The organism is Ruminiclostridium papyrosolvens DSM 2782, assembly GCF_029318685.1.
Taxonomy (GTDB): Bacteria; Bacillota; Clostridia; order Acetivibrionales; family DSM-1351; genus Ruminiclostridium; species Ruminiclostridium papyrosolvens.
On the sequence record NZ_CP119677.1, the window covers coordinates 1,967,241 to 2,080,611 of the forward strand.

Annotated in this window: 150 protein-coding genes and 1 tRNA gene (2 of these 151 only partly in view); 130 read left to right on the plus strand and 21 right to left on the minus strand. The window is 35.8% G+C overall.

All coding sequences use genetic code 11. From position 1 onward, the window contains the following. The 6 genes in view from P0092_RS09000 to P0092_RS09025 are tightly spaced (at most 14 nt apart) and all read left to right on the plus strand, a layout consistent with a single transcriptional unit that may run on beyond the window. Positions 1–431: the 3' portion of a hypothetical protein gene (locus P0092_RS09000; protein ID WP_004620172.1), read on the plus strand. 172 nt of this gene lie to the left of the window's left edge; 431 of the gene's 603 nt are visible here — the last part of the coding sequence; its start codon lies off the left edge, out of view; the stop codon is at positions 429–431. Between the two features lie 10 nt (positions 432–441). Next, positions 442–723 (plus strand): hypothetical protein, encoded by a 282-nt coding sequence (locus tag P0092_RS09005; protein ID WP_004620173.1) that lies wholly within the window; start codon positions 442–444, stop codon positions 721–723. Positions 724–725: 2 nt separating this feature from the next. Continuing rightward, positions 726–1,307, plus strand: a complete 582-nt coding sequence (locus tag P0092_RS09010; protein ID WP_004620174.1) for a phage adaptor protein — start codon at positions 726–728, stop codon at positions 1,305–1,307. Between the two features lie 14 nt (positions 1,308–1,321). Continuing rightward, entirely contained in the window at positions 1,322–2,692 is a 1,371-nt protein-coding gene (locus P0092_RS09015) for a hypothetical protein (RefSeq protein WP_004620175.1), read from the plus strand. Between the two features lie 12 nt (positions 2,693–2,704). Continuing rightward, the gene (locus tag P0092_RS09020; RefSeq protein WP_004620176.1) at positions 2,705–3,481 is read left to right on the plus strand and encodes a hypothetical protein; all 777 of its coding nucleotides are present in this window, start codon (positions 2,705–2,707) and stop codon (positions 3,479–3,481) included. Then, positions 3,482–4,495 (plus strand): Kelch repeat-containing protein, encoded by a 1,014-nt coding sequence (locus tag P0092_RS09025; RefSeq protein WP_004620177.1) that lies wholly within the window; start codon positions 3,482–3,484, stop codon positions 4,493–4,495. Positions 4,496–4,520: 25 nt separating this feature from the next. Here the strand turns inward: P0092_RS09025 and P0092_RS09030 are convergent, their stop codons facing one another. Beyond that, entirely contained in the window at positions 4,521–5,204 is a 684-nt protein-coding gene (locus tag P0092_RS09030) for a copper amine oxidase N-terminal domain-containing protein (protein ID WP_004620178.1), read from the minus strand. A 214-nt stretch (positions 5,205–5,418) separates the two neighbouring features. Between P0092_RS09030 and P0092_RS09035 the strand changes: the two genes are divergently transcribed. From P0092_RS09035 to P0092_RS09060, 6 genes are all read left to right on the plus strand, one after another. Beyond that, positions 5,419–6,174: a BRO-N domain-containing protein gene (locus P0092_RS09035; RefSeq protein WP_004620179.1), complete on the plus strand. Its 756-nt coding sequence runs from the start codon at positions 5,419–5,421 to the stop codon at positions 6,172–6,174. A gap of 195 nt (positions 6,175–6,369) precedes the next feature. Further along, complete coding sequence (locus P0092_RS09040; protein ID WP_004620180.1) at positions 6,370–7,635, plus strand: hypothetical protein; 1,266 nt, start codon at positions 6,370–6,372, stop codon at positions 7,633–7,635. Between the two features lie 4 nt (positions 7,636–7,639). Then, positions 7,640–13,636, plus strand: a complete 5,997-nt coding sequence (locus P0092_RS09045) for a kinetochore Spc7 family protein (RefSeq protein ID WP_004620181.1) — start codon at positions 7,640–7,642, stop codon at positions 13,634–13,636. Positions 13,637–13,728: 92 nt separating this feature from the next. Beyond that, positions 13,729–14,133 (plus strand): phage holin family protein, encoded by a 405-nt coding sequence (locus P0092_RS09050; RefSeq protein WP_004620182.1) that lies wholly within the window; start codon positions 13,729–13,731, stop codon positions 14,131–14,133. Beyond that, the gene (locus P0092_RS09055; protein ID WP_004620183.1) at positions 14,126–14,830 is read left to right on the plus strand and encodes a D-alanyl-D-alanine carboxypeptidase family protein; all 705 of its coding nucleotides are present in this window, start codon (positions 14,126–14,128) and stop codon (positions 14,828–14,830) included. Before P0092_RS09050 ends, P0092_RS09055 begins: the two co-directional genes overlap by 8 nt. Before the next feature lies 1 nt (position 14,831). Next, positions 14,832–15,005: a hypothetical protein gene (locus P0092_RS09060; RefSeq protein WP_004620184.1), complete on the plus strand. Its 174-nt coding sequence runs from the start codon at positions 14,832–14,834 to the stop codon at positions 15,003–15,005. Positions 15,006–15,534: 529 nt separating this feature from the next. Here the strand turns inward: P0092_RS09060 and P0092_RS09065 are convergent. Next, positions 15,535–15,825, minus strand: coding sequence for a hypothetical protein (locus P0092_RS09065; RefSeq protein WP_004620188.1), 291 nt, complete (start codon positions 15,823–15,825; stop codon positions 15,535–15,537). Between the two features lie 280 nt (positions 15,826–16,105). Here P0092_RS09065 and P0092_RS09070 point away from each other — a divergent pair, with 280 nt between their 5' ends. After that, positions 16,106–17,557 (plus strand): site-specific integrase, encoded by a 1,452-nt coding sequence (locus tag P0092_RS09070; RefSeq protein ID WP_276187179.1) that lies wholly within the window; start codon positions 16,106–16,108, stop codon positions 17,555–17,557. 417 nt (positions 17,558–17,974) lie between these two features. Further along, the gene (locus P0092_RS09075) at positions 17,975–18,592 is read left to right on the plus strand and encodes an accessory gene regulator ArgB-like protein (protein ID WP_004620032.1); all 618 of its coding nucleotides are present in this window, start codon (positions 17,975–17,977) and stop codon (positions 18,590–18,592) included. Between the two features lie 79 nt (positions 18,593–18,671). Here P0092_RS09075 and P0092_RS09080 read toward each other — a convergent pair whose 3' ends face one another. From P0092_RS09080 to P0092_RS09090, 3 genes are read right to left on the minus strand one after another with little or no spacing between them, the layout of a single operon-like run. Further along, a complete protein-coding gene (locus P0092_RS09080; RefSeq protein ID WP_004620033.1) occupies positions 18,672–18,809 on the minus strand; it encodes a cyclic lactone autoinducer peptide in 138 nt (45 codons plus the stop codon). Next, positions 18,796–19,545 (minus strand): hypothetical protein, encoded by a 750-nt coding sequence (locus P0092_RS09085; protein WP_004620034.1) that lies wholly within the window; start codon positions 19,543–19,545, stop codon positions 18,796–18,798. Before P0092_RS09085 ends, P0092_RS09080 begins: the two co-directional genes overlap by 14 nt. Positions 19,546–19,589: 44 nt before the next feature. Then, the gene (locus tag P0092_RS09090) at positions 19,590–20,162 is read right to left on the minus strand and encodes a helix-turn-helix domain-containing protein (protein WP_004620035.1); all 573 of its coding nucleotides are present in this window, start codon (positions 20,160–20,162) and stop codon (positions 19,590–19,592) included. Positions 20,163–20,348: 186 nt separating this feature from the next. Here P0092_RS09090 and P0092_RS09095 point away from each other — a divergent pair, with 186 nt between their 5' ends. The 3 genes from P0092_RS09095 to P0092_RS09105 are packed head-to-tail and all read left to right on the plus strand — an operon-like array spanning position 20,349 to position 21,098. Further along, positions 20,349–20,642, plus strand: coding sequence for a helix-turn-helix domain-containing protein (locus P0092_RS09095; RefSeq protein WP_004620038.1), 294 nt, complete (start codon positions 20,349–20,351; stop codon positions 20,640–20,642). A 25-nt stretch (positions 20,643–20,667) separates the two neighbouring features. Beyond that, positions 20,668–20,916: an excisionase family DNA-binding protein gene (locus P0092_RS09100; RefSeq protein WP_004620040.1), complete on the plus strand. Its 249-nt coding sequence runs from the start codon at positions 20,668–20,670 to the stop codon at positions 20,914–20,916. Positions 20,917–20,948: 32 nt separating this feature from the next. Further along, a complete protein-coding gene (locus tag P0092_RS09105; RefSeq protein WP_004620045.1) occupies positions 20,949–21,098 on the plus strand; it encodes a hypothetical protein in 150 nt (49 codons plus the stop codon). Here P0092_RS09105 and P0092_RS09110 read toward each other — a convergent pair. After that, positions 21,095–21,304: a hypothetical protein gene (locus tag P0092_RS09110; protein WP_004620048.1), complete on the minus strand. Its 210-nt coding sequence runs from the start codon at positions 21,302–21,304 to the stop codon at positions 21,095–21,097. The genes P0092_RS09105 and P0092_RS09110 overlap by 4 nt on opposite strands. Before the next feature lie 111 nt (positions 21,305–21,415). On the opposite strand from P0092_RS09110, the gene P0092_RS09115 reads away from it, so the two are divergent. Both P0092_RS09115 and P0092_RS09120 read left to right on the plus strand, forming a co-directional pair. Next, positions 21,416–21,559: a hypothetical protein gene (locus P0092_RS09115; RefSeq protein ID WP_004620049.1), complete on the plus strand. Its 144-nt coding sequence runs from the start codon at positions 21,416–21,418 to the stop codon at positions 21,557–21,559. Between the two features lie 15 nt (positions 21,560–21,574). After that, entirely contained in the window at positions 21,575–21,781 is a 207-nt protein-coding gene (locus P0092_RS09120; RefSeq protein ID WP_004620050.1) for a hypothetical protein, read from the plus strand. Here P0092_RS09120 and P0092_RS09125 read toward each other — a convergent pair whose 3' ends face one another. Next, positions 21,782–21,994, minus strand: coding sequence for a hypothetical protein (locus P0092_RS09125; protein WP_004620051.1), 213 nt, complete (start codon positions 21,992–21,994; stop codon positions 21,782–21,784). A gap of 78 nt (positions 21,995–22,072) precedes the next feature. On the opposite strand from P0092_RS09125, the gene P0092_RS09130 reads away from it, so the two are divergent. The 44 genes from P0092_RS09130 (at position 22,073) to P0092_RS09345 (ending at position 44,565) form a co-directional block, all read left to right on the plus strand. Next, positions 22,073–22,768: a Rha family transcriptional regulator gene (locus P0092_RS09130; protein WP_004620052.1), complete on the plus strand. Its 696-nt coding sequence runs from the start codon at positions 22,073–22,075 to the stop codon at positions 22,766–22,768. A 125-nt stretch (positions 22,769–22,893) separates the two neighbouring features. Further along, entirely contained in the window at positions 22,894–23,157 is a 264-nt protein-coding gene (locus tag P0092_RS09135) for a hypothetical protein (RefSeq protein ID WP_004620053.1), read from the plus strand. A 70-nt stretch (positions 23,158–23,227) separates the two neighbouring features. Further along, positions 23,228–23,494 carry a hypothetical protein gene (locus P0092_RS09140; protein ID WP_004620055.1) on the plus strand — a complete coding sequence of 89 codons (267 nt, stop codon included), beginning with the start codon at positions 23,228–23,230 and terminating at the stop codon, positions 23,492–23,494. 13 nt (positions 23,495–23,507) lie between these two features. Then, entirely contained in the window at positions 23,508–24,029 is a 522-nt protein-coding gene (locus tag P0092_RS09145; RefSeq protein ID WP_004620057.1) for a hypothetical protein, read from the plus strand. Between the two features lie 7 nt (positions 24,030–24,036). Beyond that, on the plus strand, positions 24,037–24,210 hold the full coding sequence (locus tag P0092_RS09150; protein WP_158498420.1) for a hypothetical protein: 174 nt from the start codon (positions 24,037–24,039) through the stop codon (positions 24,208–24,210). A gap of 17 nt (positions 24,211–24,227) precedes the next feature. Next, on the plus strand, positions 24,228–24,488 hold the full coding sequence (locus tag P0092_RS09155) for a hypothetical protein (protein ID WP_004620058.1): 261 nt from the start codon (positions 24,228–24,230) through the stop codon (positions 24,486–24,488). A 37-nt stretch (positions 24,489–24,525) separates the two neighbouring features. Beyond that, positions 24,526–24,771 carry an AbrB/MazE/SpoVT family DNA-binding domain-containing protein gene (locus P0092_RS09160; protein ID WP_040759002.1) on the plus strand — a complete coding sequence of 82 codons (246 nt, stop codon included), beginning with the start codon at positions 24,526–24,528 and terminating at the stop codon, positions 24,769–24,771. Then, positions 24,768–24,977 carry a hypothetical protein gene (locus P0092_RS09165; protein ID WP_004620062.1) on the plus strand — a complete coding sequence of 70 codons (210 nt, stop codon included), beginning with the start codon at positions 24,768–24,770 and terminating at the stop codon, positions 24,975–24,977. Before P0092_RS09160 ends, P0092_RS09165 begins: the two co-directional genes overlap by 4 nt. A 70-nt stretch (positions 24,978–25,047) precedes the next feature. Continuing rightward, positions 25,048–26,214 carry a Gabija anti-defense Gad2 family protein gene (locus P0092_RS09170; protein WP_276187169.1) on the plus strand — a complete coding sequence of 389 codons (1,167 nt, stop codon included), beginning with the start codon at positions 25,048–25,050 and terminating at the stop codon, positions 26,212–26,214. 128 nt (positions 26,215–26,342) lie between these two features. Then, complete coding sequence (locus P0092_RS09175) at positions 26,343–28,295, plus strand: AAA family ATPase (RefSeq protein ID WP_158498421.1); 1,953 nt, start codon at positions 26,343–26,345, stop codon at positions 28,293–28,295. Between the two features lie 2 nt (positions 28,296–28,297). Further along, positions 28,298–28,690, plus strand: a complete 393-nt coding sequence (locus P0092_RS09180; protein WP_004620067.1) for a hypothetical protein — start codon at positions 28,298–28,300, stop codon at positions 28,688–28,690. 17 nt (positions 28,691–28,707) lie between these two features. Continuing rightward, the gene (locus P0092_RS09185; RefSeq protein WP_004620070.1) at positions 28,708–29,421 is read left to right on the plus strand and encodes a hypothetical protein; all 714 of its coding nucleotides are present in this window, start codon (positions 28,708–28,710) and stop codon (positions 29,419–29,421) included. A gap of 57 nt (positions 29,422–29,478) precedes the next feature. Then, positions 29,479–29,718 (plus strand): hypothetical protein, encoded by a 240-nt coding sequence (locus P0092_RS09190; protein WP_004620073.1) that lies wholly within the window; start codon positions 29,479–29,481, stop codon positions 29,716–29,718. Next, positions 29,719–29,946, plus strand: coding sequence for a hypothetical protein (locus tag P0092_RS09195; RefSeq protein ID WP_004620075.1), 228 nt, complete (start codon positions 29,719–29,721; stop codon positions 29,944–29,946). It begins immediately after the preceding gene. Then, positions 29,947–30,984, plus strand: a complete 1,038-nt coding sequence (locus P0092_RS09200) for a recombinase family protein (RefSeq protein WP_004620076.1) — start codon at positions 29,947–29,949, stop codon at positions 30,982–30,984. It abuts the gene before it with no gap. A gap of 35 nt (positions 30,985–31,019) precedes the next feature. Continuing rightward, positions 31,020–31,166 carry a hypothetical protein gene (locus P0092_RS09205; RefSeq protein WP_004620079.1) on the plus strand — a complete coding sequence of 49 codons (147 nt, stop codon included), beginning with the start codon at positions 31,020–31,022 and terminating at the stop codon, positions 31,164–31,166. Next, a complete protein-coding gene (locus P0092_RS09210) occupies positions 31,141–31,866 on the plus strand; it encodes an MBL fold metallo-hydrolase (protein ID WP_004620080.1) in 726 nt (241 codons plus the stop codon). Before P0092_RS09205 ends, P0092_RS09210 begins: the two co-directional genes overlap by 26 nt. 51 nt (positions 31,867–31,917) lie before the next feature. After that, a complete protein-coding gene (locus P0092_RS09215) occupies positions 31,918–32,229 on the plus strand; it encodes a hypothetical protein (RefSeq protein ID WP_004620082.1) in 312 nt (103 codons plus the stop codon). A 57-nt stretch (positions 32,230–32,286) separates the two neighbouring features. Continuing rightward, on the plus strand, positions 32,287–32,517 hold the full coding sequence (locus tag P0092_RS09220) for a hypothetical protein (RefSeq protein ID WP_004620084.1): 231 nt from the start codon (positions 32,287–32,289) through the stop codon (positions 32,515–32,517). Beyond that, positions 32,510–32,950, plus strand: coding sequence for a single-stranded DNA-binding protein (locus P0092_RS09225; protein WP_004620085.1), 441 nt, complete (start codon positions 32,510–32,512; stop codon positions 32,948–32,950). Before P0092_RS09220 ends, P0092_RS09225 begins: the two co-directional genes overlap by 8 nt. Positions 32,951–33,035: 85 nt before the next feature. Next, complete coding sequence (locus tag P0092_RS09230) at positions 33,036–33,200, plus strand: helix-turn-helix domain-containing protein (protein ID WP_004620087.1); 165 nt, start codon at positions 33,036–33,038, stop codon at positions 33,198–33,200. Positions 33,201–33,205: 5 nt separating this feature from the next. Beyond that, positions 33,206–34,030: a conserved phage C-terminal domain-containing protein gene (locus P0092_RS09235; protein WP_004620089.1), complete on the plus strand. Its 825-nt coding sequence runs from the start codon at positions 33,206–33,208 to the stop codon at positions 34,028–34,030. After that, positions 34,002–34,736: an ATP-binding protein gene (locus P0092_RS09240; RefSeq protein WP_004620090.1), complete on the plus strand. Its 735-nt coding sequence runs from the start codon at positions 34,002–34,004 to the stop codon at positions 34,734–34,736. Before P0092_RS09235 ends, P0092_RS09240 begins: the two co-directional genes overlap by 29 nt. Further along, entirely contained in the window at positions 34,736–35,050 is a 315-nt protein-coding gene (locus tag P0092_RS09245; RefSeq protein ID WP_004620093.1) for a hypothetical protein, read from the plus strand. Before P0092_RS09240 ends, P0092_RS09245 begins: the two co-directional genes overlap by 1 nt. Next, positions 35,047–35,286 carry a hypothetical protein gene (locus tag P0092_RS09250; protein WP_004620096.1) on the plus strand — a complete coding sequence of 80 codons (240 nt, stop codon included), beginning with the start codon at positions 35,047–35,049 and terminating at the stop codon, positions 35,284–35,286. The genes P0092_RS09245 and P0092_RS09250 overlap by 4 nt, the downstream gene beginning before the upstream one ends. Next, entirely contained in the window at positions 35,279–35,686 is a 408-nt protein-coding gene (locus P0092_RS09255) for a hypothetical protein (protein ID WP_004620098.1), read from the plus strand. The genes P0092_RS09250 and P0092_RS09255 overlap by 8 nt, the downstream gene beginning before the upstream one ends. Then, on the plus strand, positions 35,679–35,828 hold the full coding sequence (locus P0092_RS09260; RefSeq protein WP_199398954.1) for a hypothetical protein: 150 nt from the start codon (positions 35,679–35,681) through the stop codon (positions 35,826–35,828). Before P0092_RS09255 ends, P0092_RS09260 begins: the two co-directional genes overlap by 8 nt. Next, positions 35,825–36,259, plus strand: a complete 435-nt coding sequence (locus P0092_RS09265) for a RusA family crossover junction endodeoxyribonuclease (RefSeq protein ID WP_051132018.1) — start codon at positions 35,825–35,827, stop codon at positions 36,257–36,259. The genes P0092_RS09260 and P0092_RS09265 overlap by 4 nt, the downstream gene beginning before the upstream one ends. Continuing rightward, positions 36,256–36,684 carry a DUF5651 domain-containing protein gene (locus P0092_RS09270; RefSeq protein ID WP_004620102.1) on the plus strand — a complete coding sequence of 143 codons (429 nt, stop codon included), beginning with the start codon at positions 36,256–36,258 and terminating at the stop codon, positions 36,682–36,684. The genes P0092_RS09265 and P0092_RS09270 overlap by 4 nt, the downstream gene beginning before the upstream one ends. A gap of 40 nt (positions 36,685–36,724) precedes the next feature. After that, the gene (locus P0092_RS09275; protein WP_004620104.1) at positions 36,725–37,906 is read left to right on the plus strand and encodes a radical SAM protein; all 1,182 of its coding nucleotides are present in this window, start codon (positions 36,725–36,727) and stop codon (positions 37,904–37,906) included. Positions 37,907–37,922: 16 nt separating this feature from the next. Continuing rightward, a complete protein-coding gene (locus tag P0092_RS09280) occupies positions 37,923–38,219 on the plus strand; it encodes a hypothetical protein (RefSeq protein WP_004620107.1) in 297 nt (98 codons plus the stop codon). A gap of 34 nt (positions 38,220–38,253) precedes the next feature. Further along, a complete protein-coding gene (locus P0092_RS09285; protein WP_131451632.1) occupies positions 38,254–38,481 on the plus strand; it encodes a hypothetical protein in 228 nt (75 codons plus the stop codon). Positions 38,482–38,510: 29 nt separating this feature from the next. After that, positions 38,511–38,738 carry a hypothetical protein gene (locus tag P0092_RS09290; RefSeq protein ID WP_131451634.1) on the plus strand — a complete coding sequence of 76 codons (228 nt, stop codon included), beginning with the start codon at positions 38,511–38,513 and terminating at the stop codon, positions 38,736–38,738. Positions 38,739–38,747: 9 nt separating this feature from the next. After that, on the plus strand, positions 38,748–39,704 hold the full coding sequence (locus tag P0092_RS09295) for a DUF5131 family protein (protein WP_422784826.1): 957 nt from the start codon (positions 38,748–38,750) through the stop codon (positions 39,702–39,704). Further along, positions 39,701–40,186: an ASCH domain-containing protein gene (locus P0092_RS09300; RefSeq protein ID WP_004620116.1), complete on the plus strand. Its 486-nt coding sequence runs from the start codon at positions 39,701–39,703 to the stop codon at positions 40,184–40,186. The genes P0092_RS09295 and P0092_RS09300 overlap by 4 nt, the downstream gene beginning before the upstream one ends. After that, positions 40,183–40,350: a hypothetical protein gene (locus tag P0092_RS09305; protein ID WP_004620118.1), complete on the plus strand. Its 168-nt coding sequence runs from the start codon at positions 40,183–40,185 to the stop codon at positions 40,348–40,350. The genes P0092_RS09300 and P0092_RS09305 overlap by 4 nt, the downstream gene beginning before the upstream one ends. A gap of 16 nt (positions 40,351–40,366) precedes the next feature. Continuing rightward, a complete protein-coding gene (locus tag P0092_RS09310; RefSeq protein WP_004620119.1) occupies positions 40,367–40,681 on the plus strand; it encodes a hypothetical protein in 315 nt (104 codons plus the stop codon). A gap of 189 nt (positions 40,682–40,870) precedes the next feature. Further along, on the plus strand, positions 40,871–41,194 hold the full coding sequence (locus tag P0092_RS09315; RefSeq protein WP_004620121.1) for an HAD family hydrolase: 324 nt from the start codon (positions 40,871–40,873) through the stop codon (positions 41,192–41,194). Positions 41,195–41,205: 11 nt separating this feature from the next. Beyond that, positions 41,206–41,514, plus strand: coding sequence for a nucleotide modification associated domain-containing protein (locus tag P0092_RS09320; RefSeq protein WP_004620123.1), 309 nt, complete (start codon positions 41,206–41,208; stop codon positions 41,512–41,514). 1 nt (position 41,515) lies between these two features. Next, positions 41,516–41,791, plus strand: a complete 276-nt coding sequence (locus P0092_RS09325; protein WP_040759081.1) for a nucleoside triphosphate pyrophosphohydrolase family protein — start codon at positions 41,516–41,518, stop codon at positions 41,789–41,791. A gap of 3 nt (positions 41,792–41,794) precedes the next feature. Continuing rightward, positions 41,795–42,064, plus strand: a complete 270-nt coding sequence (locus P0092_RS09330) for a hypothetical protein (RefSeq protein ID WP_004620127.1) — start codon at positions 41,795–41,797, stop codon at positions 42,062–42,064. A gap of 55 nt (positions 42,065–42,119) precedes the next feature. After that, positions 42,120–42,518 carry a beta-sandwich lipoprotein gene (locus P0092_RS09335; protein ID WP_004620129.1) on the plus strand — a complete coding sequence of 133 codons (399 nt, stop codon included), beginning with the start codon at positions 42,120–42,122 and terminating at the stop codon, positions 42,516–42,518. A gap of 44 nt (positions 42,519–42,562) precedes the next feature. Continuing rightward, positions 42,563–43,504 (plus strand): phosphoadenosine phosphosulfate reductase family protein, encoded by a 942-nt coding sequence (locus P0092_RS09340; protein WP_004620131.1) that lies wholly within the window; start codon positions 42,563–42,565, stop codon positions 43,502–43,504. 116 nt (positions 43,505–43,620) lie between these two features. Beyond that, the gene (locus P0092_RS09345; protein ID WP_004620133.1) at positions 43,621–44,565 is read left to right on the plus strand and encodes a transposase; all 945 of its coding nucleotides are present in this window, start codon (positions 43,621–43,623) and stop codon (positions 44,563–44,565) included. A gap of 151 nt (positions 44,566–44,716) precedes the next feature. Here the strand turns inward: P0092_RS09345 and P0092_RS09350 are convergent, their stop codons facing one another. The 5 genes from P0092_RS09350 to P0092_RS09370 all read right to left on the minus strand — a co-directional run bounded on the left by P0092_RS09350 (position 44,717) and on the right by P0092_RS09370 (position 47,032). Further along, on the minus strand, positions 44,717–45,964 hold the full coding sequence (locus P0092_RS09350) for a DUF3560 domain-containing protein (RefSeq protein WP_004620135.1): 1,248 nt from the start codon (positions 45,962–45,964) through the stop codon (positions 44,717–44,719). Between the two features lie 126 nt (positions 45,965–46,090). Beyond that, on the minus strand, positions 46,091–46,255 hold the full coding sequence (locus tag P0092_RS09355; RefSeq protein WP_004620138.1) for a hypothetical protein: 165 nt from the start codon (positions 46,253–46,255) through the stop codon (positions 46,091–46,093). A 93-nt stretch (positions 46,256–46,348) separates the two neighbouring features. Further along, entirely contained in the window at positions 46,349–46,579 is a 231-nt protein-coding gene (locus P0092_RS09360) for a hypothetical protein (RefSeq protein WP_004620139.1), read from the minus strand. Positions 46,580–46,590: 11 nt separating this feature from the next. Beyond that, positions 46,591–46,758, minus strand: coding sequence for a hypothetical protein (locus tag P0092_RS09365; protein WP_004620141.1), 168 nt, complete (start codon positions 46,756–46,758; stop codon positions 46,591–46,593). A 40-nt stretch (positions 46,759–46,798) separates the two neighbouring features. Further along, positions 46,799–47,032, minus strand: coding sequence for a hypothetical protein (locus tag P0092_RS09370; RefSeq protein ID WP_004620143.1), 234 nt, complete (start codon positions 47,030–47,032; stop codon positions 46,799–46,801). 172 nt (positions 47,033–47,204) lie between these two features. Here P0092_RS09370 and P0092_RS09375 point away from each other — a divergent pair, with 172 nt between their 5' ends. Further along, positions 47,205–47,432: an LLM class flavin-dependent oxidoreductase gene (locus tag P0092_RS09375; RefSeq protein ID WP_199398951.1), complete on the plus strand. Its 228-nt coding sequence runs from the start codon at positions 47,205–47,207 to the stop codon at positions 47,430–47,432. Next, entirely contained in the window at positions 47,429–47,590 is a 162-nt protein-coding gene (locus P0092_RS09380) for a hypothetical protein (protein ID WP_199398952.1), read from the plus strand. The genes P0092_RS09375 and P0092_RS09380 overlap by 4 nt, the downstream gene beginning before the upstream one ends. A 61-nt stretch (positions 47,591–47,651) precedes the next feature. Here P0092_RS09380 and P0092_RS09385 read toward each other — a convergent pair whose 3' ends face one another. Both P0092_RS09385 and P0092_RS09390 read right to left on the minus strand, forming a co-directional pair. Then, positions 47,652–47,846, minus strand: a complete 195-nt coding sequence (locus P0092_RS09385; protein WP_004620149.1) for a hypothetical protein — start codon at positions 47,844–47,846, stop codon at positions 47,652–47,654. An 83-nt stretch (positions 47,847–47,929) separates the two neighbouring features. Continuing rightward, positions 47,930–48,148: a hypothetical protein gene (locus P0092_RS09390; protein WP_004620151.1), complete on the minus strand. Its 219-nt coding sequence runs from the start codon at positions 48,146–48,148 to the stop codon at positions 47,930–47,932. A 258-nt stretch (positions 48,149–48,406) separates the two neighbouring features. Between P0092_RS09390 and P0092_RS09395 the strand changes: the two genes are divergently transcribed. The 27 genes from P0092_RS09395 (at position 48,407) to P0092_RS09525 (ending at position 67,266) form a co-directional block, all read left to right on the plus strand. Then, positions 48,407–48,997, plus strand: coding sequence for a hypothetical protein (locus P0092_RS09395; RefSeq protein WP_004620152.1), 591 nt, complete (start codon positions 48,407–48,409; stop codon positions 48,995–48,997). 913 nt (positions 48,998–49,910) lie between these two features. Further along, positions 49,911–50,483, plus strand: coding sequence for a hypothetical protein (locus tag P0092_RS09400; RefSeq protein ID WP_004620153.1), 573 nt, complete (start codon positions 49,911–49,913; stop codon positions 50,481–50,483). A 186-nt stretch (positions 50,484–50,669) separates the two neighbouring features. Next, positions 50,670–51,056, plus strand: a complete 387-nt coding sequence (locus P0092_RS09405; RefSeq protein WP_004620154.1) for a YopX family protein — start codon at positions 50,670–50,672, stop codon at positions 51,054–51,056. Then, entirely contained in the window at positions 51,049–51,618 is a 570-nt protein-coding gene (locus tag P0092_RS09410; RefSeq protein ID WP_004620155.1) for a hypothetical protein, read from the plus strand. The genes P0092_RS09405 and P0092_RS09410 overlap by 8 nt, the downstream gene beginning before the upstream one ends. Further along, on the plus strand, positions 51,619–51,945 hold the full coding sequence (locus tag P0092_RS09415; protein ID WP_004620156.1) for a hypothetical protein: 327 nt from the start codon (positions 51,619–51,621) through the stop codon (positions 51,943–51,945). A gap of 7 nt (positions 51,946–51,952) precedes the next feature. Then, positions 51,953–52,300 (plus strand): hypothetical protein, encoded by a 348-nt coding sequence (locus P0092_RS09420; protein ID WP_004620157.1) that lies wholly within the window; start codon positions 51,953–51,955, stop codon positions 52,298–52,300. Beyond that, complete coding sequence (locus P0092_RS09425; protein WP_004620158.1) at positions 52,287–52,595, plus strand: hypothetical protein; 309 nt, start codon at positions 52,287–52,289, stop codon at positions 52,593–52,595. The genes P0092_RS09420 and P0092_RS09425 overlap by 14 nt, the downstream gene beginning before the upstream one ends. Positions 52,596–52,713: 118 nt before the next feature. Further along, positions 52,714–52,989 carry a hypothetical protein gene (locus tag P0092_RS09430; RefSeq protein ID WP_004620159.1) on the plus strand — a complete coding sequence of 92 codons (276 nt, stop codon included), beginning with the start codon at positions 52,714–52,716 and terminating at the stop codon, positions 52,987–52,989. Further along, positions 52,989–53,255: a hypothetical protein gene (locus P0092_RS09435; RefSeq protein ID WP_004620160.1), complete on the plus strand. Its 267-nt coding sequence runs from the start codon at positions 52,989–52,991 to the stop codon at positions 53,253–53,255. Before P0092_RS09430 ends, P0092_RS09435 begins: the two co-directional genes overlap by 1 nt. Positions 53,256–53,267: 12 nt before the next feature. Then, entirely contained in the window at positions 53,268–53,726 is a 459-nt protein-coding gene (locus tag P0092_RS09440; RefSeq protein WP_004620161.1) for a DUF2829 domain-containing protein, read from the plus strand. A 369-nt stretch (positions 53,727–54,095) separates the two neighbouring features. Then, on the plus strand, positions 54,096–54,227 hold the full coding sequence (locus P0092_RS09445; RefSeq protein ID WP_276187176.1) for a hypothetical protein: 132 nt from the start codon (positions 54,096–54,098) through the stop codon (positions 54,225–54,227). Then, entirely contained in the window at positions 54,228–55,580 is a 1,353-nt protein-coding gene (locus tag P0092_RS09450; RefSeq protein ID WP_276187223.1) for a terminase large subunit domain-containing protein, read from the plus strand. Between the two features lie 14 nt (positions 55,581–55,594). After that, entirely contained in the window at positions 55,595–56,083 is a 489-nt protein-coding gene (locus P0092_RS09455) for a hypothetical protein (protein WP_004620164.1), read from the plus strand. Continuing rightward, the gene (locus tag P0092_RS09460; RefSeq protein WP_004620165.1) at positions 56,067–56,384 is read left to right on the plus strand and encodes a hypothetical protein; all 318 of its coding nucleotides are present in this window, start codon (positions 56,067–56,069) and stop codon (positions 56,382–56,384) included. Before P0092_RS09455 ends, P0092_RS09460 begins: the two co-directional genes overlap by 17 nt. Positions 56,385–56,390: 6 nt before the next feature. Further along, positions 56,391–56,579 carry a hypothetical protein gene (locus P0092_RS09465; RefSeq protein ID WP_040759018.1) on the plus strand — a complete coding sequence of 63 codons (189 nt, stop codon included), beginning with the start codon at positions 56,391–56,393 and terminating at the stop codon, positions 56,577–56,579. Between the two features lies 1 nt (position 56,580). Beyond that, the gene (locus P0092_RS09470) at positions 56,581–58,563 is read left to right on the plus strand and encodes a portal protein (RefSeq protein WP_004620166.1); all 1,983 of its coding nucleotides are present in this window, start codon (positions 56,581–56,583) and stop codon (positions 58,561–58,563) included. A gap of 111 nt (positions 58,564–58,674) precedes the next feature. Then, a complete protein-coding gene (locus P0092_RS09475) occupies positions 58,675–59,715 on the plus strand; it encodes a hypothetical protein (RefSeq protein WP_004620167.1) in 1,041 nt (346 codons plus the stop codon). Between the two features lie 19 nt (positions 59,716–59,734). Continuing rightward, on the plus strand, positions 59,735–60,919 hold the full coding sequence (locus tag P0092_RS09480; protein ID WP_004620168.1) for a phage major capsid protein: 1,185 nt from the start codon (positions 59,735–59,737) through the stop codon (positions 60,917–60,919). Between the two features lie 75 nt (positions 60,920–60,994). Then, the gene (locus P0092_RS09485) at positions 60,995–61,423 is read left to right on the plus strand and encodes a hypothetical protein (RefSeq protein ID WP_004620169.1); all 429 of its coding nucleotides are present in this window, start codon (positions 60,995–60,997) and stop codon (positions 61,421–61,423) included. A 21-nt stretch (positions 61,424–61,444) separates the two neighbouring features. Further along, on the plus strand, positions 61,445–61,984 hold the full coding sequence (locus P0092_RS09490; protein WP_004620170.1) for a hypothetical protein: 540 nt from the start codon (positions 61,445–61,447) through the stop codon (positions 61,982–61,984). A gap of 12 nt (positions 61,985–61,996) precedes the next feature. Then, complete coding sequence (locus P0092_RS09495) at positions 61,997–62,584, plus strand: BppU family phage baseplate upper protein (protein ID WP_004620171.1); 588 nt, start codon at positions 61,997–61,999, stop codon at positions 62,582–62,584. A gap of 15 nt (positions 62,585–62,599) precedes the next feature. Next, the gene (locus tag P0092_RS09500; protein WP_004620172.1) at positions 62,600–63,202 is read left to right on the plus strand and encodes a hypothetical protein; all 603 of its coding nucleotides are present in this window, start codon (positions 62,600–62,602) and stop codon (positions 63,200–63,202) included. Between the two features lie 10 nt (positions 63,203–63,212). Further along, positions 63,213–63,494: a hypothetical protein gene (locus P0092_RS09505; RefSeq protein ID WP_004620173.1), complete on the plus strand. Its 282-nt coding sequence runs from the start codon at positions 63,213–63,215 to the stop codon at positions 63,492–63,494. Between the two features lie 2 nt (positions 63,495–63,496). Next, positions 63,497–64,078, plus strand: coding sequence for a phage adaptor protein (locus P0092_RS09510; protein ID WP_004620174.1), 582 nt, complete (start codon positions 63,497–63,499; stop codon positions 64,076–64,078). A gap of 14 nt (positions 64,079–64,092) precedes the next feature. After that, a complete protein-coding gene (locus P0092_RS09515) occupies positions 64,093–65,463 on the plus strand; it encodes a hypothetical protein (RefSeq protein WP_004620175.1) in 1,371 nt (456 codons plus the stop codon). 12 nt (positions 65,464–65,475) lie between these two features. Next, complete coding sequence (locus tag P0092_RS09520) at positions 65,476–66,252, plus strand: hypothetical protein (protein ID WP_004620176.1); 777 nt, start codon at positions 65,476–65,478, stop codon at positions 66,250–66,252. Then, the gene (locus P0092_RS09525; protein ID WP_004620177.1) at positions 66,253–67,266 is read left to right on the plus strand and encodes a Kelch repeat-containing protein; all 1,014 of its coding nucleotides are present in this window, start codon (positions 66,253–66,255) and stop codon (positions 67,264–67,266) included. Between the two features lie 25 nt (positions 67,267–67,291). Here the strand turns inward: P0092_RS09525 and P0092_RS09530 are convergent, their stop codons facing one another. Next, positions 67,292–67,975: a copper amine oxidase N-terminal domain-containing protein gene (locus P0092_RS09530; protein WP_004620178.1), complete on the minus strand. Its 684-nt coding sequence runs from the start codon at positions 67,973–67,975 to the stop codon at positions 67,292–67,294. Positions 67,976–68,189: 214 nt separating this feature from the next. Between P0092_RS09530 and P0092_RS09535 the strand changes: the two genes are divergently transcribed. The 6 genes from P0092_RS09535 to P0092_RS09560 all read left to right on the plus strand — a co-directional run bounded on the left by P0092_RS09535 (position 68,190) and on the right by P0092_RS09560 (position 77,776). After that, a complete protein-coding gene (locus tag P0092_RS09535) occupies positions 68,190–68,945 on the plus strand; it encodes a BRO-N domain-containing protein (RefSeq protein ID WP_004620179.1) in 756 nt (251 codons plus the stop codon). Positions 68,946–69,140: 195 nt separating this feature from the next. Continuing rightward, a complete protein-coding gene (locus P0092_RS09540; protein ID WP_004620180.1) occupies positions 69,141–70,406 on the plus strand; it encodes a hypothetical protein in 1,266 nt (421 codons plus the stop codon). A gap of 4 nt (positions 70,407–70,410) precedes the next feature. Beyond that, positions 70,411–76,407, plus strand: coding sequence for a kinetochore Spc7 family protein (locus P0092_RS09545; protein ID WP_004620181.1), 5,997 nt, complete (start codon positions 70,411–70,413; stop codon positions 76,405–76,407). Between the two features lie 92 nt (positions 76,408–76,499). Further along, positions 76,500–76,904, plus strand: coding sequence for a phage holin family protein (locus tag P0092_RS09550; RefSeq protein ID WP_004620182.1), 405 nt, complete (start codon positions 76,500–76,502; stop codon positions 76,902–76,904). Beyond that, entirely contained in the window at positions 76,897–77,601 is a 705-nt protein-coding gene (locus P0092_RS09555) for a D-alanyl-D-alanine carboxypeptidase family protein (RefSeq protein WP_004620183.1), read from the plus strand. The genes P0092_RS09550 and P0092_RS09555 overlap by 8 nt, the downstream gene beginning before the upstream one ends. Position 77,602: 1 nt before the next feature. Next, entirely contained in the window at positions 77,603–77,776 is a 174-nt protein-coding gene (locus P0092_RS09560; protein ID WP_004620184.1) for a hypothetical protein, read from the plus strand. 529 nt (positions 77,777–78,305) lie between these two features. Here the strand turns inward: P0092_RS09560 and P0092_RS09565 are convergent. Next, a complete protein-coding gene (locus P0092_RS09565) occupies positions 78,306–78,596 on the minus strand; it encodes a hypothetical protein (RefSeq protein ID WP_004620188.1) in 291 nt (96 codons plus the stop codon). 280 nt (positions 78,597–78,876) lie between these two features. Here P0092_RS09565 and P0092_RS09570 point away from each other — a divergent pair, with 280 nt between their 5' ends. After that, positions 78,877–80,328 carry a site-specific integrase gene (locus tag P0092_RS09570; RefSeq protein ID WP_276187179.1) on the plus strand — a complete coding sequence of 484 codons (1,452 nt, stop codon included), beginning with the start codon at positions 78,877–78,879 and terminating at the stop codon, positions 80,326–80,328. Between the two features lie 139 nt (positions 80,329–80,467). On the opposite strand, the gene P0092_RS09575 is transcribed toward P0092_RS09570, so the two are convergent. After that, a tRNA-Trp gene (locus tag P0092_RS09575) sits at positions 80,468–80,543 on the minus strand. Between the two features lie 159 nt (positions 80,544–80,702). Between P0092_RS09575 and P0092_RS09580 the strand changes: the two genes are divergently transcribed. The 18 genes from P0092_RS09580 (at position 80,703) to P0092_RS09665 (ending at position 97,892) form a co-directional block, all read left to right on the plus strand. Continuing rightward, positions 80,703–81,434: a DUF881 domain-containing protein gene (locus P0092_RS09580; protein ID WP_276187180.1), complete on the plus strand. Its 732-nt coding sequence runs from the start codon at positions 80,703–80,705 to the stop codon at positions 81,432–81,434. After that, positions 81,412–82,116 (plus strand): DUF881 domain-containing protein, encoded by a 705-nt coding sequence (locus P0092_RS09585; RefSeq protein ID WP_004620192.1) that lies wholly within the window; start codon positions 81,412–81,414, stop codon positions 82,114–82,116. The genes P0092_RS09580 and P0092_RS09585 overlap by 23 nt, the downstream gene beginning before the upstream one ends. 170 nt (positions 82,117–82,286) lie before the next feature. Continuing rightward, on the plus strand, positions 82,287–83,216 hold the full coding sequence (gene pdaA, locus P0092_RS09590; protein ID WP_004620194.1) for a delta-lactam-biosynthetic de-N-acetylase: 930 nt from the start codon (positions 82,287–82,289) through the stop codon (positions 83,214–83,216). Positions 83,217–83,234: 18 nt separating this feature from the next. Next, the gene (gene yqfC, locus P0092_RS09595; protein ID WP_276187182.1) at positions 83,235–83,576 is read left to right on the plus strand and encodes a sporulation protein YqfC; all 342 of its coding nucleotides are present in this window, start codon (positions 83,235–83,237) and stop codon (positions 83,574–83,576) included. Positions 83,577–83,608: 32 nt separating this feature from the next. Further along, on the plus strand, positions 83,609–84,805 hold the full coding sequence (yqfD, locus tag P0092_RS09600) for a sporulation protein YqfD (RefSeq protein ID WP_004620198.1): 1,197 nt from the start codon (positions 83,609–83,611) through the stop codon (positions 84,803–84,805). Between the two features lie 6 nt (positions 84,806–84,811). After that, positions 84,812–85,780 (plus strand): PhoH family protein, encoded by a 969-nt coding sequence (locus P0092_RS09605; protein ID WP_004620201.1) that lies wholly within the window; start codon positions 84,812–84,814, stop codon positions 85,778–85,780. A gap of 22 nt (positions 85,781–85,802) precedes the next feature. Continuing rightward, entirely contained in the window at positions 85,803–88,040 is a 2,238-nt protein-coding gene (locus P0092_RS09610) for an HD family phosphohydrolase (RefSeq protein WP_004620202.1), read from the plus strand. After that, positions 88,027–88,512: an rRNA maturation RNase YbeY gene (gene ybeY / locus P0092_RS09615; RefSeq protein ID WP_004620204.1), complete on the plus strand. Its 486-nt coding sequence runs from the start codon at positions 88,027–88,029 to the stop codon at positions 88,510–88,512. Before P0092_RS09610 ends, ybeY begins: the two co-directional genes overlap by 14 nt. An 8-nt stretch (positions 88,513–88,520) precedes the next feature. Beyond that, positions 88,521–88,898, plus strand: coding sequence for a diacylglycerol kinase family protein (locus tag P0092_RS09620; protein WP_004620207.1), 378 nt, complete (start codon positions 88,521–88,523; stop codon positions 88,896–88,898). A gap of 27 nt (positions 88,899–88,925) precedes the next feature. Then, positions 88,926–89,315 (plus strand): cytidine deaminase, encoded by a 390-nt coding sequence (gene cdd / locus P0092_RS09625; protein WP_004620208.1) that lies wholly within the window; start codon positions 88,926–88,928, stop codon positions 89,313–89,315. 19 nt (positions 89,316–89,334) lie between these two features. After that, positions 89,335–90,231: a GTPase Era gene (era, locus tag P0092_RS09630; RefSeq protein WP_004620210.1), complete on the plus strand. Its 897-nt coding sequence runs from the start codon at positions 89,335–89,337 to the stop codon at positions 90,229–90,231. Positions 90,232–90,320: 89 nt separating this feature from the next. Next, complete coding sequence (locus P0092_RS09635; RefSeq protein ID WP_004620214.1) at positions 90,321–90,455, plus strand: YqzL family protein; 135 nt, start codon at positions 90,321–90,323, stop codon at positions 90,453–90,455. 19 nt (positions 90,456–90,474) lie between these two features. Beyond that, positions 90,475–91,224 carry a DNA repair protein RecO gene (gene recO / locus P0092_RS09640; RefSeq protein WP_040759026.1) on the plus strand — a complete coding sequence of 250 codons (750 nt, stop codon included), beginning with the start codon at positions 90,475–90,477 and terminating at the stop codon, positions 91,222–91,224. Between the two features lie 3 nt (positions 91,225–91,227). Then, positions 91,228–92,688 carry a cardiolipin synthase gene (gene cls, locus P0092_RS09645; RefSeq protein WP_004620218.1) on the plus strand — a complete coding sequence of 487 codons (1,461 nt, stop codon included), beginning with the start codon at positions 91,228–91,230 and terminating at the stop codon, positions 92,686–92,688. Positions 92,689–93,034: 346 nt separating this feature from the next. After that, positions 93,035–93,526: an HD domain-containing protein gene (locus P0092_RS09650; protein WP_004620220.1), complete on the plus strand. Its 492-nt coding sequence runs from the start codon at positions 93,035–93,037 to the stop codon at positions 93,524–93,526. A 52-nt stretch (positions 93,527–93,578) separates the two neighbouring features. Beyond that, positions 93,579–95,330, plus strand: a complete 1,752-nt coding sequence (locus P0092_RS09655; RefSeq protein ID WP_004620223.1) for an ABC transporter ATP-binding protein — start codon at positions 93,579–93,581, stop codon at positions 95,328–95,330. After that, entirely contained in the window at positions 95,327–97,063 is a 1,737-nt protein-coding gene (locus P0092_RS09660; RefSeq protein WP_004620224.1) for an ABC transporter ATP-binding protein, read from the plus strand. The genes P0092_RS09655 and P0092_RS09660 overlap by 4 nt, the downstream gene beginning before the upstream one ends. A 40-nt stretch (positions 97,064–97,103) precedes the next feature. Then, positions 97,104–97,892, plus strand: coding sequence for a hypothetical protein (locus tag P0092_RS09665; RefSeq protein ID WP_004620226.1), 789 nt, complete (start codon positions 97,104–97,106; stop codon positions 97,890–97,892). Positions 97,893–97,976: 84 nt separating this feature from the next. On the opposite strand, the gene P0092_RS09670 is transcribed toward P0092_RS09665, so the two are convergent. After that, positions 97,977–98,180: a DUF896 domain-containing protein gene (locus tag P0092_RS09670; RefSeq protein WP_004620227.1), complete on the minus strand. Its 204-nt coding sequence runs from the start codon at positions 98,178–98,180 to the stop codon at positions 97,977–97,979. Positions 98,181–98,341: 161 nt separating this feature from the next. Between P0092_RS09670 and P0092_RS09675 the strand changes: the two genes are divergently transcribed. Together P0092_RS09675 and P0092_RS09680 are read left to right on the plus strand one after the other, a co-directional pair. Then, on the plus strand, positions 98,342–98,809 hold the full coding sequence (locus tag P0092_RS09675; protein ID WP_004620229.1) for a chemotaxis protein CheW: 468 nt from the start codon (positions 98,342–98,344) through the stop codon (positions 98,807–98,809). A 174-nt stretch (positions 98,810–98,983) separates the two neighbouring features. After that, on the plus strand, positions 98,984–99,277 hold the full coding sequence (locus P0092_RS09680; RefSeq protein ID WP_004620230.1) for a YmaF family protein: 294 nt from the start codon (positions 98,984–98,986) through the stop codon (positions 99,275–99,277). Between the two features lie 97 nt (positions 99,278–99,374). Here P0092_RS09680 and ychF read toward each other — a convergent pair whose 3' ends face one another. After that, positions 99,375–100,469 carry a redox-regulated ATPase YchF gene (ychF, locus tag P0092_RS09685; protein WP_004620232.1) on the minus strand — a complete coding sequence of 365 codons (1,095 nt, stop codon included), beginning with the start codon at positions 100,467–100,469 and terminating at the stop codon, positions 99,375–99,377. A 267-nt stretch (positions 100,470–100,736) separates the two neighbouring features. On the opposite strand from ychF, the gene P0092_RS09690 reads away from it, so the two are divergent. Further along, positions 100,737–101,135: a TM2 domain-containing protein gene (locus P0092_RS09690; protein ID WP_004620233.1), complete on the plus strand. Its 399-nt coding sequence runs from the start codon at positions 100,737–100,739 to the stop codon at positions 101,133–101,135. A 62-nt stretch (positions 101,136–101,197) separates the two neighbouring features. Here P0092_RS09690 and P0092_RS09695 read toward each other — a convergent pair whose 3' ends face one another. After that, on the minus strand, positions 101,198–101,788 hold the full coding sequence (locus P0092_RS09695; protein ID WP_004620236.1) for a MerR family transcriptional regulator: 591 nt from the start codon (positions 101,786–101,788) through the stop codon (positions 101,198–101,200). A 94-nt stretch (positions 101,789–101,882) separates the two neighbouring features. Then, positions 101,883–102,782: an RluA family pseudouridine synthase gene (locus tag P0092_RS09700; protein ID WP_004620238.1), complete on the minus strand. Its 900-nt coding sequence runs from the start codon at positions 102,780–102,782 to the stop codon at positions 101,883–101,885. Between the two features lie 170 nt (positions 102,783–102,952). Here P0092_RS09700 and P0092_RS09705 point away from each other — a divergent pair, with 170 nt between their 5' ends. The 10 genes from P0092_RS09705 to P0092_RS09750 all read left to right on the plus strand — a co-directional run. Continuing rightward, on the plus strand, positions 102,953–104,239 hold the full coding sequence (locus tag P0092_RS09705; RefSeq protein WP_004620239.1) for a methionine gamma-lyase family protein: 1,287 nt from the start codon (positions 102,953–102,955) through the stop codon (positions 104,237–104,239). Between the two features lie 49 nt (positions 104,240–104,288). Then, on the plus strand, positions 104,289–105,542 hold the full coding sequence (locus P0092_RS09710; protein WP_004620241.1) for a biotin/lipoyl attachment domain-containing protein: 1,254 nt from the start codon (positions 104,289–104,291) through the stop codon (positions 105,540–105,542). Continuing rightward, complete coding sequence (locus P0092_RS09715) at positions 105,535–106,242, plus strand: YggS family pyridoxal phosphate-dependent enzyme (protein ID WP_004620243.1); 708 nt, start codon at positions 105,535–105,537, stop codon at positions 106,240–106,242. The genes P0092_RS09710 and P0092_RS09715 overlap by 8 nt, the downstream gene beginning before the upstream one ends. A gap of 57 nt (positions 106,243–106,299) precedes the next feature. Then, positions 106,300–106,770, plus strand: coding sequence for a cell division protein SepF (locus tag P0092_RS09720; protein WP_004620244.1), 471 nt, complete (start codon positions 106,300–106,302; stop codon positions 106,768–106,770). A 31-nt stretch (positions 106,771–106,801) separates the two neighbouring features. Beyond that, entirely contained in the window at positions 106,802–107,092 is a 291-nt protein-coding gene (locus P0092_RS09725; RefSeq protein WP_004620246.1) for a YggT family protein, read from the plus strand. A 6-nt stretch (positions 107,093–107,098) separates the two neighbouring features. Beyond that, positions 107,099–107,881, plus strand: a complete 783-nt coding sequence (locus tag P0092_RS09730) for a YlmH family RNA-binding protein (protein WP_004620249.1) — start codon at positions 107,099–107,101, stop codon at positions 107,879–107,881. Between the two features lie 29 nt (positions 107,882–107,910). After that, a complete protein-coding gene (locus P0092_RS09735; protein WP_004620250.1) occupies positions 107,911–108,375 on the plus strand; it encodes a DivIVA domain-containing protein in 465 nt (154 codons plus the stop codon). A 145-nt stretch (positions 108,376–108,520) separates the two neighbouring features. Beyond that, complete coding sequence (locus tag P0092_RS09740; RefSeq protein ID WP_004620253.1) at positions 108,521–111,058, plus strand: FtsK/SpoIIIE family DNA translocase; 2,538 nt, start codon at positions 108,521–108,523, stop codon at positions 111,056–111,058. Positions 111,059–111,244: 186 nt separating this feature from the next. Then, complete coding sequence (locus tag P0092_RS09745; RefSeq protein ID WP_004620254.1) at positions 111,245–113,008, plus strand: tetratricopeptide repeat protein; 1,764 nt, start codon at positions 111,245–111,247, stop codon at positions 113,006–113,008. Positions 113,009–113,111: 103 nt separating this feature from the next. Then, positions 113,112–113,371: the start of a YgiQ family radical SAM protein gene (locus P0092_RS09750; RefSeq protein ID WP_004620256.1), read on the plus strand. Its footprint extends 1,795 nt past the window's final position; only the first 260 of its 2,055 coding nucleotides appear in the window; the start codon lies at positions 113,112–113,114; its stop codon lies beyond the right edge, outside the window.

Sequence of the window (113,371 nt, forward strand, 5' to 3'; positions counted from 1 at the left end):
GAACCGGCACAATTCCGACTAAAGTCAGTGACTTAGAAAATGATAGTGGCTTTATAACATCAACTATTACTGACCAACTTAACACTGAAATCCAAAATATAAAAAATGTATTGGATGATGATACTGACGGGAGCATTACGGATTTTATTGCAAATTTAAAGGCACAGTGGGAAACTGCTGACAGCAATCTACAAACGCTGATAACTCAAAAAACTAATAAATATACTCAAGCAATTGGTGACGGGACGGCAACACAATTTAATGTGACTCATAATCTGAATACCCTTGATGTAAATACATCTCTTAGGTCTAATCAAGCCCCATACGATGTAGTGTTTACAGATATTACAATAGTTGATGCTAACAATATAACAGTAACCTTTGCACAAGCTCCCACTGAAAACCAGTTCAAAGTAGTTGTAATAGGGTAGGTGAGTTCTATTGAAACTATTTGGAAGAGAATTTAAGTTCAACGAATTTGATGTAATACATAAAGGAAATTTAATTGTTTGGGAGGGTGTACCTTCCGAGCCTGACGAAAACGGATTTACAACCGTGATTGATTATAAGCGTGGCGATGGAAGGAAATATCTTCAGATAAGATTTTTAAATCCAGTAGATGGTGTATATCAGAACTATAGCTTAACGTATTACGAAAATGACGGGATAACTGTAAAGTCGGAGTACACTTATGATATTGCATTGGGAGAAGGGAGCGTTTAAAAGTGCCACAAACCATTAATGAAATAAAAATATTCCTTCAAAGCATTAAACCAGATTCCATTATAGTAAATGACCAAACAATTATACAGTTTGTGAATGAGGTTGACGGCTCAATTCATTATGAAATATACAAAGAAAAAACAAGTGTTGATTTCGCATTAGTCGAAGGCCAGTCAGAATATAACCTTCCTGATGGGGTGGTCTTTGATTATATTGACCAGGTATATGTTAATGATGAAAGTCTACAAAAAATAGATGAATCATACAAAGACACCACGGGCTTTTTAAAAGGTTCAACATCATCCAAGGTAAGAATATACCCTGTCCCTAATGATAGTGACGAGACGGGCGAAACAAACCTAACAATAGTATATCTCAAGCCATATGTAAAACATACATCTCTATTCGATACAGTGTTTGTAGATTCACCTCATGACAAGATGTATTATGAGTACCTGTCTGCAAAGATAGGCCTATTTAAGGAGGATACTGAAACCTTCAATAATATGATAACTCTGTACAATACATCAAAGGCTGAATATACAGCATGGTATAACGAGAGACACACAAATAGAAAGGCATAAGGCGGTGTAAACTTATGGATACTCCAAAATTAAAATCAAAATCCAAAATTCTTTCTGAGAATACAGATGTAATCACATTTAAGGGACTGAATAGGATGCCACATATAGAAAAAGGCGAACTCAGGAGCATGGTGAACGTATGTTCAGACTATCCCACCTGTATTTCTCCAAGACCTCCAAGGTATCTGTATAATTGGCTGTACAATCCAAATAAAGATGCTTGTAATATGATTGCATTAAGCAATGGCAAGTTTTGTTGGACTATAGGCAGCACTTTTTTTTATGACGGGATAGGGTTTCCCAGTACAGTAATAAATGGGACTAAAAGTATGTGTGAGTTTGGAAACTATGTACTAATTTTCCCTGATAAAAAATATTTTGATATAAACTCAGAGACAATAAATTCATTGGGTAGTGGTACATATCCGGCAGCAGGTTCATGCCCTGATATTAAATGGGCATGTGTTTTTAATAACAGAGTATGGGGAGTAGGTGGGAACGGCGTTTATGGAAGTAAATTTAAAGACCCGTTTACATGGACAAAGTTCAGTAATCCAGTAGAGGAATCTGATAGTATTTATTTTGAGATTGATAAGACTTACGGGGAATTAACTGGGATTAAGCCCCTTGAAAATCATATGGTATTTACAACAAGTACCACCGTATTTGAACTCTATGGGAATAAACCAACAAACTATATTCCTAGACTTGTAACTAACTCAAGTGGTTGTATATCACATAAGAGTATGGCAGAAATAGACGGAAGGGTTTTTATGCTTGACCGAAAAGGTATAAGTGTTTATGGTGGTTCTTTCCCACAACCTATTTCACTACAGCTTCAAGAAAAAGTTGAAAACTATCCGGGAGTGGGAATAGCATTCAATCATAAGTATTATATTAATTTTTCTTCAAGTGCAAACAATCAACCAACATACCCGTTATATGTTTATGACACCCTACTTGGCTACTGGTATCAGGAAGATTCAAATCTTCGTATTTTTGATTTTTGTGTATCAAACAATGCACTATATGCCCTTACTACAAACTCTATTATGAAGTTATCTGGTAATTCGGATTACGATGAAACGGTTGCATGGCAAGTAGAAACAGATAGGTTTACGGAGCAGTACCTCGGCATGAAGGCTACAAGTAAGATAAAAATCGAGGTTGAATTGGAATCCGGTTCTGATATGTCAGTATTCATAAAAACAGATGGCAGCAATTACAGACCTTTAGGAACCGATACTCAATCAGGGTATCATTATTTCACTACATATGAAATTCCAAGACATGCATTTTGGTTTCAACTGAAATTGGCAGGCAATGGCAAATGCAAAGTATACTCAATTATAAGAGAAATTATTGTAAAAAGTGATATTGAATAGGAGGATTTTATTATGGCATTAGTATTTTTACCACGGGTTTCATTGGACAAGGACGATAAAAAGTCAATTCAGAATCTTTATGATGCGTACAACAAGATGAGAAAGGAAATGGAATTTCTTCTTGAGAACTTGGACGAGGATAACGTTGATTCAAGATTTATCAAAAAACTCATAGCCGACTATATAAAGGCTGATTTAGTTGTAACCAATACAATAATTACTCAGAACCTGTATGCAGATTTAGGAGATATAGCGAGGCTCACAGTTAACAGACTGCTTTCAAGTAATATTCTGACTGACCCGGCAGTAATGAATTACATAGATATAAAAGACCAGTATATTGTTTTCAAAAAAGGTGTAAGAGATGATACTCAGCCAAAGGCACAGTATAAAAACGAGGATGGCGACCCATTGTACTGGACTATAAATAAGACTTCGGGAGAACAGGAAATAACTACAGAGGTAACAGACAATCCAGTAATGGTATATCAATACAAAACGTCTGAACGATTAAAGATTTTCTTTGATGAAAACACGGCTACCAGTTACCCTAAAATAGTATGGGGAGAAGGTAACGGGACAGGTGATGAACAAAAAGCTTTCATGTATAAGGACGATACAGGAATGTCAATAGATTATATAACTTCATCAAATGAAACTTTGTCAATTAAACTCGGAGAGAGTGGCATATTGATAAACGGTTCACCATATCACCAAATTACATATGGAACCGGTGAACCTCCTGTGGATGGCAAGGAAGGCGATATATATTTTAAGGTGGTGGGCTAAATGTCAGGACTTACCCCGTTAACTGAATATCCCGGAGGATTAAATATATATAATGATAGTGCTTTTTCTATCGAAACAAAGATATTCGCAACATCAAATAACAGCACTTGGTATCAATATGACCTTAACACAAATACGTGGACATTGATTCCTTTATCATGGAACAAATCTTATATAATGGCCTACGACAACGATAGAATTTACATTTGGGGATATGACTACAATAGCTATTATTATGATATAAACACAGGTGATGTAACACCAAATAGTGGACTTCCTCTTGATCATAAAGCGTCAGTTATCGTGAATGGTATTATTTACTCGTTTTTTTATTTTAATAGTAATGGGATAGACAGATTTTGCAAGCTTCAAAATAACTCATGGGTTAGTCTTTCAAAACCAGATATGGGGAACACGTCTAATTTTAGATACCTGCACGTATGGAACAATTATATTTATTTGTTTAATATTAATGGAACTTATAGGTATGATGTTCTTACAAATACATGGGTAACATTAACCCTTCCGACTGGTACGTACTCCCAATATTACGGTAACAATGAAAAACCAATAGAATACAATGGCAAACTATACTTTTTGTTTTATATCTTTTTATTTATTTTTGATTTGGTGACAGAAACGTGGCAACAATCCATAAGACCAACACTACCTCGTTATTATGATACATACGGAGCCTCGTATTTGTCTTGTGTCAATGGGTTATTTGCCATTAATGAACAGAACAGTTGCTTAATGCAATTAAACTTACAGACAAATACTTGGAGCTTTGTAGACACTACAAATATTATTACAGAATTGCACAACTATTCTACAACAAGTTTGTTTGCAATAAAAGGAAAAACAATACTAATGTATGGTTCAAGCGGAAATCCAAACATAATATTTTTACGCTCATCAGGTGTTTGGAAAGAACCAGTACCATATTTAAAAACAAATACTGCTTGGAAAAATAGTATAACACCAAATATCAGAATTAACGGAACTTGGAAATAACCTTTAAAAACAAAAAGCAGGGGGATTAACCCTCTGCTTTAATTATTGGTAACATTGTGTTTTCGTAATAATCAAGTGTAAAATATTCTAAATCATTTATATAAAGGTATTCAACTTCGTAAATTAACTCTTTCTTGTCAGATGTACGTTTTAAAGCAAGAATATATTTTTGTGGAATCGTACCATCTGCTGTTTTAAACCTAATTGAATGGTATTTTGAAAGTATATCATTTGATAAAACAAATTTCTGAGGATTATTTTTATAAGTGTAAACATATAAACCATCAGAAGTTTTTTCCTCACATAGGTTTAATTTACCAAACAACTTAGTATGCCTATCCATATTATCATTCGGAATAATATCATCTTTAGAGGTCTTTGGAATTATAGGAGCTTCGGTATTGGTTTGGCTGCCATTTGTAGATGTACCGGGAGAAGGTACCGCAGTATTGTCAGAAATATTAACAGTACTGGTTTTTCCATCCCATTGAACTTTAGCTCCTAAAGCTTCAGCAACATATTTGGCAGGAACGTAGGTTCTGCTGTTTATTGTTACTGGTTCTTCACCATTTGCAAATGATACTTTCTCACCATTTATAACAACTTTTACCCCGTTGAATATTGCCTGAACTGTATCGGTTTTAGCCAAAGAGGGTATTGCACACATTAGCACTGCACCCATTATAAAGCCCAATATAAATTTTTTCATACTCATTTCTCCTTACATATAAAAAATATACCTCTAATTACATTATATCCCATAAGTGTTACTAAATAAACAGTCTTATAAAATTTTTAAAGTATAAACGTCATACTTGCTAATGGATAAAATAGGACTTATAATAAAGTTATCCACAGAATTATCAACAGGGAGGTTGTGGATAAGTGAAATAATCCACAAGAAAATAATGGGAGGAAAATAGATGCAATTAATTAAGTCAGAAAGCTTTGGTTCAGTTCAATGTGACGTATGGAAGGATGAAAATGGCGAAATGTGGTTTACCAGAGAACAGATAGGCCAAGCCTTGGAGTATGGTACGCCAAGAATAGCTATTGCAAATATTCACGAAAGAAACGCAGATAGGATTGATAAATTTTCAGCTGTAGTCAAATTGAGTACACCTTCAGGAATACAAGAAACGTATATTTATAGCCACAAAGGTTTAAACGAAATATGCCGTTTCAGTAGACAGCCAAAAGCAGATGCTTTTATGGATTGGGTATGGGAAGTAATTGAATCTATCCGTAAACATGGCATGTATGCTAAGGATGAATTGTTAGATAATCCTGATTTAATGATAGAGGTAATAACACAGCTTAAAAAAGAGCGTGAAGAAAAGAAACTTCTTCAAACAGAAAATAAGTTGTTGTCACAGGAAAAACTTACTTGGGCAGACAGGAAGGTTATTGAAGCTATTGTCAAAAAGATAGGGAGTAACATTGGCTATGACGTAGCTTGGAAAGAGTTTAAAAAGGAGCTTCTTTACTCACATGGAATATGCCTTAATTCAAGGATTACGAATTGGAGAAATTCTACTGGGAAAAAGACTGGTCCCAGAACATTGGACATGATAGATGATGATGAATTACAGGCATGTCTTGCTACAGCGACTGCATCTGCAAGGCACCACGGTATAGATATTTCTGACATCATTAAAAAATTTGAGAAGTCGGCTTAAATGGGATAAATAAATCTACTCTTGGAAGGGTTGTATTTAAAAAGGAATCCTAAAAACAAACAAAGGTTGGATACCAGAACCAAGCTTATATATATGGAAAACATAAATAACTAAATTGAACATATTTGACCAAACATTACAAGCTACTGTGTAACAATGACAGTAGCTTAATTTATGTTTTAAGGAGGGCTAAATATGGCAGTACTAACCAACACGAATAATATAACTACCGCAAAAAAAGCCGTTACTTCTACTGTGAGTAATCCACAAACTCCCAAAAAAACTACTGCTCCAACCGGGCTGTCAGCAATGCAAAAGGCATATGTAAACTTGACTCCTGAGGAAGAAGCAGCAATAACGGATGCTCAAATAAGGTATGGAAATGCTACGACCGACAAAGATAGACAGAAGGCTCACGCTGATGCGGAACAAATACGTGCAAAGCATGATTTCAGCGGAGGTGCAAGCGGTACGGATTATGTAAAAATTCCGTCTGCAATGGAAAAAGCATTAGGAAGTACATTAAGTGAAGGTGGGTATACATCAACACTTACACCTGAAATCGCTTCGTTGCTTAAATCAATTAATACAAGTTCATTTAACTACGACCCTACTAAAGATGAACAGTTTCAAAAGTACAAAGGACAAATGATAGATGCAGGACAAAAAGCATATACCAATTCTGTAGCAGGAGCAAGTATTCCGGGAGTATCAACAAATAGTGTCGCTGAACAAATAGCCCAAGGTGCAAATACACAGTACTTGAATAAAATTGGTGATGCTGAATCTACATACATGGACAAAGCATATCAGCGGTTTATGGATGATAGGACAAATAACTATAACCAAGTCAACGCACTTTTGGGAATAGATAATACCGGGTATAGTCGCTATGCCGATAACAGGAACTTTAATCAGGACGTAAAACAACAGAACTGGCAGAACGGATTTAGCCAAAAACAATTTGACGAAAACGTAAGACAGTTTGACAAGAATTTCTCTGAAAATCAAAGGCAATTTAATAAGAGCTATGCTTTTGACGAAAGAAAGCAAAGCTTTGCCGAAAGGCAGGCACTAGTTCAAAATGCAATGCAGCAAGGACAGTTAAGCGTACAACAGGGACAGTTGCAACTAGAAAGGGATAAATATAAGTCCGACAATAATCCTGATAGTTTTGATAACCAGTTGAAATTAAAGTCGGCCGGCATGACTGCAACAAAAAATAAAAACGGCGGTTATACTATTTCTACTGACCCGGCAGCAACACTAGGCAGCAAAAATAGTCTGGCATATAAGGATTACAACACAATAGGTAGAGGTATGTTGGATAAAGCGACATATGATACTTATACCGGTTCATACAAGAAATTGTATTCTCCAGACCAAGTTAAGCAATGGGCGTTGGGATTACCGCTGACAGATGCAGAAATAGCAAGATTACTGTCTGACTTAGGAGTGTGATAACATGGCAAGGTATACAGCCGATGATATAAAAAATTTAAGAGAAGGTTCAGCAAATACATATCGTCAAGCTTATACGGCAGATGATGTTATAAAAATGCGTGAAGAATTGAAAGCTAAACCGTCAAAGCCAGTAGAGACAATAAAGCCGACTGTAGATTTATTAAAAAAAGACCAGGATATTAAGAATTTTATGCTTGATGATTTGGGGAAAATGGCTGCTGTTAAATCTCCTGAAACAAATACAACGGTTAAACCTTCTTTCATTGATAATGTAAAAAGCCTTTTTTCTAGTAACTTGGGTTCTATAACTAAGGATATTATTGGTGGTAAGGCTCATATAAAGTCGGATGAAGAAGTATATAAGGGTATGAACCCGTTTCAAGCAGCACTTGAAAAAGGAACGACAGAATTTCTTACTGGTTTAAATAATGCTCCCAGAGCTGTCTTGAAAGCAACTGGAATAGAAACCCCGGAACTTGATAAGATTGCGGTAAGTGGTGATAAGCGACTTGAAAATATCCAGAACTATAGCGGATTAAAAGATGTTTCGGGTTTTAAGAAAACTGCTACAGATATGGTTGAATCAGTCGGAAATATGCTGCCATCAATGGTACTTCCCGTAGCGAAACTTGCTTCAATTGGGATATCATCCGGCGGTAATTCCGCAAGAAAAGCAGAACTTGAAGGAGCTACACCACAGCAAGCACTGGCTTACGGTGCATTATCTGGAGGGATTGAGGCAGGAACTGAAAAAATGTTCAGTGCAATTCCCTTCTTAAATAAATCGGGTGTTGCGGATAATGCTATTAAAAGAATTATAGAACCTATCGACAACAAGATTGTAAAAACTCTGGCAAATAGGGCGGTAGGAGCAGCCGGAGAAGGTATCGAAGAAGTAGTGTCAACAGCTTTAGACCCTTTAGCACAGAAAATTACATATAATGAAAATGCAAAGCCTGCAAGTGCAGGAGATTTGGTTAATTCATTTACAACGGGTGCTGCTCTGGCAGGTGTTTTGGGTTTGCCTTCTACAGTTGTTGATATTTACAATACCCGTGACAGTTCAACCCCTCAAAAGGCACAGGAAATCGCTCAGACATTACCAGATACTTACGAGAGTAAAAATATAACTGTTCCTGTTTCTGAAATGTCTGTGCCGGAGCAAACCGCTTATGTTGATAAAGTAAAGGCAGATGTACAGGATTATGCGACAAATAAGGTAAATCAGCTTGCTAATCTGGATGAACAGGAGGAATTTAAAAGGATACAATCAACACAACCAGTTACACCAGTCGTACAAAATACCGATATTTTATACCCTGTACAGGAAATAACGTCCGTAGCTCAGCCAACTATTGAAACCCCGGTGTCTGTAGGGACAGTAAATAACATAGAACCTGCTGCCCAAACTATACCAACAGTCGAACAGTCGACGGTAAGAGCCAATACACAATCCGTTATTACCCCGGTTGAATCATCCGTTGCAAACAACAATATCCAAGCTCCTGAAACAAGCCCTATAAATCAAGTGCAAGCAGAGAATCAACCGACTTCAAATGGTGTCACCCTTACAGAACGTGGTTATAGTACTGCCGGGAAAGATGCCTTAATAAGCAAAAAGAATGTTAAAGCATATCAATTTGATAATCCGGAAGTTAAGCCTTTTTATCAAGACTACGCAAAATACATACTTGATAATGAATTTGTTCCTAACAAAAATCTTAATCGTGATACTAAAGTAATGAAAATGCTTAGAGAAGATACAGGTCTTACACCAAAGGACATTAAAACAGGACTTGAGAAGTTAGTTGTGAATCAAGGACAGGAAAATGTTGCAGCTGCAAAAAGGATTGAATTAGTTATTGATGATATGCTCACTAAAGGATTTGATTCGGTTGTAGCCGGGAATATTCCACCAGTTCAAGATTATATTGACATTAAAAACAAACTTGAAGGTACAAACTACACAGTACCAATACAGGAGGATGAAGATTTACCGATTCCAGATATAAATAATAATCTAGTAAAGTCAACAGTGCCTGAAAATGTTCAGGAACCCCAACCCGTTTCTGTAGTAAATGAACCTGTGAAGAATACTATCAATAATTCAAAGCAGCAGAAAACACCTGACGAAAAAAAATACGATACATTAAAGGGTTTGCTTGATGAATTAATAGCAAAGAAAGCAAAGGCCACAACCAATGATGAAATTAAGGCACTTGAAAATGACATTGAAAAGGTTAGAATAAACCTTCAGCTATTCGCTCAAAATTCAAGTAAGGCTCTTACAGGTGAACAGGCAGTAAGTGATTTTTATAAAAACAGTGTGCTGAAATCCTATATTGTCCCTGAAAATGTTAAGAGTACTTTAGATGAATTAAATTACCTGTACGATATGGAAAGTAATGCCGGTCAACTTGAACAGGCAGTAATAAACATCAACAAGGATATGCCGGAAGTAATAAATAGATTAAAAAGTCAGAAGTCGTTGCAAAGTGGTACAGACACAGCCGAAGCCTTGATAATCGAAAAGATATTTATTGAACAGGCAAAAGATACCGGGGATTTTTCAGAACTTGACAATTGGTTGCAGATAGTAAGAGAAAGGGTAACACCGACAGCACAGGCATTACAGGCAATGAATATGTTCAAACGATTCACCCCGGAAAACACTCTCTTACAGGCTAAAAAAATTGTTGATGAATCGAGGACACCAGCGGATAACAAAGAGATAGACAATAAAGCCAAAAGGCTAAAAGATGAACTTGATAATATTCAGGACGATACCGGAGAAGTTGCAAAAGATGCCGTAAAAAAAGCCAAGGAGTTAGAGCGAAAATCACGTGCTAAAAAGCAAGCTATAGAAGGTAAGGACAATCCAAATGGGATATCACAGAAAGATATTGACGATATGGATCCTGCAGAACTTCTAATGGTGAAAATTGAAAGTACATTAAAAGAACCAAAAGCCAAAGAACACGATTTTGTTAATGACATGGTTAATGAGCTATTTAATGTAGCCAAAGAATCTCCTTTACCTGAGAGAGTTACACAGAAGGACGAGCCGTTAAATTTCATGGCACAGGCTATTCAAAATAGGGAGCAGTATAGAAATATATGGCTTAAAGCAAAGGAAGGTTTAAAGGCTAAATACGAAGGTACGGAGCAATTCAAAATGTTATCGGACTACTTTGAAAAGGGTATCAAACCTACTTTTTCCGTAAAAACCTTAGATGCTGCAATAGGTAGATACGTTTCCTCTCTGAAATCAAGTAATGGCGAAGGAACTGTCAAAGAAACGAAAACAAGTCTTGATGATATTGTTAAGAACTACTACAAGGTTGGAGAAAAAACTATTTCAAATATGGTTAATGAAATGGTGGAACGTGCCGGACTTAATAAGCAGGATGCTGCTACACTTGAAAAATATGTCCGTAACCGTATGCATGTACTGACAAAGGCAAAAAGAGAATCTATTCTTGCTAGTATTTTTAATGAAAAACCACCGCAGGAGGTTGACAGGCTTAGAACTGTAAGGCAGCTGTCAAACTTGGGAGCATTCAAACATGAAACTTATGCCAACAAAGCTTTTAAAAAATTAAGTGCTGAAGCTAAAAAGATTGTTGCAAAATCCGGTATTGATTTTGGAAAGGTTGCTTTAAGTAGTGTTGAGAATGAACAATTAAATAAAGTTAAACTTTTAAAGGAAGTCAGCGAGAAGTTAGACATAAACGATACTGATTTGAAGCTTGTTGTAAATGCCATAAGTGATGAATTTGACAGGGTTCTTGAGAAGAAGAAGGACAGTATAGCTAATGTATTCTCCAAAAGAGAGATTAAGAAAAAGGCCTTTTATGATAAACTTCTTGATTACTACGATAAAGGATATTTCAACAATCCAAGACTGAGAGAGATTATCGCTGAAAAAATGGGATTACCAAGTCTTACTGATGGAGCTATGGAAAAGCTTATATCAGAGACAGAACAACTGGCAAAGTTACCAAAGCAAGGTTTTAATAACTTTGTACAGAGGGAAGAAATTGAAACCCGTATACTCACGGACTTAAAGAACATTGTGCCTGCAAGTTGGTCTAAGAAGGTATCTACAGTACAAGCTATAATGCAGCTCTTGAATCTTAAAACGGCAACCAGAAACATATTAGGAAACGAAGGAGCCTACAGGTCAGAACGTGCTGCAAGAAATATAATGGGCTTTATAGATTGGGGTAAATCCTTTGTAACCGGACAAAGAGAAATAACATTCAAGAAGGGAACTGATTTATTTAGGGATACGGAAGGCAGATGGAGGTTCGCTAAAGATTTATTAAAAGCTACAAAGGCAGCATGGAAAGGATATAATCTCTATGGGTTTGAAGCAGATAAGGACGTTAAGCATTTGACAACTTCTTCAAACACATTTAAGTCAAACATAAACCCATTCAAGTGGATGGAAAAGAGTCTCAATGTTACTCTTAGGGGATTTGATTATGCTGCATACATGAGAGGTTTAAGGGATATGGCCGGAGAATCCGCATATGTTGCAGGCTTGAATATGGGCTTAAAAGGTAAAGAACTTAAAACCTATGCTGCGGATTATCTTAAAAATATGGACAAAACAGCTTTTGAGGCAGCTAAAGAATATGGACGAAGGATAACTTTTCAGGACAGTGTAAGTGGAATAGGTGATGCACTTGGGGAGCTTAAAGCTTGGATGAATAAAGCCGGTACAGGGAATAAGGTTAATAAGCGAGGTATGAAAACCCATGAATTTGGAATGGGTGATGTTATGTTGAAGTATGGCCGGACGTTGGGTGTCATGCTCCAAAGGTCGCTTGAATTTTCTCCTGCCGGATTTGTAATGAGTGCTATGGACGTACACAACGCTATATCAGCTAAAAGAAGGGGAGAACCTGTAAACAGTAAGGCAATTACTGAAAGTATATCCAGAGCCGTATTTGGAACAGCAGGCTTTACCCTGATGGGTGCATTGCTTGAATCCCTGGGAATTATTAGCGGTGGAGAAGATGATTACGAAATGGAGGATTTACAAAGGAAGATAGGCCTTGGGAAATACCGTATAAATACAAGTGCTTTGTTTAGGTATATAATTTCTGGATTTGATAAAAAAGAAGCAAAACCCAAAGATGGAGATTTTATATATACATATGATTGGATACAACCTGTAGCTATGTCTTTTGCATTTGGTGCCAACATGAGTAAGGATATTCGTAATAAGAAAAGGTTAACAGCTACTGGGATTTTGGATACTGCCGGAGCAGGAGTAAGTGGAATGATGGACACCATAGGAGAACAGGGAGGATTCACAGGTATAACCAGATTCATGCAGAAAAAGGATATCGGCGATGCAGTTCAATATTCTGCTCAAAACATGATTACCGGGTTTACGGGAACCTTTAATAATCAGTTGAGACAGCTAACAGATAATACCACCCGTGATACTTCCGGAGATAATTTTAATAAGACTTTATTAAATATGATTGCAAACAGACTTCCCGGATTGTCCAAGAAACTTCCTGAGAAGATAGACGAAACAGGTGAAGTCAAGCAAGTATACAGCGGTGACACAAATTCTCCTTTAAATGTATTTCTTAATCCTGCATTTGTTTCAAGGTATAAACCAACTGATGGTATGAAGCTTTTAATTGATATTTATGCCAATACCGGAGAAACTAAAATAGCTCCAAGGCAAGTTGAAAAAAGTGTTACTAAAAACGGTATTAAAATAAATCTTACAAAAGATGAAATTGTTCAGTTCCAGAAGGATGCAGGAAAGTCAACCATGGCAAGATTGGATACTCTTAAAGATAATGATGCATTTAATAGTCTCAAAACAGACTATGCAAAAGCTGAATACGTTTACCGATTTATGAACAGGGAAATGGAAATAGCACGTAAAAAGATTTTGAGAAATATTCCGAACGATGACCCAAGATATATTGAAGGGCTTAATGAAAGAAATAAGAAACTGGGGAGGTAAGAGCTTAGAAATAAGCTCTTCTTTTTTGACTATTCAAAGGTATATGAAGTGTTAGTTTTAAGATAATAAAACATCTCTGGGAGGACAAATATATGGATAAATTCAGTGTTAATTCTATAGTAGCATTGGTCGCAACAATTTTTACATGGTTATTTGGAACTTGGGATATAGCAATATCTGTACTAGTCACTTTTATGGCACTTGACTATTGTACAGGGCTTATCAAAGGATACGTACTTAAAAAACTTAGTAGCAATATTGGACTTAAAGGATTGGCACGTAAAGCGGTAATATTTATAGTCTTGATTGTAGCTGTTTCATTAGACAGGCTGTCAGGAAGTGGACAATGGGTATTCAGAACTTTAGTTTGTTATTTTTATATTGCCAATGAAGGGTTAAGCATTGTTGAAAACTGTGCCCAGTTGGGATTACCTATACCCAAAAAAATCAAAGAAGCTTTAATTCAACTAAAGGAAGGGGGGAAGAAAAGTGTATAGTGTTAAATTCAAGTACTCGGACGAATCATACGTGTACCACAAACTTATTACAGCAGTAAATGTCTTGTGTGCTGCAAAAGGCAAAAACTGTTTATGTACCTCTGGTTACAGGAGTTTGGCAAAGCAAAAAGTGATTAATGCTCAGTCGTTGGCTCAGAGAAAAAGTCAAGGTGGATATCAATTGTCAAATGGTGCGGTATATACTCCTGATGGCAAGTGTTGGGCAGCACCTTTTGGTAAATCAAATCATTGCTTTTGTATAGCTATGGATATTACTGATGAGTGGTTCAATAAACTTAGTAATTCAGAATTGAAGAAATATGGTCTTATTAAGCCCATGTCATACGAACCGTGGCATGTCGAGCTAATAGAAACCCGTGGACTTAGCCAGTTACAAAAAGAAGCAATCAGAGACAGTGTATTGAGAGGAACAGGTGAAAATGATATGAACGTAAAAGAATTTCAAGCTATGACAGGGTTAAAAGATGATGGAATCGTGGGGCCTGTGACAAAAGCAAAGGCAAAAGAAATGTTGCAAGTGTGTCAGGAGATACTTGGAAATAAATTTGATAACCCTGAATCTGTTATAAAAGCTTGCATGTCTAATCCGGGCATGTGGACTAAAAAATTGAGCGAAGTACCTCACTTGGGGGATTATACTATGAACATAGTAAAAATGATGGGAGGTCGTACATAATATGAAAGAAAAAATTGCAAAGCTCATAGATGTTAAAACAATCGTAACCTTTATTCTGGTTGGTGCCTTAATCGGGTTTATAGCTACAGGAAAATTAGAAGCAAAAGAAATTACACCATTGGCTACTATGGCTGTATCTTTCTTTTTTGCTGTAAAACTTACGGATAAAAAGTAGCGTACTAATATATTTTTAATAAAATGTGTTTACTTTTCCGGAAAGTGGTATATAATATAATATAAAGCAAGAGAGCAGTTTATATAAACCACTCTCTTACTCGGCGATTAAGAATGTCCATTATTGGCATTCTTTTCTTTTTTATATGTAACGTATAGGGTCACAGTATACATTACAATTCCAAGGGTATAATATACCACTCTAAGAAATATCTCCATATAATATCACCTCCTTTTGATAGCTTATGAGATAAAGTGAGGTTTACTTTGTGACATCTCATAAACAGTCAATGAGGCGTGATTGACATTTTCTTTCGCCTGTTCTATATATTATCACTTATGGAAAATAATTGCAATATATACAAACAAAAAACGAGCCGAAGCCCGTATTTTGTAAAAAATAATATACTAACACCAAAAGGAGCGTTAGCCCATAGACCACGCTCCTTTTGGATGACTTCTCTCACGAAACATTTTTTTATGTTTATAATCAAATTATACAATGTATTACAAAATAATACAATCCTATTTTAATGATTAATGTACCACTGCTTTCCCGTGAAGTATAGATAAAACCGTGTACGTCCTGCTATACATTCATATCTGATTCCTGTAAATCCATTCTTTAAAGAGCTGCCACTACAACTTTTAATTACTTTATTAATTTTTATTCTTCGACCTTCCCATACAAATGCAGTAGGAATAACTTGCCCGTTTGTTTTTATTACTGCATCTACTTCCAAAAACTCTTTACCTTCGGTTGTAAGTGAATCATTTTGACTACTATCCTCCCATTGTCTCTGTTCAAACCCAAATGGCATACAAAACCTCCTTAATCGAACATGTGTTTGATAATATTATATGACTATACTTTGAAATTATCAATGGAAGGTAATTGGATTCTATTTCTCTATTTATTATACTGAGCCAATATGATACATTAATTGGAATTAAATCAATAGCGTGTAAAGTATGGACTTATATGGTATACTTTTCATTGAGTGAATAGACTTCGCGGGTCGACAAGAGCGGTGTTCCTGACCGCTTTTTCACTTTTGAAAATCAGGAATAAAACCTAATACTACAGGAGGTATTAAAATAATGATAGGAAGTATCGAAAAACGTGGGAAGAATAGTTGTCGTTTAATTGTAAGTGGAGGGATTGGACAAGATGGGAAATATATAAAATATCAAAAAACAATCAAATTCAACTATGACGATGAAAAGAAAAGACAAAAAGAAGCTGAAAAAGAATTATCACTCTTCATTGCTGAGATTGAAAAAAATCAGTACATTGAACCTTCAAGATTAACTTTATCAGACTTTGCTGAAAAATGGATAAAAGATTATGGTAAAACTAATTTAGCACCAAAAACTTTATACAGGTATGAAGAAATGTTAAATAGCAGAATTTTGCCTGCTCTAGGACATTTAAAAATTGAAAAAATTAAACCTACACACTTGCTTGAATTCTATAACAACTTATCTGAAGATGGAATAAGATTAGATTCAAAATATAAGGCAAAAAAAGAATTCAATGAATTACTGAAAACTTTAGAAATATCTCTTTATGATTTACAGAAAATTAGCCTTGTAGATATTAGAACATTAAAAAGGGTTGCTAAATCTGAAACGATTAGTATGTCTACAGCAGTAAAAATTATTGATTCATTAAAGCAAAATATTAAAAAAATTAAAATAGAAGATTATTTTGAGGTGATAGAAACGGGAAAACTATCAGATCAGACAATAAAACATCATCATAGGCTTATTTCTGCAATGCTAGAAAAAGCAGTTAAGTGGCAATTATTACTTAACAATCCGGCTGAAAGAGTAGAACCTCCCAAAGTAGTAAAGGGCGAGGTTCCACATTATGATGAGTCTCAGGCCGTTACTTTATTGAATTATTTGGAGAAAGAGCCTATAAAATTTCAAGCTATGGTTAATCTAGCATTATATGCCCAAATGCGAGAAGGAGAAATAATGGGGCTTGAATGGAAAGATATAAATATGAAAGAAAGAACTATTAATATTAGACAAGCAGCTCAGTATATCCCTAAAAGGGGAGTATTTATTAAAGAACCAAAGAACGAATCTTCAAAAAGAACTGTTACGGTTCCTAAAAACGTTATGGAAATTCTAAAAGAACTTAGAAAAATACAGATGCAAGAAGAAAAAGAGGCCGGCACTCGTTGGAAGAAAAATAATAATGAGCAAAATACTGATGCAAACGAAGTAAGAAAATTTATTTTTACAACATGGGATGGTGAATTAATGCATCCGTATACTCCTACTAAGCAATTTAAAAAGTTCATTGATTTATATGGTTTGCCCAAATTAACTTTTCACGGACTGAGACATACTGGTATTACGCTACTTCTTGGAAATGGTGCAGATATAGATTCAGTTAGCAGAAGGGCAGGACATAGCCAAAGGTCAACTACATTGAATATCTACTCTCACAGTCTGAGAAGTAAGGATGTAGCTAACGCAAATAAATTAGGAAATATTCTTAACAAGAGCAAAAAGGAAAAGCTTGGTAAAAAGGCTTGACTTTTATTTGTATATAATTAGTTTTATTAACACTTATTTGTTCTTAGTTTTTCCCCAAATTTTCCCCAACACTTAAAAACACCGTAATTTATGATAACATACAAAAAGCCTAGAAGCTTTACAGCTCTAGGCTTTTCTGTGGCAGGGGAGACAGGACTTGAACCCGCAGCCGACGGTTTTGGAGTGCGCAAAATATATTTATTTCTTTTTATTTTAAATCGTATATTCTTGATATATCAAGTGTTACATGGAATTCAATTTATTTGTTCTTATCTTTAATATGTAATATTTAATTAAATATTTTCCCCGAATTTTCCCCAAGTTTTCCCCGATATCTTTCGATGTATTAAACTAGTTTGATTTATTTAATACATGCTATATAATTATTTTATTAATGATTTTAAATAGGAGTATAGAATGAGAATAATAGAGAAATTATCATATAAAAGTGCTAATTATTTTGCTAAACAGCTCGGTCTAAATCATCAACAAAGAACAATACGCTATTTCGGGTTTCAATCATTGTATGGAGATGTAGTTAAAATCTTGATTATGGCAATAGTATCTTTAATAATAAAATCATTTTTAGCAACTATGTTAGTTGCTTTTTCATTTGCTATTCTAAGAAGAAATGCAGGCGGGTTTCACATGAAAACTGAAATAGGTTGTATAATATTTACAACTTTAATTTGTGTAATTCCCGGAACCATAATCAGCTACTTTCAATTATTATCAAATATATTAACCATAATCATTTTAATAATTATATTTATTTTTTGCCATATATGCTTATTCAAATATGCTCCTAAGGGTTCTAAAAACAATATGATAACAGATAAAGATGAAATTCTAAAATTTAAAAAGAAGTCTATAACAACACATCGGTTTTTATATATATGGGTTATTTTATTTCTTGTACTAAATAAAAATTACATATCTATATCAATAAGCATTGGTTGTATGTTGGAAGTTCTTACAATTTTACCGATAATTCAAAATACAAACAGAATGAAAAAGACAATCAAACTATATTGACTGTCTAGCGTAAATTTGGTATTATTAATCGACAAGAAATTATATTTATTGGCAACTTTCTCCGTAAAGTTGCTTTTTTTTACTTTTTAATCTTTTTTAATGCTTTTGGAGTTTTAGGTTGATATCCCCAAAGGAAACAAAAATTGTCTGCTTTTGTTTCTGCAACTTTAGTAACTCCTGAATCAATAAGTGATAATATTTTTTTAGTGTTGTCCATTTTCAACACTCCTTTCTATATGATATTTTGAAACCTTTGTTATAACCTTTATATAATGATATAATATCACAAAATTTAGAAGTCCACTACATGCACAACATAAACCTAGCAATATTTTTGTATCCAAGCTAAATACTGGGAAATAAGCAATCACAATTTTAGTAAGATTTAGTTCAATGAAAAATAAAGTGAAAACAATAAATATAAATCCTTTAAGCCCAATTTGATATTGCTTTAATTTTTGTATTACTGAGCTAAAGTTCCAAAAAGAAATTATAGCAATTATTTGTACGATTCTTTCAGGTATAAAACATAAAAATATCTTTAGTGCCGGAGAGTTTAATAAATTAGCTTCGCTACCATTATAAAAATAGCGAATGCAGTAGGGGACATATAATGATTCAAAACTAATAATAAGAATGGAAAAAGCTGCTACACCTAACAACGATTCCATCCATGTAGTATTGTAGAAATATTTCAGTATTATGCAATATACTACCATATATGCAATTGATACTATATTCATGCTAGGAATAAAAGTACCAATAAAAGAGCCAATAAATGAAACTATGCTCGCCAAAAATAATATTTTCAGTAAACTAATGATAAATTTGTTTGAATCACATTTAAAAGGGACTTCACTTCCCTTGCCGATAACGACTAAAGAAAACATAAAACAAAGGAAAAATTGCGGTATTGATAAAATACAAGTGTTTAATATACTAAAATTCTCCATAACAAACCTCCGTAAATTCATTTACATGACAAGAAATAAATTAATTAAAGTTTTCTTGCAATAATTATATTATCCAATGGTATTCCAGAGTTTTTTATTCTTATTGCAATATTCATAAATTCTCTATTATCTAAATTTGCAGCGAATTTTATTAATTTGTTTTTTTCAGTGTTATCTTCAGAGTATGGTTGATTCTGACCTAATAATTTATAAATACTAACACCAGAAAGATTAGCAATTTGGTTAATTGTATTTATATCTACTGACTTACCGTCTTCAATGTCTTTAATTTCTTTTACTTTTAAATCATTATATAAAGCAAATTCTTTCTGGGATAAATTCATGGTTCGTCTTAATTCTTTTATAGCTGAAGCTATATAAGTTACATCAACTGTATTTAACATATCATTAATGTCTTCAATATCACATCCTAACAAATAATCAATACTAACATTAAAAATCCTCCTTAGCTTTTTTAAATTTTCAATACTGGGATACCTGCCTTCTTCTGCCAATAGTTTACTTATCGCTGATGGAGTAACTCCCAATTCGTTGGCTAAGTCGGCTGGCTTTAAATTAAACTTTTCCATCAACAATGCAAGTCTTCGAGAAAACATTTCAACTCCTCCATATATTATACTTTAAGTATAATAATAGACTGGCAGTCAATAAATGTCAAGAAAAAATGAACTATAGTCAAAGAATGTTTAAAAAAATGGAATAATATTCATAAATCATCCATAATTATGAATTATAGTCAATATTCAAAATTGCTAATAATTGACTGATAGGATAATATGTTAATGAAAGGAAGTGATAAACATTTGAGGAAAACAAAGGTAGATAAGTTAAATGCTTTAGGCAGACTTCGAGAAAATGTTGGATTAAAAAGGGAGGATGTTGAATCTAAAGTAAAAGCCCTACAAAGTGCAGAATTGAGTTGTTCTATCTCTTATCTTTGCAAATTAGAAAAACTAGGAACAGACAAAAAACCTTCGTTACAGTTAGCTTTAGAGTTGTGTAAAATGTACGGTTGCAAGCTCGAGGATATATATCCAGATTTGAAAGAAAAACTTAGAGAGTATCAAGCTAGTTGATGAATCTTAGAAAGCAGGTTAGATTATGGAAGAAAAAAACTTAACAAAGGAACGTGTAACCTGGGATGCAAAGACTGCATCAAATTATTTAGGAATATCCTATGGATTCTTACTGAAATTGGCTAGACAAAAGGAAATACCGTTCATTCATGTCGGAAGAATATACTTGTTTCGCAAAGAATCATTGGATATATGGTTAAGAAATCAAGAAACACAGGCAATCCAAACTGAATCCACACAGCTATACGGAAAGTTAAGAAAAGTTCAAGAATAATTTCAATGCAAGCGAGAAAGGAGGCGATTTAAATGTTAACTATTAAAATAAAAGAATTGAAGGAAGTACTTCATTGTGATGAAGCTAACCTCCTTCTTAACAGGGGATGGGTACTCCTTGATGTTACTATCAATGCTAATATAGTGTACATGATGGGAAGACCTGAAAACGTGGAGTATTAATCCTTTTGATTTTGAAGGATTTCAACATTTACTTTTCCGGGGACTATTTTCTTAGTGTTTCCTAAGATGTACACGGTTTCGGAATATTCCTTATTGGTTCTAAATCCGGCATTTATAAGATGCCAACCTTCATTAATACGCTGCTGTGCAATTTGACAACTACTAACTTCAGTGATGGTTTGGTATAAAGCGTTTAATTCAGTCATAGAACATCTTCCTTTCTATTTACTCGGCTACTGCAATAGCCTGTGAAAGGATTATACCACAAAATACAAAAGATTGAAAATTTAGGAATTTAAAGAAAGGAGGCGAGCTAGATGGATTATAAATCAGTAATTGAAGAACAGATAAGAACCCTTCAAAAGCTACAGGATAATGCAACTAAAAATGAGTGTTTTGAAATTTCCTGTAAGTTAGCTGAAACAATATCAAAACTTTGTTTTCAGGCAAGAGATATTTAGAAAGGAGGCAGTTTAATGGGATTCAATAGAAATTTATTACATGATGGCATTTGCAGTATGGTAAAAGGTTCTGAACTTCCTGTAAGTACAGTATTAAGTGTCCTTGAATCTGTAAAGGATACAGTGTTAGCTGAAACCGTGGCATTTGATGGAGAAACTGAAAGACAAATTGTTGTAGTAAGTAAAGAAGAAAATTTAACGGCAGCGGACATTGGTAAGTAATTATTTTTTCAAAGTTTTAATTGTAAGTTTTGTTGGTTCAGGAGTGTATATCTCTTTTACCAACCTACGTACTTCTAAATATTGGTCACAATAAGATTTTGTTAATTCCTCAATATCGCTAGTTTTATTGAAGTCAAAGCGATTGAGAATTTCAGTAATAATGCTGTGAAAGTTTTCGTTTAAAATTTCAATATTAGTTTTTTCTCTCTCCATATAAATCCTCCTTGGTAGTCCGCTGCCAAGTACATTTTACCATTAATTGTTAAATACTAAAAGAAAGGAGGAAACCCCTTGAACGAATTATCAGAATTAAACCAAATGACTTCAATGGAAATCGCAGAGGTAACTGGGAAACAACACCCACATGTAATGAGAGATATAAGAGATGAAATCGAAAAGCTTGTATCCGGTGGGATTGAGTACCAATCCAAATTTGGATTGGTTGAATACAAAGATGCAAAAGGTGAAAAAAGACCATACTACATACTTACCAAAGAAGGAGTACTTCAATTAGCAGCCCGGTATGATGCTGTAGTCAGAGCGAAATTAATTGAACTGGCCATGAAACATGAGCCTAAACCACAATCAATAGAAGACCTGATTATAATGCAAGCTCAGTCAATGAAAGATTTGAAATCCCAAGTCAATACGTTGCAGTTAACTACTCAGACAATAAAAGATACTGTAATAAGCACACCGGATAAGTGGAGAGATGATATAAACCGTATGCTCAATAAGATTGTAAAGGCCGTTGGGAACTCGAAGTACCGGGAGTTAAAAACAGAGAGCTACAAACTACTGGAAGAACGTGCTCATGTTGATTTAAACCGCAGGCTTAACAATCAAAGATACAGGATGAAGATTGAAGGAGCTGCGAAATCAGCAATAGATAAAGTAAATAAGATGGACATTGTTGAATCAGACCCAAAGCTTCGTGAAATATATTCAGCAATTGTAAAAGAGTACACAATCAAATTTGTAGCCTGAAAGGAGCCACCACCATGTTAAAGAAAATCGAAACAAAATGTCGTGAATCAAATTCTTTCGCTTGGGGATTTACCGGATTCGGTATCTTACTGATGATTCTAATTTACTTACTGTAGGAGGGTAGTATGAAGTATCGCAAAAAGCCTGTAGTGGTTGAAGCTTTTAACCAGAATCAAGAAGAAACGCCAGATTGGTTTATCGAGGCAATAATAAGCGGTGCAATTAAATATATAACGGTAGCCTCTGGTATTAAAGTACTTATTAAAACGTTAGAAGGGCCTATGTTAGCCGATAGTAACGACTACATAATCAAAGGTGTTAACGGTGAATTTTACTCATGCAAGCCTAATGTCTTTGAAAAAACATACGAACCAGTAACAAACGAGTAACCATCAATTTACTTCTGACAAGAGCTAAAGAAACCAAAGAACTATATTAATTTTGTCAGGAGTCGGAACAATGAAAATTCTAAGTCAAGACAAGGATTTAATCTTTAATTTCAATTCATTTTCAAAAATTTATGCACAAGACAAATACATAAACGGCAGGTACTACGGGACTAACATATTTGGCAAATCATTATTTAAGAAGCACCTTTTAGGTACATATGAGGACGGCGAAGCTCAACTTGTAGTGACTGAGATTTATAAGCTGTTAAAAGCAAACAGCAAAGTTTTTTACACAATGCCGGAGGTAGCATTGGATTTAACAGAACTATTTTTGTAAGGGAGGTATCAGGATGAAAGATTTTAAAGTTAGGTGTGTAAAAGGTGATTGTCCATATTTCACTAAAGGTAAAGTTTATAAAATAGAAAACGGCCATTTCATTACCAACCAAGGAATTAAAAGTTTTAAATCATATAACAATGTCGAAGAAATAAACGAGTCTTGTTGTGCCAAATTCGAACTTGTCCCCGAACCGCAAAAGTTCACAAAGGATATGTTGAGGACGGGAGATTTAGTTATTTCAAGGGATGGCACATTTAATAAAGTAATTTTAGACCCTGCAAACGTTCTTTTAGATGTAGATGAGTGTTACTTAAATATTTCTTTATTAACTGATGATTTAACAGTAGATTCTAATCACACTTTGGACATTGTTGAGGTGTTAAGGCCAAATCGTCATTACTATAGTTTATCTTTTGACAAATCAAAACATCATCTTCTCTGGCAACGTCCCGAACCCCGGAAAATTAATAAATCTGAAGCTGAAAAGTTGCTTTCAGAACACTTGGAAGAATTGATTCAGATTGAGGGGTGATTGGAATATGAAATGTCCGTATTATGAGAACTCTTGCGACAAGCTCAAGAAGATAAATTGCAAACGTGGAACAGAGCGGACAAATTTTCAAGGAAAGGGATACGATAATCAGCTTAAAAGCTACTGTGATAATACATATAACAAGTGTTGGTGTTATCAACATTTAGAGGGCTTGTGGTAATGAAAGGAGGTCTATAGTTGGGTGGCGGAAGAAATTATGATAGCAAAATATTTCAAACAAGTTGTCCGGAATGTTATTCAACAGCTGAATTAGTTCAACTTCTTAAAATTGATGTTTCATGTATAACTATGAATCAACTTAAACAGCTGTGGAACTGTACGGATATATACATTTACAATTGCATGGTAGAAGGGATGCCACACACTGGTACCGGTAATAAAAGCACGTTTAATCTTGATAAGTGCCAACGGTGGCACAGAGGTGAAGAAGTTATTTAAACAAAAAAATATTTTTGAAAGGTAAAGGTGAATGATTATGAAAAGTACAGGAGTAGTAAGGAAAGTAGATGAATTGGGAAGGGTTGTTCTGCCAGTTGAACTCAGGAGAACAATGACTATTGAAGAGAAAGACCCGTTGGAAATCTTTACAGAAGGTGATTGCATAATTCTGAAAAAGTATACTCCCGGATGCGATTTCTGCGGAAATGTTGACGAAAATTTGAAAACATTTAAGGGTAAAAATTTCTGTCCTGCTTGCTTAAAGGAGCTGAAAAAGCTGTGAGAAAGCGAAGATTCAGGATTAAAAAGCCAGTAGCCCTAATTATTGCATTTGTCTTAGGAGTTTTATTATTACCTTGGGCGGTGGATTATGCAGACAAAGTTAGAGGATATGATGGCACAGGTAGTGAGTTTTTATTGCCTTTGGTATTTGTGGCAGCTGTTGTATTGATTTATGAGGTAAGGCCAGAACAAAAAGAAAACACCTAATTTAAGGTGTTAAGAAAATAAATTCAAACAGATTATATATCGAAAGGACGGTAATGTAAAGATGGATATTATGAAAGAGGCTAACAATGCTATTAATAAAATGAGTAAAGAGGACTTGAAAGAAAATGTGATGCAACAGTTTAAGGTGCATTTTTTAACTATTGGATTAGGGTTAATGCTCATATCAGATGAAAATGGGAAAAAAGAAATTATTAACAGTACTGCGGATAAGTTTGATGGAGAGCTTAAAGCACTTGGATTTAATCCCCCAGAAAGCATGGTTGCATGTTTATTAATGGCTGCAATTGCTAGAGCAGGACGAAGAGACAGGGAAAATTTATTTCAGAACGGAGGAATTATAGTGATTGGGAAAAACATAAAAAAGGCTTTAACTGCAAAAATAGAGGATTGGTTGAAATATGTGGACGATACAGAAATAGTTAAAATCCTTCGTGAAAACATTATTATTACAGGTGGTTGTATTGTTTCAATGCTTAATGGAGAAGAAGTTCACGACTATGATGTGTATTTTAGAACAAAAGAAGCATGTCAAAAAGTTGCTGAATACTATGCTAAAAAGTTCAATGATACGCATTGTAGCGAAGTAAAAATTGAGGATAGAGATGATAGAATACAGTGCTTTATTCGAAGTGAAGGTATTGCAAAGGACGAAGAATTCGAGGAAGAACAGGAATCAAATGGGATATCTGATGAAACTGAACCTTATGCCGAATCACCAACAATAAATGATGATAAGCCCAAATATAGACCAGTTTTCTTTTCTACTAATGCTATATCTTTATCAGACAAAATTCAACTAGTAATAAGATTCTACGGTTCGCCGGAAGAAATACATAAAAACTATGATTTTGTTCATTGCACATGCTGCTATTCATTTTTTGATAATGAATTAACTCTGCCATCCCGGGCTTTAGAATCAATTATTAATAAAGAACTGTACTATATTGGTTCCAAGTACCCTGTATGCTCGATTATACGCACAAGAAAATTCATTTCAAGGGGTTGGACTATCAATGCAGGTCAGTATCTAAAAATGTGTTTACAGGTCGGTGAATTAAATCTGAAAGATTTTAAAACATTCAAAGACCAGTTAGCCGGGGTAGACAGTGCATATTTTTCTCAGGCAATCGCTTGTATGGAAAAAAAGGCAGAGGAAGATTCTAATTTCAAAATTGATAACACATACCTTTTTGAAGTAATAAATAGGATTTTTTAATTATGATTCTCCATGATACAGAAGGTGCTCCTGTGCCGGTATTGTGTGTAATGAACTGTAAGAAATATGAGATATGTAGGCTTAAATATAGAGCTAAAACATGTGAATTTGTGAAGGAGGTTCGAACAGTGAGGATAACACTCAAGCAATTGATAATAAAGAACTTTAAAGGTTTAAAAGAGTTCACCCTAAATGTGGACGGCAAAAATGCTGACATTTACGGAAATAACGGTAAGGGAAAGACCACAATTAAAGATGCTTTAAACTGGCTGTTATTCGATAAGGATAGCCAGAATAAAAAGGACTTTGCAATCAAGCCACAGGATGAAGCAGGAAATGCAATTCACTTTCTGGATACAGAGGTTGAAGCTGTCATGGACTGTGACGGTAAAGAAGTCAAGCTAAAAAAGACATTCCGTGAAAAGTGGGTAAAGAAAAAACGGCAGGAGTTGCAGGAGTTTTCCGGCCATGAAACTGATTACTGGTGTGATGATGTTCCTTTGAAAAAAGGTGAATATACAGCCAAAATTGACAGTCTGATAAATGAAAACCTTTTCAAACTGATTACGGACCCATTGTACTTCAATACTCAACTTAAATGGGAGAAAAAAAGAGAAATATTATTTGAGCTTGCCGGAGCCAATATTTCGGATGAAGATGTAATTTTCTCAAACCCGGATTTAAAAGACTTATCAGTAATCCTGAATGGGAAATCAATCGAGGACTATAAAAAGATAGTATCTGCAAGATTAAAAGCCTTCAATGAACAAATGACCAAAATTCCGACCAGAATAGATGAAGTTACAAAAAGTATGCCGGTTGAAGTTGATTTATCCGAAGTCGAAAAGGATATTCAACAACAACAAATTGCTTTGCAGGCAGTTGAAGCAAAACTAATGAACTTTGATGAAGCAGCTAAGGAATACATAGAGAAGCAGCAGAAATTGAGCAACCTAAAAATTCAGCTCCAACAGAGGGAAATTGATTTAACAAATGCAGCTAATAAAGCTGCTAATGAAACAATTCTAAAGAAAAACCAACTTCAATCAACAATTTCATCGGTGAAATCAGAAATTAAGAATCTTGTATCCGACAATGAAAGATATGGTGTTGAAATTGAGGACTTGGAGAAAAAGAACTCTGAACTGAGGAATCAATGGATTGAGGAAAATGCAAAGAAATTTGTTGAGCCTACAGGGTTAACATGTCCTACATGCAGTCAGAATTTACCCGATGATATGGCAGGAGCTAAGACGGAAGAACTTAGAGTAAAATTTGAAAAACAAAAGTCAGCAACACTTGATTTAATTAACAATTCAGGAGTACCAAATAAAAAGAGAATAGAAACTTTGAAAGAACTTATTCAAAAAAATCAGGAAAGCATGGTTGTTAAACAGGGTGGACTTGATAAATTTACAGAAACATTGAATAGCCTTCCTGACGTTCAAAAGGTAGATGTAGACCTTGATTCTGACGAGGAATATAAGAATATTTCCGAACAGATAAAAACCTTGCAGACAGAATTACAGAAGCCTGCGGAGGACAATACCTCTGAATTGAAACAGTCAAAGGCAGTAATAGAAAGTAAAATTGCAATTCTTAATCAACAGCTTGGAAACAAAGACACAATTGATAAGGCGAAAGCTAGGATTGAAGAGTTAAAGCAGGAGCAAAAGAACACTGCTCAACAGATTGCTGACCTTCAAAAAGACGAATTCCTTATTGAAAAGTTCACAAGGTCAAAATGTAATCTCTTGGAGGATTGCATAAACAATAAATTCTCTCTTGTTAAATTCAAGTTGTTTGACACACAAATTAACGGAGCTGTGGTTGAATGTTGCGAAACTCTTATTAATACAAACGGCTCTTACGTTGAGTTTAACAGTGCAAACAATGCCGGAAGGATAAATGCAGGACTAGATATTATAAAAGTTCTTAACGGATTCTACAATGCATCAGCACCGATTTTTATTGATAATGCTGAAAGTGTAGTTGATTTAGCACCTGTAAATGCACAGGTTATAAGGTTGGTTGTTAGTGATACTGATAACAATTTAAGAGTAGAAGGGAGGGATATATAACAATGGACGGATTAAATATTTTAAACCTTGCAAAAGGTGCATTGGTAGAACAAGCAGATATTGAGATTCAAAAAGTACTCGAGAATATTGCAGACCCAAATACTGATGATAAAAAGGCTAGAAAGTTAACCATAACGATGACTTTCAAGCCACTTGACAGGGAATCCGCAGCAATTGAAGTTGTAACGAAGTCTACAGTCGCACCTTATAAGCCTGTTACAACTCAGGTGTTCATTGGCAGGGATGATGATAGTGGAGTGGTAACTGCTAAGGAATACATTAAAGGTCAGGTGAAAGGCCAAATGAGAGTTGTTGACGAGGACACCGGGGAAATTCTCGAAGATAATGCCGAGAAGCAAAGTTCAGGTAAGAAAATCTTAAACATAAATAGATAATGATGGAGGTATGAAAAATGATTAAGGCAGCATTACAGTATTTGATGAGTTTGAAAGACACTAAGGTTATGGAAGTAAACGGGGAATCGTATTCTACGGAAGAACTTCACCGTATCGGTAAGGTGTATGACCCAACACCGATTGTAAGTCCAGTCAGAATTTCTACTCTTACCGGGCTAGTTGATTACATAAAGGAAAATGTTGATAAGCTCACCGGGCCACTCGTTGTACATGTAAACTCACCAATAAGTGTAAGTGTATATTCCGAACTCAGGGACGATGCACGTAGGCATCAATATATTGAGTGCGAAGCGTGGACACCAAGGATTCGTTATGGGGAATTTATGGACGTTGAAAATTTCAATATTATGTTACAGTCTTGCTTTTTGGAAAACCCGGACCGTGCAGCTATATTAAAGGTTGCCGGAAATATTGTTGAGGAAAACAATGTAACCACTAAGGACGATGGAGTATCACAAAAAGTTGTTGCAAAAGCTGGTATAGCAAGAGTTGAAGAAGTTGAAGTTCCTAACCCTGTTACCCTCTGCCCATTCAGGACTTTTGCAGAGGTTGAACAACCCGAAAGTAATTTTATATTCCGTATACAGGCAGGCCCCAGAGCTGCAATATTTGAAGCAGACGGCGGTATTTGGAGATTGTATGCAATGCAGAATGTAAAGGCCTATTTGAATGAAAAGCTTGAGGAATGCAACGTAAAGATTATTTCTTAAAGGGATGGGGAGTATATCTCCCCCTTAACCCTTCTTATTGAAAGAGAGGTTATATAAATGTCGCAGGTTAAGAAAATAGTAAACTACTATGTTGTATTACCAAAAGATATATTTGTTTTTTTGGTAAGTAATAATGCAAACGGACTGGAATTTACAAAATTTAGTGAGAACGCTACATGTTTTTCTAAAGATGAAGCTTTTAAAATTGCTAGTGATTACGGACTCGCTGTTCTCGAAAGAACTGTAACTACAACAATAGAAACATGGGATAACGTAATAAAAGTGGAGGATAAATAAATGGATAAGGAAACATTAAGGCCTGTAATAGTTGATATTCCTGATTGGTCAGGTTATACGCAAAAAGGTATTAACACAGGTATTCAAGAGGGATATTTTCATGGATTCTCTGAGGAAGGTACTAGAGAAGATGGCTTAAACAGTATTGCCATAGTCGAATTGAGAAATGGCAATATTGTAACGGTAATCTCTGAAAGAATAAAATTTGCAGACAGGAAGGATACGTAAATGACAGAACAAAACGCAACAACGGCGGTTACAAAAGCTGCACCAAAGAAGTTGAATGCAAGTGAAAGATTTACGGCAATGGTTATGAAAGAGTTTTCAAGTGGTGTCGGTGAAATACAACTTACAGACTTCCAGAAAAGGTTAGCTCGGAACTATTTTATTGTGCTTGATGCAACTTTAAAAACAGCTGAGGCAAAGAGAATAGTAAAAAATGAAAAGACTACAAATGAGAAGTATAAAGAAACATTGTCTTTTTCATGGGAAAACATCAATATGGAAATCTTAGCAAGGAATGTTGTCTCATATGCACGAATAGGTCTTGACCCTGCTCAAAAGAATCATATCAATATGATTCCCTACAAGAACAATACTACAAAAAAATATGATATCGGTTTTATTGAAGGATACCGAGGGCTTGAATTGAAGGGTAAAAAGTACGGCCTTGATATTCCTGACAGTGTAATTGTTGAACTTGTTTTTTCAAAAGATGTTTTTAAACCCATCAAAAAGAGTGCTTCAAATAAAATTGAAAGTTACGAATTTGAAATTACAAGTCCTTTTGACCGCGGGGAAATAGTCGGTGGTTTTTACTATCATATTTTTTCAGGAAATCCCGAACATAACAAACTTGTTATATTTAATTTACATGATATTGAAAAAAGAAAGCCTCAATATGCAAGCGTTGAGTTCTGGGGCGGTGAAAAGGATAAATGGGAAAACGGTAAGAAGGTCGGCACAGAGAAAGTCGAAGGTTGGTATGAACAGATGTGCCACAAAACGATTTCAAGAGCTGCCTACTCTGATATTACAATTGACAGCCAAAAAATTGATGATGATTACATGAGATTGAAGCAAAATGAAATTGCCTTTGCTGAAGCTGAACTTGCAGAGGAAGTTGACAAAGAAATGTGTTCTGAAACAATTGACGTTTCCGGTGCTGTAGATGTTGAATCTCAACCAGTTAATGATTCAGGACCCGAACCAGAACTACAATCAGAGAATACACAAGACGGCTCACAGAATGGACCCAAATTTTAACTGAGGGGTGAAAACCCCCTCCCCGTGGAGGGATTATGGATGTTTTATTAAATCTAATTGGAGTCGTTATATTCTTTGCAATACTTACTGTTGGTGTCGTAATTGCAGCTATTATTGCAGCAAATAAAACAAATAAGATTACGGAGGATTCAGACGATGAAAATAAAAGTAGTTGGAAGTAGTTCTTCTGGCAACTGCTATATATTACAATCCCCAACTGGAAAGTTAATTTTTGACTGTGGAATGCCATGGAAGGACACGTTAAAAGCCTTAAATTTTGATTTAAGTAATGTGGTGGGGTGTTTAGTAACCCATTGTCATAAAGACCACTCAAAAGCTATTTTGGACGTTCTGAACAATGGCATAACAGTTTTAACGGATAAAAATACCGCTTCAATCACTGGGACACAGTACAGCCTTATAGGAGTAGAACATAATAGTCAACATGTAATGGGTGATTTTCTGGTAATTCCATTTAATATTGAACATGATGTGCCTAGTCTTGGATACATAATCAAGTATATTCCTACCGGGGAAACAATTCTCTTTGCTACTGATACATACATGATTCGATACAACTTCAAGGGACTTAATTATATTTTGCTAGAGACAAATTACTGCAAAGATACCTTGGATAAAAATGTAGCTGACGGATTTATTGATGTATCAATGAAAAAGAGGCTTCTAAAATCTCATTTCAGCCTTGAAAACGTAAAAATATTTCTGGATAGAACAGATTTAAGCAAAGTACAAAAGATTGTCTTATTACACCTTTCAGACCGTAACAGCGATTCTGACAGGATTTTGAGAGAGGTTAGCAAATATGCTGACACTGTAATTGCAGAGCCGGGTATGGAGATTATTTTGGGGTGTGAGTGGTAAAGGAGAAATGACGGTGGTTGATGTAATCGGTTATGGAGGTTGATAGGGAATATGCCAATAGAATATAAAGTTTATGGTTGTAAGTTCAAATGTGGATATAGACACAAAAGCAATATTAAAGATATAGAAGAACATGAAAAAATATGTTGGTACAATCCAGACAATAAAACTTGTATAACTTGTGCACATGGAAGTATTGTCCATGATTATTGCGACCATCCGGAATTACCGGGAGGAGATACAGAACATTGGTTGTACAGAGAATGTAAGATAAATTCAGAATTAGAGTTTGAGAATAATATCTATAAGCAACCTATAAAACCTAAAGTGAATTGCAAAAATTGGGAACCAAAGGAGGAATGACGTATTAAAATATCATTTAAATTATTTTTATGGAGAGTTTCCATAAGTACAAAAAAATTGGATGAAGATGAAAAGATAAAATACCTTGCAAATGAATTGGTAAAGTCGATTCAAGCCAGTGGAAGAATAGTATCACTCCAAAATGTGGGAGAAGGTTTTGGCAGAATCGATATAAATTTATTCAATATAGGTACGAAAAAGGAAGAATTATGTGTTGAAAACATACTTAACAAATGGTCAATTTCAACCAAACCTACTTTTGGAAAACTGGAGGTACGTAATGAATAAATCAATACTTATGGGCCGATTGACTAAAGACACCGACCTGAGATACACCAGTGGAAACAATACAGCGGTTGCGAGCTTTACTCTTGCCGTAAACAGGCGTTTTGCAAAAGAAGGGCAGCCACAGGCAGATTTTATTAATGTAGTTGCATGGGGGAAAACTGCCGAATTTGTAGGCAAATACTTCACAAAAGGACTACAGGTTGTTGTGGTTGGTAGGATTCAGACCAGAACATGGGACGATAATGAGGGTAAAAAACATTATGTTACAGAGGTTGTTGCAGAGGAAACTTATTTTGCAGACAGCAAGAGAACAGCTCCAATTGCTAATAAGCCGGATAGTTCAGAACCTACTGTAAGTGAATCCGGGGACGGCTTCTATCCTCCTATGGAAGATGATGATTTGCCTTTTAACGGAGGGTTAGACTTCCCGTAAATAAAAAGTTAACATAAATCTTTTTGACCGCCAAACATTATTTATAGTAGTAGGATTAATAGCAATAGGAAGGAGGAATACGACTATGAATTTAAAGGAACTCAGAAATAAAAAGGGACTTACACAGATTGAGGTAGCGGTAAAAGTTGGTGTTTCTGTTTCAGCATATATTTTGTGGGAAAAAGGCGGTTGCTCTCCATCTCCTGAAAATCTGGAGAAGTTGAAGGCAGTTTTAGGGGTTGAGGGGTGAGATGATTGATTCAACCCGTTGGATATTTTAAAACTTGGCGAGAGTTATTTACCAAACCTATATGGCTGAAAAGTACACCTGAACAAAAAGCTATATTAGTTACTTTATTAGCAATGGCAAATTTTAAGCCAAAACAATGGGAATGGGAGGGTAGAAAGTTTGAAGTAAGTATAGGTCAATTTGTTACAAGTGCAAATTCAATTATTGATTGTTGTGGTGTTGGAATCACACGACAGAATGTAAGAACTGCTCTAGAAAGATTTAGAAAACTTGATTTTTTAACCTACAAAACAACCAAGACAGGAATCCTTGTAACCATTATAAATTGGGAGTTATACCAAAGTGATAATGAAGAAGCTAACCAACCAATTAACCAAGACCTAACCAACAGCCAACCAAGACCTAACCAAGACCTAACCACTAGAGAAGAAAGAAAGAAAGATAAGAAGGTAAAGAAGGTAAATAATAATATACCTTTCCAGTCTATTATTGATTACCTCAATCAAAAAGCAAATAAGAATTATAAACATACTTCAGCCAAAACACAAACCCTTATATCAGCTCGGTGGAATGAAGGATTTACGGTACAAGACTTTTATACAGTAATAGATAACAAAGTAGACACATGGCTTAATGACCCCGTGATGAATAAGTATCTTAGACCGGAAACTCTATTTGGTACAAAGTTTGAAGGGTACTTGAATGAGAAAGGGAGTAAGAATGGATCCAATAGCGGAAATAATCAACAAAATACAGAAGGGGAGTATGACTTTGCTAAAGTCATGTTTAACGGAGACACAAGTGCAGCAGACGAAGAAGTCGACTTTTGATTGTGAATTGTGTCAGGATACAGAGTTTATATTCAATGCGGAATCTAATAGTGCTGCTCCATGTAAGTGCCGAGAGTTGAAGTTTTACAAAAGAATCATGGCAGCAAGTGGAATATCTGACAGTGATAAATCTAAAACAGTTAATGCTTATAAGCCTAAACTTGATAGCGAGGGCAAAGAACACATTGAACAAAAAAAGGCTAGAACAATAGCAACTGAGTATTTACATAACTTTCAGACTATCAAATTAGGACGAAATAATTCTATTGCTCTGTTAGGTCAACCCGGCTCAGGTAAAACACATTTAACAATAGCAATAGCAAATGAACTGCTGAAACGTGGCATTGGAGTGCTATATATGCCTTATCGTGAGGTGGTAACACAGCTCAAGCAGATAATAAACGATGAAGAAGAATACCAATCACGAATGGATAAATTTAAAATGGCCCCGGTTTTGCTGATAGATGATTTATTTAAAGGAGCAACTAAAGACGGAAAAATGAATGAATCAGAAATGCGAATAATGTTTGAACTTATTAACCACAGATATCTGAAGCAATTACCTATACTCGTTTCTTCTGAGTATTATTCTAGACAATTAGTTGACTTTGATGATGCAACCGGGAGCAGGATTATTGAAATGTGTAAGGGACGAATTGTTGAATTAAAGGGAAAGGAATTAAATCACAGAATGGAGGGCTTATAATGCGACAAGGACTAATCAATGATGCGGAAATGTTAATACATAATGAACTGGTTTGGAGCTACGATGAACACGGAAAGTTTCCAAGTCAATATCACGGGATAGCTATAATTTATGAGGAATTGCAGGAATCTCAAGAAGAATTACAGAGAGTAATGGACGGCTTTGAAAAGGCATGGGAACTTATAAGAAATAATTTGGACGCAGCTGAACAAATTAAACAACTTGGGGAAAATGCAAAGCTTTTAGCCTGCGAAGCAAGTCAAATGAGTGCCATGGCTCTGAAATTTATTGAAAGTTCGGAGGGGTGGAAGTGAGCGAGATACAAAGAGCCCAAAAAGTAATGGAACAACACAAAGGTCATTGGGAGGATGATATTGTAAAAGTTATATTTGATTCTCTTGAAAAGCAAGTGCCAAAAAAAATACTAGACATAGATAATAGGAATGCATGTCCACACTGCCGCAAAAAATTACCAAACATAGTATTTGAAAATTTGAGCTGTTGTTCACATTGCGGGCAAAAACTAGATTGGAGTGAGCCAAATGAGTAATAGATTTATCGACACTATCCGTGAAAATGTTAAATACCCTAACTCAGACGGAGTATATGGAAATTGGGATATTTTAAACATAGGACAACGGAAATTCATGATTGAATGTGCGGATTACATGGAAAGTATGGAACATGTGATTGAACAATTATTCAAAGAACAGCAGCAACAAAGGTGGATACCTGTAAGCGAGAGGTTGCCGGGTAATCCTAATCCTGAAAACGGAGAGCCTAAAGCATATTTGGTAACAATCAATAAGTTTGCGATAGTGCCAACTACTTTGTACTACATGGGTGATGGCAGATGGGTTAGAGAGTGGGATGAACCGTCAGAAATATACACCAATATATTAGCCTGGCGGGAACTACCAGAACCATACAAGGAGGGCAACCATGAGTGACACATTGCAGATTATCGGAATCGGATTGATGATGCTTTTCATGTTAATAGCGGGATTATATGCCTATGGGCAAAAAATTAAATGGTTAAGGGCTTTATGGTGCATGATGACTGCTTTAATCCTGGGGGTGATTTTGTTTTGATAAAACTGACAATACCGGGTGAGCCGTGTGCAAAAGGTAGGCCAAGAGTAGGTAAGTTTGGTACATATACACCTGAAAAGACACTTAACTATGAAACATTAGTTAAAGAATTATACATTATTCAACACGCCAATAAGAAACTTCAAGGACAACTCAAAATTGATATAAAAGCATATTTCAAAATCCCACAAGGCGAAATTCCCAAGGCTAAAAAACCAAAGCCCCAGACATTACAAAGATATAACGATATTCTTAACGGCAAGATAAGGCATACGAAAAAGCCTGATTGGGATAATGTCGGGAAAATTATATCTGATGCCCTCAACGGTCTTGCATATGATGATGATAGCCAGATTGTAAGTGCTATAGTTGAAAAATTCTATAGCAATGACCCAAGGGTTGAAGTAGAAATTTCAGAGGTAGCAGTATGATTACTGAACAGCAGAAAACAGACTTAATTCTCTTTGCTGCAATTTGCGGATATCTGACCGAAGGAGTAATGCAGTTAGGATTAAAAGGCAATGAAGTCGAAGAAGCTCAAGAACTCGGGAAGCATGGTTTAGAGTTGTTTCAGGCGATTGTTAACAGGATACCGGCTCAGGACTGTAAGAAGATATTGAAAGCAACTAAGACCTGTGAGATTGCTGTAATTCCACCGGATAAGGTTAAAAAGAAGGTTGGAGAGAAGGAGCTCACTGTAAAACGTGAACATCTCGATGAACTGACGGAGCAGGCGTTGACTGTCTGTGAGACTTGTACCAGAGATTACAAACGGTGCAATTTGAGGAAGACATTGAAGAAATTAGAAGTTGCACCTTGCCACGATGAAAAAGGCAAGTGTGAGTTTAAGGTGTAGTAGACAATAGCAAAATATTACGCACAAAGAAGGTGATAAATTGAATGTTGCAATAGCAGATGCAGACTTAATTGCAAATGTAAATCATAGATTCCCCAATTCATGTTGCATGCGAATAAGCGGGTACCACTTGGGGCTAGGAGATACAACGGAACTTATAACCGAATGGAAACAAGTACACAAGTTTGACAAAGTATACATATCAAAGGTATTCACTGGAACAATTGTACCTGATGAAATATTAAATTTACCAAATGTAGTATACGGCGGTACTGGCTTTTATTATCCTAAGACAGCCCCGAGACTGCCACCCGAGATTGAGCACCATATGCCGGATTACAATTTATATTCTGAATGGGTTAAAAGAATGATTGATAAAGGTTATAAAAAATCAGAATTTTTCTTTTACACTAGCTGCTCAATCGGGAAACTAACAGATGGTTGTTTTATGGGTTGCTCATTCTGTGTAAACAAGGATTGTACAAAGGTACGTTTCAATGCTCATATAGAGGAATTCCACAACAAAGATTACGGGGTATTCATTTTTCTGGATGACCAGTTTCTTGGGTATAAAGATTGGGAGCCCTTGTTGGACGAAGTAATAAAGACAGGCAAGCCGTTTCAATTTAAACAGGGCTTAGACATAAGGCTAATGACTGACAAGAAAGCCGAGAAGCTCACAAATGCAAATTATTACAAGGATTTTATTTTTGCTTTTGACAATATAAATGATGAACCAATTATAAGAGAAAAGTTGGCATTGTGGAGGAAATACACTCAGAAACGAACTAAGTTATACACTTTCTGCGGATATGAGGAAAAAAGAAACAAACTCCAAGAATATGAAACTGAATTTTGGGTAAAGGACTTGAACAGCGTTTTTAAAAGGATTTTTATTCTAGCTGAATATGATTGTGTTCCTTACATAATGCGGCATTTAGACTACAAACTAAGTCCATTTTCAGCTATCTACAATGAAATAGCAAGTTGGTGTAATCAGCCTTGGGCGTTAAGAACAATGACATATAGACAATTCTGCATCGGACGGGGTATGGGCAAAAGATATAAGCAGTACAAACATGACCCTGAAAGATACTTGCAAGACGGACATAAAAAAGGTTCTTCTTGGGTTCAGATGGAGAAGTTTGAACAGATGTATCCCGAAATTGCGGCAAAGTATTTTGACAAAAAGTATTCGGATGCATGCATGAAAGCAGCATAGAAAGGGGCGTGAAACCATGAATTTAATACCTCAGTTACAAAAGCGGTTAGACAGGTTTGTAAAACAGTCTGAGAAAAACGACAAGGAATACACCGAAAACAAAAAAAGTTTTGAATGCTATTTTTCCGACAGATTCGAAATTGATAAGAAGATCAACGGAGTGTTTGAGCTTCAGAGAAAGAAAATTCGAGAACAGGAATTCTCTGACAAGCAACTGGATATATGGTTGATGAAAATAGCGAACGAGAAGAAGCCGGGTAAGTTAGTACGGAATATAGAGGAAGTGCGAAAGGAAGTGAACGACATTGGGTAGTAAAAAATGGGAGCAGAGTGGAGACAGGTACGTATTGTATTTTCGCCCATTCTACGATGATGAAAAAGTAGCGGAATTATTTAAGGATGAAGATGGAGATTGGTGTTATTCTTCGCCAGTTACTGACTCAACAGAGGAATTTGTTTCTGACGGGAATCGCTGTTTGCATGATGTAAAAATTGAAGTAGAAGATGCAATATATAAACACTATGAGGATGAAAGAAATTACTATCAAGACATATTAGACAGATTTAGTGAATGATAGGCCAGAGGCCGGAAAGTGAGGATTTTATGAGAGTAAATGACACCGCAAAAATAAAAACTGGGCCTTGTGCAGGTATTGAAGGTCTTGTTACAGGAGCTGATTTTCAATTATACAGGGTTACAATGAGACTTTCAGATGGAACATATATAGAGACTAATTGGGAAAACGTCCAGCAAAAAAGTGAGGACACTGATACAGGTGAATCCTTGTGTAGAATTTGCGGGAAACCAGTGAGTCAATGTGACCGAGGATAAAGAGAGGGAGTGAGGACGTTGAACAAAAGTAAAATTGAGTGGTGCGACAGCACTTGGAACCCGGTAACGGGGTGTCTGCATGGTTGTGATTACTGCTATGCTAAAAGAATAGCTGAAAGATTTGGGCAAGTGCCTTGTGAAAACGGCAATTGTAACATAAGCGGTGATTGCGAGATTGAACCATCGTTTAACTGCAAAAGATATTTACAATATGAAAAAATTCATGATTTAGAAGTAGCTATTAGAAATTTTAAGAAAAGGACACAACATGGGAAAGGGATAATACAAGCTTACCCTTATGGCTTTGACCCAACCTTCCACAAATACCGCCTCCTAGAACCATCCCAAAAGACCAAACCTCAAAACATTTTTGTTGTTAGCATGGGCGACCTGTTCGGGGATTGGGTGCCGGATTCATGGATAGACGAAGTATTTCAGGCTTCCTTTAATGCAGACCACCACAGGTATTTGTTTTTAACCAAAAACCCAAGTAGATATAAAAGGTCAGTACAACACTATGAAAGTGAATACAATCCATATGAGACTGAAAATTGGGATAATATCTGGTTTGGAACGACTATAAATAGCCAAAAGGATGAAAGAAGAGTTGTTGAGCTATTGAACTTTGATGAAGGACACAAATTTTTAAGCATTGAGCCTTTATTGGGTGAAATAGATTTGACTGATATTCCGGGGCTAAGTTATCCGGGCTGTACTACACATGATTCGCTTGAAGGAAAACTATACCACCTTGATGATGATGGAAAATGGACACCAGATAATAAAATTGAATGGGTAATAGTCGGAGCAGAGACAGGGCCGGGAGCAAAGCCGCCGGAACCAGAGTGGGTGCAATCAATAATAGACCAGTGCCGGGATGCCGGGATACCATTATTTTTAAAAAATAATCTTAACTGGCCCATGAAAATACAAGAATATCCATGGGAGAAGGAGAAAGCAAAATGAAAGCAATAACACTTTATGAACCTTGGGCAACACTGGTTGCTATGGGTGAAAAGAAAATTGAAACTAGGTCATGGGCTACAAGTTATAGAGGCCCATTAGCAATTCACGCAGCGGCTTCAATGCCGAAGTGGGTAAGAGAACTCTGTCCCAAGTTTGCGAAGATACTCAAAATAAAGGATTATAATGGCTCATGGCTTTACTATCTGGAACATGGAACTGGCCCTTTTGGGAAGGTAGTTGCGACTTGTGACCTAGTTGCTTGCCTACCTATTAGGACAAAAGACGAACTCAATGAAATGGCCTATGCAGACATGGGTGAAAATTGGTATGTAATAGACGGCAATGAGTATCATTTTGGAGATTATACGCCAGGAAGGTATGCATGGATACTCAAAAACATTAAACCACTTCCCGAACCAATCCCGGCAAAAGGGATGCAAAGAATATGGAACTGGAATAATGAAAGGATGTGTAAAGGATGAAGAAACTGAAAATAGTCTTTAAGGATAAATCACAGATTACATACACAATAAAGGATTATGGTCCGTGGGAACCGTACTTCGAGAGACATTTAAAATCAGATATGGAAAGTGCTATATTGCAGCAGTACCCGATAAAAAATAATGAAACAGTAGTGTTAGTTTGAAAGGAAGGTGTAAAGCATGAGGAAAGCAAGATGGAAAGCGTTTGCAATGGATGATATGAATACCGTAGCAGCTAGGACTATGCATGAGGCGGTTGAATGGTATTGTAATGAGTTTGGAATTGACAAAGAAGATACATATCCTTATGAAGTTGATATGAAAAGCCAGTACATGGAGTACCCGATAAGCGAGATACCATCTAACCGCAAGAGAAGGGCAACATGCAACGGAGAAGGTGGACCATGTGTTGAAATTCCACTTAAAAAAGCTCTGAAATATCAGTTAAGGCTACATAAGTATAAAGAACCGTTTATATTGTGTGTTAGTCCGTAGTTCAGCAAATAGAGGAAGTGCGAACCAAGAAAGGGTGAAAGAAATGGTTTGTCCAAAATGTAGCAGCCCCGTGATTGAAACAGATGCAGATGAAGATTATGAGGGTAGAGAAATCAAACGGTATGAATGTATAGAATGTGATTGGTACACATGGGAGTGATAGGCCAGAGGCCGGAAAGGGAGGATTTTATGGGTAAAGAAATAGAGGCACAACAAGAAAATGTTAAAAACTTATTAAATCTAGTACAGGAAAATCCAGAATTAAGAATACTACCGCTAGTAGACACCGAATGTGTAGTGAGTGATGATTACGGTTCATGGGTTGCAAGATGGGACACAACTGAGATTGATTTTGTTTTTGTAAAGGACGAAAGAATGTACCGAAAATCGGCTGATTTTGAAGATTTGGTAGACGAAGCAATGCATGATTTTGATTTCTCCGATGAAAAGGCTAGAAAAATTGTTGACGGTTACGAATGGGAGAAAGTAATACTTGTAAACATTGTGCCATAGAAAGGGTGATTATGATGAAAAATAACAATAAATTTGATAGACATAAACAATTGTGCGAAGAACTGAACGAAGTCTACAAGGCTAAAAACATAGCCTACGGGGACAGCTTCGGGAAGACGTTTCAGGAACTTGGAGTTATCTCGGCTGTAACCCGTATGTACGATAAATTCAACAGAATTAAGGCACTTTCTACCGGGGCAGAAAATAAGGTCATGGATGAAAGCCTGAAAGACACGTTTAAAGACATGGCAAATTACTGCCTTATGACGTTGATAGAGTTGGAAATACAGGAGCAGAGAGGGAGTGAGGACGTTGAGTAAAATGAATGAAATATTAAAAAAGGCAATAGAGACATGGGGCAAAGATGCACAACTAGACATGGTTATAGAGGAAATGTCAGAACTCACAAAAGAGATATGCAAGCACAAAAGAGGTAAGTCAAACAGGGCTGAAATAATCGAAGAAATAGCAGACGTTGAAATAATGATTGAACAACTTATAATTATGTTAGAAATTGATGAGGGCGAAATTGGACTTTTTAAAAGAGAAAAAATAAATCGGTTGGCTGACAGGCTTGGAATAGAAAGGACGGTGTAAAGGATGAAATTCTTTGATTTCATTGATTTTCCATATTACGCATTGATATGCGACGAAACAGAAGAACAGGCAATAAAATTCTACGAAGAACAGGTGTGTGACATAGAAGAAGGCAACGGACCACCTAAGGAACTTACACTTGAAGAAGCAAAAGAAAAGTTTCTTAGTTGTTGTACATCTGAGGCAGACAAGCAAAAAGTACTTGATGAATTTAATATGCTAATTAGTTTTAAAGAACCAACATTATTACTGATTGATGGATGTTTGGTATAGTTCAGCGAATGAATAAATGTATAGCCTAAAATGGCGGAAAGTTGAGGGAAATTTTATGAAAAGAATTATTACACTTTTAATGGTTGCAGTGATGATTATTGGGTTATTTGTATTGACAGGATGCACAGAGGCAGAAAGAGTGTCCCAAAATTTATCACAAGAAGCAGACAATTTTAATGTAGTTAGGCAATTAACAGTTATAAATTGCATACAGGGTGATGTATTGTTTCAAATGACGGGGAAGATGTCTATAACATCCGATAATACAGACCATCAACTTGAAGTAATTGTAGAAGATGAAAACGGGTTATATCAAAAGCATTTTATTGGGTTAAGTGATAATGTTACATATGTTGTTGAACAGAAAAACTTTAAAAATGTTGATAAATACAAGTATACCTTAAACTACAATCCTAAAATGTGGATTCCTGTTGGAGTTAAAAACATTGACTAATACTTAAAAATAAGTCTATTACGCACCAACAGGAGGTGGGATTGATGTTAACAGCAAAGCAATTATCACTAATTGATATAAAAAGTTACGACGTTGAATCAAAATCAATAGAATTGATTAAATACTTTGAACCATTAGCTTTGCAGCATGATCCCAGAGGTTATTGTGTTGCAATGTCTTGGGGCAAGGATAGCATGGCTAACCTAAAATTATTTATTAAAGCCGGAGTTAAATTTTTTATACAGTGGAATATTACAGGCATTGACCCTCCAGAGCTGATTTACTTTGGACGAAGGCAAGCTTATGAACTTGAACTAAAAGGATATAAAGTTATACCCATACATCCAGAAAAGTCTATGATTCAAATGATTGTAGACCATTGTACTCCACCAACAGCATTAATGCGATATTGTTGTGATGAATTAAAAGAAAAACGTCCTGAGATAAATAAAAATTGCATACATTCCTTTGGAGTCAGATGGGATGAAAGTCCTTCAAGAAGCAACGGAAGAGAAGCGATGGAAGTAATATCGAAAAACAAGGAAAATATAAGATTATTCAATGACAATGGCGAAAACCGAAAGCAATTTGAGGTTTGCATGGCGAAGGGGGTTAAAGCTCTAAATCCTATAATTTCATGGACTACAGAACAGATTTGGGATTATCATAAAGCCGAAAGGATAACGTATTGCAAGTTATATGATTGTGGCTTTGATAGGTTAGGTTGTGTCGGCTGTCCGCTAGCAAATAAACCAAATAGAGAATTTGAATTTAAGATGTTCCCTGAGTTCAAAAAGTATTACATGTTGGCCTTTGAAAAAATGGTAGTTGAAAGAAAAAGGCGAAAAGTTGATGAAAAAAGGATTGCTAAAGGGAAAAAGCCTATGCCTTTTGATACTGCAAAGAATGTATGGAATTGGTGGATAGAAAGAAAATCATTACCGGCATTTAATCCAAATCAAATGTACTTAGAGCCGGATGATTAGTACGCATTATGAATAAATTATGTACTTATTATCTGTAATGTGATATCATAAAAACGAACAAAACATTCAATTAGTGAATCAGATAGAACAAATTATGCATGTAAAAGAGGGAACCTATGGCTAAAAAGTACTTAACTCCTGAAGAGCAGCAGGAAGTAATAAAAATGTACCAAACCACAAAATACTCTTATCAGCAGATAGCAGATAATTTCTATGTAAGCAAGGGAACAATTATAAATGTTGTTAAAGGATATCCTTACAACTGCGATAAGCAAGCCGTATACAGTCGTCTACAACAGGAGGCAAAGGGCAACCTTGATGATTGTATTACCAGAGAAATAAAAAAGGCTCAGGAGGCGAACAGAAGGGGAAGTATGACGGCGTATAGTCTACATCTTGAAAGGTTGAAAGAATTATACAAGTATCAGGTGCAAGATAATATATACGAACCAATTAAGCAGCGAAGGTTACAGTGTGAGCAGACAGCATGGCAAGGATTAGCCGATAGTAATTACATAGAGTTTGCAACCAATGCTGATATGTGGGAGATACTGACTGAGATTATCGGGGATTCCCGGAAAAGTCCTTTTAAGATAATGATTCAGGATTCCAACGCCCGACACAAAAGCAAGTCTGTGAGGTATAGTAATCTAATACCGCATACGGTATTTAATTCACGAACAGTAGATTATACAAGGATTTCAGACGATAGTTGGCAATTAATATCAAGGGTATTGCCAGAGCATAAGCCGTTCCGTGGTAAACAATATGCAGGAGATAGGAGTTATTTCAATGCAATTTATAATTCAATCACCACCGGTTCATCTTGGAGGTTATCCGGGAAAAAATATAAACTCGACCCTGACAACCTGAGAAAAGCATTCATTCGATGGTATCAGGCAGGTATTTTTAAAGACCTCTTGGAGCTATGCAGTGTTTGCCGGAAATTACAGGCAATAGAACCCCAATTGATTGAGCTTGAAAGAATACGGCAGGAGAAAGGAACTGTACCAAGGATGAAGGATTTACAGAGCAATAAAATAAGCCCCGGCGATTGCTAGGGCTTTTTCCATTTTGATTATATTAAATTATTGCACAAGTGGTTAGTAATAAAATTTACATTCCAAATTGATTATATTAACCATAACAATATTATACAATTTTTACATAAAAGTCAAGCCGGAATTAACCGCCCCGGCTCGGCTTATGGGGTTATATTGCTTTTGGTTCGTATTTATGTAATTGCCAATCATCGTCATATACGCCAACAAAATCGCTCCATTTGTTTTTGACGATTTTTTTCTGCTTTGCAGCTTCTCCGGTGAACTTATCCGGAATTGGAAGACCATTTTCAACAGCTATCTGTTGCAACTTAACGCCAGTTTTAGTAGTTTTAATTACCTGATAAGCTTTGTATATGCTATTGTCAGCAGGACGGCACTTACACAGAATATCACCTACTACAAAAGGATTTTTGATTTCCTCTGTCTTTTCTTTGGCTTCTACAATTTCCACAATGGCAGCGTAAGGGTCAGTCAATACCATTCCGGCAGCTCCACCATAAAGAATTTTATAAGTTACATTAACAGGTCCACACGATACAACTTCACATTGCCTTCCTGAATTTCTGATACTGACTATAAACCCCGGCTTTATATTTGCCCGACTGAATTGAATTCCGCCCAAGTCAGATAAAGCCTTTTCAAAAAATTCTAGTTTGTCGTGCTCCCATTCGTATTTTTCAAGTCTTTCAGAGATGCGTTGTTCAATATAGTCAGGCGTCAACGGTTCCCCAGAACGTTTTTTTAAGATTTCTCCTTGTTGAACTTTATACAGTGCATTTTCGTATTTTGCAATGTTTTCTTGATGAAATTTAAGGGTTTTATTGCACTCTTTTATTTTATTATCAAGATATACCTTGTCATTCAATTTTGCATTATTTGCGGTCGTTCTGGCTGTTGCTGCTCTATCCTGATAATATTCAGACTTTTTATATTCTTCAAAACCTCTTTCATATCGTGCAATAACTTTGTTTCTGTGTCTGGCGAACGCCTGACTTCCTGCATGACCGGCAATTATCGGCTGAGTTAACCACGACCAATCTTTACGGTATTTATTAAAGTCAGCCTGTAAGGTTACGGCTCTTTTTTCTGCATTCTCAGAATATTGTTCGTATCTTTCGGCCCTTGATTCAGCTCTCTCAGATTTACGTTCAAGTTCTTCAGCATATGAAAGCCTTTCACCAATTGTTCCTGCATCTTCAAGACCTAATTTTTGAGCTGTTTGGATAGCCCAGTAATGATTGTTTATGCTTCGGCTTACCCATGCCCCGGCTGTACGTGACCATAAGAAGCTAGATTTTATTTCCCTTTTCTGCTGTTCTGATAAAGCCATATATTCGGTCTTGCCGAAATGAAGTTCAATTTTCTGTGTTTCCTTGTTTAATAAATATTTACCCATGATATTACATTCCCCTTTCGAATTTACCGGGAATGTGCTAAAATTATAGTTGCACATTCCCATTGTGGTTGTGTGTTCGTGGTACCTCATTACAAAGCTTTGGTCGGTTGTGTAATGGGGTATTTGCTATTTGCTCATACTTTCGATTTTTACACACTGTTGCATGTTGTCAACTACTGTACCTATATTAAAATACTGATTCAAAAAATATTGGTTTGCATCATCGACAGTTCCGTTAAAGCTAGTTGTAATTGTATCGCCGTTTGAATAGATACATTTTACAGTAATCATATTTAACCCACCTTTCGATTAAATTTGCCTGCAGCGTTTGGACTGCATACCTTACGGTATCGGCATTAACCGGATTTCTCCGGCCCATCTGCATTAAATCAAAAAATCCAATGTCAGTATACGAATAAGCTTCGCTCGCTCTCTTTGTTTCTGCTCATATTCAGTGTTTATATCAGAGCCAGAAGTATATCTTATTTGGTTTGCCTGTTTAATGTGTGCATCTGCAAGATGTTCTAATGCCTGCCTAATTGTATCAAGTTCAGCGTTTGTAAAATGCTTTGCTATTTCAATACCTCTCTCGGATTTTAAATAATTGTTATCCATTCCAACACCTCCTATAATAATTTATCAAAGTCAGCTAAACTTTCAACAATACTTTCAAAAGCTTTTTTAAATGCTAACATATAATCAAGGTTGTTAGCATCACAGCATATGTCATATTGCTCCCTAAATTCTTCCTCTAAAATTTCTCTCATTTCATTTAACTTTTTGCTTTTATACATTTTCATTCCTCCATTCTCCCAAATTACGGGAATTAAAATACTACTGAATCCTTACTATTCCTAAATTTTCCTTAAATCTGGTATTCGTAAAATCAATATATTCTCCGGCCTCATCTACACAGACTGTCATGCAACAGTTGTGTATTAAAGGTGTACCGCCTTGGCGGTTTTCCTGAATTTTTACTGATATGCTTTTGTGCATTTTTCCGTGTGTCAGTATATTTGGTACGTCGCTTTTACTGCCTATTCCGAGTAAAGTGTAATATCCTTTCATGTTTGAGTCCTCCATTCTTCTTAAATTCAAGTTTATAATTTAAATCTCAACTCCATAATTGAATTATATTCCACGTACTTTAAATTGTCAAATATATTTTTAAAATATTATTAATAATTTTAAAATAGATAGTTGAATCGTATAATCAAATGTGTTATTCTATACTCAGGAGGTGGTAGTATTGTCTTTAAAGGGAGAATTAAAAGCCTTAATAATCAAATCAGGATGGACAATGACGCAAGTTGTTGATTCCTTAAACAAAAAGCATGATAGAGATACAACAGTTCAGAATTTTAGTTCAAAATTAATTCGGGGAACCTTAAAATATAGTGAGGTTTGCGAAATTTTAGATTTAATAGGATATAAAATTGAATGGGTTCCGAAAGGGGAAAAAGTATGATTACTGCCAAAAGGGCTATCAAAATTACTACTGAGACTGATGATAATAAGCGTAATGAGTTGATTGATAAACTATCAGAGGAAGATGCAAAAATGCTACTAAAACGCTGCTTAAAGGCCGTTATGGATAATTCAAAGCCGGATTTTGAGATTAATTAAATATATGCTCGAGTACAACAAAAAAAGCAAGGGAATTATCACCCTTGCTGATTTAGTCATTTTATATTTCAACTTCTCCCTTGAGCCATTTCTCAAGGAGCTTTATTAAAACATCTGATTCCCGAATAGGTCCGTACACTTCATTGCTATTATTCAGCGATTCTATTTTACGGGTTACAGCTTCTTTCATTCTCGGCGTAACTCTTGCACGTACGTCCTTGTTTTTTGTTGCTTTTTTCTTTGCTTCTGGCATCATATCACCCCAATATTATTCTATTTGACTTCCTGCGACCGCCGAAGCGGTTTCGGGTGGTAGTCAGCCACCCATCATCAGGCAGACTAGAAAATCTCATATCCTGTAACATCACAGTCACGGGATAATATTTCATTGTATATGTCCTCAGCATCTTCTTTGTTGAGTTCGCCATTTTCGATTACTTGTGTTGTAAGGTCGCTAGTAAAGGATACAAATACTTTACCATTGTCTAGTGTTTCAAATTCAACATTCCCAGTATGTTCTTGCCCTTCAAAATCCCAATGTACATTCAATTTCTTCATGCATTACCTCCAATGTAGCCGACACCTTGTTGTGTCTGTCGCTCTGTTGTCTATGCTCATATTGTAGCACGAATGTAGCACAAAAGTAAATAGGGAATCGTTAGACATCTTTCGACAAATTGACCTCAAACCCTTGCAGGAGTAAGTAAAGAAATTTTGAAATTAATGGGAATAGTGCTTTTTCAGGGTTTTTGACTTGGTGTTTTAATCTGTTGTGCATAATAAGATTATAGACAGCAGGAAAGTGAGGGAACTTTGATGGCTAGACGTATGAAATGGGGCAGTTTGGAGGATTTAAGAATTAAAATAGATACTTACTTTGAAACTGAGTCAATACCTACAGACGCAGGATTTTGCTTGTTTATGGGAATAACAAAAGACTGCTTTAATTATTACAAAAATGATAGATATAAGTATAAACACAAATCCGAGGATGAAAAAGCTGAAATATTAAAAGAAATAGAAACAGAAGCGGATGAAAAAGCTGAAATGGAAGCGTTAGAGGACTTTTTAACCATTGCACCCGATATGGAAGTTATTGACAATTACGATGCTTGCAGTAAGTACGATAAAAACGTAGAAGATACTATAAAACGGCAATTGTCCGCAGAATTTAAAAAGGTGTTTTTAAGATTAGAGGATTTTAATCAAAAAGCAGGATACACAGCTAAAAACCCAGCTTATGCTATATTTACTGCAAAAGCACTATTTGGCTACCGCGAAACAGCACCGGAGCAGTCAAACAGCAATCAACTTCCTTCAAAAATTACTATTCAGATTATGCCAGCTCCAGATAAAACAGAGCTTCAGCAACCAACAAAAGTGAGTATAAATGCAAGTAGTGAGTAATTACTACGAAATTGCTATTTCGTGTAATTGATTGCGTTAAAGTACTAAAGTAGCCTAGAACCATAAGGGTTTCGGGTTACTTTATTTTTTCAGCATTTTCCAAAGCGTAATTAAAATGTATTTATACAGTATATTTATACAAGTATTACCCTATAATGTGTATACTTATACATAATAGTACATATATCACAACCACATGGGTGAGTTATAGTATCGTAACATTAAGCCAGAGCTCAGCCGGATTTATGCATCAAGCAGGAGCAGACAGCAGCAACAAACATACCTAATCCAACATACAAGGTTATAGGGGAGGGGGTACACTTAAAACGGGCCAGTCGCAGGATAGGACAGTCCACGTACGTAGTATCCACCAACCAATGTTTAACCGTATAAAAAAGCAGCCCAAAAAGAGTCCACTTGACACCAGAGTGAGAATCTTCCGTCCCACTTTACAAAACAGCCTTAAACTTGCAAGATAATTTCACGTTATAGTGTCAAGCCGGTTGCCAAATTCAATAGCTTTTCTCCTTCTGGTTGCATTCATATTTCTGATAGGGGGAGGGATACCCTTGAAAATGCCTAATGCCTCTGAAAAAGACCTGCCAATTTTAAAATAAAATCAATAAAAAGACCAAAAACATTTATTTTCACATATTATTTTGACCAAAAACATTAAATTTAAGATTTATTATGAGAGTGAAGGAAAACCAAAAGCCTTTTGTGCCTGTTTCAAGTTTTTTCGTTCCAGTCAGAGTTGTATATATAATATATTATACGTATCTGTCTGGCGATTTCCTTGTAAACCACTAATAACAAATATTTCGGGAGTTTTGGAGTGACCCTGTAGGGTCGCAATTTCTTCAAAAGTGACCTTTTAGGGTCGTTTTATTATCAAGGAATTGGAGATATCAAGATGGATACATACTACAAGCGGGAAAGTGTATCAAGTGATGGTGAATTACTCGCTCAAAGGACACAGAAGTTCTATAACCCAATGAAAGAAGGGTATGGATACAACTTCAAATACAAGTCAGCAATGACAAAAAGCTACTTGTCGATTTCGTTGCCGGAATGTTTCTCGGATGCGGAACTGGGCAGGATATATAAAATATCCAGAATGATATATTCCAAGTCCAATTTACTTGCCAAGAGAACCAATGGCGGTATAGTTCCTTTAACACGGGAAGAAATACATGAAAAAATAGGTCTGCATAGAACAAAGTTCGTTCAGTTCTGGAAGAAACTCATTGAAAACAAGATTATTAAATCAATTCCTATCAGCGGAAAAAACTTTTTTTGCATAAGTCCACTTTATTTCAATTCCACAGTTTATATTCCTGTAGATATCTTCATTGCCTTTCAGGAAGAATTAAGGGAACACCTGAGCAATAGAGTATTTGAAGCCTATATGGACATGCATGCAAGCGGAAACTACATGCCAATTATTATGACGGACGGAGATGTGGAAGGAGAAGAATATTTATAATTCTGCCTCATTTCCAGATAAAAATAAATAAAAGTATAAATTTAATACGTTGTACTTGATTATGATAATAACCCGGTTTATAATAAAGTTATCCACAGATATGTGTGGATAAAATGTTAATAAGTGAAGTTATTCACATGTGGAAAACTTGAACAATAGAAGTTTAGGAGGAGGAACATTAAATCAATGAGAAAACATAAATTCAGAGGCAAGAGAGTAGATACGGGTGAGTGGGTGTATGGGTGCTACATAAAAGTTACTCCATATAAAGATAGTGATGGACATAGGATTTGCACTCAGGATACTTGGCTCATAATTCCTGTTATCCCGGAAACAGTAGGACAATACATAGAAACCATAAATGGGCATGAAATATATCATCACGACATTGTGAAAGCCTATAAATACGGAGATACAGAAACTAGTCCATTTATATACGATATAACATATAGAAATGGCACATGGTGGTTTGGAAATTGGACTTGGATTGAATTCTTACAATCATTCAGATGTGTTGAAGTTATCGGCAACATACACGACAATCCGGAGATGATGGAGGTACCTCATGAATAACGATAAGCCACTTTTTGATGTATCAAAAATAGTTATGGATAAAACTGTGCTTTATAATTCGCTTTCAGGTAAAACTTTTAGAGCAGCAGTTGGACAAGTTGACAATATGGTCCTATTCTTATTACAAGATATAGATACCGGGAACATATATGTGATTGACGAAATTGAAATTGACAAAGAGAATAAGCCTGAAAACATAAATCCATACTTCTTCGGACACCCGCATAACGGTACAAGTATACATAGCCCACAAGACAACATACTATCCCTTAAAATACGTCTACCCAACAATGAAGTAGCCATAATTGACGATAAAAAAGTTGCAAAAGTCCAGGAGATTCCTGACTTAATACCGTTTTTTACTGAGCTTGTTACCTTCCACACTGACTATTCCACGGGACAAGTAAAGTCATTACCCACTATTTACGGCATAACTAAAACTAAAAAGTGTGTTAGGCAGCTTCGAGAACTTCGTATAATGAGGTCTAAAAGGTCAAGGAGAGTAAGCCAATATGTACTAATGGATGGGGTTTACAAGGTGGAGGAAGAAGGAGGAATATAAGTGAAGATGGAGCAATATTATGATGCTGCTACTAGTAAAGATGTATACGTTACAAAAATAAGTGAGCAAGAAAAATATCAAAATTTATATGAACCTATAATGCTGACTGTGATTGAAAAAGTAGCACACCAAATAGCTTGTGATATTTTGGAAAAAAACTATTCTGAAATAGTTAGCAAAATTTCACCAGATGCAATAGCAAATATGGCAATTGCAGAAGCAGGAGCTAAAATTCATGAAACATTAAACAAAAAACTACCAGACAAAATATTGGAAATAGAAAAAACACAACAAAAATATATAAACAGGGAATCTTCGGAGGTTTAACAAAATTATGAAAACACTTAACGAAATCATTGAACAATGTAAAACCAACGGCAGACCAGAGTATGACGAATTGCGGTATTCAGTTCTGGTAATGACTGGAATACTAAATCTTGTAAACAGTGAATTAACAAAGCTTTACGTCAAAGGTGAAATGCCAAATGAATTTATACGGAAATTAAAGCTTGATGGCGGTATATGCTCAATGTATGGAAAGGCCTTGAATAAATCTCCAAAGGAATACCTTGGATGGAATAATGACCCTGAAAACCCGGCATATCAAAAGTTTTATGCTATGGGAAATAAGCTACTAGATAAAGTCATTAAGAAGATGGAGGACAGCAATGAAAATACCTGAGAAAGTAAGAATTGGATATATGGATTATGATGTAATTCAGACTGAAAACAATTTGTGTCTGGAGGGTAGAGAATGTCTAGGAATTATTCATTATGAAGATGCAAAAATAGAACTCAATACAAACCGAAATATTCAGAAACAGCAGCAAGCATTTCTACATGAAGTTGTCCATGGAATAGTTAGGGATAGAGGTATTGAATGGGGAGAAAACAATGAATTGTACACTGATGAAATAGCAAAAGGCATTTACTGCTTAATCAGAGATAACCCCGAAATATTTAAGGAGTGTGAGTAAATGAAATGTTTTCTATGGCTCAAACATAAAGTCCGGTACAAGAATGGCAAAGGTTACATATGTATAAGATGCGGTAAAACCGCTCTTGAATGTCAAAAAGATGAAAGGAGGAAAGCCGATGCCTGAAACTGATTTATACCAGTTGGCAATAAAAACAATGGATAAAAAGTGGGAAAATGAATTAATGGAACATGATGAAATAGTCCAATACATGAAATCATACGGATTCACACAAGTTTCTCCACTGATAAATAATCCCGGGCGTTATTTATGCATTACCAAAGAAGGCATAGCTTTAATTACAAAAGATGGTAAAAACTTTGAGCTAAGTGAAGAAATAACCAAAATAAAGCAACATATTCTTAGCCAACAAAATGAAGGGAGAAAAGCATAATGGGAATGGGAAATGAAAATTTATGTGTAGCAGTAGATTGCAAATCTGAAAACCTTAGTAAACTTGCAGATAGTGTAGAAATCAAGGCATGTGACATTTTGAATGGTGTTGTATCCATCTACTCGAAGCTGTTTACTGGGACACAAGAAACAAAAGGCAATGCACCGGTATCAAACGGTGCAAGTATTTTAATGTCTATTAAAAGAACAGACGAAACACTTGCTCAAGTACTACATGCGTTAGCCACAATTGAAGATAACTTATAAGGAGAAGAGTACATGATTTTTAAACAAGCATTTGAAGCAATGAAACAAGGAATGGCAGTAAAACTTCCAAGTTGGAAAGGTTACTGGAAATGGCAAGACGGCACAATCAAGATGTATTGCAAGGACGGAAGGATACTAGATATAAGAGAAAGCGAAGAAATGCTTTTTACTTTAACCAATATCTGTAGTGATGAATGGGAAGTAGTCGGAGAGATACCTACAGACCTGAATATCCAGACATTCACATTTGGTGAAGCAATCAGGAATATGAAAAATGGTAAAAAGGTAGCCCGTAAAGGTTGGAACGGTAAAGGAATGTGTTTACAAGCGCAAATTCCTGATGAACACAGCAAAATGACATTCCCTTATCTTTACATGACAATACCTGACTGCTCAGAAGGAATCAGAAAACTTCCTTGGCAACCGGCACAAGTAGATGTATTTAGTGAAGATTGGGTTATAGTAGAATAGGAGGACTTATGTTGACAAACGTATTAGCTTTTATTATTAGCGTTGCAATGCTTGAAGTATACAGCAGAATTACAATGAAACAAAGATGTCGTAATTGTCAGAAGAGTAAATAAAAACTACATACTCAAGGGACTAACAGCACCGGGACGGATACTCGGTGTTGTTTTTTATATTTTGACCATCTGAACATATCCTGTCTGATATCCTACAATTGACTTCAATATTCACACTATATACCTCCTATTCATGAGCTTACCTTCGGGTAGGCTCTTTTTTTTGACCATTCGTATTGCTGATTTGTTGCAGTATGTAAATATGAAATCTGGCTTCTGAGTAATCAGCAGAAGAATATGGGGGGTGGTTCATCCGGTGGCTAAACAAAGAAAACCAACACCAGGGCAAAAACAAAAGGAAACAATTATTACATTAACTGAAAAGCAAGGAATTTTTGTTAATTGTGAAGCAGACGAAGTTTTATATGGTGGAGCTGCCGGGGGTTAACTGGGCGGAAAAAGTTTTGTTCAGTTGGTTGATGCTATGATTTTTGCTATCAACCACCCCGGAAGTAAGCAGTTGATACTGCGTGAAACATTTCCAGAGCTTGAACGTTCGTTAATAATGACTTCCTTGACAATGTACCCTAGCGACCAATTTCAGTATAATGCCGGGGAACATAGATGGTATCACCTGAATGGCAGCACAATTGAATTCGGGTACTTGGAAAGCTATACAGATGTGTCTAAATATCAATCTGCGGAATATGACATTATCCGAATTGATGAAGGTACGCATATGGATGAAGCAAGAATCACGTATATGAAATCCCGTATTCGTGGTGCCAACGGTTATCCAAAACAAATGAAAATATCAACAAATCCGGGAGGCATAGGACATAAGTTCCTTAAAAAAAGGTTTAGAATCGGGGTTGAAAATGAAAACGAGATATTCACAGATTATGTTGGCAAGGATAAAAACGGCGTTGATAGGTATATAACACGATGCTACATTCCGGCAAAAGTGTACGACAACATATTCTTAATGGAGAAGGACCCAAACTACATAACAAACCTTATGCAGTTACCTGAACGTGAAAGGGATGCCTTGCTAGAAGGCTCATGGGATATATTTGACGACCAAGCATTTCCTGAATTTGACCCGGATATACACACTTATGACCCAGAAAAGACGTTTAAGAATGGGCAAATTCCTAAACACTGGAAACGATGGCGGTCTGCTGATAATGGGTATGACGACCCATTTGCTTTTTATTGGCACGCTATAGACGAACATGGACATGTATGGACATATCGTGAATACACCCGTAGTGAGAAAGACCCCAAGGTAGCATATAAAGACCAAGCTGCGGAAGTTGTTTCCCGGTCAACATACCTAAACGAAGAAACGGGATTATTAGAACCAGAAAAAATACTATATACAGTTATTGGACATGATGCTTTCTTTTCGAATGAAAGGTTAGATGCAAAGAGTATTGAGGAATTTTACAACGAGGGAGGTCTATACGGCTTTGTCCCAACTGCTACGGACCGTAAGCTAAGAACTATAGTTGCACACGAATATTTAAAACCTTATTTTGATGAGAATATTGGGAAAATGACAGCTAAATGGCATATATCAAAAAACTGCAAGGTATTAATTGAGAAATTACCGGATGCAATTAAAGACCCAAAGGATAATGAAAAGTATTTAGATAAAGACGACCACCAGTTAGATGGTGCATTTTACGGAATATTATCGCACCATTCCAAAAAAACCAGACCATTACCGAGCGAAAAAACCGAGCTTCAAAAGCATAAGGAAAAAGCATTAAAAAAATTAAAACGCCAGAGGCGATAAGGAGGAATAAACCCATGTTAGAAATTAAAAAGTTTCCGCACAAACACAAATGTCAAGTAAGAAGCTGCAAGAATCTTGACGTATACACAATTGGTGAAGAAAACGAACACCCGGCATTTACACAGTTATACTGTAAGGACACCTTACTTGAAATGGCAGAGGTTATAAATCAGTTCTTTTCTTCTGATGGAGAAACAAAGCGAATCAATCCGGAAGAACTCCAAGCTAGAATTGATGAATTAACTTCCCAAAACGAAGAGTTGCAAAAACAAGCTGATGGACTTGAACAGATTAAGGCAGAATTTGAATCTGCAAAAGCTTCAGCTGACTTATTCAAGGAAAAGTTGGGTGAACTTGAATCTGAGAACGAGAAACTTAAAAAAGAAAACAAGTCTCTTAAAAAGAAAGCGGAAACCGTTGAAGACAAGAAAACCGACTCTAAAACGGAAGAAAGCCCGGTAAATTCCAATGAAGGGAAGAACGCAAATGGAGACAGCAATTGAAAAAGCACTTAAACAGATAAAAGGTAAATCTGTAAAGGTTGATAAAATTGAAGAACCAAAAAAGAGTAAGAGTAAAGGTGACCCAATTGTTTATTCATCCGACCCACGACCCACCCTATACTTGGACGATAAGGAATTTACATCAATTCCAAAACTTACAGTTGGGGATAAGGTTGTACTAGTAGTCGAATGTGAGGTAAAGAGTGTCAGCAATTATTCAAGGCTTGATGATAAGAACAAACCTAAACAATCATATAACTGCGACCTTGCCATTAATGCTATTTCGGACATAACGGGGTGATAAGCCATGCAGACAATCATCATAGTATTTTTGTGTGTTGTAATCTTAGTACAAAATATAACTCACAGGATAGAACGTAAAGACCTGTATAACCGCATTATGGCAAATGACCTTACGGAGTATAATCAAAAGCCAATAAAGCATAAGTCAGTGAAATGTGCAATCAGAAAAAACCATGATGGAAGGAGGGAATAACTTGAAATTATTAGACTATTTCAAAGACCTATTCAGTAATAAAAATCCTATTGACGATAAATTAACTGAAAATAGCTATTATAATACAGTTGAAGTTGAAGAAGTTGTATCTTTTCTTAAAAAAGAATTTAAGCGGAGGCAAGAAGATAGAAGACCTTTTGAACTCCAATGGATTCTTAACATGAACTTCCTAAATAACAACCAATATTGCGATATTAATCTTACAGCCGGTGAAGTATCGCAAATTAGTAGGGATTTTGAATGGGAGGAAAGGGAAATATACAACCATATAGCCCCTATTTATGAAACCAGACTAGCAAAGCTCTGTAAAATTGCTCCTTCCCCTCATGTTATTCCTGCAAATTCTTCAACAAAATCTCAGGCTGCCGCTAAAATGAGTAAATGTATACTTGAAGGTGTTGACAAAGACCAAGACATGCAGAAAAAAAGGGCTACTGCCACGGCGTGGAGCGAATTGTGCGGTTGTGTTTTTTATGGTGACAGATGGGAATCTGGTGAGGGAAGGCCTCTGTTTTACGATGAAAACGGCAATATAATACACGAAGGTAATCTTGAAAAAGATGTTATTACTGCATTTGAAATATTTCCGGACAGTTCTTTTTCACAGGGGATTACAGGCTGCGAAAGCATAATAAGAGCAAAAGCCATTAAGGTTAATAGTATATATGATAGGTGGGGCGTAAGAGTAAAAGGCAGAGAAGTAGATGTATTTACCCTTGACCAAACAAATGTTGGTGTAGGTGGATTTAACCGTAATTCCGTGGTATCTCAGTTCAAATCAACAAAGATAGAAAAGGCTGAAATTGTTATTGAGTACATGGAACTACCAAATAGACGGCATCCAAAAGGCTTACACATAATCATGGCCGGAGATAATTTACTTCATTATGGTGAGTTTATATATCGGGTTGGAAACGATGGCAAATATGGATTTCCCTTGGTGATGCAAGTTTGTGTTGAAACACCCGGACGATTCTGGCCTGTTAGTATCATTGAAAGACTAATACCTATTCAAAGAAGTTTTAATGCTTTAAAGAATAGAAAAAAGGATATATTAAACCGTAAAGCAATAGGAAATTGGGCTGTAGAGGATGATGGAAATGTAGATGTTGATGATTTAGAGGAAGAAGGTTTCTACCCTGGGAAAATACATTTCTACTCACGGGGAGGAAAACCACCGCAAGAAATACAAAACCGTTCTTCAATAACAGATTTTGATGTTGAGGAACAAAGGTTATTAGACGAATTTACAACAATCAGTGGAGTATCTCCATTTGCTTCACAGAGCCTGCCCCCTACCGGGAGTAATAGCGGTGCTACACTGGAAAAAATCAAGGAATCAGACGATACAAGAATAGGGCTTACCGCTGAGAATATCAATATTGCTGCTATAGCCAGTTATAAAATTGACTTGAGAATGTATCGGCAATTTGCAAAGACTCCAAGGCTCCTGAGACATGTAGGGAAAAATGATGAAGTGCAAATAATCGAATGGCAGGCAAGCGACCTTACTTCCGATGATATCATTATCGAAAAAGAAGACGAACTCAGTCAGACCCCGGCACAGCGTAGACAAATGGTTCTTGACTTACTACAATACAAATTATTTTCAAATGATACAGACCCAAAAATAAGAAATAAAGTTATTAATCAATTGCAAATGGGTGACTGGGAGAATGTTGACGACATAGAAGATGCACATGTCAGTAGGGCATTAAGAGAAAACATGTTTATTAAACAGGGAAAACCTATTCAAGTTAAAGAATATGATATGCACGACCTACATATTCAGGAGCATAACAGGTGGAGGCTTGATGTAGATTTTGAGGAATTTGAAGCAACTCAGCCGGAATTGGCACAAGCCTTTAATCAACATGTAGCCGAACATGAAGCATTAGCACAACAAAAAGTGCAGCAGCTCATAGCAATACAACAAGGACAGCAATTACAACAGGCTCAGTAAGATATTCTTTCCATAAAAGTACTCAAAATAATGAGTGCTTTTTCTTTTTGACCATCCGCACATTTACTTTGTTTTACTCTGAAAACAAGAAATTTATTGCGGAGGTATAACATGAAAGAAAAAAATATCGACACACGCACACATGACCTAATACTCAATTATCAGCTTTTTGCTGAACCTAGCAATCAGAGCCAGAATCCAGAAGATGGACACGCTGCTCTTAATGTTAGTCAAAGAATTGCAGCAATACTAAATAGTGCGTCCGATAACAATCAACCAACAAATCAAGTTCAGCAGCCAACAGGTGAGGGAAATCAAGCATCGGCTCCTACAGATGGTACACAAAATCAACAGCCCTCACAATCTGCGCAGTCTGCTTCACAAACTCCTGCACAGAATACCGACACTCCACCATCAAGTGGAACCGGGGAACCAAGTACTGGAACAGGGAACGAACCTGTAGTACCTGAAAAGCGTTATAAAGATGTTCAGGCTTGGGCAACAAGATTGAGTCAGGAAAATTCACAGTTAAAACAGGCTATTGAACAGTATCAGCAGCAACAGCAAACTTCACAGCCTCAAACACAGCAGCAGGAACAAACTATTGACCCACAGGCTTTCTTGGATTCGCTTTACGAAAAACCTCAACAGGTTTTAGGTGGGGTGGCAAAGTCGGTAATCGATAAGGAATTGGCACCCATCATTGACTTTGTAAAGAATCAAATGAAAGTTGACAGTTGGGGTAACGCTTTAAAACAGTTTCGAAGCAGTGTTCCAGATTATGCAGACAATGAACAGTCCATTATTCAGTACATTAATGACAATGGCCTTGGGGATAGTGACAATCCAGATATTGTTTTAAAAGATGCTTACATAGCTGCAAGACAACAGAATTACCAACCTCCGCAACAGGTAGACCCAACAAGCTACCTTCAAGATGAAGATTTTGTAACTCAGAACATACTTAGCAATCCAGATATTGTTAACCGTGTTATAAAAGCTCAGGCCGAAAAAATGCAGCAAGGACAACCACCAGTTTCCATAGCATCAACAGGCGGTCAACCTATTGCTACACCAGTTGAAAAGCCTAAGAACACAGATGAATTTAGAGCTAGAGCACGGGCAATATTAGGTGGAAATTTTGGTGGATAACTAAAAGGAGTGAAATAATATGCCAATCACAACGGAATCAATAAATCAGGTTTTTAAGACGGTATACCTTCCTATGGTAAGCGAACAGATTAATGTAAGCTTGGCAGCGGTAGCACAGAAGATTGAATCAACTACTACAGATATTGAGACTACGGGAACAGTCGTAAAATGTGTACCGTATGGACTTAACGGTGGAACAGGTTCTATAAATGAAAATGACCCTTTGCCGATGAGTGGCTCTAATAAAAGAGAGAATTTCAGAAGTGAGTTAAAAACTCTGGCCGGTACTTTGGAAATTACAGATAAAGCTTGGAAATCATCTATTTCCAACGTAGCTGCTTTTGAAAATCTTTTAACTTCAAATATGGACGGACTTAAAAAGTCTTGCCAGTTCTCAGCAGGAAGACAGTATTATGGTGACGGAACTGGTGAGCTTACACGCTGTGGTACTACCACCGATTCGTTAACGGTAGAGGTAGCAAGTACTCAGTATCTTGTAGAAGGTATGATAGTTGATTTAATAACCAATTCAACAGGAGCAGAAATAACAAACGGATCTAAAAGACGTATCAAGTCCATTGATAGAGCTAATAAAACCATTACTCTCGAAGGAACAGCAACGGTTACAACTGCATCAACTGTAAGTGTGTATGAACAGGGTTCTAAAGATAAAGAAATGACTGGACTTGGCAAAGTATTTGCAAAGGTAGGCTCTCTCTATGGCCTTGAAAAAGCTAGTTACAGTTGGCTTGTCCCTCAGCTTTTTGAAAATGTCGGCACTTTGACAAGCAGAAAGTTTGTAACAGCTATGAGACAGGTGAGAGATTATGCCGGAGGTAATGTTGATTTCATTGCAACTGCTCCTGCTGTATACGAAGAATACTATGAATACTTGGAAACTATGCAAAGACAAGTCAATGTTGTTGACTTACAGGGTGGATTCAAGTCTTTGAGTGTAAATGGTATTCCTCTGACATCAGACAGGTTTATAAAGGATGGCGAAGCTCACGGCTTAACCTCAAATGAATGGAAACTGCATCAGTTAGATGATTGGAACTGGATGGAAGATGATAAAGGAGCAATCATAACGTTGATTAAAGGATATGCAAAGTATACTGCTTCTCTTATCAAATATGCTGAACTGATTTGCGACCATCCCGGAGCTAATTTCAAAATGTCCGGTATTACTGTTACAGGCGGTTAATTAAAAATGTATTCCCATTAAAGGGGAGGGAAAATTAAACTTCCCTTCCCTGATTTTATTTTTGGAGGTAATTTGATGTTTGATTTAACTTATTTCAAAAATCGTGGTGATGTAGAACCACAATGTATACTTGTTGAAAATGACGTTTATGGGATTGTTGACAGGTTACGTGAAATTGACAGTGGATACTTTGTTGTATTTAATCCGGATACACAGAGGTTTGAACTTCACCATTCAGAACAAATAGACGGTTCGTATTGTTTGACATTCCCATATGAAGAGCTTGACGAAAGAGCAGTAACAAAAACATTAGAGACTTCATCAGCCAGAGCTAAGATAATACGTGCTGAAATGATAGCTCACAACGAAAAAATAGAACGTGACAGAAATAATAAAATTCAGGATGAAACATCATGGAAAACTAGAGAAATGTATCATTATGCTTTAAGGCATGGAGTTGACGGAGAAATTGACAGTGCAGCCTATTCTACAAAATGGGCATAAGTTTAGGAGGAGATTATAAAAATGACATTAAATCCATTAAGAGAAATTTTAAACAAAGCATCATATGAAGCAGGAATGCCGATTTCTGATAAGGATTTTATTAAACATTATAATAAATGCCTTAGTGATTTAAGCGACTTATATGATACTGCTAAAGCCACGCAGGAGCAAACTATTGTTTGTGAGGATATAAACAATAAGTTTCCTCTTTTAAATAACTGCACAGGTATAAATCAGGTACTGTCTCCTGAAGGATTTAATATAAGAAACTTCAAAATAATAGACGGAAAATACATTCAGTTCTATTGGCGTGGCACATATACGGTAAGAGAATATATTTTAAACACTCAAATTGCTAGTTTGAATGAAGATTTTGAATTAAATCCGGTATACGAAAGATGTATTCCTATTTACATAGCAGCCCAAATGGTTAAAAAAGTTGATAAAGATAATTACAAAGAATTAATGTCAGAGTTTACAGAGCTTGCAGCATTAGCCAATAGCAGCATCAGGAAAGTATCAAATAGATATAGACAGATAAAAGCTCCAAGATTCCGCTAAGGGGGAAGGCTTATGGAAATTGAAAAAGTGTACTACATAGCACTTGATATCAAAACCCGGTTAAAGTTCGAATTTATGGAGTTTGTAAGAGGGGATACGCTTAATAAAATTAGTTTTACTATTACAAATAATGGGCAGAAAGTTAAATTATCTGACTACGCATTTAAAATATTACTAAAACGGCCGGACGGACAGATTGTACAAAGTAGCCCTACTGTTGTCGTAGATAAATTAGTTTATAGCATTGGGACTACAGAGCTTGAAAAGTGCGGATTAGTTATAGGTACCGTAGAAATATATGAGGGTTTGGACAAGATTACAACAAAGAACTTTACGTACCGGGTTGTGAACTCATTTAATGTTGAGAATATGTTGGACAGCGAGACTGAATACCCCATAAATGAAATTACAAACTATACCCATACACAAGTAGTTCCGGCGAAAATTTGGACAGTACACCATACCTTAAATAAAAAATGTAGTGTCATTGTGGTAGATTCTGCTGACAATACGGTTTTAGGTGACATTACATACATAGACATGCAGACAATAGAAATCAAATTTCAGGCTGAATTTTCAGGCAAGGCTTATTTAAATTAAATGGAGGACAGAGAAATGCTTGTATTAACAAATCTTAATCTTAATAAAAATGAATTACAGAATGTCAGACTTCAAAATCTTGCAACAGGGCCTTCATCACCTTTAAGCGGTATAGTATATTTTAATACTGCTGACTCGAAATTCTACGGGTGGAATGGTAGTGGATGGATTAATCTTGGTGGAACAGGAACCGGCACAATTCCGACTAAAGTCAGTGACTTAGAAAATGATAGTGGCTTTATAACATCAACTATTACTGACCAACTTAACACTGAAATCCAAAATATAAAAAATGTATTGGATGATGATACTGACGGGAGCATTACGGATTTTATTGCAAATTTAAAGGCACAGTGGGAAACTGCTGACAGCAATCTACAAACGCTGATAACTCAAAAAACTAATAAATATACTCAAGCAATTGGTGACGGGACGGCAACACAATTTAATGTGACTCATAATCTGAATACCCTTGATGTAAATACATCTCTTAGGTCTAATCAAGCCCCATACGATGTAGTGTTTACAGATATTACAATAGTTGATGCTAACAATATAACAGTAACCTTTGCACAAGCTCCCACTGAAAACCAGTTCAAAGTAGTTGTAATAGGGTAGGTGAGTTCTATTGAAACTATTTGGAAGAGAATTTAAGTTCAACGAATTTGATGTAATACATAAAGGAAATTTAATTGTTTGGGAGGGTGTACCTTCCGAGCCTGACGAAAACGGATTTACAACCGTGATTGATTATAAGCGTGGCGATGGAAGGAAATATCTTCAGATAAGATTTTTAAATCCAGTAGATGGTGTATATCAGAACTATAGCTTAACGTATTACGAAAATGACGGGATAACTGTAAAGTCGGAGTACACTTATGATATTGCATTGGGAGAAGGGAGCGTTTAAAAGTGCCACAAACCATTAATGAAATAAAAATATTCCTTCAAAGCATTAAACCAGATTCCATTATAGTAAATGACCAAACAATTATACAGTTTGTGAATGAGGTTGACGGCTCAATTCATTATGAAATATACAAAGAAAAAACAAGTGTTGATTTCGCATTAGTCGAAGGCCAGTCAGAATATAACCTTCCTGATGGGGTGGTCTTTGATTATATTGACCAGGTATATGTTAATGATGAAAGTCTACAAAAAATAGATGAATCATACAAAGACACCACGGGCTTTTTAAAAGGTTCAACATCATCCAAGGTAAGAATATACCCTGTCCCTAATGATAGTGACGAGACGGGCGAAACAAACCTAACAATAGTATATCTCAAGCCATATGTAAAACATACATCTCTATTCGATACAGTGTTTGTAGATTCACCTCATGACAAGATGTATTATGAGTACCTGTCTGCAAAGATAGGCCTATTTAAGGAGGATACTGAAACCTTCAATAATATGATAACTCTGTACAATACATCAAAGGCTGAATATACAGCATGGTATAACGAGAGACACACAAATAGAAAGGCATAAGGCGGTGTAAACTTATGGATACTCCAAAATTAAAATCAAAATCCAAAATTCTTTCTGAGAATACAGATGTAATCACATTTAAGGGACTGAATAGGATGCCACATATAGAAAAAGGCGAACTCAGGAGCATGGTGAACGTATGTTCAGACTATCCCACCTGTATTTCTCCAAGACCTCCAAGGTATCTGTATAATTGGCTGTACAATCCAAATAAAGATGCTTGTAATATGATTGCATTAAGCAATGGCAAGTTTTGTTGGACTATAGGCAGCACTTTTTTTTATGACGGGATAGGGTTTCCCAGTACAGTAATAAATGGGACTAAAAGTATGTGTGAGTTTGGAAACTATGTACTAATTTTCCCTGATAAAAAATATTTTGATATAAACTCAGAGACAATAAATTCATTGGGTAGTGGTACATATCCGGCAGCAGGTTCATGCCCTGATATTAAATGGGCATGTGTTTTTAATAACAGAGTATGGGGAGTAGGTGGGAACGGCGTTTATGGAAGTAAATTTAAAGACCCGTTTACATGGACAAAGTTCAGTAATCCAGTAGAGGAATCTGATAGTATTTATTTTGAGATTGATAAGACTTACGGGGAATTAACTGGGATTAAGCCCCTTGAAAATCATATGGTATTTACAACAAGTACCACCGTATTTGAACTCTATGGGAATAAACCAACAAACTATATTCCTAGACTTGTAACTAACTCAAGTGGTTGTATATCACATAAGAGTATGGCAGAAATAGACGGAAGGGTTTTTATGCTTGACCGAAAAGGTATAAGTGTTTATGGTGGTTCTTTCCCACAACCTATTTCACTACAGCTTCAAGAAAAAGTTGAAAACTATCCGGGAGTGGGAATAGCATTCAATCATAAGTATTATATTAATTTTTCTTCAAGTGCAAACAATCAACCAACATACCCGTTATATGTTTATGACACCCTACTTGGCTACTGGTATCAGGAAGATTCAAATCTTCGTATTTTTGATTTTTGTGTATCAAACAATGCACTATATGCCCTTACTACAAACTCTATTATGAAGTTATCTGGTAATTCGGATTACGATGAAACGGTTGCATGGCAAGTAGAAACAGATAGGTTTACGGAGCAGTACCTCGGCATGAAGGCTACAAGTAAGATAAAAATCGAGGTTGAATTGGAATCCGGTTCTGATATGTCAGTATTCATAAAAACAGATGGCAGCAATTACAGACCTTTAGGAACCGATACTCAATCAGGGTATCATTATTTCACTACATATGAAATTCCAAGACATGCATTTTGGTTTCAACTGAAATTGGCAGGCAATGGCAAATGCAAAGTATACTCAATTATAAGAGAAATTATTGTAAAAAGTGATATTGAATAGGAGGATTTTATTATGGCATTAGTATTTTTACCACGGGTTTCATTGGACAAGGACGATAAAAAGTCAATTCAGAATCTTTATGATGCGTACAACAAGATGAGAAAGGAAATGGAATTTCTTCTTGAGAACTTGGACGAGGATAACGTTGATTCAAGATTTATCAAAAAACTCATAGCCGACTATATAAAGGCTGATTTAGTTGTAACCAATACAATAATTACTCAGAACCTGTATGCAGATTTAGGAGATATAGCGAGGCTCACAGTTAACAGACTGCTTTCAAGTAATATTCTGACTGACCCGGCAGTAATGAATTACATAGATATAAAAGACCAGTATATTGTTTTCAAAAAAGGTGTAAGAGATGATACTCAGCCAAAGGCACAGTATAAAAACGAGGATGGCGACCCATTGTACTGGACTATAAATAAGACTTCGGGAGAACAGGAAATAACTACAGAGGTAACAGACAATCCAGTAATGGTATATCAATACAAAACGTCTGAACGATTAAAGATTTTCTTTGATGAAAACACGGCTACCAGTTACCCTAAAATAGTATGGGGAGAAGGTAACGGGACAGGTGATGAACAAAAAGCTTTCATGTATAAGGACGATACAGGAATGTCAATAGATTATATAACTTCATCAAATGAAACTTTGTCAATTAAACTCGGAGAGAGTGGCATATTGATAAACGGTTCACCATATCACCAAATTACATATGGAACCGGTGAACCTCCTGTGGATGGCAAGGAAGGCGATATATATTTTAAGGTGGTGGGCTAAATGTCAGGACTTACCCCGTTAACTGAATATCCCGGAGGATTAAATATATATAATGATAGTGCTTTTTCTATCGAAACAAAGATATTCGCAACATCAAATAACAGCACTTGGTATCAATATGACCTTAACACAAATACGTGGACATTGATTCCTTTATCATGGAACAAATCTTATATAATGGCCTACGACAACGATAGAATTTACATTTGGGGATATGACTACAATAGCTATTATTATGATATAAACACAGGTGATGTAACACCAAATAGTGGACTTCCTCTTGATCATAAAGCGTCAGTTATCGTGAATGGTATTATTTACTCGTTTTTTTATTTTAATAGTAATGGGATAGACAGATTTTGCAAGCTTCAAAATAACTCATGGGTTAGTCTTTCAAAACCAGATATGGGGAACACGTCTAATTTTAGATACCTGCACGTATGGAACAATTATATTTATTTGTTTAATATTAATGGAACTTATAGGTATGATGTTCTTACAAATACATGGGTAACATTAACCCTTCCGACTGGTACGTACTCCCAATATTACGGTAACAATGAAAAACCAATAGAATACAATGGCAAACTATACTTTTTGTTTTATATCTTTTTATTTATTTTTGATTTGGTGACAGAAACGTGGCAACAATCCATAAGACCAACACTACCTCGTTATTATGATACATACGGAGCCTCGTATTTGTCTTGTGTCAATGGGTTATTTGCCATTAATGAACAGAACAGTTGCTTAATGCAATTAAACTTACAGACAAATACTTGGAGCTTTGTAGACACTACAAATATTATTACAGAATTGCACAACTATTCTACAACAAGTTTGTTTGCAATAAAAGGAAAAACAATACTAATGTATGGTTCAAGCGGAAATCCAAACATAATATTTTTACGCTCATCAGGTGTTTGGAAAGAACCAGTACCATATTTAAAAACAAATACTGCTTGGAAAAATAGTATAACACCAAATATCAGAATTAACGGAACTTGGAAATAACCTTTAAAAACAAAAAGCAGGGGGATTAACCCTCTGCTTTAATTATTGGTAACATTGTGTTTTCGTAATAATCAAGTGTAAAATATTCTAAATCATTTATATAAAGGTATTCAACTTCGTAAATTAACTCTTTCTTGTCAGATGTACGTTTTAAAGCAAGAATATATTTTTGTGGAATCGTACCATCTGCTGTTTTAAACCTAATTGAATGGTATTTTGAAAGTATATCATTTGATAAAACAAATTTCTGAGGATTATTTTTATAAGTGTAAACATATAAACCATCAGAAGTTTTTTCCTCACATAGGTTTAATTTACCAAACAACTTAGTATGCCTATCCATATTATCATTCGGAATAATATCATCTTTAGAGGTCTTTGGAATTATAGGAGCTTCGGTATTGGTTTGGCTGCCATTTGTAGATGTACCGGGAGAAGGTACCGCAGTATTGTCAGAAATATTAACAGTACTGGTTTTTCCATCCCATTGAACTTTAGCTCCTAAAGCTTCAGCAACATATTTGGCAGGAACGTAGGTTCTGCTGTTTATTGTTACTGGTTCTTCACCATTTGCAAATGATACTTTCTCACCATTTATAACAACTTTTACCCCGTTGAATATTGCCTGAACTGTATCGGTTTTAGCCAAAGAGGGTATTGCACACATTAGCACTGCACCCATTATAAAGCCCAATATAAATTTTTTCATACTCATTTCTCCTTACATATAAAAAATATACCTCTAATTACATTATATCCCATAAGTGTTACTAAATAAACAGTCTTATAAAATTTTTAAAGTATAAACGTCATACTTGCTAATGGATAAAATAGGACTTATAATAAAGTTATCCACAGAATTATCAACAGGGAGGTTGTGGATAAGTGAAATAATCCACAAGAAAATAATGGGAGGAAAATAGATGCAATTAATTAAGTCAGAAAGCTTTGGTTCAGTTCAATGTGACGTATGGAAGGATGAAAATGGCGAAATGTGGTTTACCAGAGAACAGATAGGCCAAGCCTTGGAGTATGGTACGCCAAGAATAGCTATTGCAAATATTCACGAAAGAAACGCAGATAGGATTGATAAATTTTCAGCTGTAGTCAAATTGAGTACACCTTCAGGAATACAAGAAACGTATATTTATAGCCACAAAGGTTTAAACGAAATATGCCGTTTCAGTAGACAGCCAAAAGCAGATGCTTTTATGGATTGGGTATGGGAAGTAATTGAATCTATCCGTAAACATGGCATGTATGCTAAGGATGAATTGTTAGATAATCCTGATTTAATGATAGAGGTAATAACACAGCTTAAAAAAGAGCGTGAAGAAAAGAAACTTCTTCAAACAGAAAATAAGTTGTTGTCACAGGAAAAACTTACTTGGGCAGACAGGAAGGTTATTGAAGCTATTGTCAAAAAGATAGGGAGTAACATTGGCTATGACGTAGCTTGGAAAGAGTTTAAAAAGGAGCTTCTTTACTCACATGGAATATGCCTTAATTCAAGGATTACGAATTGGAGAAATTCTACTGGGAAAAAGACTGGTCCCAGAACATTGGACATGATAGATGATGATGAATTACAGGCATGTCTTGCTACAGCGACTGCATCTGCAAGGCACCACGGTATAGATATTTCTGACATCATTAAAAAATTTGAGAAGTCGGCTTAAATGGGATAAATAAATCTACTCTTGGAAGGGTTGTATTTAAAAAGGAATCCTAAAAACAAACAAAGGTTGGATACCAGAACCAAGCTTATATATATGGAAAACATAAATAACTAAATTGAACATATTTGACCAAACATTACAAGCTACTGTGTAACAATGACAGTAGCTTAATTTATGTTTTAAGGAGGGCTAAATATGGCAGTACTAACCAACACGAATAATATAACTACCGCAAAAAAAGCCGTTACTTCTACTGTGAGTAATCCACAAACTCCCAAAAAAACTACTGCTCCAACCGGGCTGTCAGCAATGCAAAAGGCATATGTAAACTTGACTCCTGAGGAAGAAGCAGCAATAACGGATGCTCAAATAAGGTATGGAAATGCTACGACCGACAAAGATAGACAGAAGGCTCACGCTGATGCGGAACAAATACGTGCAAAGCATGATTTCAGCGGAGGTGCAAGCGGTACGGATTATGTAAAAATTCCGTCTGCAATGGAAAAAGCATTAGGAAGTACATTAAGTGAAGGTGGGTATACATCAACACTTACACCTGAAATCGCTTCGTTGCTTAAATCAATTAATACAAGTTCATTTAACTACGACCCTACTAAAGATGAACAGTTTCAAAAGTACAAAGGACAAATGATAGATGCAGGACAAAAAGCATATACCAATTCTGTAGCAGGAGCAAGTATTCCGGGAGTATCAACAAATAGTGTCGCTGAACAAATAGCCCAAGGTGCAAATACACAGTACTTGAATAAAATTGGTGATGCTGAATCTACATACATGGACAAAGCATATCAGCGGTTTATGGATGATAGGACAAATAACTATAACCAAGTCAACGCACTTTTGGGAATAGATAATACCGGGTATAGTCGCTATGCCGATAACAGGAACTTTAATCAGGACGTAAAACAACAGAACTGGCAGAACGGATTTAGCCAAAAACAATTTGACGAAAACGTAAGACAGTTTGACAAGAATTTCTCTGAAAATCAAAGGCAATTTAATAAGAGCTATGCTTTTGACGAAAGAAAGCAAAGCTTTGCCGAAAGGCAGGCACTAGTTCAAAATGCAATGCAGCAAGGACAGTTAAGCGTACAACAGGGACAGTTGCAACTAGAAAGGGATAAATATAAGTCCGACAATAATCCTGATAGTTTTGATAACCAGTTGAAATTAAAGTCGGCCGGCATGACTGCAACAAAAAATAAAAACGGCGGTTATACTATTTCTACTGACCCGGCAGCAACACTAGGCAGCAAAAATAGTCTGGCATATAAGGATTACAACACAATAGGTAGAGGTATGTTGGATAAAGCGACATATGATACTTATACCGGTTCATACAAGAAATTGTATTCTCCAGACCAAGTTAAGCAATGGGCGTTGGGATTACCGCTGACAGATGCAGAAATAGCAAGATTACTGTCTGACTTAGGAGTGTGATAACATGGCAAGGTATACAGCCGATGATATAAAAAATTTAAGAGAAGGTTCAGCAAATACATATCGTCAAGCTTATACGGCAGATGATGTTATAAAAATGCGTGAAGAATTGAAAGCTAAACCGTCAAAGCCAGTAGAGACAATAAAGCCGACTGTAGATTTATTAAAAAAAGACCAGGATATTAAGAATTTTATGCTTGATGATTTGGGGAAAATGGCTGCTGTTAAATCTCCTGAAACAAATACAACGGTTAAACCTTCTTTCATTGATAATGTAAAAAGCCTTTTTTCTAGTAACTTGGGTTCTATAACTAAGGATATTATTGGTGGTAAGGCTCATATAAAGTCGGATGAAGAAGTATATAAGGGTATGAACCCGTTTCAAGCAGCACTTGAAAAAGGAACGACAGAATTTCTTACTGGTTTAAATAATGCTCCCAGAGCTGTCTTGAAAGCAACTGGAATAGAAACCCCGGAACTTGATAAGATTGCGGTAAGTGGTGATAAGCGACTTGAAAATATCCAGAACTATAGCGGATTAAAAGATGTTTCGGGTTTTAAGAAAACTGCTACAGATATGGTTGAATCAGTCGGAAATATGCTGCCATCAATGGTACTTCCCGTAGCGAAACTTGCTTCAATTGGGATATCATCCGGCGGTAATTCCGCAAGAAAAGCAGAACTTGAAGGAGCTACACCACAGCAAGCACTGGCTTACGGTGCATTATCTGGAGGGATTGAGGCAGGAACTGAAAAAATGTTCAGTGCAATTCCCTTCTTAAATAAATCGGGTGTTGCGGATAATGCTATTAAAAGAATTATAGAACCTATCGACAACAAGATTGTAAAAACTCTGGCAAATAGGGCGGTAGGAGCAGCCGGAGAAGGTATCGAAGAAGTAGTGTCAACAGCTTTAGACCCTTTAGCACAGAAAATTACATATAATGAAAATGCAAAGCCTGCAAGTGCAGGAGATTTGGTTAATTCATTTACAACGGGTGCTGCTCTGGCAGGTGTTTTGGGTTTGCCTTCTACAGTTGTTGATATTTACAATACCCGTGACAGTTCAACCCCTCAAAAGGCACAGGAAATCGCTCAGACATTACCAGATACTTACGAGAGTAAAAATATAACTGTTCCTGTTTCTGAAATGTCTGTGCCGGAGCAAACCGCTTATGTTGATAAAGTAAAGGCAGATGTACAGGATTATGCGACAAATAAGGTAAATCAGCTTGCTAATCTGGATGAACAGGAGGAATTTAAAAGGATACAATCAACACAACCAGTTACACCAGTCGTACAAAATACCGATATTTTATACCCTGTACAGGAAATAACGTCCGTAGCTCAGCCAACTATTGAAACCCCGGTGTCTGTAGGGACAGTAAATAACATAGAACCTGCTGCCCAAACTATACCAACAGTCGAACAGTCGACGGTAAGAGCCAATACACAATCCGTTATTACCCCGGTTGAATCATCCGTTGCAAACAACAATATCCAAGCTCCTGAAACAAGCCCTATAAATCAAGTGCAAGCAGAGAATCAACCGACTTCAAATGGTGTCACCCTTACAGAACGTGGTTATAGTACTGCCGGGAAAGATGCCTTAATAAGCAAAAAGAATGTTAAAGCATATCAATTTGATAATCCGGAAGTTAAGCCTTTTTATCAAGACTACGCAAAATACATACTTGATAATGAATTTGTTCCTAACAAAAATCTTAATCGTGATACTAAAGTAATGAAAATGCTTAGAGAAGATACAGGTCTTACACCAAAGGACATTAAAACAGGACTTGAGAAGTTAGTTGTGAATCAAGGACAGGAAAATGTTGCAGCTGCAAAAAGGATTGAATTAGTTATTGATGATATGCTCACTAAAGGATTTGATTCGGTTGTAGCCGGGAATATTCCACCAGTTCAAGATTATATTGACATTAAAAACAAACTTGAAGGTACAAACTACACAGTACCAATACAGGAGGATGAAGATTTACCGATTCCAGATATAAATAATAATCTAGTAAAGTCAACAGTGCCTGAAAATGTTCAGGAACCCCAACCCGTTTCTGTAGTAAATGAACCTGTGAAGAATACTATCAATAATTCAAAGCAGCAGAAAACACCTGACGAAAAAAAATACGATACATTAAAGGGTTTGCTTGATGAATTAATAGCAAAGAAAGCAAAGGCCACAACCAATGATGAAATTAAGGCACTTGAAAATGACATTGAAAAGGTTAGAATAAACCTTCAGCTATTCGCTCAAAATTCAAGTAAGGCTCTTACAGGTGAACAGGCAGTAAGTGATTTTTATAAAAACAGTGTGCTGAAATCCTATATTGTCCCTGAAAATGTTAAGAGTACTTTAGATGAATTAAATTACCTGTACGATATGGAAAGTAATGCCGGTCAACTTGAACAGGCAGTAATAAACATCAACAAGGATATGCCGGAAGTAATAAATAGATTAAAAAGTCAGAAGTCGTTGCAAAGTGGTACAGACACAGCCGAAGCCTTGATAATCGAAAAGATATTTATTGAACAGGCAAAAGATACCGGGGATTTTTCAGAACTTGACAATTGGTTGCAGATAGTAAGAGAAAGGGTAACACCGACAGCACAGGCATTACAGGCAATGAATATGTTCAAACGATTCACCCCGGAAAACACTCTCTTACAGGCTAAAAAAATTGTTGATGAATCGAGGACACCAGCGGATAACAAAGAGATAGACAATAAAGCCAAAAGGCTAAAAGATGAACTTGATAATATTCAGGACGATACCGGAGAAGTTGCAAAAGATGCCGTAAAAAAAGCCAAGGAGTTAGAGCGAAAATCACGTGCTAAAAAGCAAGCTATAGAAGGTAAGGACAATCCAAATGGGATATCACAGAAAGATATTGACGATATGGATCCTGCAGAACTTCTAATGGTGAAAATTGAAAGTACATTAAAAGAACCAAAAGCCAAAGAACACGATTTTGTTAATGACATGGTTAATGAGCTATTTAATGTAGCCAAAGAATCTCCTTTACCTGAGAGAGTTACACAGAAGGACGAGCCGTTAAATTTCATGGCACAGGCTATTCAAAATAGGGAGCAGTATAGAAATATATGGCTTAAAGCAAAGGAAGGTTTAAAGGCTAAATACGAAGGTACGGAGCAATTCAAAATGTTATCGGACTACTTTGAAAAGGGTATCAAACCTACTTTTTCCGTAAAAACCTTAGATGCTGCAATAGGTAGATACGTTTCCTCTCTGAAATCAAGTAATGGCGAAGGAACTGTCAAAGAAACGAAAACAAGTCTTGATGATATTGTTAAGAACTACTACAAGGTTGGAGAAAAAACTATTTCAAATATGGTTAATGAAATGGTGGAACGTGCCGGACTTAATAAGCAGGATGCTGCTACACTTGAAAAATATGTCCGTAACCGTATGCATGTACTGACAAAGGCAAAAAGAGAATCTATTCTTGCTAGTATTTTTAATGAAAAACCACCGCAGGAGGTTGACAGGCTTAGAACTGTAAGGCAGCTGTCAAACTTGGGAGCATTCAAACATGAAACTTATGCCAACAAAGCTTTTAAAAAATTAAGTGCTGAAGCTAAAAAGATTGTTGCAAAATCCGGTATTGATTTTGGAAAGGTTGCTTTAAGTAGTGTTGAGAATGAACAATTAAATAAAGTTAAACTTTTAAAGGAAGTCAGCGAGAAGTTAGACATAAACGATACTGATTTGAAGCTTGTTGTAAATGCCATAAGTGATGAATTTGACAGGGTTCTTGAGAAGAAGAAGGACAGTATAGCTAATGTATTCTCCAAAAGAGAGATTAAGAAAAAGGCCTTTTATGATAAACTTCTTGATTACTACGATAAAGGATATTTCAACAATCCAAGACTGAGAGAGATTATCGCTGAAAAAATGGGATTACCAAGTCTTACTGATGGAGCTATGGAAAAGCTTATATCAGAGACAGAACAACTGGCAAAGTTACCAAAGCAAGGTTTTAATAACTTTGTACAGAGGGAAGAAATTGAAACCCGTATACTCACGGACTTAAAGAACATTGTGCCTGCAAGTTGGTCTAAGAAGGTATCTACAGTACAAGCTATAATGCAGCTCTTGAATCTTAAAACGGCAACCAGAAACATATTAGGAAACGAAGGAGCCTACAGGTCAGAACGTGCTGCAAGAAATATAATGGGCTTTATAGATTGGGGTAAATCCTTTGTAACCGGACAAAGAGAAATAACATTCAAGAAGGGAACTGATTTATTTAGGGATACGGAAGGCAGATGGAGGTTCGCTAAAGATTTATTAAAAGCTACAAAGGCAGCATGGAAAGGATATAATCTCTATGGGTTTGAAGCAGATAAGGACGTTAAGCATTTGACAACTTCTTCAAACACATTTAAGTCAAACATAAACCCATTCAAGTGGATGGAAAAGAGTCTCAATGTTACTCTTAGGGGATTTGATTATGCTGCATACATGAGAGGTTTAAGGGATATGGCCGGAGAATCCGCATATGTTGCAGGCTTGAATATGGGCTTAAAAGGTAAAGAACTTAAAACCTATGCTGCGGATTATCTTAAAAATATGGACAAAACAGCTTTTGAGGCAGCTAAAGAATATGGACGAAGGATAACTTTTCAGGACAGTGTAAGTGGAATAGGTGATGCACTTGGGGAGCTTAAAGCTTGGATGAATAAAGCCGGTACAGGGAATAAGGTTAATAAGCGAGGTATGAAAACCCATGAATTTGGAATGGGTGATGTTATGTTGAAGTATGGCCGGACGTTGGGTGTCATGCTCCAAAGGTCGCTTGAATTTTCTCCTGCCGGATTTGTAATGAGTGCTATGGACGTACACAACGCTATATCAGCTAAAAGAAGGGGAGAACCTGTAAACAGTAAGGCAATTACTGAAAGTATATCCAGAGCCGTATTTGGAACAGCAGGCTTTACCCTGATGGGTGCATTGCTTGAATCCCTGGGAATTATTAGCGGTGGAGAAGATGATTACGAAATGGAGGATTTACAAAGGAAGATAGGCCTTGGGAAATACCGTATAAATACAAGTGCTTTGTTTAGGTATATAATTTCTGGATTTGATAAAAAAGAAGCAAAACCCAAAGATGGAGATTTTATATATACATATGATTGGATACAACCTGTAGCTATGTCTTTTGCATTTGGTGCCAACATGAGTAAGGATATTCGTAATAAGAAAAGGTTAACAGCTACTGGGATTTTGGATACTGCCGGAGCAGGAGTAAGTGGAATGATGGACACCATAGGAGAACAGGGAGGATTCACAGGTATAACCAGATTCATGCAGAAAAAGGATATCGGCGATGCAGTTCAATATTCTGCTCAAAACATGATTACCGGGTTTACGGGAACCTTTAATAATCAGTTGAGACAGCTAACAGATAATACCACCCGTGATACTTCCGGAGATAATTTTAATAAGACTTTATTAAATATGATTGCAAACAGACTTCCCGGATTGTCCAAGAAACTTCCTGAGAAGATAGACGAAACAGGTGAAGTCAAGCAAGTATACAGCGGTGACACAAATTCTCCTTTAAATGTATTTCTTAATCCTGCATTTGTTTCAAGGTATAAACCAACTGATGGTATGAAGCTTTTAATTGATATTTATGCCAATACCGGAGAAACTAAAATAGCTCCAAGGCAAGTTGAAAAAAGTGTTACTAAAAACGGTATTAAAATAAATCTTACAAAAGATGAAATTGTTCAGTTCCAGAAGGATGCAGGAAAGTCAACCATGGCAAGATTGGATACTCTTAAAGATAATGATGCATTTAATAGTCTCAAAACAGACTATGCAAAAGCTGAATACGTTTACCGATTTATGAACAGGGAAATGGAAATAGCACGTAAAAAGATTTTGAGAAATATTCCGAACGATGACCCAAGATATATTGAAGGGCTTAATGAAAGAAATAAGAAACTGGGGAGGTAAGAGCTTAGAAATAAGCTCTTCTTTTTTGACTATTCAAAGGTATATGAAGTGTTAGTTTTAAGATAATAAAACATCTCTGGGAGGACAAATATATGGATAAATTCAGTGTTAATTCTATAGTAGCATTGGTCGCAACAATTTTTACATGGTTATTTGGAACTTGGGATATAGCAATATCTGTACTAGTCACTTTTATGGCACTTGACTATTGTACAGGGCTTATCAAAGGATACGTACTTAAAAAACTTAGTAGCAATATTGGACTTAAAGGATTGGCACGTAAAGCGGTAATATTTATAGTCTTGATTGTAGCTGTTTCATTAGACAGGCTGTCAGGAAGTGGACAATGGGTATTCAGAACTTTAGTTTGTTATTTTTATATTGCCAATGAAGGGTTAAGCATTGTTGAAAACTGTGCCCAGTTGGGATTACCTATACCCAAAAAAATCAAAGAAGCTTTAATTCAACTAAAGGAAGGGGGGAAGAAAAGTGTATAGTGTTAAATTCAAGTACTCGGACGAATCATACGTGTACCACAAACTTATTACAGCAGTAAATGTCTTGTGTGCTGCAAAAGGCAAAAACTGTTTATGTACCTCTGGTTACAGGAGTTTGGCAAAGCAAAAAGTGATTAATGCTCAGTCGTTGGCTCAGAGAAAAAGTCAAGGTGGATATCAATTGTCAAATGGTGCGGTATATACTCCTGATGGCAAGTGTTGGGCAGCACCTTTTGGTAAATCAAATCATTGCTTTTGTATAGCTATGGATATTACTGATGAGTGGTTCAATAAACTTAGTAATTCAGAATTGAAGAAATATGGTCTTATTAAGCCCATGTCATACGAACCGTGGCATGTCGAGCTAATAGAAACCCGTGGACTTAGCCAGTTACAAAAAGAAGCAATCAGAGACAGTGTATTGAGAGGAACAGGTGAAAATGATATGAACGTAAAAGAATTTCAAGCTATGACAGGGTTAAAAGATGATGGAATCGTGGGGCCTGTGACAAAAGCAAAGGCAAAAGAAATGTTGCAAGTGTGTCAGGAGATACTTGGAAATAAATTTGATAACCCTGAATCTGTTATAAAAGCTTGCATGTCTAATCCGGGCATGTGGACTAAAAAATTGAGCGAAGTACCTCACTTGGGGGATTATACTATGAACATAGTAAAAATGATGGGAGGTCGTACATAATATGAAAGAAAAAATTGCAAAGCTCATAGATGTTAAAACAATCGTAACCTTTATTCTGGTTGGTGCCTTAATCGGGTTTATAGCTACAGGAAAATTAGAAGCAAAAGAAATTACACCATTGGCTACTATGGCTGTATCTTTCTTTTTTGCTGTAAAACTTACGGATAAAAAGTAGCGTACTAATATATTTTTAATAAAATGTGTTTACTTTTCCGGAAAGTGGTATATAATATAATATAAAGCAAGAGAGCAGTTTATATAAACCACTCTCTTACTCGGCGATTAAGAATGTCCATTATTGGCATTCTTTTCTTTTTTATATGTAACGTATAGGGTCACAGTATACATTACAATTCCAAGGGTATAATATACCACTCTAAGAAATATCTCCATATAATATCACCTCCTTTTGATAGCTTATGAGATAAAGTGAGGTTTACTTTGTGACATCTCATAAACAGTCAATGAGGCGTGATTGACATTTTCTTTCGCCTGTTCTATATATTATCACTTATGGAAAATAATTGCAATATATACAAACAAAAAACGAGCCGAAGCCCGTATTTTGTAAAAAATAATATACTAACACCAAAAGGAGCGTTAGCCCATAGACCACGCTCCTTTTGGATGACTTCTCTCACGAAACATTTTTTTATGTTTATAATCAAATTATACAATGTATTACAAAATAATACAATCCTATTTTAATGATTAATGTACCACTGCTTTCCCGTGAAGTATAGATAAAACCGTGTACGTCCTGCTATACATTCATATCTGATTCCTGTAAATCCATTCTTTAAAGAGCTGCCACTACAACTTTTAATTACTTTATTAATTTTTATTCTTCGACCTTCCCATACAAATGCAGTAGGAATAACTTGCCCGTTTGTTTTTATTACTGCATCTACTTCCAAAAACTCTTTACCTTCGGTTGTAAGTGAATCATTTTGACTACTATCCTCCCATTGTCTCTGTTCAAACCCAAATGGCATACAAAACCTCCTTAATCGAACATGTGTTTGATAATATTATATGACTATACTTTGAAATTATCAATGGAAGGTAATTGGATTCTATTTCTCTATTTATTATACTGAGCCAATATGATACATTAATTGGAATTAAATCAATAGCGTGTAAAGTATGGACTTATATGGTATACTTTTCATTGAGTGAATAGACTTCGCGGGTCGACAAGAGCGGTGTTCCTGACCGCTTTTTCACTTTTGAAAATCAGGAATAAAACCTAATACTACAGGAGGTATTAAAATAATGATAGGAAGTATCGAAAAACGTGGGAAGAATAGTTGTCGTTTAATTGTAAGTGGAGGGATTGGACAAGATGGGAAATATATAAAATATCAAAAAACAATCAAATTCAACTATGACGATGAAAAGAAAAGACAAAAAGAAGCTGAAAAAGAATTATCACTCTTCATTGCTGAGATTGAAAAAAATCAGTACATTGAACCTTCAAGATTAACTTTATCAGACTTTGCTGAAAAATGGATAAAAGATTATGGTAAAACTAATTTAGCACCAAAAACTTTATACAGGTATGAAGAAATGTTAAATAGCAGAATTTTGCCTGCTCTAGGACATTTAAAAATTGAAAAAATTAAACCTACACACTTGCTTGAATTCTATAACAACTTATCTGAAGATGGAATAAGATTAGATTCAAAATATAAGGCAAAAAAAGAATTCAATGAATTACTGAAAACTTTAGAAATATCTCTTTATGATTTACAGAAAATTAGCCTTGTAGATATTAGAACATTAAAAAGGGTTGCTAAATCTGAAACGATTAGTATGTCTACAGCAGTAAAAATTATTGATTCATTAAAGCAAAATATTAAAAAAATTAAAATAGAAGATTATTTTGAGGTGATAGAAACGGGAAAACTATCAGATCAGACAATAAAACATCATCATAGGCTTATTTCTGCAATGCTAGAAAAAGCAGTTAAGTGGCAATTATTACTTAACAATCCGGCTGAAAGAGTAGAACCTCCCAAAGTAGTAAAGGGCGAGGTTCCACATTATGATGAGTCTCAGGCCGTTACTTTATTGAATTATTTGGAGAAAGAGCCTATAAAATTTCAAGCTATGGTTAATCTAGCATTATATGCCCAAATGCGAGAAGGAGAAATAATGGGGCTTGAATGGAAAGATATAAATATGAAAGAAAGAACTATTAATATTAGACAAGCAGCTCAGTATATCCCTAAAAGGGGAGTATTTATTAAAGAACCAAAGAACGAATCTTCAAAAAGAACTGTTACGGTTCCTAAAAACGTTATGGAAATTCTAAAAGAACTTAGAAAAATACAGATGCAAGAAGAAAAAGAGGCCGGCACTCGTTGGAAGAAAAATAATAATGAGCAAAATACTGATGCAAACGAAGTAAGAAAATTTATTTTTACAACATGGGATGGTGAATTAATGCATCCGTATACTCCTACTAAGCAATTTAAAAAGTTCATTGATTTATATGGTTTGCCCAAATTAACTTTTCACGGACTGAGACATACTGGTATTACGCTACTTCTTGGAAATGGTGCAGATATAGATTCAGTTAGCAGAAGGGCAGGACATAGCCAAAGGTCAACTACATTGAATATCTACTCTCACAGTCTGAGAAGTAAGGATGTAGCTAACGCAAATAAATTAGGAAATATTCTTAACAAGAGCAAAAAGGAAAAGCTTGGTAAAAAGGCTTGACTTTTATTTGTATATAATTAGTTTTATTAACACTTATTTGTTCTTAGTTTTTCCCCAAATTTTCCCCAACACTTAAAAACACCGTAATTTATGATAACATACAAAAAGCCTAGAAGCTTTACAGCTCTAGGCTTTTCTGTGGCAGGGGAGACAGGACTTGAACCCGCAGCCGACGGTTTTGGAGACCGCTACTCTACCAATTGCGCTACTCCCCTAAGACGAATATTAGTATACAATAGACTATATTATTTTGTCAATGAAAAACTTTAAAATAAGGAAAAATGTTTTTTCCTTGAAAAAATTGTGTATAAAAAGTAAAATTATATAAAGAGGGAACCAAGGAGAAAATAATAAAGTATACAAAAGAGGCTATAATGAAGTTAAAAGACAATTTTATTATTCTATTTTTCATATTTGCCATTTTTGGTATGCTGGCCACGGTACAAATAAGAAGTACCGTCAGTATGCAAAAACAGTCTGCTCTTACACTTGACTATAACAGGCTAAAAAGTCAGTTGGATACAAGAGTTAAGGAAGGAGAGCAGTATAAGGCGCAGATAGCGGAGCTGGAACACAAAAAGGAAGATTTTATGAAAGCTTCTCCCGGAACAAATTCCAGTAACAGCTTAAAAAACGAGCTGGATTATCTTAGATTCATATCAGCGTTAACCGATGTGACCGGGGATGGTGTAGTAATAACCTTAAATGATGCAGAAAAACCGGACCCTGCAAGTCAAATGAATTATATAATTCACGATTACGAGGTTTATGGTATTATAAACGATTTGAGAAATGCCGGAGCACAGGCCATATCAATTAATGATGAAAGGCTTATTGCAACCAGTGAACAGATTTGTACAGGCCCTACAATAAAAATCAATAAAAACAGGTACGCGGTTCCTTTTGAAATAAAAGCAATAGGCGATCCTGACAAGTTGTACTCTGCAATAAAGAACAGTGATGTGGTTAGCGGATTAGTGCAATATAAAAAGCGTGTTACAATAGAACAAAAAAATAATATTGTTGTACCAAAATTTATGAATGACATCAATGGATTGATTTCCAAGCTGGAGGTAGCAGATAATGAAAGCAAAAAGGAGCAGTAGAAACATATCCATAGCATTAGTCTGTGTAATTCTGGGACTTGCACTTTCCTGGCAGTTTCAAAGTATACGAAATAATGCAAAGGTGATGACCTTGGAAAATCAGAAGAAAGATGATCTGGTCGTAAAAATATTAAATGAGCAGAAAAACAACGAGAACTTAAGAGCAAAGTTCAATGAGCTACAAGCTCAGTTATCCAAGTTTGAGAATGCAAGAGGTAATTCGGATGAAAATCTAAAACTTTTGTCGGACGAAATACAAAAGCTGAAAACTGTTGCAGGATTGACCAAGGTTAAAGGAAAAGGGGTTATTGTTACATTCAGCAAGGATGATGCTTTAAGCGTTGAAGATAATGATTTGCTGTTTGTGTTAAATGAGCTGAGAGCCACAGATGCTCAGGCACTTGCCATAAATGACCAAAGAATAACTGATACAAGCGAAGTCAGAGGAGCAGGCGGATACATAAATGTTAACGGCAGGCATGTGCTTCCACCATATGTTATAAAGGCTATTGTTGACCCTGATGATGCAGTAAATGCGTTAAATATGGTCGGCGGAGTTTTTGAACAAATAAAGGTATTCGTCAACGTCAGTGTTCAGAAATCAGATAATGTTGAACTTCCTTCAATAGGTGAAGAATTAATAAAAACTGATAAACTTAAAGTAATAGAAAATAGCAAATAGACATCAGACTTACATTAAGAATCCTTAGAGAGTGATATAACTCACTTCTTTGAGGATTTTTTTGTTATAGGCAAAAGTTGTTCTAAAAAGATAGACGAACTATATATAAATATATGAGAAACATTTTTATTTGAGATTTTAGAACAACTGCGATGACGGAGGTAATATAATTGAAAAAAAATATGGCGATTACCGTAATGGCTTTAATGGTAGGGATAGCTTTGATTTTTTCATTTTTTACAATTAAGAAATATAGGGATTCAAAATCGGATTCTGAATTTTCTGATATTGGAGGAGTATACAGTGCAAGCAGTAACAAAGTTGATTTTTCTACTGAACTGACAGGCAAGTTGGTAGAAGGAAATAGTTCAGTCAAAGAAGGAGAAGTATCAGATAAAAGTTTATATCCAAATGATAAAAAAAGATGCTGGGGCATGGCTAGGCAAACAGATAATCAAACACCCAGAGCTGACCCGGGAACTCCTGAGCTTCTTTCAAAATATGGAGCCAAATATCTTGGTGATGTAAGTAAAAAGACAATTTATCTTACATTCGATGAAGGCTATGAAAATGGCTATACGGGGCAAATTCTTGATACGCTGAGGGACAATAATGTAAAGGCAGCTTTTTTTATAACAGGTCCCTACCTAAAAGAGCATCAGGATTTAGTACGCAGGATGGTTGAGGAAGGGCACACAGTTGGAAACCATACAATACATCACCCGAGTCTGCCGGAAAAAAGTGATTCTCAGGTTGAAGAGGAAGTGGTAGGGCTGGAGCGTGCTTTTACGGAAAAATTCGGTGCAAAAATGACTTTTCTCAGACCTCCCAAGGGCGAATACAGTGAACGTACCCTGAGTATTACAAATAAGCTTGGATATTGCAACCTTTTCTGGAGTTTTGCATATGATGACTGGTACAGGGATAAGGTAAGAGGCCCTGAGTATGCATATAAAGTGGTAATGCGTAATCTTCATAATGGCGAGATTATGTTGCTGCATGCAGTATCAAAAGATAATGCAGACGCATTAGGGATGATTATCAAAGGTGCGCGTGAAAATGGCTATGAGTTTGGTAACGTTCAGGAGCTGGCAAATTAAACGATTAGAGGGTTGGATATGGCGGGGAGAATGAGTTCGACAGGTAAAAGCAAAAATAAAAAAAACATAAAAACTCCTGCGGTAAAAAATAACAAACCTAAGTTCCGAGAAAAAATTACGGAGATGCTTGAGTTACCAAAAGAGATTGTTTTAAATATGCCTAAACTTGTTATGTTGGGCAACGGGGATGTTATTATCGAAAATTACAAGGGAATTGTAGAGTATGCGGAAGGTGTAATACGCGTAAATACTACATCCGGGATTATTAAATTAACAGGTACTGATATTTATATTAAGGAGATTACGGCAGAAAATATTATGGTGTACGGAAACATATTGTCGCTTGAATTCCTGAAGTAATTACTTTCAAGGGAAATACGGGGGTAACGAAAATGTTAATTTGGAGGTTGTGGAATTATACACTTGGATATGTTATTATAGTAGTTGAAGGATATTTTTTGGAAAAATTTATTAATATATGTACACATCGGCAGATTAGACTATGGAATGTTAAATGGATTAGCAGCAGCAAATTAACTATGAAAATCAGTATAAAAGATTTCAGAATGTTGAGACCTGTTGCAAAGAAATCAAGGTGCAGAGTACATATTAACAGGAAAAAGGGTCTTCCCTTTTTAATATATAAATACAAAAACCGAAAGGCATTTGTTATCGGTGCAGCTGTATGTATAATTACTTTTTTCATAATATCCTCATTTATATGGGATGTATCGATTACAGGGAATGACAAGGTTTCCACAGAAGTTATATTAGAGAAGCTCTATGAAAACGGAATAAAGCCCGGGGCATTAAAATTCAGCATAAATCCTGATAGCGTTGTAGATAATATAATGCTTGGGATAAATGATCTCTCTAGGATAAGCGTTTCGGTCAGGGGGACAAGAGTTTTTGTCAATGTTTCTGAAAGGGTGAAACCTCCGGATTTAATAGATAAAAACTTACCATGCAATCTGGTTGCCGCAAAGGATGGTGTTATATATTCAATAGTAGCGAAAGAAGGCCTTGAAACAGTTAAAATTGGTGAGACAGTAACAAAAGGTCAGCTACTTGTTACAGGAACAATAGAGAACGTTAAAAATCCTGAAGCCCCTCCCCTTATGGTTCACTCAATGGGGTCTGTGAAAGCCAGGACATGGTATGAAGCCAGTAGTCAGGTTGAGCAAACACTTGTTAAAACCAAAAGAACGGGTTTTGAGAAAGATAGGTACTCTCTTGCTTTTTTTACAAAAAAACTCAAATTATTTCATAGAAAAATTCCATATAATAATTCGGAACATATAGAGGTAAAAAAGAAACTTTCATTAGGTAAGAATTTTGCTTTACCTGTAGAGTGGGTTGTTGACAAATACTATGAGTACGAATTGATTCAGGAAAAGCTAGATATTGACAGAGCAAAGCAAATAGCAGCCGATAAGGCATTTAAGCAAGTACAGGAACAGATACCGCAAGGAGCAGAGATAGCTAAAAAGAATGTATACTATACCGAGAATGATGATGGTAAGATAACTGCTAATGTAACGGTAGAATGTATAGAAGACATTGGAGTTACACAGATGATAGGAGGCTAATAATACTTGGCGGATATAACAGAGAAAAGTGTGGAGTTTTATACAATTGAACATGCAATGAATATCTTTGGAAATTATGATGAAAACATAAAAATTATAGAAGAAGCGTTTAAGGTAAAAGTTTTGACACGGGGTACATCCATCAGGATAAACGGTGAGACAGATAGTGTAAGTAAGGCTGAAACAGTTCTTAACAAGCTTCTTGATATTGCTAAACAAGGACAGTCAATTACCAGACAAAATGTGCTTTATCTGGTAGGTTTGTCTAATGAGAAGCAGATAGAAAAGGCGGATGAAATCCTTACGGATTACGTTTGCCTTACTGCAAAAGGCAAACAAATAAAATATAAAACTCATGGTCAAAAAATATATGTTGATGCCATTAAAAAGAATGACATAGTTTTTGGTATTGGTCCTGCGGGAACCGGGAAAACTTTTCTTGCGGTGGCTATGGCTGTAACGGCGTTCAGGAATAAGGAAGTTGACAGGATTATACTGACAAGACCGGCGGTGGAGGCAGGAGAAAAACTGGGCTTTTTACCCGGGGACTTACAAAATAAGGTAGACCCATATTTAAGACCTTTATATGATGGGTTATATGAGATTATGGGTGCCGACCTTTATCTAAAATATCTTGAAAGAGGTATGATTGAGATAGCACCTCTTGCATATATGAGGGGAAGAACTCTGGACAATTCCTTTATAATATTAGATGAGGCCCAGAACACAACACCTGAACAGATGAAGATGTTTCTCACAAGAATCGGGTTTAATTCAAAGGCAGTTATTACCGGCGACATTACACAGATTGATTTGCCGGGGGACAAGAAATCAGGCCTCAAAGAGGTCACCAATATACTTTCGGGTATAGAAGGAATATCATTTGTTAACCTTACAGAAAAGGATGTTGTAAGGCATGAACTGGTTCAAAAAATTATAATAGCATACGATAAACACGATTCGGACAAAAAGTGAGCTTGGATTCGGGGGATAGCCAATGATAAAAAAGAAGAAAACTAATAGCAGGCTGAAAAAGATTGCGAGAAATTTCGCTTTTCAGCGTGCTTTTCTTGTTATTATTACAGTACTTATTGCATTCATAATAATTCAGACAGGGGCACTGCCTACAAAATATAAGTTGAGTGTAGGGGATGTATCCACTTATGATATTGCTGCACCTAGAGATTTGGTTAACGAGGTCCTGACAGAAAAAAACAGAATATCTGCAAGGGAAAGTGTTGAGCCTGTTAACAAGGAGGATACAAAAGCTTTTGTAGAGGTTATTTATAAAAAAGATGATTTTTTTAAGGCAGTTTCATCTGCCAGAGATAGTATTGATAAGAATTTAAAGCAGCTTGGTGTAGGTGCAAACACCCGGGATTATGATGTGTATTTGAAACAAGCCCGTGATGAAGCAATAAGCAGTCTTACACAGCATGTATCACAGCTTAGTATACCCTTATCAGCAGACCAGATAAATTATCTGGTAACCAAGATTTCAGATACAGAACTTGATAATTTTGAAGAGATTACCCGTAGGCTTGTTTCTGATGCCATGTCTGAAGAGGTAACTGAAAGCAATCTTGCAATTCACATACATAGGCTGCAAAACAGTTATCAAAGTGAACAGGGCATTAGTCAGGAACTTAAAAATATTGGCAATCAGCTTGTAAAAGCAATATTGAAGCCAAACAGGGTTATAGATGAAACGGCTACCGCAAAGAAGCAGCAGGAAGCCTACAACAATGATGCAAATATTGTAAAGATCAAAAAGGAATCGAGGATTATCAGCTTTGGGGATGTTGTAACAGAGGATAAGTTACAGCTTCTTGAAGAGTTGAATTTACTGGAAACAAAAAGTAAATATGATTATCTTTTCTCAATAGGTACTCTTGTCACTATTTTATTTCTTGCTGGCTTGGTCATAGTTTTCCTTAAAAAATATAACAAAAAAATATATAACGACAGAAAAGATTTGCTATTATTATCTATAATAGTTATTATAATACTAGTTTTAGCCCGATGTCTCTTTCCCTATTATGAAGGGCTTGTAATTCCCGTTTTTGTGGGTACAATGCTGGTTTCTATACTTTTAAATATGGAGCTTGCCGTTGTAATAAACTGTGTACTTACAGTCGGTATTTCAATAATGATTAAGGGTGATAACAAGTTTTTGCTTATGGGCCTGATTTGCGGTGTTATTTCTGCTTTTCTTGTATCCAAAGCAAGCCAACGCAGCAAATTGTCTATGAATGGAATACTTCTTGGATTGATAAATGTCGTGCTTATAGTTTCACTTAACTTTATATATAAAAGCGACGTGCAGACAATTGTTACTGACAGTATAGCCGTATTTCTGAACGGGTTGATTTCAATGGTATTTACTATAGGTATGTTGCCATTTCTGGAGAGTGTTTTCAATATTGTGACGCCATTAAAGTTATTGGAAATCTCAAACCCAAATCATCCATTATTAAAACGATTACTTATAGAGGCACCGGGAACCTATCATCACAGTCTGATGGTGGGAAATCTGGCGGAGATTGCTACGGAGGATATTGGAGGAAATGCTTTATTGTCCAGAGCAGGTGCTTATTTTCATGATGTTGGAAAATTAAAAAGACCGGACTTTTTCAAAGAAAATCAGTTAAATGATAATCCCCACGACAGGATGACTCCCAATCTGAGTACTCTTGTCATAACATCACATGCCAAGGACGGAGTAGACATAGCTATAAAGTATAAGCTTCCTATTGCAATCAGAGATATAATAAAGCAACACCATGGGACGACTCTGGTAGCTTACTTTTTTCATAGAGCTATGAAAGCCGGCGGGGATGAGGAAGTAAAGCAGGAGAATTTCAGATATGAAGGTCCAAGACCTCAAACAAAAGAAGCGGCTGTTGTTATGCTGGCTGATTCAGTGGAAGCTGCCGTGAGATCAATGACAGACAAAACAGAAGGAAAAATAGAAGGCTTAATAAGAAAAATAATCAAGGATAAGCTTGATGACGGTCAGTTGGATATGTGCCAGCTTACACTTTCAGACCTTGATACTATAGCTAAATCCTTTATGAGAGTACTAAGCGGTTATTTCCATGCAAGAGAACAATACCCAGAAATAAAAGAAGCATTAAAAAAGGATATTTTTATTGAGGAAAAGGGAGAGTATAATAAGGAGAAGGATTCTGAAGATAAGAGAACAGGTGGAGGAACAAAACTTGATAATAATTGAAAATGGGCAGGCCAAAGTTATAATAGACAAAAAAATAGAAAACCTTATTGAAAAGACAATAAAAATGTGTATGAAGTCAGAGCAGCTTGACAAAGATTACGAAGTAAGCGTTTTAATTGTAGATGACAATGAGATAAGAGATATAAACAGGGAGCACAGAGATATAGATAAATCTACAGATGTTTTATCTTTCCCTTTGGTTGATTTTAAAGACGGTAAGCTAATATCCGATGAAGGGGACTATGACCTTGAAATGGGAGAGCTGATTTTAGGAGATATTATTATTTCTGCTGAAACTGCACAAAGACAGGCCGAAGCCTATGGCCATAGTTTTGATAGAGAAATGGCTTTCCTGACAGCGCATTCATGCTTTCACCTTTTAGGATATGATCATATGGAAAAGAATGAGGAAGAGATAATGTTCAAAAAGCAGGAAGATATTTTGAAGGAAATGGGACTTCCCAGAGATTAAGGAGTGCTATGAAGAACAGAAATCCTATAGAGAGTTTCAATAATGCTTTTCAAGGCATTTGGTATACTATAGTAAATGAAAGAAACATGAAAATTCATTTAGTTATTGGAACGATAGTTATATTTCTGTCACTGTGGGTGCGTGTCAGCAAAATTGAGTTTACTATACTCTGTTTAACAATAGCTATGGTAATTTGTTTTGAACTGATTAATACGGCTGTAGAAGTTGTAGTTAACATAATAGTTGATGTTTACCACCCAAAAGCCAAGATAATAAAGGATGTTTCAGCCGGAGCAGTTTTTGTATCGGCGATTTTTAGTATTGTAATAGGGGTACTTATTCTGTGGGATAAAGTTATACATAAATTGACTATATTACTAGCATAGTTGTATAAATAAAAAGGAGGCTTCAAGATGAATGATATGGAGCTGGCAGCTTGTGCGAGAAAGGCAATGGATACAGCGTATGCCCCGTATTCAAAATTCAGGGTGGGTGCGGCATTATTAACAGCTTCGGGTAAAGTATATACCGGCTGTAATGTTGAAATAGCTTCTTTTGGTGCAACAAACTGTGCAGAGAGGACTGCAATATTTAAGGCAGTTTCAGAAGAGGGCAGAGTAAAGATTGATAAAATCGCTATAGCCAGTGATGATAAGGATTACATATATCCTTGCGGCATTTGCAGGCAGGTAATGGCTGAGTTTGCAGATGATGAAATGGAATTAATATGCACTAAAAAAAATGGTGAATATAAAAAAATAAGGTTTGGAGATATACTCCCAAACGCATTCAGAACTTTTTAATAATATATTGGAGGAGACAATGTCATATAAATCAGGTTTTGTATCAGTAATAGGAAGGCCTAATGTAGGAAAATCAACACTTCTAAATACAATAACAGGTCAGAAAATCGCAATTATGTCGGACAAGCCCCAGACTACAAGAAATACTATAAGAGGTGTTATAACAAATAAAGAATGCCAACTTATATTAATTGATACTCCGGGTATTCATAAGCCAAAAACTAAGCTTGGAGAATACATGGTAAATGTTGCATCAGAGACAATAAAGGAAGTTGATTTGGTACTGTTTCTGGTAGAAGCGAATGCACAGCCGGGAGCTCAGGATATTAACATTATACAGCAGTTAAAACAGGTAAAAACTCCGGTTTTTCTTATATTGAATAAAGTCGATTTGGTTAGCAAGGAAAAATTGCTGGCAATAATAGATAGTTACAGTAAACTTATGAATTTTAAAGCGATTATTCCTATTTCGGCATTAAAAAATGATGGTATTGATATAATATTAAAAGAAGCCTTGGATTTAATACCTGAGGGGCCACAGTTTTTTTCGGAAGATATGCTGACAGATCAGCCTGAAAAAGTAATTGCTGCGGAAATGATAAGGGAAAAAGTGCTCCTTAATCTTGATGACGAGGTTCCACATGGTGTTGGTGTAGAGGTTACATCCTTTAAGGAAAGGGAAGACGGACTTATAAATATTCAGGCCACCATATACTGCGAAAAAAGCACTCACAAGGGAATAATTATAGGCAAGCAGGGAAGTATGCTTAAAAAAATCGGAAGCGCTGCCAGATATGAAATTGAGCGTCTGCTGGATACAAAGATATTTTTAGAGCTATGGGTAAAGGTAAAGCCGGACTGGAGAAACAGCGATAATATGCTTAAAACACTTGGTTATAAAACAAATAAGAATTAATAGGGTATACTCTTGGCGGAATGTGAAAGAATATATAATGTAGAAAAATTATATTCTAAACAAATATTATGCCAAGGGGGCTGACATTTATGTTACTGGACTTTGTATGGAATGTTTTTAAAACAACAGGAAGTATTGATTCTTATGTTCTAATGAAAGAGATCGAAGAAAAGTTTAAGTCTGAAACAGCAGAGAATGTCATGCGAGAGGAAACAGAAGTCTAGGTAATTATTGGGGTTAAGAATGAGTTATGTTAATTATAAGGGGTTAGTTATACGAGAAGTAAACACCGGTGAAGCAGATAAAATTATTACGGTACTTACTGCTGAAGAAGGTAAAATTTCAATTGCTGCAAAAAATGCACGAAGAGCGAAAAGTTCATTGAGTGCGGGGTCACAGCTTTTTGCCTATAGTGAGTATATGTTGTTTAAAGGAAAAGAACTTTACAATATGTCAAGCTGTCAGGTAATAGAGCCTAATTATGAAATAAGAAACGATATAGAAAAACTGACCTACTGCTCTCATATACTTGAATTGATTTCGGATAATGTTCAGGAAGGAGAACCTTCGGAAGAGGTACTTCGATTGCTTCTGAACACACTCTATGTCATTTCCAAAACTAACCGCCCTCTAAAACTTATAACCGTAGTTTTTGAGTTAAGGCTCATGTCCCTGCTGGGATATGAGCCCCATGTTATAAGTTGTGTAAACTGCGGAAAAGCACAAGATGAGAGTATGTACTTTGATTTTGACAGTTCGGGACTGGTTTGCAAGGACTGTTTAAATCGGAAGTCAAGGTCTATAGCGCTACTGCCCGGTACTGTCAAGGCTTTAAAATACATAGTATTTATAAGTCCTCAAAAACTGTTTAATTTTTCACTCTCCCAAGAAGCTATAGAAGAATTGGGACAAATATCCAAAAGATATATAAAGGAGCACATTGGAAAAGAGTACAGAAAACTTGATTATCTGAAACAATTAAAGCTGGAGTGAGACATGAATACAAACTTATATTCAGCACTGTCATTAATTATAATAATATCGAACATTGTTTTTGTTATTACAGCACTTTTTTTTGAAAGAAAAAAGCCTGTTCGAGCTTTGAGTTGGATTTTAGCACTCATTCTATTACCTGTAGCCGGATTTTTACTATATTTGATATTTGGCAGACCATTGAATCTTAAAAAGAAAAAATTTCATATAAAAAATCATAAAGACGTTGAGTATAGCAGAGAAATTTACCAAACGTTAGGTACTGTTTATTATGATGAAACCATGTTCAAGGAAGAATATAATTATTATGTGAAGCAGTTAATAAATTTTAATATAAATCTGTCCCAAAGTCCTTTTACCAATGACAACAAAGTAGAAATATTCACAAAATCTCAGGATAAATACGATTCCTTATTAAAAGATATAGAAGAAGCTGAAACTTCTATTCATATGCTTTATTTCATTATAAAAAATGATAAAATTGGTACGCTTATTATAAATACTCTTGCTAAAAAAGCAAAACAGGGTGTTACTGTAAGGGTACTTTTTGATCATGGGCAAAATCTGTTTTTCCCGTATAGAGCTTTTAAAACCATCATAGATAATGGCGGAGAGGTATTAAGTTTCTTTTCAAATTCAGTAGATAACTACCTTAAAGCAAACTATAGAAATCACAGGAAGATAGTAGTTATTGACGGAAAGTTAGGGTATATAGGAGGAATTAATATCGGTGACGAGTATCTGGGGCTGCATAAAAGAATTAAGCCATGGAGAGATACTCATCTTAAAGTAACAGGGAGCAGTGTTTATTGCCTTCAACTCAGGTTTATGACAGATTGGCTGTACGCCTCCAAAAAGGAAGTAGACTTTGGAAGGTTGGATAAATACTTTAGACCAATCAAAAGAGAAGAAAGAGGAAATGTAGCTATTCAAATGGTTTCAAGCGGACCTGATACCAATGCAGAGGAAGTCAAGAGGGGTATGGTAAAAATGATTAATTCTGCGAAATGCTCTATTCTTATTCAAACCCCCTATTTTGTCCCGGATGATTCATTTCTTGAAGCTTTACAAAATGCTGCAATGTCGGGTGTAGATGTAGTAATCCAGATACCTGAAGTCCCTGACAAAAGACTTGTGTACAAAGTAACCACATCCTTTATTGAAGATGTAATGGACTTTGGAGTAAGGGTTTACCTGTATCCGGGTTTTTTACATTCAAAAATGATAGTAATAGACGACACTTGCTGTTCTATAGGGTCTACAAATATGGATATGAGAAGCTTTTCACTGGATTTTGAAATCAATGCTTTTATGTATGGTTATGATATTACTCATAAATGCTCTTCAATATTTTATAATGACCTTAATATATGCAAAGTAGTAACAGAAGACAATTATAAAAAAAGAGGTGTAATGTCAAAAATGCTGGAAAGCATTTGCAGACTGCTATCACCGCTTCTCTGATATATACTTCTTTAGAAAAAGTTACAAATATGACACACATAAAACATATTTATTATTTATACTTAGTAACGGAAAATGTGTTTTTAATCTTTGTACACTTTAAGGGAGGTAGTATTCTTGAATCGAAAGATACTTGGAATAATTATTATGCTTCTTGCAGTATTATTTCTTTTTTGGGGATGGAATAATATGGTCTGACGCAAGATAAAAATTATGTAAACAATAAAGACTATGCTTCTTGTAAATACCCTTTCTCAGCATAAAATTTCCGTTAATCGCATTGTTTTTCAAATATCAATGCAATATAATTGATAGAAATGAGTAATCAGAAATATAGGAGGGTAATATGACACTGTATTCGGACAAAATAACAAAGGAAATGATAAACTATTTCAATAAAGATGTTAAGCGTATTAACCATGCACTAAAGGTTTATAGCTTTTGTAAAACAATAGGTGCATTAGAGCAGCTTAATGATAATGAATTGATGATTGTAAACCTTTCAGGAATTCTTCACGATATTGGAATCAAAGAGGCCGAAAAAAAGTACAATTCATCTGCGGGACCTTATCAGGAAAAGGAGGGGCCTGCTATAGCAAAAGAGATAATGAACAAGTACGATATAGATAAAAATATTATCGAAAGGGTTTGCTATATAATAGGGCATCACCACAGCTATAGCAAAATTGACGGGCTGGATTTTCAAATACTGGTTGAAGCTGATTTTCTTGTGAACATATATGAAGATGAAATGGACAAAAATGCCATAACCAGTGTAAAAAATAAATATTTTAAGACAAAAACAGGTTCAGCAATACTTGAAGACATGTATCTTTAGTTAGTTGCAATACTAGCAAAATAAGTTAACGTAAAATTGGGGGAGCTATTCATTGTTTAAATTAATAAAATATTTAAAGCCATATCTGAAACAAGTTATTTTAGGTCCGGCATTTAAATTATTCGAAGCAATACTTGAACTTACAATACCTTTATTAATGGCAAAACTTATTGACAATGGTGTTAAAGTAAACAATCCGTCATACATATATATGATGGGAGGAATAATGGTTGCAATCGCAATAACCGGAGCCGGCTCCGCATATATATGCCAATATTATGCGTCTATAGCTTCACAGGGGTTTGGAACTTCAATGAGAAACCTTTTATTCAAAAAGATTCAAGGATATTCCTTTAATGAGCTTGATAAAATAGGAACTCCTTCTCTCATAAATAGAGTAACCAGTGATGTAAACCAGCTTCAGCTTGCGGTGGCCATGCTGATAAGACTTGTGGTCAGAGTTCCTTTTCTTTGCATTGGCGGCTTGATAATGGCAATGACTATCAACCTGAAGCTGTCTGTAATACTATTTATAACAATGCCGTTATTTGCGCTGATTATATATTTTATAATGTCAAGAACAATACCGCTATATAAGACTGTACAAAAAAAGCTTGATACATTGTCTGTAATAATACGTGAAAATTTGTCCGGAGTACGTGTAATACGTGCATTTGCAAAACTTGACAAGGAAAGAGAACGTTTTTCAAAGGGCAACAGGGAATACGCAGATATGTCTATAAGAGTTGGTAAGGTTTCAGCACTTCTAAATCCTGCTACAACTGTTATTGTGAACCTTGGTGTTGCTGCTATACTGTGGTTTGGGGGAATACAGGTATATCATGGTACAATGACTCAAGGTGAGATAATAGCTTATGTCAATTATATAAATATGATACTTTCTGCACTTATTGTACTGGCAAATCTGGTCGTCACCTTTACAAAGGCGGCAGCTTCAGCAAACAGGGTAAATGAGATATTGGAGACCCAGCCTTCCGTAATGGACAGTGATGATAATGTGGCTGATGTACAGGAGACTGCAAATGTCTCAGAAGGAGTACCTTTTATAGAGTTTAGAAATGTAAAATTCAGCTACGATGGAGCTTCTGATTACGCTTTGAAAAATATATCATTCGGAATAAAAAGTGGACAAACAGTAGGTATAATAGGTTCTACCGGGTCAGGTAAATCAACGCTTGTAAACCTCATTGCAAGGTTTTACGATACTACCGACGGCCAAATTCTGATTAATGGATTAGACGTTAGAAATATGAAACAACATGACTTGAGAGATAAAATAGGACTCGTTCCTCAGAAATCAGTTCTATTTTCAGGAACTATAGAGGAAAACGTAAAGTGGGGAAGTGAACTGGCTCAGGAGACAGATATTAATTGGGCTGCCGGAATTGCTCAGGCAAAGGAATTTATCAAGCAAAAATCTGAAGGCATTAAGTCTCATATAACTCAAGGAGGAGCGAATCTTTCGGGTGGCCAGAAACAAAGACTTGCAATTGCAAGAGCAGTGGTCAAAAGGCCGGAATTACTTATTCTGGATGACAGTACAAGTGCCTTGGACTATGCTACAGATGCAGCCCTAAGAAGGGAAATAAAAAATAATCTCAAAGAGCTTACAATAATTATGGTAACACAGAGAGTAGCTGCAATCAGAGACGCAGATTCAATAGTAGTACTGGATGATGGAGAAATGGTGGGAATAGGCAGAAATGATGAACTGCTGGAATCCTGTCCTGTATATCAGGAAATATACTATTCACAAAGAAAAAGCGAGGTAGCTCATACATGAAAAGTGACGCAGTTAAACGCCTCAGCAGATACATTTTAGCCAATAAGCCATATCTGCTGGGAGCTGTACTATTTGCAGCATTAAGCAATATCCTTATGGTAACGGGTCCATTTATAGTAGGTAAAGGTGTTGATGCTATTGTTGAAAAAGGACAGGTTGATTTCAAAAGAATTCTTAATGTAGTTATAATTATATTAGTTTTGTATTTGGTAAGTGCATTTTTTCAGTGGAGTTTGCAGGTAATTACTGCTGTACTGTCAAATAGAACAGTAGAGAGGTTGAGAAAGGATGCATTTGACCATATCCTTGAAATGCCTTTGAGGTTTTACGACCAAAAGCCTCACGGGGATATAATGGGCAGGCTTACAAATGACATGGAAAATATAGGTGAAGGAATATATCAGTCTGTTACTCAGTTCTTTACCGGTATAATATCCATAGTTGGTTCACTTATTTTTATGTTTGTTTTGAATCCATGGATTACACTTATAGTAATTGTGATGACGCCTATTACATTTTTCATTGCATCATTTATAACAAGGCGTTCATCAAAAATGTTTAAAGAACAGTCAAGAGTAAATGGTGAGCTAAATGGTTATATTGAAGAGATTATAGGAAATCAGAAGGTTGTAAAAGCATTTAATTATGAGGAAAGGGCTCAGAAGAAATTTGAGGAAATAAACGGTCGGTTGTATAAATGCGGAAGATGGGCACAGTTCTATTCATCTTTAGTAAACCCGTCTACCCGTCTGGTAAACAATATAACCTATGTTCTGCTTGGTATGACAGGTGGTATTGCGTCACTGGCAGGCAGGTTAAGTATCGGTTATATTTCCAGCTTTCTGACGTACTCAACCTACTTTTCTCAACCTATAAATAATGTAACAAGTGTAACAACCCAGATACAGAGTGCTATTGCTTCTGCGGAAAGGGTTTTTGCAATAATGGACGAAGAAGTTGAGAAACGGGCGGATTTTAAAGAGATTGAGCTAGAAAAAACAAGCGGAAATGTCAGATTTGACGATGTTTCCTTCTCTTATGTTCAGGAAAAGCCTTTGATACGGGATTTTAATCTTAGTGTTAAAGAAGGACAGCGGATTGCAATAGTTGGGCCTACAGGCTCGGGAAAAACTACTCTGGTTAATCTGTTAATGCGTTTCTATGAGACAGATAAAGGGTACATATATATTGATGGTAATAGCATAAGCAAAATATCAAAAGACAGTCTTAGACAGTCTTTTGGAATGGTTCTTCAGGAAACATGGCTTTTTGCCGGAACGATTCGTGAAAACATTGCATATGGTAAGCCTGAAGCTACTGACGAAGAAGTCAAAAACGCTGCGGTTTCTGCAAATGCCCATAGTTTCATAAAAAGACTTCCAAAAGGTTATGAAACAGAGCTGACAGAAGGCGGAAGCAACTTGTCACAGGGCCAAAGACAGTTATTAACTATTGCAAGAGTTATGCTGGTTATTCCACCTATGCTAATATTGGATGAGGCTACCAGCAGTGTTGATACAAGAACAGAGTTGAATATACAGAAAGCATTTTTGAAGATGATGGAAGGAAGAACCAGCTTCGTTATAGCACATCGCCTTTCAACCATTAAAGAAGCGGATGTTATACTGGTTATGAATAATGGAAGGGTTGTTGAACAGGGGAGTCATGAAGACTTACTGCAAAAAAATGGATTTTATAAAAAATTATATTTAAGTCAATATGAGAATACTTAGGTAAATGAAGATTGACTAAATAAAAGACGGGTGTTGCAAAATGAATAAGTTAATTGAACAATACACAATAAACAGGAAACTTTTGGCTGAAGCTCTCACTGAAAAGGCTCACATGGAGATGTATGAGGCTGAAATCCTTAAAAATGACTTTGTAGCCAAACTTGGAGAACCAAGATATGAACTTCATAAGCTTGAGCTTGCTATAGCCAGAACCAAGCTAAAACTTGAAATGATTGAAACATGCGAAAAATTCAAGATACCGATAGACTATTCTTATATTGACAGAGAATTGGAAAAAGAGTTTGAAAAACACTATGAAGTATTAAAAAAAATGAGACTGGAAATAGAGTATGTACATTCAATAGACTATGTCAGGGAAAAGAATAAGCGTGAGATGGAATTGGAAATGAAGGATGTATATCTGGAAATAGCAAGCTATATTCATCCTGAATTGACAATTAATCAGGATTTAAGTATGAAAAGAACATGGAAAACAGCAGAAAAAGCATATCAGCAAGGAGACTTAGAAAAATTAAAAAGGCTTCGTAAAAAAACTATAAAAGATTTTGGCAATATAAATGAAAAGCATGAAGACATAGAAATACAGCTTTCAACAATAAAAGAGCGAAAAGCATCTATTCAGAAAGAAATACAGGCTATGAAAAAAAGCTTTCCTTTTTCAGAATCTGATATGCTAGATGATGAAGTTGCAGTTATGAAATTCAGGGAGGATATGGACTCTGATATAAGAACTGCAAAAGAGGTATTGGACAAGTTGGAAAAACAAGTCTTGGAAAAGTTGCCTCCTGTTGGAAGATACAAAAATTAAAGTTTACAAAACATAAAATAAACCGGGAAAAGGCTTATTAGACTGTTCCCGGTTTACTGCTTTTAAACCGTCAAAATTCAGGGTTTAATTGTCCTTTCTGAGACTTCTTCTGTTTCCGTCAGCATCTACAATAACTGTGTTGTCCAGTGTAGCCTTTAGATTTGACCGAAATGCTTCAATATATTCTTTTCTCAGCTTATCTCTTTCAGCTAGTTCAGAACTCGTAAGAGAGCCTGATTTCGCTTTTTTTGCCAGTTCGTTTAATCGTTCAATTCTGCTCTTTTCCATAAATATAACCAATCCTTATAATCATTTTGCATGAAACACATGAGTATTATAACAAAAAACCTTTGAATATAAAAGAAACTGCCAATATTTCTTTAAAAAGCTTATCCGGTGTGATAATATAATTATGGCAAAGTTAATTTATTCTTCGGGAGGTTGGAGATATGAATGATATACAGGTTGTAGTTTTTGATTTGAACAATGAGCTTTGTAGCGTGGAGACTTCAATTGTCTATAAAATAGAGAAATATGGATCAATATCACTTGTTCCACAAATGCCCGATTATATTAAAGGAATATATAATCTAAGAGGTAAAGTAGTCCCTGTGGTAGACCTTAATAAAAGGTTTAATTTAGGAGAGTCAGAGGTAACAAAAAAGACGAAGATTATAATTACTGAAAAGGATGATCAATTGTACGGATTTATGGTAAACAATGTTACTGAAATAATAAATCTTAATGAGAATTCTGTTGATAGGTCTGAGGCAGTAATAAGATTAAACAGTAAGAAATACATAAAAGGTATAGGCAAGAATGACGGTAAGCTTTTTTCAATAATTGATTTAAATGAAATTTTACATAATGAAGAGATAAAAGAGGTTACAACAGTGCTAACAGAAAATGTAAATTAGTGCCTGATGTTTACATAATCCAAAAACCTGAACAAGTATGAGTTTGGGTTTTTTTATTACCCCAATATACAAAAAGTGTAACAAAAAATAAAGCATAAACATAAAATAATATCAAGCGGATAGTTTATGTAATCTTGTCCGCATTTGAGTTATAAAGGAGGGTAATAAGGTAATATGGAAAATAAACTTCACTCACATACCTTTGCGGGAAGGACTTCAAATAATGAGGATCACATTCATCAATATTCCGGCGTAACTGATGAAATAAGTGACCAGTTAGGACATATACATTATATTGAAGGCTCAACTTCGTTTGAGGATAGCCATGTTCATTATTATAGAATTGCCACTAGTCCTGCAATTTATGTGAACGGTGGACACTATCACGTTTACATGGGGAATGCAGATTTTGCAAAAAATCATATTCAGGTTATAGCAGGCGATACATCCTTCTTAAAGAAAGAGTAATGGATATAGCGAACATATTCGGTATACATAATAATTAAAACCTGCTGCTTTTTTTATCAACAGCAGGTTTTATAGTTATTTTTGACTAAAGCTAAAACTAAACGTTGAACCTGAATAATGTAACATCTCCATCGTGCATTACATATTCCTTACCTTCTGATCTAACCAATCCTTTTTCCTTGGCAACGGAATATGTGCCGGAACTGATTAAATCGTCATAAGCTACAATCTCGGCTCTGATAAAACCCCTTTCAAAGTCGCTATGGATTTTACCGGCTGCCTGAGGTGCTTTGGTTCCTTTTGTGATAGTCCATGCTCTTACTTCCTGGGGGCCGGCAGTCAGATAGCTTATCAGTCCCAGAATTTTGTAACTGGCTTTAATAAGCTTGTCCAGACCTGATTCTTCCAGACCCATGGCTTCAAGGAAATCAGCCTTTTCTTCATCATCAAGCTGAGCAATCTCTTCTTCAATTTTTGCACAAATTACCATAACTTCCGAATTTTCTTCAGCGGCTACTTCTTTAAGCTCTGCAAGGAATCTGTTACTGTCCAGAGAAGATAAGTCCTCTTCGGAAACATTTGCAGCATAAAGAACAGGTTTTAAGGTTATAAGAAATAACTGGTCAACAAGCTGCTGCTGTTCTTGGTCAAAAGACATTGATCTTACAGGTTTCCCACTTTCAAGGTGAGCCTTTAGGGATTCATACAGCTCCATTTCGACCTGAAACTTTTTGTCTCCCGATTTAAGCATTTTTTTTGTTCTGTCAATTCTTCTCTCTATCATTTCGAGGTCTGAGAAAATCAATTCAAGATTAATAGTTTCAATGTCTCTTTTTGGACCAATGGAACCGTCAACATGAACAATATTACTATCCTCAAAACATCTTACAACATGGACTATTGAATCTACTTCTCTTATGTGAGAAAGAAATTTATTTCCCAACCCTTCACCTTTACTAGCACCTTTAACAAGGCCTGCAATATCAACAAACTCAATTACGGTAGGAGTTATTTTTTCAGGATTATACATTTTTGCGAGCATGTCCAGTCTTTCATCAGGAACAGCTACAATTCCTACATTTGGCTCAATAGTACAAAACGGGTAATTTGCACTTTCTGCACCTGCTTTTGTTATTGCATTAAATAGTGTGCTTTTTCCTACGTTAGGTAGTCCTACAATTCCTAATTTCATTTATATATCTATCCTCTCATGGTTTGTAACATAAAAAAATACCATAAAAATTATATACTATATGATTTTTCATTGCAATAATATTAAGTTTATGCGTTGTATTATTGATTTTATTTTTTTAATAAATTAATATATAAAGCGGGAAAAAAATAATCAGACATACAATATTCACAATCGTATACTAGAATATAATACAATTAAAGATTTGTATGTTATGTGAAAAATATTATTAAACATATATTTTTGAAAAAATCAGGAGGTATATTTATGTATTGTAGAAATTGCGGAAACGTTGTAAATGACCAGGCTGTTATATGCGTTACGTGTGGAGTACCTACAGGAAGAGGAAACAACTTCTGTCCTTTATGTGGCGAAGCAACCGATTCAATGTCTCAGATATGTATGAAATGCGGTTTTAGTTTAAATAATTACGGACAACAAAAGTCAAAGCTTGCTGCAGGATTGTTTGGTATTTTCCTCGGAGCCTTTGGTGTTCACAGATTTTACCTTGGGTATATAGGAATTGGTCTGGCACAGTTATTACTGACTGTATTATCATGCTTTATTCTGTCACCAATCATATGGGTTTGGGGATTGATAGAAGGAATTTTGATACTTGCCGGTTCTATTAATAAGGATTCTAAGGGTTTAACCTTAAAGGATTAATATAGAGTTTTTAGCAGATAGGAATTGCAAACTCCTATCTGCAGTTTCGTAAAGAAAAATACTTATTTTCCGATGAGTTTTTTCAGTTTACCTGTGAGAGTTGTGTTTTTCCGTTCTCTCCAATTGGTAATATACCTGTCTACCTCCTGAAAATGCTTGTCCATTTTTATTTCCAGTTTACGAGAACTATTTTCAACACAAGCTCCAAGTTCCATCTTGGAGCTATGAATTTCTTTTGAAATATGTTCTCTCGTACTTACAAATTCTGCGGCAACATTATTAAAAAGCTGCTCTTTTATACCGTTTAAGGTTTCCAGTATCATAGAAAGCTCAGCACTGCTCAGTTCCTCCAATCTCTTTGAAACTACGGCAGGAAGCTGTTCAGCGGATATTGGGACGCTGATATCTTTAGGTTTAATAATATGTTCGTCCTCAAGAATTTTTCGTATAGCTTTTAGCTCAAGACCTTGGTCACGCATGGCTTTAATCTGATACATTAAATTTGCAAGGTCAGTAGTATAATAGCGTCTGCCTCTATTGTCCTTGGGAATATTTAACCCAAACTCCTTTTCGTAAAATCTTAAAGCATGATCTGTTATATTCAAAGATGCGCTAAGCTCTGTTATAGAATATCTTTCTTTAAGTACTTCCATGGATTCATCTACCCCCCTATAACTATGTCTACAGAATACGTACAATGCAATTTGATAGTACCATAAGACCTTATAGGTGTAAAATATTTACATATTATTGACTTAGTATTTCCAGTAGTCCGGCTATGTCAGAAGGAAGCTCAGCCGTGAATATAACTTCTTTTCGGGTAACAGGATGAAGTATCTCGGTTCTATAGGAATGAAGGGCTTGCCGGGAAATGAATAAATTTGTGTTATCTGAATACAAAGTGTCGCCATAGATAGGGAATCCCATTGCATGACAATGAACTCTTATCTGGTGTGTTCGTCCTGTCTCAAGATTAAAACCCAATAAGGCTGAATTGTGTAAAGGAAAACTATTCAAAACCTTATAATGTGTTATTGATGGTGCTCCTTCCTCAGAGATATGCCTTAGCATAATACTGCCGGGTTTTCTGGCTATAGGCAGATTTATAGTACCTTCACTTTTTTCGGGTATACCTTGTACAACTCCCAGATATTCCTTTTTAAACAAATTGGCATGCATTTGCTGGATGAGTGTCTCTTGGGTAAACTGATTTTTTGCAAAAATAATTATACCTGAAGTCTCTCTGTCAAGTCGGCTGACAGGACGTACTTTTTTGATTACACCTTTCTGTTTCAGGTAATAGACTATTCCGTTGGCTATGGTATTATCCGGATGGTAACTTGTTGGATGGACCACGATTCCGGGCTGCTTGTTGAGAACCAGCATACATTCATCTTCGTATATAATATTAAGAGGTATGTCTTGGGGCTCTATATTTTCACATTCCTCCTCAAGATCAAGTATTACTTTAAGCTTGTCCTCTTCCTTTACAACATAATTGACTCTTTCAGGATGTTCGTTTACATAAATCTTCTGCTGCAATTTTAGTTTCTTTATAAGTCTTTCAGAAAGCTGAAGTCCGTTTTTCAAAACGTATTTAAGAGTTTTTCCGGCTTCATTCTCACTGACTGTCCTCTCTAATAACATTAAAATCCTCCTGACAATAATAACAACAATAAAGGTATATAGTATATTCTGCTTGATATATTGTACTATAAATGGAATTTGATACGCAAAAGTTTTATAATTAACTTGATAAACCAAATCAAAGTAGATAAAATCAAGTATATATAAACTACGAAAGAGGAATTTTACCAATGGATTTACAAACAAAGGAATTTTTAAAGCAGAATTTTGAAATAGATGACAAGATTATTGAATTGGCTGAACAAGCTGAAAAAGATGCACAAGAAGTATTTGCACGAATTGACGGTACAAAGCAGCTGAATCAGATGAAGGTAATTAAGGCAATGCAGGAAAATAAACTAAGCGATTCACATTTTAACGGAACAACCGGCTACGGCTATGACGACAGGGGAAGGGAAGTTCTGGACAGTGTTTATGCAAATATATTTCAAACTGAGGACGCTCTAGTACGTCATCAGATTGTATCGGGTACCCAGGCACTGGCACTTTGCCTTTTTGGAAATCTAAGGCCCGGGGATGAACTGGTAGCTGTAACAGGTAAACCCTATGACACTCTGGAAGAAGTAATCGGAATAAGAGGAGAAAACTGCGGTTCTCTGAAAGAGTTTGGAGTCACGTACAGACAGGTGGATTTGAAGGATGGAAAACCTGATTTGGACAAAATAAAAGCAACTGTGTCCCAAAAAACCAAGATGGCTATGATTCAGCGTTCAAGAGGCTATTCATGGAGAGATGCACTGTCTGTTGAGAATATTAAAAATGTAATAGATGCAGTTAAAGAAGTTAACAGTAACATAATTGTAATGGTTGATAACTGTTACGGGGAGTTTGTTGAGGTTTTAGAGCCTACACAGGTGGGAGCGGACATAATAGCAGGTTCTCTGATAAAGAATCCCGGGGGAGGACTTGCACTGACCGGAGGCTATATAGCCGGAAAGAAACACCTTGTGGAGCAGGCTGCCTACAGGCTTACATCCCCGGGTCTTGGCAAAGAAGTGGGTGCTTCTCTGGGAAACAACAGGCTTATGTTCCAAGGCTTATTTATGGCACCTCATGTAGTGGCTGAAAGCTTAAAGGGTGCTGTGTTTTGTGCCGCTCTTATGGAGCGGGCAGGATTTGAGACAATGCCTTCAGTAAAGTCACACAGAAGTGATATAATACAATCAGTAAAATTCAATAATAAAGAAAGCCTTATTGCATTTTGTCAAGGCATACAGAAGGGGTCTCCTGTAGACTCTTATGTTACCCCACAACCGTGGGATATGCCGGGATATGATTCACCGGTTATTATGGCAGCAGGAGCATTTGTACAGGGCTCGTCTATTGAACTCAGTGCAGATGCACCTATAAAAGAACCTTATGTGGCTTACATGCAGGGTGGTCTTGTATATGAACATGTAAAGCTGGGTAATATTATTGCTTTGCAAAAACTGTTTCATCAGGGGATGATAAGGTAAAAGAAGTATGAAGCATACTAAAGAAAAGGTAATAGATGGAGGGAAGCAAATGGGGAGTGTAGTCAAAATCAAGGGCATTAAAATAGGCACACTGATTCTGGGAATCTTTCTACTAATATATCTGCCATCATTGCTTTACATAACATTTGGTAATACTATTGAAAAAGATATACTAAAGAACGGTAAAATAGAAGTAGTTCAAAATGTTGATGGTATTTTGGTAAGAAATGAAAAAGTTATAAATTCTCCGGATGATGGCAATTGTGTTATGGATGCTGTGGAGGGTGAAAAGGTTCCTGCTTTTTACAGGATAGCTACTATAGTCAAAAATGTACCAGTTTCAACTTACGAGGAGCTCAAAAAAAAGGAAATGCAAATCAGCAGTGCTCAAAAAGCCCAAAAAGAAAACTTAGGAGTTTTCTCCAGTGATATAGCTAAACTTGACTCCGAAATAATTGAAAAGGTGAAGAATTTAGGGCAGCAGTCAATAAGAGGAAGCCTTGTTGAAAGCTATGATACTTTGTCTGATATTGACAGTGTTGTTTACAGAAAGTCCGATATATTCGGTGATAACAGTAAATCCGGGAAATATATAAACAGACTAATCAGTGAAAAGGCAGAAATTGAAAGCAGACTAAATAATAATGTTAAAGAGGTAAGAGCCGGTTCGGCGGGATTGATATCCTTTGCCATAGATGGTTATGAATCACTTCTGACTCCGGGTTATATACAAAAGGCTGCTCCTCAGGACTTAGAAAACATAACCGTAAAAAATACAAACAGGGACTTTAATGTTGTTGATGTAAAAAAAGGTGAACCTATTGCAAAGCTGGTAAAAGATTTGGACAATTACATGGTTACTGTAGTGGATGAGAAAGCAGCAAAGGAGTTAAAAGCAGATAAACCTGTAACTCTGAGAATTAATGATATTGGTTACAGTATGGATGCAGTAATCAATTACAGTTCGGATGCTATTAACGGAAAAAAAATTGTTTCGTTTAAATTTGATACGGGTCTGGATGAAACTATAGGTATGCGCAGGATAAATGTTGACGTAGTATTATCCAGCTATAGTGGTTTAAAGGTTCCTCGCAGCTGCCTTCAAAATATAAATACTACAAAAAAAACTGCCAAAATATGTTTATTAAACGGGAATACAGCTACCTTTAAAGAGGTAAAATTAGTTGGGATGAATGAAGATGCAGCAATAATTGATAAGCCCGATGGGGATTCAATAGTAGCACTTTACAAAACGTATATTCTAAATCCCAAAAACATACAGGAGGGACAGATAATTGATTGATGAAACTATAAAACAAAATCTGGACGACATATACACCAGAATAAAAGCCGCGGCAGAAAAAAGCGGAAGAAAGGCAGAAGACATAAAGCTTATTGCAGTTACTAAAACCGTTGAGGTTGATAGAATAAGAAATGTCAGTGAATACGGAGTTCCTGACTTCGGTGAAAACAGGGTACAGGAGCTTTTGGAAAAGTACGACAAATTTGATGAAGCAACTAAATGGCATTTGATTGGGCATCTCCAAACAAATAAAGTAAAATATATTATTGATAAAGTCCATATGATACATTCCGTAGACAGTTTTGAACTTGCAAAGGAGATTGACAACCGGGCGGGTAAGACAGGCAAAAAAATGAACATACTTTTACAGGTAAACGTTTCAGGTGAAGAAACGAAATTTGGAATCAGACCAGAAGAAGTTAATGAATATGTGGAATACATTTCCCGGTTAAAGAATTTATTATTAAGGGGAATGATGACTATAGCCCCATTTGCGGATAATACCCAGGAAATAAGACCTATATTTAAGAATCTTTACGACATTTTTATTGACATAAAGAATAAAAGAATAGATAATGTTAGTATGGATTATCTTTCCATGGGTATGAGCAATGATTTTGAGGTTGCCATTGAAGAAGGTGCAAATATCGTCAGAATCGGAACAGGTATTTTTGGAAAGCGTAACTATCCTCAAAAGTAGTATAAATGAACAATAGACAAAAAATATATTTACTAAAGACTCAGGGGGTATTTGGAAATGTCAAAACTTCTTAACAAGGTGTTTAATTTTGTAGGCTGGGAAGCTGTTGATGAGGATGAAGATGAATTTGCTGAACAGGAATTGAGTGCAAAGGAAGAAGTAAAAGAAGAACCTATACAGACACACTTCTTAAATGGTGCAAAAAAGCAGCAGTCAGGTAAGGTTGTAAATATTCATACCGGAAATCAATTTAAAATGATTGTAGCTCAGCCGAATACTTTTGATGATGCACAAGATATTTGCGATCACTTAAAGAGCAAAAAACCTGTAGTTATAAATCTTGAGGGCATTGAAAAGCAAGATGCTCAGAGAATAATTGATTTTTTAAGCGGTTCGGTATATGCGCTTGATGGCAGTATTCAAAAAGTTTCATGTGATATCTTTGTTATAGCTCCAAATAATGTAGATGTTAGTGGCGATTTAAAGGATGAACTAAGAAACAAGACCGTTTTTCCATGGGCTAAATAGTTTTGTCTCTTACATTGGAGGAGTAATTTAGATGGATTCAGTTTATAGAGCTATAAATGGCGTGTTGTTTGCCTTTGAGATGATTTTGGTAGCCAGAGCAGTTCTGTCGTGGTTTCCGGTTTCAAGGAATAACAGATTTGTAGATTTGCTTTATGCTATTACCGAACCGGTACTTTCACCGATACGTAATATGCTTAGCAAATCAAGTATATTTAATAATTCCATGCTGTCTATGATGGATTTTTCTCCAATTGTTGCATTTCTGCTTATAGAAGTAATCAGAAATGTGTTATTCAGTATTTTTAAAATATTTTTATATTAGGAATTTATGGATAAAAACGAATTATTAAAGATGGTTTCAAAACTAGAGGATAGGGTGCTTGTTTCACGTTTATTGGACAAGGTTGAACAGTGCCGTTATTCCTCTTTTGTATATTCAGATTTTCTTTCTCCTTATGAAGCTTCTGTTGTCAAAAAGGTTTTGGACAGGGTTAAGGATGCTTTTTACAAGTTAACAGGCGGTTATGAAGGAGCAGAGCGGGCTATAACTGTAATAAGCAGTGATTTTATAGAAGAAGATATTCCTTACAGTACTCCCATAAGCTTATTGAGAATAACACCTGTTATTGATAATAAGCTGTCTCATAGGGACTATCTTGGCTCATTAATCGGTTTGGGAATCAAGAGAGAAAAAATCGGAGATATACTTGTTAATGAAACATTTGCTGATGTTTTTGTTATTGATAAAATAGCGGAATATATATTATACAATTTGGACAAAATTGGTAATGTAAAAGTGCAATGTGAATTGTGCGATATATATCAATTTACTCCGCCCCAAAAGAAGGAGCGGAGCATAAATACCACGGTAGCTTCTCTTCGTGCCGATTCAGTTGCATCCAGCGGATTTGGTTTGTCCAGAACCAAGGTAATGGAGTATTTTAAAGCGCAAAGAGTAAATGTAAACTGGGAAGTGGTTCAAAGTCCTTCCAAAATGTTGGATGAGGGAGACGTAATATCAATACGGGGAATGGGAAGAATTGTTCTGGAAAAGGTTTTGGGAAACACCAGAAAGGATAGAATCAGCATTGTTATAAAACGTTTCGAATAATATGATAACTCTAGAAAGGGTGACCGTTTATGAATTATACGCCGAATGATCTTGATAATATAAAATTTAAGAAAAATTTTATGGGATATAATGAAGATCAGGTTAACGAGGTTTTAGATAGTGTAATACAGGATTATGAGCTTTACATAAAAGAAAATATAGAGCTTAAAGATAGAATTTCAGTGTTAAATGAAGGTATTCAGCATTACAAAAACATTGAGGAATCTCTGCAAAATACACTGATAGTAGCACAGCAAACCGGTGAAGAAATTAAGAAAAATTCTTATGAAAAGGCAGAAAACATTACTAAAGAGGCTGAATTAAAGGCTCAGAGGATAATTAATGATGCCAATCAGGAGGTTATCAAGATTCGTTTCGAATATGAAGAAATGAAGAAAAGACTTCACCTTTTCAAAACCAAGTCGGAAACACTTTTATTGTCTCAGTTGGAGTTGCTGAAACAATTGTTTAACACAGATAATGATATAGAATAAAAAATACAGTTTTAAAACTTTTAGCCCTTAGAAACAAGGTAATAAACTTGTTTCCGAGGGTTTTGTGTGTTAATGGAATAATTATAGAAAATATGATATAATTACAAACATATTTTCAAGTAGATTCTATCATTTAATAATAACTGTGGGGTGTTATTTTTTGCAGGTCAAAAAAGTAAAAAAGAAGAAAAAATATAAACGAGTTGAAAGTGGTTTTTCAAAATATAAAAACGAAATTATGGGCCTTATTTTATTTGCCTTTGGAGTACTGGCTTTTTTTAGTTTTATATTTACAAAATCCATGGGGGTTTTCGGAAGAGCCATAACAAATGTTATGCTGGGTTTTCTGGGAGTAGCAGCATATGTGGTTCCTATTGTACTCATAACATATGGTGTGGCTATGATTTTTAAAATGGATAGTCATAATTTCAGACGCAGACTAATATATTTTGGAGTGCTTTTGGTATTGCTAGCTGCTTTTATTCAGGTATCCATATTCAATTACGAAGAGTATTCAGGCAGAAATTTATTTTACAGTATCTCAAAATTTTATGAAGACGGGAAAGCTTTGTCCGGCGGAGGTGTACTGGGAGGGCTTTTGAGTCTGCCGTTTTTAATGACATTTCAGGTTTTAGGAACTGTCATAATTCTTACAACAATATCAATTATTGATGTAATATTGCTGACTAATGTATCAATGGCGGCTTTCCTGAAAAACGTTTCACTATACTTTTCCAATAAAATGAAGTCCGTCAATGAAAACAGAAAGCTAAGAAAGCAGGAGAGACTGGAAGCTCAGGAAGAGTCTGAAAATGAAACGGAAGCTGATGAAATTGATGAGGAAAAGCCTAATAAGAAGCATAAAATAATTAACTTTAAAATAGAACGTGAGAACCGTGGCAAATCAGCTGAAAAACTTGAGCAAGCACCTGAAAACAATGAGTCAGAGGTTGAAGCCGCAGGGGAGGATTCGGAGGAATTCACTGTCAGCCTTACAGGGTTTAATGAGGTTGCAGATGAGTTGGTAATATCTGATATAAAGGATGCGGGATTATGTCCTGACACCAGTTCACCTGATGACTTGGGCAACCGGAATACCACAGATGAGAATACAGAAAGTCAAGTAGGCTCGCCTACGGAAAAAGATACACAGAAGGGTTCAGCCGATGAAAATAATCAGGAGGAACTGGTTATACCTCAGACAGAGATAAAGAAGCCTATGATTTATAATTATCCTTCAACGGATTTACTGGATTCCAATAAAGACGATATCAATGTTAAGGCACTAAAAAATGTTGCACTTGAAGGTGCCAAGAAATTAGAGGATACATTAAAGAGCTTTGGGGTAGATGCCCGTGTTATTAATATCAGCCGAGGGCCTGCTGTAACCAGATATGAAATACAGCCGAGTCCCGGAGTAAAAGTAAGCAAAATAGTAAATTTGTCCGATGATATAGCACTTAACCTTGCAGCTGCAGGTGTGAGAATTGAAGCTCCAATTCCCGGGAAAGCCGCCGTGGGCATAGAAGTACCAAACAAGGAAATGTCCGCCGTGCTTTTAAAGGAAATTATTGAATCAAGAGAGTTTTCAAATCATTCCTCAAAACTTGCTTTTTCAGTGGGAAAAGACATTTCAGGAGAAACGATTGTTGCGGATATCGGTAAAATGCCTCATATGCTGGTCGCCGGTGCTACGGGCTCGGGAAAGAGTGTATGTATAAACAGCTTAATTATGAGTATTTTATTCAAGGCATCCCCGGAGGAAGTTAAGCTTCTGATGGTTGACCCGAAAGTAGTTGAGCTTGGAATTTATAATGGTATTCCTCATTTGCTTATACCTGTAGTTACAGACCCGAAGAAGGCTGCCGGAGCGCTTAACTGGGCTGTACAGGAAATGGTAAACAGGTACAAGCTGTTTGCCGACAAGGGAGTAAGAGATTTAAAGGGATATAATGCAATGTTAACTGCAAACAATGAGCAGGGCATATTGCCTCATGTTGTAATTATAGTAGACGAACTTGCGGACCTTATGATGGTTGCTCCAAATGATGTTGAGGATGCAATATGCCGTCTCGCACAGATGGCAAGAGCAGCCGGAATGCACTTGGTAATTGCAACACAAAGGCCTTCTGTAGACGTAATTACCGGTGTTATAAAGGCAAATATTCCTTCCAGAATTTCTTTTGCCGTTTCGTCACAGGTGGACTCAAGAACTATACTTGATATGAGCGGAGCAGAAAAACTTCTTGGAAAGGGAGATATGTTGTTTTATCCGGTTGGAGAACCAAAGCCTCTGAGAGTAAAGGGATCATTTGTATCTGATACGGAGGTTGAGAGAGTAGTAGAATTTATTAAGACACAGGGTTATACTTCATATGACGAAGATATAATTGAAAAAATAAATGATCAGGCTACGGGAAAAGATGATAACCCGGGAGATAACGATGAACTTCTGAATCAGGCTATAGAAATGGTAGTTGACGCAGGACAAGCATCAGTTTCATTGGTTCAGAGGAAGTTTAAAGTTGGTTATTCAAGAGCCGCAAGAATAATAGACCAAATGGAAGCGCGAAATATAGTTGGCAGGTTTGAGGGCAGCAAACCCAGACAGGTGTTAATCTCCAAACAGCAGTGGATGGAAATGCAAATGAACCAGAATGACAAGCAAAAGGCAAACCAGTAATGTTATATAAAATTTAATACCAATAATAAAAATGTATGAATACTTAAAAGGATTCATACATTTTATTGTCAGCAGATTATTTCCCGTCAGGTATAAATATTTGCCCTTTATCATAACTATTTTATAAATATACACTTAATAGTGGACTAGCTAAAGAAAATTTATAAAATACGTGGGGGTATAAAAATGTTTATATTAACTTCATTTAATGCTTGTTTAATGGTTTTGCTTCTTTGTTATGTATTTTACAGACTTATAAAGGCTAAAAAGGCTGTAATGCTTGTTTCATTTACTATTCAGCTTTGTGCCTTAACGATAGTAGTTCTATCTCTTGCAAATGATGTGAAAATCAGTAATAGTATAGAGCTTTTTTATATTGTATTTGGAATAATAATTCCGGCATGTTTTATTATATGGGATTACAGGTTGATATTAAATAGTCGCAGAGTAGCAGAAGGACATGCGGACTATATAACAGTTAAAAATGAAATAATACCGCAGGATGAAAACAGTTTGCCGGAAGCCTCCTGCATGGGCACTTCTGAGATAAGTCAAAGAGTGATGGATGTATTGGAAAATGAAGATTTTGTTGATGACACTATCACTGAAATAAATTTACTAAAAGATGATTTGTTTTTCGGAATTAAGAAGAAGCTAATTAAAGCCGAGAACAGATATAGTCAGGGAAATTTTGATTTTGCATACGACATATATAAAGGTATGCTGGACATTACACAAACTACAGGGAATCTGTATTTTAACTATGGAAATGTATGTTTTAAAAAAGGAATGTACAAAGAGGCAATTTCTTGCTATAGAAAAGTACTTGAGTTGGATAGGCTATTCGAAAAAAAACATTTAATTTATGTAAACCTTGGTATAACATACTTCAATATGGAAAAAACAGAACTTGCATTGGATAATTTCTTCAAGGCTCTGGAAATAAATCCTGAATGTTCCACTGCAAAGGAAGGCATCGGCAGAATTTATACAACGACAGGGAGGGAAGCAGATGCAATCATGTACTATGAAGATTTGCTGAAAAATGATAACAGTAATTATGAACTCTCCTTATCACTGGGTAAACTCTTAGTTGAGCTGGGATATATTGATGAGGCGAAAGTTCGTTTTGAGACCTGTATTAAGCACAAACCCGGACAGGCAGAAGCATATATCCTGCTTGGAAAGTTATTTATGACGGTAGGGCAGTATTCCGAAGCTACTAAGGTTTTTAAAACCTATATAACAACTAATAATGCTGATTATATTGGACATTATAACCTTGCAGAATGTTATTTCCAAAATAAAGAGTACAAAAATGCAATTACTGAATATATGCAGACCATAAATTATAACCCTAATAGTCACGAAAGTTTATACAAACTGGGTTTAATATATGATGAGACGGAGGAACCTGAAAAAGCTATAGATTGCTTCAGAGCTGTAATTCAAATAAAACGGGATTTTATAGACGCATATAACAACCTTGGAATAGTTTTGGCAAAAAGTCAAAGACATGTTGAAGCTCTTGCCTCATACACGGAGGGAATTAAACAAAGCCCTGATAATTTCAGACTTTATTTTAACATGGGCGTTGTACTGTTTGAGTTAAAACGATATGAGGACTCTTCGGATGCCTTTGCAAGAGCTGTTGAGTTGAATCCGGCTGACAGGGATGTTTATTACTACCTGGGTGCTTCATTAACCGAATTAAAGCAGTACGATGAAGCAATCAAAGCATATGGAAGAGCTCTTGATGACAGGATGCAGGAAGGCGAGTTGTATTATAATATAGCTGCAGTTTATGCATTAATGAAAAAGCAGGATATTGCATTGGATAACCTAAAGAAGGCAGTAAGCAAGGATTCAGACATAAAACGGGAAATTACCCGGAACAGCGTATTTGATTACATGAGGACAAATTCTGATTTTATAGAACTGGTTTCTTAATTATTGTTTACTATAACCTTATTTGTGTTAAAATAACATAGAAAATATTAAATATCAAATAAGGTGGTACTGACATATACAACCGTTAGTACAAGGTGAATAAATGAGTTTTTTACCCATAAGTTTTGAAGATATGAATGAAAAAGGCTGGGATCAGCTTGACTTTCTATATATAAGCGGAGATGCCTACGTGGATCATCCCAGTTTCGGACATGCAATAATAACCAGAGTCTTGGAAAGTGAGGGCTTCAAGGTTGGAATAATAGCCCAGCCCAACTGGAAAAACAGCGAGGATTTCAAGAAATTAGGAAGACCAAAGTACGGCGTACTTATATCCTCAGGTGTTATAGATTCAATGGTAAA

Excerpts from the sequence above, each read along its gene's own strand:
- P0092_RS09105 (WP_004620045.1), top strand. The coding sequence starts at position 20,949 with ATGTTAACTATTAAAATAAAAGAATTGAAGGAAGTACTTCATTGTGAT.
- P0092_RS09145 (WP_004620057.1), top strand. The coding sequence starts at position 23,508 with ATGAAAGATTTTAAAGTTAGGTGTGTAAAAGGTGATTGTCCATATTTC.
- P0092_RS09490 (WP_004620170.1), top strand. The coding sequence starts at position 61,445 with ATGACATTAAATCCATTAAGAGAAATTTTAAACAAAGCATCATATGAA.
- P0092_RS09390 (WP_004620151.1), bottom strand. The coding sequence starts at position 48,148 with ATGAAGAAATTGAATGTACATTGGGATTTTGAAGGGCAAGAACATACT.
- P0092_RS09370 (WP_004620143.1), bottom strand. The coding sequence starts at position 47,032 with ATGAAAGGATATTACACTTTACTCGGAATAGGCAGTAAAAGCGACGTA.
- P0092_RS09225 (WP_004620085.1), top strand. The coding sequence starts at position 32,510 with ATGAATAAATCAATACTTATGGGCCGATTGACTAAAGACACCGACCTG.
- recO (WP_040759026.1), top strand. The coding sequence starts at position 90,475 with ATGAGTTATGTTAATTATAAGGGGTTAGTTATACGAGAAGTAAACACC.
- P0092_RS09090 (WP_004620035.1), bottom strand. The coding sequence starts at position 20,162 with ATGTTTTCTCGAAGACTTGCATTGTTGATGGAAAAGTTTAATTTAAAG.
- P0092_RS09100 (WP_004620040.1), top strand. The coding sequence starts at position 20,668 with ATGGAAGAAAAAAACTTAACAAAGGAACGTGTAACCTGGGATGCAAAG.
- P0092_RS09215 (WP_004620082.1), top strand. The coding sequence starts at position 31,918 with ATGCCAATAGAATATAAAGTTTATGGTTGTAAGTTCAAATGTGGATAT.
- P0092_RS09170 (WP_276187169.1), top strand. The coding sequence starts at position 25,048 with ATGAAAGAGGCTAACAATGCTATTAATAAAATGAGTAAAGAGGACTTG.
- P0092_RS09110 (WP_004620048.1), bottom strand. The coding sequence starts at position 21,304 with ATGACTGAATTAAACGCTTTATACCAAACCATCACTGAAGTTAGTAGT.
- P0092_RS09660 (WP_004620224.1), top strand. The coding sequence starts at position 95,327 with ATGAAAAGTGACGCAGTTAAACGCCTCAGCAGATACATTTTAGCCAAT.
- P0092_RS09340 (WP_004620131.1), top strand. The coding sequence starts at position 42,563 with ATGTTAACAGCAAAGCAATTATCACTAATTGATATAAAAAGTTACGAC.
- P0092_RS09355 (WP_004620138.1), bottom strand. The coding sequence starts at position 46,255 with ATGATTACTGTAAAATGTATCTATTCAAACGGCGATACAATTACAACT.
- P0092_RS09030 (WP_004620178.1), bottom strand. The coding sequence starts at position 5,204 with ATGAAAAAATTTATATTGGGCTTTATAATGGGTGCAGTGCTAATGTGT.
- P0092_RS09025 (WP_004620177.1), top strand. The coding sequence starts at position 3,482 with ATGTCAGGACTTACCCCGTTAACTGAATATCCCGGAGGATTAAATATA.
- P0092_RS09565 (WP_004620188.1), bottom strand. The coding sequence starts at position 78,596 with ATGCCATTTGGGTTTGAACAGAGACAATGGGAGGATAGTAGTCAAAAT.
- P0092_RS09435 (WP_004620160.1), top strand. The coding sequence starts at position 52,989 with ATGGGAATGGGAAATGAAAATTTATGTGTAGCAGTAGATTGCAAATCT.
- P0092_RS09190 (WP_004620073.1), top strand. The coding sequence starts at position 29,479 with ATGTCGCAGGTTAAGAAAATAGTAAACTACTATGTTGTATTACCAAAA.
- P0092_RS09365 (WP_004620141.1), bottom strand. The coding sequence starts at position 46,758 with ATGTATAAAAGCAAAAAGTTAAATGAAATGAGAGAAATTTTAGAGGAA.
- P0092_RS09455 (WP_004620164.1), top strand. The coding sequence starts at position 55,595 with ATGTTAGAAATTAAAAAGTTTCCGCACAAACACAAATGTCAAGTAAGA.
- P0092_RS09475 (WP_004620167.1), top strand. The coding sequence starts at position 58,675 with ATGAAAGAAAAAAATATCGACACACGCACACATGACCTAATACTCAAT.
- P0092_RS09200 (WP_004620076.1), top strand. The coding sequence starts at position 29,947 with ATGACAGAACAAAACGCAACAACGGCGGTTACAAAAGCTGCACCAAAG.
- P0092_RS09500 (WP_004620172.1), top strand. The coding sequence starts at position 62,600 with ATGCTTGTATTAACAAATCTTAATCTTAATAAAAATGAATTACAGAAT.
- P0092_RS09690 (WP_004620233.1), top strand. The coding sequence starts at position 100,737 with ATGTATTGTAGAAATTGCGGAAACGTTGTAAATGACCAGGCTGTTATA.
- P0092_RS09380 (WP_199398952.1), top strand. The coding sequence starts at position 47,429 with ATGATTACTGCCAAAAGGGCTATCAAAATTACTACTGAGACTGATGAT.
- P0092_RS09255 (WP_004620098.1), top strand. The coding sequence starts at position 35,279 with ATGAGTAATAGATTTATCGACACTATCCGTGAAAATGTTAAATACCCT.
- yqfC (WP_276187182.1), top strand. The coding sequence starts at position 83,235 with ATGGCGGGGAGAATGAGTTCGACAGGTAAAAGCAAAAATAAAAAAAAC.
- P0092_RS09515 (WP_004620175.1), top strand. The coding sequence starts at position 64,093 with ATGGATACTCCAAAATTAAAATCAAAATCCAAAATTCTTTCTGAGAAT.
- P0092_RS09320 (WP_004620123.1), top strand. The coding sequence starts at position 41,206 with ATGATGAAAAATAACAATAAATTTGATAGACATAAACAATTGTGCGAA.
- P0092_RS09205 (WP_004620079.1), top strand. The coding sequence starts at position 31,020 with ATGGATGTTTTATTAAATCTAATTGGAGTCGTTATATTCTTTGCAATA.
- P0092_RS09550 (WP_004620182.1), top strand. The coding sequence starts at position 76,500 with ATGGATAAATTCAGTGTTAATTCTATAGTAGCATTGGTCGCAACAATT.
- P0092_RS09135 (WP_004620053.1), top strand. The coding sequence starts at position 22,894 with ATGAAGTATCGCAAAAAGCCTGTAGTGGTTGAAGCTTTTAACCAGAAT.
- P0092_RS09535 (WP_004620179.1), top strand. The coding sequence starts at position 68,190 with ATGCAATTAATTAAGTCAGAAAGCTTTGGTTCAGTTCAATGTGACGTA.
- P0092_RS09125 (WP_004620051.1), bottom strand. The coding sequence starts at position 21,994 with ATGGAGAGAGAAAAAACTAATATTGAAATTTTAAACGAAAACTTTCAC.
- P0092_RS09460 (WP_004620165.1), top strand. The coding sequence starts at position 56,067 with ATGGAGACAGCAATTGAAAAAGCACTTAAACAGATAAAAGGTAAATCT.
- P0092_RS09290 (WP_131451634.1), top strand. The coding sequence starts at position 38,511 with ATGAGAGTAAATGACACCGCAAAAATAAAAACTGGGCCTTGTGCAGGT.
- P0092_RS09730 (WP_004620249.1), top strand. The coding sequence starts at position 107,099 with ATGGATAAAAACGAATTATTAAAGATGGTTTCAAAACTAGAGGATAGG.
- P0092_RS09480 (WP_004620168.1), top strand. The coding sequence starts at position 59,735 with ATGCCAATCACAACGGAATCAATAAATCAGGTTTTTAAGACGGTATAC.
- P0092_RS09485 (WP_004620169.1), top strand. The coding sequence starts at position 60,995 with ATGTTTGATTTAACTTATTTCAAAAATCGTGGTGATGTAGAACCACAA.
- P0092_RS09075 (WP_004620032.1), top strand. The coding sequence starts at position 17,975 with ATGAGAATAATAGAGAAATTATCATATAAAAGTGCTAATTATTTTGCT.
- P0092_RS09620 (WP_004620207.1), top strand. The coding sequence starts at position 88,521 with ATGAAGAACAGAAATCCTATAGAGAGTTTCAATAATGCTTTTCAAGGC.
- P0092_RS09335 (WP_004620129.1), top strand. The coding sequence starts at position 42,120 with ATGAAAAGAATTATTACACTTTTAATGGTTGCAGTGATGATTATTGGG.
- P0092_RS09305 (WP_004620118.1), top strand. The coding sequence starts at position 40,183 with ATGAAGAAACTGAAAATAGTCTTTAAGGATAAATCACAGATTACATAC.
- P0092_RS09385 (WP_004620149.1), bottom strand. The coding sequence starts at position 47,846 with ATGATGCCAGAAGCAAAGAAAAAAGCAACAAAAAACAAGGACGTACGT.
- P0092_RS09115 (WP_004620049.1), top strand. The coding sequence starts at position 21,416 with ATGGATTATAAATCAGTAATTGAAGAACAGATAAGAACCCTTCAAAAG.
- P0092_RS09350 (WP_004620135.1), bottom strand. The coding sequence starts at position 45,964 with ATGGGTAAATATTTATTAAACAAGGAAACACAGAAAATTGAACTTCAT.
- era (WP_004620210.1), top strand. The coding sequence starts at position 89,335 with ATGTCATATAAATCAGGTTTTGTATCAGTAATAGGAAGGCCTAATGTA.
- P0092_RS09665 (WP_004620226.1), top strand. The coding sequence starts at position 97,104 with ATGAATAAGTTAATTGAACAATACACAATAAACAGGAAACTTTTGGCT.
- P0092_RS09405 (WP_004620154.1), top strand. The coding sequence starts at position 50,670 with ATGAGAAAACATAAATTCAGAGGCAAGAGAGTAGATACGGGTGAGTGG.
- P0092_RS09020 (WP_004620176.1), top strand. The coding sequence starts at position 2,705 with ATGGCATTAGTATTTTTACCACGGGTTTCATTGGACAAGGACGATAAA.
- P0092_RS09530 (WP_004620178.1), bottom strand. The coding sequence starts at position 67,975 with ATGAAAAAATTTATATTGGGCTTTATAATGGGTGCAGTGCTAATGTGT.
- P0092_RS09410 (WP_004620155.1), top strand. The coding sequence starts at position 51,049 with ATGAATAACGATAAGCCACTTTTTGATGTATCAAAAATAGTTATGGAT.
- P0092_RS09315 (WP_004620121.1), top strand. The coding sequence starts at position 40,871 with ATGGGTAAAGAAATAGAGGCACAACAAGAAAATGTTAAAAACTTATTA.
- yqfD (WP_004620198.1), top strand. The coding sequence starts at position 83,609 with ATGTTAATTTGGAGGTTGTGGAATTATACACTTGGATATGTTATTATA.
- P0092_RS09585 (WP_004620192.1), top strand. The coding sequence starts at position 81,412 with ATGAAAGCAAAAAGGAGCAGTAGAAACATATCCATAGCATTAGTCTGT.
- P0092_RS09070 (WP_276187179.1), top strand. The coding sequence starts at position 16,106 with ATGATAGGAAGTATCGAAAAACGTGGGAAGAATAGTTGTCGTTTAATT.
- P0092_RS09330 (WP_004620127.1), top strand. The coding sequence starts at position 41,795 with ATGAAATTCTTTGATTTCATTGATTTTCCATATTACGCATTGATATGC.
- P0092_RS09050 (WP_004620182.1), top strand. The coding sequence starts at position 13,729 with ATGGATAAATTCAGTGTTAATTCTATAGTAGCATTGGTCGCAACAATT.
- P0092_RS09560 (WP_004620184.1), top strand. The coding sequence starts at position 77,603 with ATGAAAGAAAAAATTGCAAAGCTCATAGATGTTAAAACAATCGTAACC.
- P0092_RS09440 (WP_004620161.1), top strand. The coding sequence starts at position 53,268 with ATGATTTTTAAACAAGCATTTGAAGCAATGAAACAAGGAATGGCAGTA.
- P0092_RS09045 (WP_004620181.1), top strand. The coding sequence starts at position 7,640 with ATGGCAAGGTATACAGCCGATGATATAAAAAATTTAAGAGAAGGTTCA.
- P0092_RS09520 (WP_004620176.1), top strand. The coding sequence starts at position 65,476 with ATGGCATTAGTATTTTTACCACGGGTTTCATTGGACAAGGACGATAAA.
- P0092_RS09710 (WP_004620241.1), top strand. The coding sequence starts at position 104,289 with ATGGGGAGTGTAGTCAAAATCAAGGGCATTAAAATAGGCACACTGATT.
- P0092_RS09495 (WP_004620171.1), top strand. The coding sequence starts at position 61,997 with ATGGAAATTGAAAAAGTGTACTACATAGCACTTGATATCAAAACCCGG.
- P0092_RS09695 (WP_004620236.1), bottom strand. The coding sequence starts at position 101,788 with ATGGAAGTACTTAAAGAAAGATATTCTATAACAGAGCTTAGCGCATCT.
- P0092_RS09140 (WP_004620055.1), top strand. The coding sequence starts at position 23,228 with ATGAAAATTCTAAGTCAAGACAAGGATTTAATCTTTAATTTCAATTCA.
- P0092_RS09400 (WP_004620153.1), top strand. The coding sequence starts at position 49,911 with ATGGATACATACTACAAGCGGGAAAGTGTATCAAGTGATGGTGAATTA.
- P0092_RS09650 (WP_004620220.1), top strand. The coding sequence starts at position 93,035 with ATGACACTGTATTCGGACAAAATAACAAAGGAAATGATAAACTATTTC.
- P0092_RS09300 (WP_004620116.1), top strand. The coding sequence starts at position 39,701 with ATGAAAGCAATAACACTTTATGAACCTTGGGCAACACTGGTTGCTATG.
- P0092_RS09150 (WP_158498420.1), top strand. The coding sequence starts at position 24,037 with ATGAAATGTCCGTATTATGAGAACTCTTGCGACAAGCTCAAGAAGATA.
- P0092_RS09245 (WP_004620093.1), top strand. The coding sequence starts at position 34,736 with ATGCGACAAGGACTAATCAATGATGCGGAAATGTTAATACATAATGAA.
- P0092_RS09185 (WP_004620070.1), top strand. The coding sequence starts at position 28,708 with ATGATTAAGGCAGCATTACAGTATTTGATGAGTTTGAAAGACACTAAG.
- P0092_RS09540 (WP_004620180.1), top strand. The coding sequence starts at position 69,141 with ATGGCAGTACTAACCAACACGAATAATATAACTACCGCAAAAAAAGCC.
- P0092_RS09545 (WP_004620181.1), top strand. The coding sequence starts at position 70,411 with ATGGCAAGGTATACAGCCGATGATATAAAAAATTTAAGAGAAGGTTCA.
- P0092_RS09260 (WP_199398954.1), top strand. The coding sequence starts at position 35,679 with ATGAGTGACACATTGCAGATTATCGGAATCGGATTGATGATGCTTTTC.
- P0092_RS09120 (WP_004620050.1), top strand. The coding sequence starts at position 21,575 with ATGGGATTCAATAGAAATTTATTACATGATGGCATTTGCAGTATGGTA.
- P0092_RS09745 (WP_004620254.1), top strand. The coding sequence starts at position 111,245 with ATGTTTATATTAACTTCATTTAATGCTTGTTTAATGGTTTTGCTTCTT.
- P0092_RS09325 (WP_040759081.1), top strand. The coding sequence starts at position 41,516 with ATGAATGAAATATTAAAAAAGGCAATAGAGACATGGGGCAAAGATGCA.
- P0092_RS09280 (WP_004620107.1), top strand. The coding sequence starts at position 37,923 with ATGAATTTAATACCTCAGTTACAAAAGCGGTTAGACAGGTTTGTAAAA.
- P0092_RS09580 (WP_276187180.1), top strand. The coding sequence starts at position 80,703 with ATGAAGTTAAAAGACAATTTTATTATTCTATTTTTCATATTTGCCATT.
- cls (WP_004620218.1), top strand. The coding sequence starts at position 91,228 with ATGAATACAAACTTATATTCAGCACTGTCATTAATTATAATAATATCG.
- P0092_RS09395 (WP_004620152.1), top strand. The coding sequence starts at position 48,407 with ATGGCTAGACGTATGAAATGGGGCAGTTTGGAGGATTTAAGAATTAAA.
- P0092_RS09610 (WP_004620202.1), top strand. The coding sequence starts at position 85,803 with ATGATAAAAAAGAAGAAAACTAATAGCAGGCTGAAAAAGATTGCGAGA.
- P0092_RS09310 (WP_004620119.1), top strand. The coding sequence starts at position 40,367 with ATGAGGAAAGCAAGATGGAAAGCGTTTGCAATGGATGATATGAATACC.
- P0092_RS09210 (WP_004620080.1), top strand. The coding sequence starts at position 31,141 with ATGAAAATAAAAGTAGTTGGAAGTAGTTCTTCTGGCAACTGCTATATA.
- P0092_RS09345 (WP_004620133.1), top strand. The coding sequence starts at position 43,621 with ATGGCTAAAAAGTACTTAACTCCTGAAGAGCAGCAGGAAGTAATAAAA.
- P0092_RS09195 (WP_004620075.1), top strand. The coding sequence starts at position 29,719 with ATGGATAAGGAAACATTAAGGCCTGTAATAGTTGATATTCCTGATTGG.
- P0092_RS09720 (WP_004620244.1), top strand. The coding sequence starts at position 106,300 with ATGTCAAAACTTCTTAACAAGGTGTTTAATTTTGTAGGCTGGGAAGCT.
- P0092_RS09040 (WP_004620180.1), top strand. The coding sequence starts at position 6,370 with ATGGCAGTACTAACCAACACGAATAATATAACTACCGCAAAAAAAGCC.
- P0092_RS09160 (WP_040759002.1), top strand. The coding sequence starts at position 24,526 with ATGAAAAGTACAGGAGTAGTAAGGAAAGTAGATGAATTGGGAAGGGTT.
- P0092_RS09420 (WP_004620157.1), top strand. The coding sequence starts at position 51,953 with ATGAAAACACTTAACGAAATCATTGAACAATGTAAAACCAACGGCAGA.
- P0092_RS09230 (WP_004620087.1), top strand. The coding sequence starts at position 33,036 with ATGAATTTAAAGGAACTCAGAAATAAAAAGGGACTTACACAGATTGAG.
- P0092_RS09725 (WP_004620246.1), top strand. The coding sequence starts at position 106,802 with ATGGATTCAGTTTATAGAGCTATAAATGGCGTGTTGTTTGCCTTTGAG.
- P0092_RS09095 (WP_004620038.1), top strand. The coding sequence starts at position 20,349 with ATGAAAGGAAGTGATAAACATTTGAGGAAAACAAAGGTAGATAAGTTA.
- P0092_RS09680 (WP_004620230.1), top strand. The coding sequence starts at position 98,984 with ATGGAAAATAAACTTCACTCACATACCTTTGCGGGAAGGACTTCAAAT.
- P0092_RS09425 (WP_004620158.1), top strand. The coding sequence starts at position 52,287 with ATGAAAATACCTGAGAAAGTAAGAATTGGATATATGGATTATGATGTA.
- P0092_RS09065 (WP_004620188.1), bottom strand. The coding sequence starts at position 15,825 with ATGCCATTTGGGTTTGAACAGAGACAATGGGAGGATAGTAGTCAAAAT.
- P0092_RS09060 (WP_004620184.1), top strand. The coding sequence starts at position 14,832 with ATGAAAGAAAAAATTGCAAAGCTCATAGATGTTAAAACAATCGTAACC.
- P0092_RS09360 (WP_004620139.1), bottom strand. The coding sequence starts at position 46,579 with ATGGATAACAATTATTTAAAATCCGAGAGAGGTATTGAAATAGCAAAG.
- P0092_RS09085 (WP_004620034.1), bottom strand. The coding sequence starts at position 19,545 with ATGGAGAATTTTAGTATATTAAACACTTGTATTTTATCAATACCGCAA.
- P0092_RS09570 (WP_276187179.1), top strand. The coding sequence starts at position 78,877 with ATGATAGGAAGTATCGAAAAACGTGGGAAGAATAGTTGTCGTTTAATT.
- P0092_RS09670 (WP_004620227.1), bottom strand. The coding sequence starts at position 98,180 with ATGGAAAAGAGCAGAATTGAACGATTAAACGAACTGGCAAAAAAAGCG.
- P0092_RS09035 (WP_004620179.1), top strand. The coding sequence starts at position 5,419 with ATGCAATTAATTAAGTCAGAAAGCTTTGGTTCAGTTCAATGTGACGTA.
- ychF (WP_004620232.1), bottom strand. The coding sequence starts at position 100,469 with ATGAAATTAGGAATTGTAGGACTACCTAACGTAGGAAAAAGCACACTA.
- P0092_RS09675 (WP_004620229.1), top strand. The coding sequence starts at position 98,342 with ATGAATGATATACAGGTTGTAGTTTTTGATTTGAACAATGAGCTTTGT.
- P0092_RS09635 (WP_004620214.1), top strand. The coding sequence starts at position 90,321 with ATGTTACTGGACTTTGTATGGAATGTTTTTAAAACAACAGGAAGTATT.
- P0092_RS09525 (WP_004620177.1), top strand. The coding sequence starts at position 66,253 with ATGTCAGGACTTACCCCGTTAACTGAATATCCCGGAGGATTAAATATA.
- cdd (WP_004620208.1), top strand. The coding sequence starts at position 88,926 with ATGAATGATATGGAGCTGGCAGCTTGTGCGAGAAAGGCAATGGATACA.
- P0092_RS09735 (WP_004620250.1), top strand. The coding sequence starts at position 107,911 with ATGAATTATACGCCGAATGATCTTGATAATATAAAATTTAAGAAAAAT.
- P0092_RS09705 (WP_004620239.1), top strand. The coding sequence starts at position 102,953 with ATGGATTTACAAACAAAGGAATTTTTAAAGCAGAATTTTGAAATAGAT.
- P0092_RS09465 (WP_040759018.1), top strand. The coding sequence starts at position 56,391 with ATGCAGACAATCATCATAGTATTTTTGTGTGTTGTAATCTTAGTACAA.
- P0092_RS09080 (WP_004620033.1), bottom strand. The coding sequence starts at position 18,809 with ATGGACAACACTAAAAAAATATTATCACTTATTGATTCAGGAGTTACT.
- P0092_RS09700 (WP_004620238.1), bottom strand. The coding sequence starts at position 102,782 with ATGTTATTAGAGAGGACAGTCAGTGAGAATGAAGCCGGAAAAACTCTT.
- P0092_RS09180 (WP_004620067.1), top strand. The coding sequence starts at position 28,298 with ATGGACGGATTAAATATTTTAAACCTTGCAAAAGGTGCATTGGTAGAA.
- P0092_RS09015 (WP_004620175.1), top strand. The coding sequence starts at position 1,322 with ATGGATACTCCAAAATTAAAATCAAAATCCAAAATTCTTTCTGAGAAT.
- P0092_RS09270 (WP_004620102.1), top strand. The coding sequence starts at position 36,256 with ATGATTACTGAACAGCAGAAAACAGACTTAATTCTCTTTGCTGCAATT.
- P0092_RS09430 (WP_004620159.1), top strand. The coding sequence starts at position 52,714 with ATGCCTGAAACTGATTTATACCAGTTGGCAATAAAAACAATGGATAAA.